Raw genomic sequence first — 92,139 nt, 5'->3', positions numbered from 1 at the left:
TGCCGCCGCCGGCGGCCTTGTCGTCGGCGCCCAGCGGGCGGCCGAGCTCGTCCTTCTAGATCGCCTGGGCATGCCAGGCCAGCGCGCGCGCGGCATCGCCGGTGGAGCCCAGCAGCAGCGGGCGCACCACGCGGCCCTGCGCATCGAGGCCGAAGCGCAGCGCCGCGCGGAAGTCGCCCGCGGCCAATCGCGGGTCGCCGCAAAAGGCATCGTTGACGCGCGCCTGCACCAGCCCGTCGTCGGGCCCCGGCGCGCGCGCCGCTTCGGCCGGTGCTTCAGCGGTTGCCGGCACGCCGGGTTCGAGCACGAAGGCATCGGATGCCGTGTAGTGGATCGCGAGGCCGGTGCCCTCGAGCAGCAAGCGCAGCGCCGCCTCGGGCGTGTAGCGGCCCTGCACCGCCGCGCTGCTGCGCCCCGCGAACGACTCGGCCGTGTAGAAGCCCGAGCGCCCGGTGAGCTCGCCATAGGCATCGAGCGCGCCCTGCAGCGGCTGCACGCGCAGGTCGAAGCGCAGCAGTCCGGCGGACGGCATCGTCGAGGGAGCGGACGGCAACGCAGGCTCTGCGGCGGCGATCGGGCTCAGGAACGCCATGCACCCCGCCAGTGCGAGCGCACCGGCCGACGGGACCGTGGTTGCCATACGCGGGACATGCTCATGCCATTTCGGAGGGAGAACGCGAAGCGACCGCACCGCGGCGCGGCCGTTGTTCGGCGGCGATGCTAGGCAGAAAGTTTGACGGCGGCGTGACGCGCGCCGCGCCTTTCACTTCGGTCGCGTCGGCGCGAGCGCGCGCCGCGCCGCATTGAGTTCGGCATTGGTGATGTGCAGGTCTGCCATGACGCGCGCGAGCATGTCGAGCAGCGCCTCGCGCTGCCTCAGCCGCACGGTCTCCGCGCGCCGCGCGCGCTGCACCTGGCGCGCGGTGGCGTGGATCGCGCGCAGCGTCGGCGAATCGTGGCCGTCGAAGGACTCCGCGGAACGAAGGCTGTCGGGCATCGCGCTGGGATGCGTTCGGCGCGCGCTCAGGCGGCGGCTTCGACCCGGTCGGCGGCACCAGCGGCCGGCACTTCGCCATTGGCGGCATCGCCGCGCGTGGCGGCGGCCGGGCCGTAGTTGCGCAGGTGCAGGAAGAACTCGCCCATCATCTGCATCCACAGGCGCGCGCTGAACGCGAGGTGCGCGGGCGTCACGCCGCCGGCGACCACCACGTCCATCTCGAGCACCACGAAGTCGCCGTGCTGGGCGACGCGCGCGAAGCGCTTGCTGCGGTGCCAGGCCGCGAGCACGGCCTCGGGCAGCGTGCCGCCCTGCACGTGCAGCGGGCAGCTGAAGGTGAAGTCGGTGTACTGGGTGGTGGTGACCGGATTGCCCCACAGCACCTGAAAGCCGATGCCGTGGCTGGCGCTGTGCAGGCGGATCACGCCGTCCTGTTCGATGGTGGAGACGGCGGCGCCAGCGGCCTTGATGGCTTCGGAGACCTGTTCGGGCGTGACCGCGTCGAGCAGGTCGAGGGCCTCGGCGGGCGTGGCGGCGGTGGTGTCGGTCGGGGTGTTCGTCATGAGGTTCCCTGTCTGTGGATGGTGGTTGTCGGTGGGTTCAGTTCGTCTTGCGCAGCGCGGCGTCGAGCGCGGCGGCATCGATGCTCAGCTGCGTGGCCGGCGCGAGCTGCGTCAGGTGGGCCTGGATCAGCTGCTGCTGGCGCTGCTGGCGCAGCGCGGCCTGCAGCTGCGGGCGCATCTCCTCGAGCGTGGCGGTGCGCGCGGGCTGGCTGTCGAGCAGCTTCACGACGTGGAAGCCCGCGGCCGATTGCACCGGATCGCCGACCTGGCCGGTCTTGAGCTTGCCGATGGCATCGCGCACCTCGGGCAGCATGCGCGCGAGCGGCAGGTTGCCGACCTCGCCGCCGCGCTCGGCGCTGCTCCTGTCCTGCGACTTGGCGCGCGCGAGCGCAGCGAAGTCGCCGCCGCCGCGCGCTTCGCGCGCCAGCTTCTGGGCTTCCTCGCGCACCTTGGCGACGGCCGCGGTGGCGGTGTCGGGGGTGGCGAGGAAGATCTGGGCCACGCGGTAGGTGGCCGGCAGGTTGAAGCCGGCCTTGCCCTGCTCGTAGGCGGCGGAGAGTTCGGCCTCCGACGGATAGCCCGCCGGCACCTGGCTCACCGACTCGAGGTAGCCGGTGGTGACGATGCGGGCCGTGAGCTCGCGCACCGCGGCGTCGATCTTGGCCTTGACCTCGGGCTTGTCGGTGAAGCCCTTGTCGCGCGCCTCCTTCAGCAGCGCCTCACCGAGCAGCCGCTGGCGCAGCCAGCCCTCGACGCTGGCGCGGTTGTCCTTGACGGCCGCGCGCTCGGCATCGGGCAAGGCCTGCAGCAGCTTCTCGACCTCGTCCTGGCGCACGGTGAGTTCGCCCAGGCGGGCGACCACCGGCGCGCCCGTGGGCGCGGCGATCTGCTGCGCCGCGGCGCCAAGGCTGGCCGACGCGGCCAGCAGCAGCGCGGCCAGCGTGCGCAGGTGCGCGGGAGCAAGGGGTTTCTTCGGGTTCATGGTCGAGGTTTCCTTCTGGCCGCTCACTTCGCGGCGGGTGCCGATGCGGCGCCGGCCGGCGGCGTGGCCGCGGCCTCGGCCGGCTTGGGTGCGTTCACAGCGCGCGCGTCGAAGCGGCCTTCGTACAGCTTGTCGCCGTACTGCTGCGCGATCTGCTCGAACTTCACGCGGCTCTGGGCCGCGAACGGCTGGCGCGCGGCGAACACGCTGCCCATGTCCATGGTCTCGTAGGCGCGCAGCACCTCCTGGCCCACGGCATAGAGCTGGGTGTTCTTCGCCTCGCACTGGGTGAGCGCGGTGCGCTGCGTGCCGGTCTCGGCCACGAGGCGCTGGCGCTCGGCCTCGGAGGCGCGCGCGGTGCGCAGCAGCTCCTCGTAGGCGCTGCGGAACTGCGCGACCTGGCCGTTGGACTTCTCGGCCGCGGCCTGCGCCTGCTGGCGCAGTTGCTCGACGCCGGCACTCGCATGCTCGCGCGCCTGGCGTTCGCCGGCGAGCTGCGACTGGGCGCGCGCGAGGTCCTTGCGCAGCGCCTCGACTTCGGCCGCCGGTGCGGGCGCGGCCGCGCCCGGTGCCGCGGCCGCGGGCTTGCCGGCCTTGAGCGCGGCGAGCTCGTTCTGCGCCTGCTGCAGCTGCGAGGTGGTGATGCGCAGCTGCGCGCGCAGCCGCTCTTCCATGCTCTGGCCGCCGGCCGCGGCCGGCGCGCCCTGGGCGTGCGCGCCGCCGGCCAGGCCGGCCAGACCGGCGAAGGCGAGCGCCAGGGCGAGCGCTGGGGTCTTGAAATGGGATCGGGCCACGGCGACGTCCTCAGAAGCGCGCATTGAGTTCGAGCTGCAGCGTGTCGATCGACAGCGGCGCGCCATAGACCTCCTTGGTCGAGATCCAGCGGCCGGTGAACCAGAGGTTCTTGTCGAACGCGTACGAACCGCCGAGGAAGTAGCCGCGCGCATTGGTGCCGCCGCCATGGAAGGTCGAATCGTTGTAGCCGTCAGGCAGCGCATCGGGCTCGATGCGCTTGTAGCCCGCGATGAGGTTCCAGTCGCCGCGCGCGGCCGGTGCCGGGCGGCCGTAGGTGGCCTGCAGCATGAAGGCGTTGCCGCCGCTCTTGTAGTCGGCCTGGGTGGTGCCGCCGGTGCTGCCGAAGTTGTTGACGATGGCGCCGCGGATGCCCGCGCGGCGCCAGATGTCGCTGGCGTCGTAGGCGGTGTTGCGGATGAAGTTGGCGTCCAGGCGCAGGTTGTTGCCCGCGACCTTGGTGTCCCAGCGCATGTTCAGGTCGACCAGGCGGAACTTCGAGGCCAGGCCCACGTACTGCGGCTGCGGCGTGCCGGCCGGGTTCAGCGGATCGAGCGAGATATCGCGCAGCAGCATCAGCGTGTTGCCCTTCTGCATGAAGGCCGGACGCGACCAGTCGGTGCTGCAGCCGTCGGCGCCCGCGTACAGCGCGCAGGGCTCGGAGACCTTGCCGCTGATGTTGCGGAAGTTGTAGTACGCGAGCGCGCCGCGCAGGCGGTTGTCGTCGTCGAGCTTCCAGTCGGCGCCGACCTGCGCGCCGAGCAGCCACTTGTTCTCGCTCTTGGCCTTGGTCTGGCTGCGGCTGGGCGCGTTGTCCGAGGAGTACTCGAGCGGGATCAGGCCCAGCGTGCCGAACAGCGACAGGTCCTTGTTGCTGGCCAGCGCCTTGTCGAACTGGAACGCGATGCCGTCGAAGTTGAGGTCGCTCGAGAACAGCGTGTCGGTCGACATGAAGGGGTTGGCGAAGCGGCCGCCGGTGACGGTGAGCCAGTCGACCGGCTTGTGCGAGATCCACATCTGGTCGAGCCACACGCTCTTCTTGCTCAGGCCGCCACCGAGGGTGGTGGTGGTCGACACCGGGTTGTCGTCGCTGCCCGAGGCCAGGCGCACGCCGGCCTTGGTGTTCTCGCTGAGGTCCGCGAGGATGCCCACGCGGGCCCGCGCGCGGAACAGGTTGCGCCGGTCCTCGCGCGTGTTGAGCAGCGAGGGCAGCGCGAGGTTGGTGTTGGGGTTGACGTCGTAGCCGCTGCCCTTGTTGAGCTCGGGCCAGTTGATCTCGATGTTGCTGTTGTTGCCCGCATAGCTGCGAGACTCGTTGCGCACGCGCACGTCGCCCTCGAAGCGGATGCGCTTGCTCCACTCGGGCGTTTCGTTGGGCGCGGCCCAGCCTTCGTCCTTGGCCTGCGCCATGACCTGGGCCTTGACCTCGTCGCGGATCTGGTCGCGCACGGTCTGCGAGATGTAGGGCACGCGCACGTCGCCCGGTTCCAGGCGCACGCCGCCGGCGCTGGCCACGGCACCGGCCGAGACCGCGGCCAGCCGCTGCTGGGCCTGCTGCGAGGCCATGGCTTCGGCCTGGGCCTGCGCCAGCAGCGCCTCGCCCACGTCCTTGGCGAGCGTGCCGCTCTGAATCAGGCCGCGGATCAGCTTGACCATGGCGGTCTCGCCGGCCGGTCCGGCCTGCTGGGCGGCCGCGCCGCTCGCGGCCAGCGCGAGGGCCGTGGCCACGGCCGCGGCCAGCGCGCCCTGGCGCAGGGCCGGCGCGAGGCGGCGGCCGAAGGGGTATTTGGATGGGTTCATCGCTTCGTTCACGGGATGGAATGGGGAAGACGGGGCTTCGGCGCGCATCACGGCCGACGCCCCCTGAAGGACACGCGCATCGGGAAGCGCACGGAAGGCGGTGGCGACTCGTCGAGCCGGCCGAGGTCGCGCACCGCGGCCAGCACCGCCTCGTCGGTCTCGGTCGAGCCGGTGCTGCGCACGAGCTGCGCACGCCGGATCTGGCCCTGGACGTCGAGCCAGATGTCGAGATGGATGTCGTCGAAGGTCAGGCTGCGAGTGCGCGGGTCACGCAGCAGCGCCCGCTGCAGCTGGTCGGAGGCATAGCGCGCGAACGAGCCGCTGCCCAGGCCGCCGCCGGCACCGGTGCCGCTCATGCCGCCGCCGCTGCCGGCCTGGATGCCGAAGGCATCGCTGCCGGCCTGCGCGGCGCTGTCCATGGTCACGGGGTCGCCGAGGTCCTTGGTGGGACTGGGCGGGGTGTCGTCCTTCGGCGGCTCCAGCGGCTCGATCGGCTTGGGCTCGGGCTCGGTCACCGGCTTGATCTTCTCCGGCTCGGGCTCGGGCAGCTTCTCGGGTTCGGGCGGCGGCGGCGGTGGCGGCGGCAGCATCAGCGTGGGAGCGTCGGCCACCACGCGCTTCTGGCTCGCGGTGTCGGCCAGCAGGTACCACACGAGCGCCGCCAGCAGCGCCAGCAGCACCGCGCCGATGGCCCAGCCGCCCCAGCGGCGCCACAGCGCGCGAGCGTCGGCGGGCGCGCCGCCGCCGGCCGCGGCGCGGCCCACGAAGGCGAAAGTCGGATCGCGAGGTTTCACGCGCCGGTCCTCACTTCTGCTTGCCGGTCACGAGGCCGATCTGGTTCAGCTCGATGCGGCGCAGCAGGTCCAGCACGTCGACCACCTTGGCGTACTGCACGCTCGAATCGCCGCGCACGATGACGGGGAAGTCGGGCGACAGGGCTTTCTCGGTGCGCAGGCGCTCCTCGAGCTCCGGCAGCGACACCGGGTAGGCGTCGAGGAACACGTTGCCCGCGTTGTCGATCGTGATGGCCTTGGTCTTGGGCTTCTCCAGCGCCACCGAGGAACTGGCCTTCGGCAGGTCGACCTTGATGCCCGGGATGCTGGCGTTGCTGGTGAGGATGAAGATCACCAGCACGACCAGCAGCACGTCCACGAACGGCGTGATGTTGATGCCGCCGGTGCGCTTGCGCACGGCGAACTTGGCTGCGTTGGGCATGTGCGTCGCCTCAGGCCGGAACCTGTGCCGGCGAGGTCCAGCCGCCACGTGCCGCGTTGTCGTCGGCCGTGCGGCGCGCGCCGCCCTGGGCCGCCACGGCCGCGGGCACCGACCTGCCCTCGCCCTGCTCCTCGGCCAGGCGCGTCACGAACTCGTCGACGAACACCGCCATGTCGGCGCCGATGGCGTCCGAGCGCGAGGCCAGCCAGTTGTAGCCGAACAGCGCGGGGATCGCGACGCCCAGGCCGGCGGCGGTACACAGCAGCGCGGCCGCCATGCCCGGTGCCACCGAGTTGATGTCCACCGCACCGGCCATCGCCGCCACCACGAACACCAGCATGATGCCGATCACGGTGCCGAACAGGCCGACGTAGGGCGCGCCCTCGATGGTGGTCGACAGCCAGTTCATGCGCTTGGACATGCGCTCGGTCTCGCGCACCATCACGCCGTCCATGGCCGCGCGGATGGCGCCGATGGTCGCGCTCGACACGGCGCTCAGGTCGTAGCCGCGCTCGTGGCGGCGGCGCATCTCCTCGATCGCCACCTGGTAGAGGCGCCACAGCGAGGAATCGTCGCGGACTTCCTGCGACACGGTGTTGCTGATCGCGAGGCGGTCCAGCGGCGCGCCGGCGGCTTCGCGGAAGTGCTCGATGAAGCGGGCATTGGCGCGCGAGATGGCGCCGTAGCTGCGGCCCTTGCCGATCATGATGGCCCACGACAGCACCATCATCAGGCCCAGCAGGCCGACGACGATCCAGGCGTCCAGCGGCATCGCGGCCAGGATGAAGCCGAAGTGGCTCTTGCCGGCCTGCTGCTCGTCGGCACCGAAGGCCGTGAGGCGCGATTCGGCGCCTTGCGAGACGGCGTCGGCCAGCAGCAGCGCATCGCCGCGCGCGACCTTCGACAGGCGCACTTCGTCGATCGCGCCGGTGAACGGCGCCCAGGCGGCGGCCGCGGGAGCGTTCTGGCCGGCGGCAGGCGTGGCGGCCACGTCGGCGCCGAGCGCGGCGGCCGTGTTCAGCGCCGGCAGGCGCGCGGCCAGCGACACCGCGGGGCGGCCGCCGACGTACAGCGCAACGCTGTCGCCCTCGGCCTTGACCGCGATGTGCGACCACTGGCCGGCCTGCACCGGCTGCGCCGGGGTGCTGCGCTGGCCGTTGACCTGCACGAAGGGCACGCCCTGGTCGATGCCGACCAGCAGTTCGCCCGCGCCGTCGCGGCGCGCATAGATCACCTGGCGCGCGCCGAGCTGGTCGGGCCGCACCCAGGCGGAGAAGGTGAAGCTGGCACCGGCGGCCAGGGCCAGCGAGGGCGTGGCGGGCAGCATCAGCGGCGCGCCGGCGAACTGCGCGCCCTTGCCGATCACCGTGCCTTCGGCCGGCACGGTCGGGGTCTGGCCGTTGTTGCCGTAGGCGGTCGTGTCGCGCGGCGGCACCGCGCCTTCGGCGAAGTGGTAGACCAGCGTGTAGTCGGGATCGAAGCTGCGCTGGCCGTTGCCCGAGGCCGGGGCCTTGGGGTTGCCGTAGTACATCCAGAGCTTCTGCGGCGTGCCGGCCGAGACCGTGGGCACGTCGACCCAGACCAGCGCGATGCCCAGCAGCGGATCGAACTGCTCGATCTGGTGGTTGAGCACGGTCTTGTCGTCGCCGGCCACGAAGCGCAGGTCGGCGCCGGTCTCGCTCACGCCCTCGAACTTGAAGTTGCCCGTGTGCAGGCGCACCAGCACCGGCATGCGGCCGGCGTCGCTGCCGATGGCGCCGGCCTGCGGGCCGCCGTCCACGGTGATCGGCTTGCGATAGGCCCATTCGGGCTGCCACCATGCATGGGCCAGGCCCGGCAGGAGCGTGCTCAACAGCGTGAGCGCGAGGAAAAGAAAGCGTCGCATGACAGGGGTTCTCCGGAAAGCTCGTGGAAAAAGGTTCTTGAAAAGTGGCGTTGCCGCGTTTCGGATTCGGTGATCAGTAGCTGGCGTTGATGCTGAAATTGACCTGCGTGTCGCCCTTCTTCGTGCGCGGGCCGTCCTTCAGCGGACGGCCGATATCGATGCGGCCCGAGAAGTACTGGCCGACCTTGAAGGTGGTGCCCAGGCCCACCGAGGCGAGCGCGAAGCGGTCGGCCTGTTCGGGCAGCGGGTTCTTCAGGCGCAGGCGCGCGCCGTCGACGAAGGCGTAGGCGCGCCAGCCCTCGACCCAGGGGTTGAGCCAGTTCAGCGGCGGGGTGCGCCATTCGAGCGAGCCGACCACGCCGTAGTCGCCGGTGGCCTCGGCCGAGAGATAGCCGCGCACCGAGTTCATGCCGCCGCCGGCGATCTGTTCGCTCGACACCAGCGGCGAGTCGGTCATCTGGCCGTTGACGCGGAAGGCGAGCTGCGAGCCGCCCTCGAAGGTGTAGGTGCCGTTGAGGTCGGTCTTCAGCACCATGAAGCTCGGCGAGGACTTGTAGCGCTTGTAGTCGAACTGCGCCTGGTCGCTGCCGTAGCTGAAGAAGCTGCGCGTGCCCACCACCAGCGACACGCCCACGCCGTACTGGCTCTTCTCGGCCTGGCGCAGGCCCGAGTACGACAGCGTGATCGGCGCGTACTTGAGCGGCACCTCGTCGCTGCTGTTCTTGAGCGTGAGGGCCTCGCGGTTGTTCTTCAGGTCGACGCCGGCGCTGAACGAATGCCACCAGTTGCCGGTGTTGGGCACGGTGTAGGTGGCCTTCAGCCCGATCGAGTGGCCCTTGCCGAGCACGTCGGTGCCGCCCACGGTGGCCACGTTGCTGTCGGACCAGAAGGCCGAGCCCTCGAGCGACCAGTTGCTGTTGGGCAGCGGCGCCAGGTACGAGGCCGAGACCACCTGCGTCTGCTTCAGGTCCTGCGGCGCGCCGAAGAAGCTGATCGAGGCGCTGTGCCCGAGCTGCCAGAGGTTGTCGTGGCCGATCGAGGCCGAGGCGCGCAGCTTGCGCGTGTCGGCGCTGTAGTCGTTGTTGAGGCCGACGCTGGCGCGCCACGGGCTCTGGTCCTCGACCTTGAGGTCCACGTCCATGGTGCCGGGCAGCGCGCCCTGGCGCACCAGCGGCATCACCTGCCGCTTCGGGCCGCGGTTGAGCGCGGCGAGCTGCGACTGGGCCTTGTTGAAGTCGGGCACGGTGCCCTCCTGCAGCGCGGGCACCTGGTCGCGCACGTCCAGCGGCGAGTTGTACTCGGCGCCGACCACGCGCACGCGGCCGACTCGCGTTTCGCTGACCTGCAGGAACACCACGCCCTGCGTGACCTGCTGTTCGGGCAGGTCCACGTAGACCGACTGGTAGCCGGCGGCCTGGTAGGCGGCGAGCAGCGCGTCGCGCGCGCCCTCGATGTCCTTGAGCGTGCGCTCGGGACCGAGGAAGGGCGTGACCGCCTTCTCGATCGCACGGGCGTCCAGCGCGGTGTTGCCGCGCACGATGTATTCGGTGACGTCGACCTTTCGTTCGGGTGCGGCCGGCGCGGCGGTTGCCGCGGCCGCGGGGGGCGGGTTCTGGTTCGGGGCCTGGGTGTCGGCGGGCGCGGCGGCCGCCGGCGCGGTGTCCGCGGCCTGCGCCGACGCGACGCCGTGCGCACACAGCGCCAGCACTGCCAGCCACACCGCTCTCCAGCACATCGGTGGGGCGTTCTTCTTCAAGTCATGCATTTCCAGCTCGGTTCTCAAGGATGAAGCTCGCTCGGCAGCGGCCCATGGTGGAGAGCCTTCATGTCGCCGCTGCGTACGTTTCCTAGACGCCCGGCAGGCGCGGCGACTGTCGTTTGTCACGAAAACTTCATCAAGAAAAGTCGGACGGGTCCTGCACGGGGTCGTCGACGCACATAAGAAGAAGGGCCTCCACGCGGGAGGCCCTTCCTGGATTGGCGCGGCGCGAGCCGCGCGGTCCTTCGTGCTACTGCCTGAGGTTGCGCCGTTCGCCCGGCGTCAGCGACTGCATCTGCGCGGTGGTCAGCGCGCCCGCGCCGAGCACCTGCACCACGCCCTTGGGGTCGTAGGCGGCGCCGGTGGTGCCACGCTCGCGCGCACCGCCGCCGCCGGCCGGCGCGCCCTCGGGCGCCTCGTTGCCGAAGCCCAGCACGCGCACGGTGAACACCGAGGGCAAGGCCTTCCTCGCCTCGGCGCGCTCGCGCTGCAGCGAGTCCTGCGCCGCCATGCCGGCCTGCGCGGCCGCGGCGCTGGCGTTCGACAGCGCGCCCACGTTGACCGCCGCCACCACCGGGATGCCGGTGGACTTGCCCTGCACCTGGATGTTCTCGGCGTTCACCACGTGCAGCGCCGCGAGGTTGACGTTGCCCGACACGCGGATGCCGGCCTCGCCCGCGTCGATGGTGCCCAGCGGCGCGATCAGGTCGATGTCGCCCGGCGGGATCTCGGCGATCGGGTTCAGCGTGGCGATGCCCGCGCCGGTGGTCGGCGCGTTGGGCGACAGCGTGACGTTGCCCACGCTGTCGTAGACGCGCCGCTGCGGCGTGTAGACCACGGTGGTCTTGGCGCCCCGCCCGGCGTTGATGTCGCCCTCGCCCGACCAGCCCAGGATGTTGCCGCCGAAGGTGGTGAACACCCGGCTCTGGCCCATCAGGATGCTGCCGCGCGCATAGATGTCGATGTCGCCCTCGCCCTGCGTCATCACGCCCGAGCCCGGACCCGGCACGAAGCCGCCGTCCACGCCCACCAGCGTGCGGCCGCCCGGCGTCATGATGCGCACGTCGCCGCCGAACTGGGTGTGGATGCCGGCGTCGAGCACGTCGTAGAAGGCCACGCCGTAGCCCGGGCTGCCCAGCGCTTCCCACTCGGCCTTGCTGATGTAGGTCTTGCCCGGGGTCGGGCGGTCCTTGCCGACGCCGCTGGTGGTCACGTACTCGTCGATGTAGAGCGCGCTGCTGAACAGCGTGAGGTCGCCCTCGTAGCTGCGCGGGCGGCCCTGCGCGTCGGTGTCGGGCAGCAGCGTGGCGATGGCCTCGCGTCCGCGCAGGTAGCTGCCGCGGCGCTTGCCGCCCTCCTCGTTGTACTCGCGGCCCGAGGCCTTGAGCTCGGCGTAGTAGACGCCGCGCAGGAAGGCGCGCTGCTGCTCGGGCGGCAGCGCCGCGAAGAAGGCGCGCGCGTCCATGGTGCCGGCGTCGAAATGCAGGCCCAGGCGGTTGGCCTTGCCGAAGCGCTCCGTGAGCCAGTTGACCAGGTGCAGCCGGCTCTCGACCTTGTACTCGCGCGCCAGCGAGCGGTTGGGCGCGCTGTCGCCGCGCGAGAGCGCCTGCTGGCGCTCGCGGTCGAGCTCCACCTGCTTGCGCGCCAAGAAGGACTCGGCGCCGGCCTCGCTGCCCTCGTAGCCGAACTCGCGCGCCAGCCACTGCGCGAGCGACAGCGCGCCGCCGTAGACGGCCACGGCCTTGCCCGGCTGGTCGGCCAGCGGCTGGCCCGGATCGGCCAGATTGGCCGGGTCGAGGTAGCGCTTCGCGAAGGACTGCCAGTCGGCGCCCGCGCCCATGCCGGCCGACACCGCCACGCTGGCGCCGCTGCTGCGGTCGCCGGGCTTCACGTCGACCACGGCGCCCAGCGTCTTGATCTCGCCGCGGTCGGCGAAGTAGAGATTGCGCCCGGCCGTCACCTCGAGCAGGCCCGGGCCGGTGATGTAGAAGCTGCTGTGGCGGATGTCGCGGCCGGCCTCGATCACCGAGATGTCGTCGGCCAGGCCGTGCGAGATCAGGTTGCCGCGGCCGGTGCCGATGGTGTCCTTCTGGCCCAGGCGCGTGCCCGAGTCGGTGATGTCGCGCCCCGCGCGCACCGCCACCGGGATCGAGCCGTCGTAGCGCGTGCCGTCGCGGCCCAGGTAGCCGAGGCTGGCGGCCTGTCCGAAGCGCAGGCCGACGATGTCGCCTTCCACCGCGTAGTAGCGCGCCGCCTCCTGGCCCGCCGCGGCATAGGCCGAGGTGGCCTGGCTCGCGAAGGTGAACAGCGGCGCGTTCGTGTAGCGGCCGCTGAAGCCGATGAGCCAGTCGGTCTCGGCATTCGCCACGGACGGATGCAGGTTGTGCACCGTCACCGGGCTGAAGCCGTAGGGACCGCCGCCCGTGTAGGCGATCACGCCCATGAAGCCCGGGCGGAACGGGCTGGTGAGCGCCGCCGGGTCGGCGGTCGACGCGGTGATCGCATAGCCGCTGGCCTGGATCGAGTCGCGCGCCAGCAGCTCGAGCACGCCCTTGCCGGTGACGTTGGCGTACTGCGCGCCCTGCGGTGCCGGCGAGAGCGTGAGGCCGAACTCGGTGCGCGTGAAGGCCGCGCCGTTGTTGGCCAGCAGGTTCGCGGTGCCCACGCCGTAGTAGAGGCTGCCGCTGGCCGCGACCGCGCGCAGGATCGACGGATAGAAATGACCCTGGAAGGTCGCGCCGAGGTTGTTGTCGCGGCGCGCCTTCACCACGTCCTCGTTCACGCCGCCCTCGCCCCAGGCGGTGGTCGGCGTGAGATTGCCGCCGGCGCTGAACAGGTCCACGGCGGTGGCGGGCGTCCACAGCGAGAACCAGCTGTAGCCCTCGCCCGCGTAGGCCCGGCCCTGGTAGCTGAAGGGCGTGCTGTTGAGCAGCTTGGTGCGCCCCGCGTCGGCCACGCCGCCGAGCACCAGGTCGCCGCGCGTGTCCAGCCGCGCGGTCGAGTCGCCGAGCACCAGCACCGGTCCGCCGCTGGCGCCGGCGCGGCCCTTGCTGTAGGGGTCGCCGCCGCGCGAGTCGAGCTGGTCGCGCGTGCCCGCGCCCACGTCGAGGCCGCCGATGGCGCCGGCCTGCACGCGCAGCGCGCCGCGCAGGTTGACGAAGGTGCTGTTGAGGTCGTGCTCGTTCCTGCGCAGCGTCGCGTTCGGATTGAGGCTGCCGCCGATGCGCAGGTCGAGGTCGCCGCCGCCCGTGAGCACGAGCTCGCCGCCGGGCGTCATGCGGCCGGTGCTCGCCACGGCCAGGTGCAGACCCTCGCTGCGCGGCACGCGCGAGGTCTGGGCTCTCATCGGGCCGTCGTTGAAGAAGACCTCGCCGCGCGGGCCGATCATGCCGGCGTCCTTGCCGGCCTCCACCACCAGGTTGCCGCCGCCCAGCGTGCCGAAGCCGGTGAAGCCCACGAGGTAGGGATCGTTGTTGAAGCTGTTGCTCGGGTACGGGTAGTACTCGCCGTTGGAGCCCGCCACGTAGGTGCCGAAGTTGATCCACCAGGCCGCGGGCAGCGAGTCGGCGCCGGTCGCGACGCTGCCGCTGCCCTGGCGCCAGAGCCAGGTGCCGGTGGCGGTCGAGCCGACCTGGCCGCGCATCTCGGCGAGCTCGAAGCCCACGCGCAGCGAGCCGCCGCTGCCGACCAGGTCGCCGCGCAGGTCGCCGCCGGCGCGCAGCAGCAGGTTGCCGCCCTGCTCCGGGTACCAGGCCGCGTAGAGGCTGCGCGCGCCGCCGTCGACCAGCGGCTCGTAGGGCTTGCCTTCGACGGAGAACAGGATCGAGCCGTCCTTGAGCAGGCCGCGCTGCTGGTCGTAGAGCCGGTCGGCCGCGCCGCCCACGCCGGGCGCGGTGGCGGTGCCGGCCGTGTAGACGCCGTAGGGCGAGCGCAGCGTGATGTCACCGCCCGAGACCAGGTCGAGGTCGCCGGTGCCGGTGCGCAGCACGCTGAAGATCTGCTCGCGCGCCGGGTGGTAGGCCGCGACGCGGTCCGGCGGCACGGCCGGCTTGTCGACGGTGGCGTACTCGCCGTAGCCGTAGTCGTTCATGTCGGCGGGGTCGTTGCCGACCAGGCCCCACATGCGCATCTCGTCGATCTGCTCGGGCGTCATGGGCGTGCCCGGAACGATCTGGAAGCTCAGCACGTACTCCCCGAAGAAGTCGATCACCATCTTCGCGCCGGCGTCCGGCCCCCAGAAGTAGGTGGCCGGCGAGCCGGTGCCCGGCACGTCGCTGACCTTCGAACCGAGGCCGAAGTGGGTGTCGGCCAGCTGCAGCCGGCCGGTGGCGTGCGGCTGCGCGAGGCGGGTGTCGGCCGCGCCGAGGTCGGCGCCGGCCACGAGGCGCAGGTCCCACGACAGCGAGCCCGCGGGCAGCATCGGCGCCAGCGCCCAGGTGCGGCCCTGGTTGCCGTCGGCATCGTCGGGCCGCAGGTTGATCATCTCGACGCCGCCGGGCAGCTTGACCTGGGTTTCCGAGGGCACCACCGCGCCCTTGGCCAGCGCGAGCGGGCGCGACAGCGCCATGCCCACCGGCAGCGGCACGCCCGCGGGCCAGATGCCCGCCGCCATGCGCACCGCGGCCGGCAGGCGGAAGCCCGCGGCCAGGCGCGTGCCGGCCGGCAGCGTCACGGGCTCGCCCAGTACCGAGCCGGCCGCGTGCAGCAGCTTGCCCGCGGCGTCGCGCACGTCCGCGCCGAGCACCAGGCCCGCGGGCACGGTCAGCGGCTGGTCGAGCACCATCGCGGCTGGCAGCAGCGTGCCCGAGGGCAGCGTCACGGCGCTGGCCGGCAGGTCGAAGTTCAGCGTGCGGCCCTGCTCGAAGCCGGTGCCGGTGTCGAGCGTGACCATGCCGCCGTGCGGGATCACGAGGTCGCCGCCGAAGGGCAGCCGGCCGCTCGGCAGGATCCAGCCCTTGTCGTCGGGCGTGGCGCCGCGCACGAGGCGCGAGCCATCGAAGCCGTCGTTGATGCTGCCGAAGACCTCGAGGTTGCCCGGCGCGCGGATCACCAGCGCGCCCGGCTCGCCCGAGCCGTAGGCCAGGGTCTTGCGCGTGCGCGGGTTCAGGCTCGCGTAGCGGTGGCCCGAGAGGTCGATGTCGCCGTCCACGTGCAGGTCGCCATCGGGGTTGATCGCGGCGTCGGTCACGATCTGCACGCCGGGGCGCAGGTGGAAGCGGTCGCCCTGCGCGCGCAGGCCCGCGAGGCGGCCGTCGATCAGCGCGCCGTTGCGCAGCGCGGCCTCGATGAAGGCCTCGCTCTGACCGTGCAGGCGATCGAGGTAGGCCTGGTCGATCACCTGGTAGGTACGGCCGTCGACGCTCGCGTCCGTGCCCTTCGCCGCGCTCTTGTCGGTGACGAAGGCGTTGACCGCGACCGACTTCGCGCCCTGGATGTCGATGCTGCCCGCGGCCTCGATGGCCACGTCGTCGGCGCCGCGGCGCGGTGCGTTGAGCGCCACCGTGCCGTAGTCCTTCGCGGCACCGGCCACGCGCAGGTCCATGCGCGCGCCGCTGGCGATCGAGAGCGTGCCGCTGCCGGCATCGAGCTCGATGACCGCGCGGTTGGGCGCGTCGATCGCCTGGCCGTGGCTGTCGCGCCGCAGCACGCTGGCGCTGGCATCGAGCACCGCCGTGCCCGCGAGCGACACGCCGTCGCGCGCCGCCAGCCGGATGCTGCCGGCCTGCTCGCCGCTGGCGTCGACGCGGCCCTCGACCGTGAGCCGGCCGCCGTCGACCGAGAGGTTGATCTCGCGCGCCTTGAGCTCGTCGCCGACCACGAGGTCGCCGCGCTTGAGCTGGAAGCTGCGCACGCCGAAGGCACCGCCTTCGGTGAGCCGCGCATTGAGGCCGCGGAAGTCGGCGATGGACTGCGCGCGCAGCTCGATGTCGCCCGCCGCGTAGGGCACCAGCGTGCCGCCCGCGTCGTAGTAGCCGCTGCTGTCGGCTGCGATCGCGCCGCGCAGGTCGATCGTGCCCGCGCCGGCATCGAGCGCGATCGCGTCGAGGCGGCCCGCGCGGTTGTTGCGGGCCGACAGGTCGATGCGCGCGCCCGCCGCCTGCGCGATGTTGCCGCCGCGGCTCTCGAGCACGAGGTCGCCGCCCCAGGCGTACTTGCTGACGTCGAAGAAGTCGACGCGCCGGCCCGCGAGGTCGAGCATCGAACGCTCGCCCAGCAGCAGGTCGCCCTGCGCGACCAGGCTCAGCTTGCCGCTGGGCAGCCGCACCGCGGTGTCGAAGCTCAGTGGCCCGCCCGCGTCGAGGCGCAGCTCGGCGCCCAGCGCCTCGGGTGCCACCGCGTCGATCGCGGGCAGCACCGCGCCTTCGGGCGTGGTCACCGCGATGCGGCCGCCCGCGCGGATGGCGTTGACCGAGCCGGCCTTGCCGGTCATCAGCGGCGTGGCGATCAGCAGCTCGCCGCCGCTGCGGTCGAAGTCCTTGGTGGCCTCGTTCCAAGCGCCCTGCGACTGGTAGACGCCGAGGCTGCCGCGGTGGTTGGCCGTGATGCGCTCGCTGGCGTTCAGCGCCACCGTGCCGAAGCCCAGGGTCAGGCGGTCGTGCGAGATCACCGACTTGGGCTGGGCCTGCGCCGCGTAGCCGAACACGATCTCGCGCGCGTCGACCTCGAGCCGGCCGCTGCCGGTGCCCGCGCCGCCGCTCATCACGCCGCCGGCCGGCGACGCCGTGCCGTTCCACACCAGGGTGTCGGTCTCGATGCGCGCCACGTCGTCGGCGCCGCCATGGCCGTAGATGGCCGGCGTGGTCAGCACCAGTTGCGCCAGCGAGGGCTGGCCGTTGGCGGACGACAGCGTCGACAAGCGCACCGATTCGTAGAAGTTGACCGAGTCGCGCGCGGTCAGCACCAGGTTCTCGAGCGCGGGCGCGCCGGTGCTGGTGTCGCCGCGCAGCAGGCGGTCGAGCACCTGCTGGTTGAGCGTCATGCCCGCGGGCAGCGCGCCGCCCGCGCGGGCGCGCTCCAGCGCCTCGGCGCTGCCGACGTTGATGCCGCCCACGGCCAGCACCAGGTTGCGCGCGCCGTAGCGCACCGAGTCGCCGAGCTCGAAGGCACGGTCGGTCGCGGCCGTGATCGTGCCCTCGGCATAGAGGGTGGTGGTGCCGCCGCAGCGCACGCTGCCCTCGCACACGCCGATGCGGATCGGGCCCTGGCCCCAGCGGGTGTCGGTGCTCAGGCTCGGGGCCAGCATGTCGAGCCAGCCGTTGGAAACGGCGAGCACCGCGACATCGCCGGGCTTGAAGACATAGCCGGCCTTCGAGTCCCAGGAGACCGGTCCGCGGCGCAGCGTGTCGATGCCCGCGCCCTGTTCGAGCACGATGCCGCCGTCGCGCTGGCCCGCGACCAGGAACACCTGCGGCGCCGACAGCACGGCGCCTTCGCGCAGCACGATGCCGCTGGCGGCCTGGTAGGCCGTGCCGAAGCTCGCGAGATACGAGGACTGGGTGTTGCGGCCGGTCTCGAACTGCGAGCCCGGCGCGCCGCCGATGGCCATGGTGCCCGCGCCGATGCCGTTGAGCATGCCGGCGTCGAGCGTGACGCCGGTGAAGCCTTCGGTTGGGCCCTTGCCCGCCGCCACGATCTCGAACGCGCGCCCGGAGCCGCTGACCACCAGCTCGCTGCCGAAGCCGCCCGGCGCGGCCGCGTGCCGCACCGTGCCCTCGGCGATGCGGACGCCGCGGTCCTCCAGCGGCTTGATGCCGGGGGTCAGCGTCAGCCGGCCCGCGTCGCGCTCCAGGCGCGGGCGCGGCACGCCGTCGCGCGCGGCCCAGTCGAGGCCGAACTGGGCGTAGCTGGTCTCGTTGTACTGGGAATAGGTGCGCAGCAGGTCGGCCGGCGTCAGCACGAGCTGCGTGGTCAGCGTGTCGAGGATGCCGGTGTTGGCGACGCCGACCCGGCCCGCGGTGCTGTAGGAGCCGTTGCGCATCGCCTGCGTGGCGCCGAAAGCCGCCTGGCCGCCCGCGAGGCCGTTGAGCTCGACGCGGAAGGCGCCCGGCAGCAGCGCATAGGTCGAGGGCAGCAGCGTGTAGGTGCCCGGCGGCAGGCCCGGCACGCCCGCGCCGATGGTGATCTGGCGCCCGACCATCGGGTCGCCCGCGCCCTTCTCGGCCGCGATCGGCGCCGCGCCCGGCTGCGCGCCCGGCACGATGGCGTAGACCGGGTTGGTCGCGAGGCCCGGCAGCACGAAGGCCGCGCGGCCGGTGCCGCTTTGCACCAGCGGGTTGAGCCGCGCGTCGGTGGAGCCGCCGCGGCCGGTGAGGAAGGCCGCGCCCGCGAGCATGCCGCCGCCCGACAGGTCGATCAGCGCCCCACCCTGCACGTCGATGCGCTCGCCGAGCAGCGTGACGCCGCCGAAGGCGATGCCCGAACCGCCGAGGCCCACGTAGCCGGCGTCGGTGCCGTTGTAGATGTAGGTCAGGCCGTCCTTGGTGCCGCCGTAGGGCATGGCCAGGCCGGCGCCGCTGGTCGAGGTGATGCTGCCCGCGCGCAGCCGCACGGTGGAGGCGACGTCGTCGGCCTGGCCCTCGGGGCGGCCCAGGATCACGCTGCCCAGCGGCGCGCGCAGCACGCCGCCCTGGTCGATGTTGGCCGACATCAGTTGCAGGCTGCCGAAGGCCGAGTACGGCACGGCGGGCTCGCCCTCGCCGATGCGCTCCACGCGCAGGCTGCGCGCCGGGTCGTACAGGTTCTGGTAGTTGCCCCAGGTGTCGACCTGCCCCCTCTTGCCGGCGCGGATCTCGGCGCGCGCGCCGGTGCCCGGATAGATCTGGCTGGCCGCGAGCACCAGGTCGCCCGCGGTCTCGAGCGAGGTGCGGTCGCGCACCAGCGAGGCCAGCAGGCGCAGGTCGCCCTGGCTGCGCAGCGCGATGTGCTCGAAGCCGTCGCGCTCGACCTGCACGTTGCCCTGGAGTTCGGGCTGGGGGCCCGCGGTGCCGAAGGCCACGGTCTCGATCACGTCGAGCACCGAGGACTCGATGCGCAGGTCCGAGCCCGCGGCCAGCCGCGGCACGCGCGTGTTCGTCGGGATCGGCAGGATGTGCTTGTCGCGGCCCAGGCCGGTATTGCCACCCAGGCGCACATAGGGCGCCGCCAGCAGCACCTGCGAGCCGTCGCCCGAGCCCTGCGCGAGGCTGAAGCTGCCCGCGGTCATGCGCAGGCCCTGGCCGAGGCGCAGGTTCACGCCGTCCTCGAAGCTGATCACGCCGTTGACCAGCAGCGAGAGGTTGTCGAAGCCGCCGGCCTCGATGCGGTCGACGCCGATGCGCGCATGGCCGTAGGCGAGCGCGGCATCGGCCTGGCCCGGGCGCAGGTCGGCGCGCAGCGAGTCGGGGCCCTGCTGCGCACCGAGCTTGATCTCGCGCAGCGAACGCACGCGCGCGTCGGGCAGGTTGGCCTCGGGATAGGCCGGCGCCTCCAGGGTCAGGCCCAGCGTGCCGCCGGCCGCGCCCGCGCCGCCCGCGGCGGCGCGCAGCGTGCCGTCGAGGAACAGGCCGTTGAAGCTGCTCAGGTAGATCAGGCCGCCGTCGGAAGCGACCGCGGTGGCGCCGGCCTGCGGCAGGTCCAGCGTCGCGCTGGTGCCCGAGGCCTCGAGGCGCGCGCCGGGGCGCACCACGATGAAGTTGTCGGCGCCCACCGTGCTGGTGGCATTGGCGTTGTAGCGCCCGCCGATCTGGATGCTGCCGCCGTCGCCGACCAGGCCGTAGCGCCGGCCGCGCACGTCGATCGCGATGCGGGCCTCGCCCGACACGTCGAGCACCGCATGGTCGTCGAGCCAGATCGAGCGGTCGTGGCTCTTCGACGAGGCGCCGTCGAGGCCATAGCCGAAGTTCGTCACCTCGATGCGCCCGCCCGCCGTGCGCAGCGTGCCGTCGACGGTGATCTGCCCGTTGCCGGTGAGCGTGATGGCGCGGCCGGCATCGACCTGCACGCGCGCGTCGCGGCCCACGTCCAGCGGCGCGAGCGAGCCGTAGCCCCAGCCGGCCGTGAGCTGCAGGTCGGCGCCCTGGCGCTGCGTCAGCAGGCCCTTGGCCGCGTTCTCGGTGTATTCGGGCGGCAGCCAGCTCTGGAGCACGCCGGCGGTGTCGGCGCCCGTGGGCAGGCCGCGCGCGGCGGTGGTGTCGGCGCGCAGCACCGGCATCTCCACGCGCAGCGCGGCACCCGGCGCGACCGCCAGGCCCTGGTGGCCGATCAGTTCATAGCGCGAGAAGCCCGCGCGCAGTTGCTCGCCATCGATGTGCAGCACGCGGCCGACCGCCACGTCGCGGTCGAAGCGCCCGCCCGCCGCGATGCGCGTGCCGGCCGTGAACTCGAGGTCGCGCGGCGCCGTCGTGCCGGCCCTGATCACGCCCGGGCTCGGCTGGATGCCCATGCCCTGCGGGAACACGTCGGCCGGCACCGTGTAGCCGTTCGGGAAGCCGCCGAACTGGCCCGTGAGGCTGACGATGACCGTGCCCGCGGGCAGCGTCGGTATCGTGCTCCAGGAATAGAACGAGTAGGACTGGCCGCTCGCGGTCTGCAGGGTGTAGAAGTCGTTGCTGCCCACGGGCTTGGGCGGGGTCCAGTTCGCGGCCAGCGTGAGGTGGGTCTCGGGCCGCGCCCGGTCCACCAGCGGCGCCGCGCCCAGCGCCTCGCCGGGCTGGGCGCGCGTGCGCGTGTAGTGGAAGTCGGTCGGCAGCGTGGCACCGGCCTTCACCACGAAGCCCTCGCTCGCGATCAGGTCGACCGGCGCGGCCTCGCCCGCGGCCAGCACGCCGCGGCCGCCCGCGATCTCGCCGCCGACCACCACCGCGCCGCCCGACTGCAGCCGCAGCGTGCCGCCGCCCTTCATGCCCTGGCTGCGCAGCGCGCCGCCGAGCACCAGCTCGCCCGCCGGCCCGCTCGTGCCCGCGCCCGGATAGGCATTGGCCGCCAGCGCGATGTCGCCGCCGCGGCCGCCCTGCACGCTGTGGTCGGCGCGGTAGACGGCGCCGGCCGAGGTGTCGAGCACCGCGCCTGGCGACACCACCACGTCGCCGCTGGACTGCACGCGGATGCCGCCGCCCGCGGCGAAGGGCACGCCCGCCGTGCCCGCGCGGTCGAGCGCGAGGTTGGTCCACAGGCCGCGCGCGTCGAGCAGCACGCCCTCGGCGATCGTCACGTTGGCGGCCAGCTCGGGCTTGAGCGGCGCCGCGAGGCTGTCGATCCAGCCCAGGCTCGCGCTCCACTTCTGGAACACGTTGCCCAGCGCGATGCCGCCACCACGCGCTTCCAGCCCCGCATCGACCTGCACCTGCGTGGCATGCAGCGCGATGTCGCCGCCCGGCGCCACGCGCAGCGCCTCGCGCACCGCGATCGCGTCCTTGGCATGCACGCGCAGCGCGCCGAGCTCGAGCGCATCGAGCCAGCCGGCGTCGAGGTGGATGTCCTGGTCCTCGCCGCCCGCGCCGCCGATGGCGATGCGTTGCGCCACCGCGTCCTCGGTGTAGCGCAGGCCCTCGGTCGCCTTGTCGTAGACCGGCGTCTGCTTGCCGACGATCAGCTGCCCGCGCAGCGCCACCGCGGTCTGCGCCTGGCGGTAGCCGTCGAAGGATTTGTCGCGCGCCTGCGTCTGGCCCTGGCCCTGGAAGGCGCTGGTGTCGATGTCGCCCTCGAGCGTCGCCTTGGCCGTGGCCACCACCAGCCGGCCCGCGTCGCGGCCCACCGTGTAGCCGTTCTCCAGGCGTTCCCTGGCGCCGATCAGCGGGTTGTAGAAGGAGTCGGTCACGCCCCAGCGCTTGTGCTCCGATTCGAAGCCCTTGTAGAGGCCGGTGTAGAGCAGGTCGCCCGGCGCGCGCGAAGCCTCGTAGAGCCGGCCGTCCGAGCCCTTGAGCCAGGTCTGGCGGATCTTGCCGGTCTGCACGTCGAGCGTGCCGCCCGCGAGGTTGATGCTCGAGCCCTTGTCGGTGCGCAGCTCGCCGCCGCCGAACTGCACCGTGCCGCCCTGCGCCGACCATTCGCCGATGCCGTGGCCCGCGATGCCGAGGTAGCCGCCGACCTCGAGCAGGCCGCCCGCGGTGTACCAGCGGTCGGTCTCGTAGCCGTTGGTGCCCGCGGGCACGCGCACCAGGTAGCGGCGGTCGAGCCAGATGTTGTTGTTGAACAGCGCGCGGCCGTCGCGGTTGCGCGGCGCGTCGCGCTGCTCGTTGCCCTGCACGTTGATCTCGACGTTGTTGGCCTCCATCGCCACGCGCACGCCGACCGCGCCCGACACGTCGATGCGCGCGCCCTCGCGCACGCTGCTGCGCCTGGCGGCGTCGACCAGCACCTGGCCGCCGGTGGCCAGCGTGAGCGAGTCGCCGAGGAACTCGACCTCGCCGCCGCTGGCGATGCGCACCAGCGACTGGTCGCGCCGGTGCACGACGCCGTCGCCGGCCTTGTCGGAGTCCTTGATCATCGCGTTGCGCTGCACGTCGAGCGCGGTGGTCGCGCTCTCGTCGAGCAGGATCGCGGTCACGCTGCCGGCCTCGAGCGTCACCTTGCCCGCGGCATCGGCCGTGTCGTTGAGCAGGTGCACCGTGCCGCGCGTGTGGACCGAGGTGGTCGACACCGCCACGCCCTGCTGGCGCACGTCGCGGCCGGCGAGCGTGATGTCGCCCTGCTCCGCCTGCAGCAGCCCGGTGTTGCGCACCAGCCCGGCGCCACTGCCCTCGAGGCGCAGCGGCACGACCGTGTTGCCGCGCGTGGTCGAGGCCTGGTTCTCGTCGGTGCCCAGGCCCTTGCGGATCACGAAGGCATCGCCCGCGGCCAGCATGACCTGGCCGTTGGGCGTGCTGATCTGGCCGTGGTTGCGCGTCTCGCGCCCGGCCAGCAGCACGTAGCCGCCGGCCTCGGTCACCGTCTCGGGGCGGCGCGTCGCGATGCGCGCGCCGGCCTCGACCACCACGTCGCCCGTGGCCGCGCCATGGCTGAAGCTGTTGGCGGTGGTCTGCAGGTCGTTGGCCAGGCTCGGGACGAACTTCGTGCCCTGGGCATCGCTGTAGATCCCCTTCCTGAACTGTGCATCGCTCATGCCGACGGCCGAGGCCACCAGGTTGCGCGTGTCGACCTGGCTGCTGCCGCTGAACACGATGCCGTTGCGGTTGACCACCATCACCGTGCCGTCGGCCTGGATCCGGCCCTGGATCTGCGAGGGCCGCGCCTGCGGGTCGTTGACGCGGTTGAGCACGGCCCAGCTCGGCTGCTGCTCGAACTTCACCGTGGTGTTGCGCCCGACGTTGAAGGTCTCCCAGTTGAGGATCGCCTGCGGCGCGGTCTGCGCGATCGTCACCTGCGTCTGGCCGCCGCTGCGCGTTTCCACCGGCGCGTTGGCATTGGCCCAGCCGGCCGTGAGGCTGGCCGTGTCCACGCGCAGGCCACCCTCGGCCATGCCGTCGGGCACGCCCTGCCCGCTGGCCAGCGCCGTGCGGCGCGCCGCCTCCTGCGCGGCCTGCTGCGCCGCGATGCCGCGCGCGGCGAGGTTCAGGTTGCCGATCGAGCGCTGCAGCTGCTCGCCCGCGCGCTGCTGTTGCGCCTGCGGGCTCACCAGCGCCGAGGCCGGCATGCCGTTGGGCAGCCGGCCGGTGGCCAGCGCGGTGCCCTGCGCCATGTTCTTCTGCGCCATCCAGCCGGCGCTGAAGGCGCGCTGCGCATGCGCGGCGGGCACCGCGGCGCCCGCGGCCAGCATCAGCGCGATGGCATGCACCAGCGGCCGCAGCCGGGTCTGGGGGGTGAAGGAAAAGGGGCTGCTCTCGTTGCGCCGGGACACCGTGCTGCTGCGTTGCATGCGGACTTCCATGGGTTCGTGTTGCGTTGCTCGATCGATGCCGCGAGGCCCGCGGCCTCGTGGTCTACCGAGCTATGACAGCGAAGCCATGGCGCGACTGCACCATGTCACGAAAACTTCACGAACGGCGCGCGCCCGGTCACGGCACTCAGGTGCTGGCCAGGCCCAGCAGCACGATGCCGCCGGGCAGCTGCGTGAGCTCGGCACCGTAGACGTCGCGCACCAGGAAGGCCACGTCGTCGAGCCGGTCGATCGAGAAGCTGGCCTGCACCTCGCTGCGCCCCAGCGCCGCGCTGGTGATCACCAGCCGGCCGTGGCGGTAGCGGTTGACCTCGGCCACCACCTGCGACAGCGGCACCCGGTCGAACACCAGCTGGCGCCGGCGCCAGGCGCTGACCGGGCCGGTGTCGACCGCCGCGACCGTGCCGAGGCCGGCCGCGCTCCAGCGCAGCTGGCGGCCCGCGTCGAGCCGCACGCGCTGCGTGCCGCGCGCCACCTCGACCTGGCCCGACAGGCAGGTCACGCAGACCTCGCCGTCGAGGTTGCGCATGTTGAAACGCGCGCGCTGCGCCGACACCGTGCCGCCCGCGGCCGTGACCGTGAAGCGCGTGCCGCCCGCGGCCTCGTTGGCGAACTCGGCCTCGCCGGCCACCAGCTCGACGCTGTCGCCGCCGCCGCCATCGCCCGCCGCGCGGCGCAGGTTCACGCGCGTGCGCGTGTTCAGTTGCAGCACCACGCCGCCGGCCACGTGGACCTCGCGCTGCTCGCCGGTGGCGGTGCTGTAGTCGGCGTTCCAGTCGGTCACCGGCGACCAGAGGCCGAGCGGTGGCGAGACCGCGAGGTAGGCGACCGAGGCCGCCACCGCGCCGCCGAGCCAGGCGCGGCGGCCCGGCAGCGGCAGCTTGCCGCGCGCGGCGCGCTCCTCCTGCCGGCGCAGCTGCAGGCCGGCCGGCGCCATCGCGCGCCAGACCTCGCGCGCCTGCGCGAAGGCCTGCGCATGCGCGCGGCTGTGCGCGCACCAGGCCTTGAAGGCGCGCGCATCGTCCTCGTTCGCCTGGCCCGAGGCCAGCCGCACCGCCCAGGCCTGGGCTTCGCGTTGCAGGGTCTTCATCGCGTCGGGATCTCCGGGTTCGTCGACGGCCGAGGCTTCATCTTTTTCAGCCTTCATCTTGCTTCGACTGTTTTCCCGCGCCGGGACCGAAGCGCTGGATGAAATCCCGGCCCAATCGCTCGCAGCAATGCTCGAGGCCGGCGCGCAGTTCCTTCTCGACCGTGCGCACCGACACGCCGTAGCGCGTCGCGATGTCCTTGTGCGGCATCTCGTCCACGCGCGCGGCCAGCACGATCGCCTTGCGCCGGCGCGGCAGCTCGGCCAGCGCGCGCTCGAGCGCCGCGAGCTGGTCGCGCGCCTCGGCGCCGCGCGCCGGGTCGGCCATCTCGTCGGCCATGTCGTAGAGCGCCTCGACCTCGCCCACGCTCAGCAGGCGCGCGTTGCTCTTGCGCTGGTCCTCGGCCACGTTGAGCGCGATGCGGAACAGGTAGGCCGAGGGATAGCGCACCTCGCTGCGCACGGTGCTGTTCTCGACCCGCAGGAAGGTTTCCTGCAGCGCGTCGTTGGCCAGGTCCTCCGAGCCCAGGCGCATGTGCAGGTGCTTCCTGAACTGGGCGTAGCGCGCGAGGAACAGCGTCCGCAATGCGGCCTTGAAGCGGTCGGGCATCGTCGCTCCCTCAGCCCGCGCGTGCCCGATGGGGGCGGCAATCGCGCGCCGGGTCGGTGCGCGGCGTCAGCAGGATCGTGAGCGGCTGCGGCAGCGCGGGCGGCGGCGCATCGAGCGCCAGGTCGCGCAGGCTGCGCAGCACGCTCGCGTCGCGCTCCTGCTGGCCGCTGCCCTCGAGCACGCGGACCTCGCGCACCGCGCCATCGTCGCCGATCCACAGCTGCAGGCCGAGGCGGTAGCGGCCGAAGGCGTCGGGCTGCGCGATGCACAGCACGCGCGTGATCGAGGATTGCAGCGCGGCCGCGTAGGCGCGCAGGTCGGCGACGGCCTCGTCCTCGCCGCCGACGGCCTCGCCTCGCGCCACCGCGGGTGCGTTCGCTTCCGCCACGAACTCGGGCACCAGCGTGAACGACTGTTCGCCGACATAGCGCGCCACCAGGCCCGAGCCCGCGAGCAACTGGCGCAGCGCCTCGCGCGGCGCCAGTTGCCCGCGCACCGGCGAGGCCGCGCGGCCCGCGGCCAGGCTGCTGCTGACCAGCACCGAATGGCCGGTGATGCGGCCGAACTCGGCCAGCGCGTCCTGCAGCGGCTGGGCCTGCATGTCGAAGTTGATCGCGCCGGCCGCTTCGCGCGGACCGGGCATTTGCGCCTGGGCGAAGCGCGCGCCCATCATCAGCAGCACGACGAGGCACCAGGACAGCGACAGGGCACTGCCCGAGGCGGAAGCACGTGTCATGAGGCGGAGGAGGAAGGCAAGGGAGTGCGGCGGAGAGAAAGTGGGCGACTGGCGCGGCCGTCCGCCTTGCGGTCTGGATCGATGTTCGCGGCCTGAGGCTATTCGTCTGACATGACCGACCCATGACAGGCGCCGATCCCCGGGTTCGCGACATCGCGGCGACTTGTTCCCGGCCTAGACTGGCGCGTTTTTTCTTTCCCGGAGATCGGAGACGTCGATGCGCGCAGCCTGCTTCTGGATCGCGATGCTGGCCGGCCTGTCCGGCCCCGGCGCCATGGCGCAGGACGCCGAGCCGCCCCCGTCCTGCATCGAGGCGACGGTGAACGGCGAACGCGCGCCCTCCTACGACTGCCTGACGCAGAAGATGCGCCCGCCCGCCTCGGCACCGCGCGATGCCGAGGGCACGCCGCAACTGGCCTCGGAGGCGATCGCCAACCGGCCCTCGAACCAGCTCGGCCTGTTCAACCGCGCGGCCACCAGCACCCGCATGGGCAATACCTTCGGCACCTCGGTGTATCCGCAGCGGCCGCCGCCGGTGGCGCCGGTGTCGCCGCTGATTCCGGGGCGCTGACGGAAGGGGGCCGCGCCGCGGCCCCGCTTCCATTCAGTACCCGAGCGTTCGCCGCTCCGCCGGCGTGAGCTGGTTGCGCTCGGCCGGCCCCATGGCCGAATCGCCGAGCACCTGCACCGCGCTGCCGCTGCGGTAGCCGCCGCGCTGCGGCGCGGCATCGTTGCCGCCGGGCGTGCTCGGCGTGCCGGACGCGGGCTCGTTGCCGAAGCCCAGCACGCGCACCGTGAACACCGAGGGCAGCGCCTGCCGCGCGGCCGTGCGCTCGCGCTGCACCGAGTCCTGCGCGGCCATCGCGGCCTGCGAGGCCGCGGCGCTGGCGCTGGTGAGCGCGCCCACGTTGACCGAAGCCACCACCGGCAGCCCGGCCGACTCCCCCTTGACCTGGATGTTGGCCGCGTTGACCACCTGCAAGGCCGCGAGGTTCACGTTGCCCGACACGCGGATGCCGGCCTCGCCCGCGTCGATGGTGCCCAGGGGCGCGATCAGGTCGACGTCGCCCGGCGGCACCTCGGCGATCGGGGCCAGTGTGGCGATGCCGGCGCCGGTGCTCGGCACGGTGGGCGCCAGCGCGGCATTGCCGAGGGCGTCGTAGCTGCGCTTGGGCGGCGTGTAGACCACCGTGGTCTTGGCGCCGCGCCCGGCGTTGATGTCGCCCTCGGCGGACCAGGCCAGGATGCCGCCGCCGAAGGTGGTCATGATGCGCGACAGGCCCAGCAGCACGCTGTCGCGCGTGTAGATCTCGACCTCGCCCTCGCCCTGCGTGAGCAGGCCGGTGCTCGGCGGCGGCAGCACGCCGTTGGCGCCGAGCGTGAGTCCGCCGCCGGGCGCGAGCACCTGGATGCCGCCACCGAACAGCGTGTGCGCGCCCGCCGCCCCCTGGAACACGAGGCTGCCGCGCCGCTCGACCGGTTGCCCCTGGGCATCGGCTTGCGGCAGCAGCGCACCGATCGCCTCCCGCCCGCGCAGGTAGCTGCCCACGCGCCGGCTTTCGGGGTCGTTGTATTCGCGGCCACCCTGGCGCAATTCCTCGTAGAACACCTCGCGCACCAGAACGCCCTGCTGCTCGGCCGGCAGCGCGAGGAAGGCCGCGAGCGCGCCCTCGGCACCGCCCGCGTAGCCGAAGCGCTCGCGCAGCCAGGCCAGCAACCGGTCCTCGTAGGTCTTCGCGACCTTGCCAGGCTGGTCGGCCAGCGGACTGGCGGCATCGGCGAGGTTGGCGCGATCGAAATAGCGCGCGGCGAAGCCCGCGTAGTCGGGCCCGCCCGCGCCCATGCCGGCCGACAGCACGATCGAGGCGCCGGGACGGGTGTCGCCCTCGGCGATCGGGCCGATGCTGCGCAGCGTGGACGCGCTCACCTGGTTGCCCGGGAGCGGCTGCCCCTGCAGGATGTTGCGCCCGGCCGAGACTTCCAGCAGGCCGGGACCCGCCACGTCGAGCGTGGCGTTCAGCACGTCGCGCCCCGCGTTCAGCACGGAGATGTCGAGCGCGCCGCTGTGCGCGATGTAGCCGGTCGCGATGATGTCGCGGCCGGCGCGCATCTGCACCGGCTTGCCGGCGATATAGAAGTTCTCCGCCGCGACGCTCCCCTCGTAGCGCACGACCTGGCGGCCGGTGCTGGCCAGGATGTCGCCGCGCACGGCATACAGCCGGATCGGCTCACTGCCCGGTGCGTGCAGCAGCGTCGCGCGGTCGGCGCCGTGGCCGAACAGCACGCTGCCCTCGATCAGGAAGTCGTAGAGATCCGCCTCCGGCGGGGTCACATCCAGCGGTCCGTAGAAGTTGCTGGCCACCCACGCGCCGGGGAAACCCGTCAGCCACAGCGGGCGCTCGGGCGTCGCCAGCGCGGACAGCGGTCCGCTCGACATCGCGGAGGTGCCGGACACCCGGTCGCGCGCCAGCAGTTCGAGCCGCCCCTGGCGCGACGGCGCGAGCGCGAGGTTGGTGGCGATCGAGCCGTTGGCCGCGATCGCCGACAGGCGGCCCGGGTCGTAGCGGATCCACTCCCCGTTGTTGGTGATCGACTTGCGCTGCTGGATGTCGCCGCCGGCCGAGAAGAGCTCGAGCCCGCTGCGCTCGGTCCACAGCGTGAACGAGGTCAGCGCCGGATTCTCCTGCCCCTCGAGCGAGGCCTGCGTCGCGCCGCCGAGCAGCACGACCCGCCCGGCATCGCGCGCGGTGAGCGCCATCAGGTCGCCGCGCGCATCGACGGCCATGGTGCCGTCGCCGACCACCAGGCCGAGCCAGCCGTAGCCGAAGCGGTCGCGCGGCGCCTGCGCGTCCACCGCGCGCGGGTCGAAATCGGACTTCAGCCCGTAGCCCGATTCCAGCGTCATGCCCACCGCGCCCGCCCTCACGCGGCTGTCGCCGCGCAGGTTGACGAGCTGGCCGCCGGTGGTCGGTACGTCGCCGACATCGCGCCCGGCGTTGAGGCGGCCGCCGACGTCCAGGCTCAGCCGTCCACCGCCCGAGACCAGCACCGAGCCGTCGGCGCCCACGCGGCCGCTGGACGCCACGACCAGGTCGAGCGCCGAGGTCGTGCCGCCGAAGTCGTTGGGACCGAGGTTCGAGGTCGATCCGGCATCGCCGCCGGCGCGCACGCTCAGGTGCCCGCCGCCCAGGGTCCCGATGCCGCCGAACCCCGCCAGCTCGATGGCGCCGGAGAGCGGCGACACGGTGTACTGGCCGAAATTGATGCCCCAGGCCGCGCGCTGCCCGAGCTCCGCGCCGCCCTGGCGCCAGAGCCAGTAGCCGATGCCGTTGCTCGACTTGAGGTTGGTGGTGTCGCCGGTCGCGAAGCCGCGCACGTCGCCCTGCGCGGACAGCAGCAGGTCGCCGCCGGCCTCGGTGAAGAACATGCGGCGCGCGTTGAGCGTGGCCTCGTAGTCGGGATAGCCGAGCACCGAGCCGTCCCAGGTCCTGGCGCGCGGGGCATCCCAGGCCTCGCTGCCGGCGATCTGGGTGCCGGCGGTGTAGACGCCGAAGCGCGAGGCCTGCCGGTAGTCGCGCCCGGCCAGCACGTCGAGGTAACCGGTGCCGGTGCGCACCACCGAGATCGCGTCCTCTGGCCCCGACTGCGTCGACGAGACGTGCGGATCGTCCAGCAGCACGTCGCCGCGCGCGCCGAGCAGAGATGCCGCGGTCACGGTGCGGGTGTCGGCCGACGCGAGGTCGGCACCACCCACCAGCCGCATCGACCACGAGCGCATGCCCGGCGCGAGCATGTCGGCCACGACCATCATGCGGCCCTGTCCGTCGGGGCGTCGGCTCCAGCCGAAGTCGTCGGGCGTGTCGGGTGGCGGCGCGAAGCCGTCGGAGATGCTGCCGTTGATCACCAGGTTGCCGCCCGCGCGCAGCACGAGCACGCCCGGTTCGCCGGAGCCGCGACGCGACGCGTCGGCGCCCGGGCCGTAGCGCCAGCCCGAGAAATCGAGCTCGCCGCGCACGGTGAGGTCGCCGTCGCTGCGCAGTTCCAGGCCGGGACGCAGGTGGAAGGCATCGCCGAAGGCGCGCAGCCCCGCGAGCCGCGCGCGGGTGCTGCCGCTGGCGTTCGCGGCGTCGATGAAGGCGCGGCTGTCGGCGTGCAGCGTCTCGAGGTAGGCGCTGTCGACCACGCCATCGGCCGGCGCGTGGCGCGCGAAGGCATTGACCGCGATGCTCTCGGCGCCGCGCACCGTGAGTCCCGCGGCCGCGTCCACCGCCACGCCGTCGCCGCCGACACGCGGCGCGTTGATCTCCAGGCGGCCGCGCGCCACCGCGTCGGCCGCGCGCAGGTCGATGACGGCGGCGGGGTCGAGCCGCACCGTGCCGGCCGCCGACGCGAGCTCGATCTGCGCGCGGTTCGAGGCCTCGATGGCCTGCCCGCGGCCGTCGAGCGCCAGGCGCGTGCCTCGCGCATCGAGCACCGCGCCCGGTGCCAGCACCAGGTTGTCGCGCGCGGCCAGCCGGATCGTGCCGACGTCCTCGCCGCTGGCGTCGATGCGGCCGTTGACGGTGAGCCGCCCGCCGTCGGCCGAGACCTCGATGCGGTTGGCGCGCAACTCGTCGCCGATGACGAGGTCGCCGGTCTTCACGACGAAGCCGCGGCCGCCGAGGACACCGCCCTCGTTCAGGCGCCGGTTGAGTCCCGCGAAGTCGTCGAGCGCGCGGGCGCGGATGTCGATGCGGCCGGACTCGCGCGCCACCGGCGAAGTGCCGAGGATCGCGCCCGAGAGCTGCACGCGGCCGTCGGCGCCCGTGGCGGTGACGCGGACCGAGCCCGCCGGCTTGCCCGCCGCCGAGACGTCGATGCGCGAACCGGCGGCCTGCTCGACCGCGCCATTGGCGGATTCGATCAGCAGGTCGCCGCCGCCGCTGAAGCGCCGGAGGTCGAAGAAATCCAGCGCACGCCCCGCGAGGTCGATGGCCGCACCGCCGCCGAGCCGCACGTCGCGCTCGGCCTCCAGCACCAGCCGGCCGCTGGGCAGCGCCACGGCGGTGTCGAGCTCGATCGAGCGCCCGGCCAGGCGCACTTCGGCGCCCAGCGCTTCGGCCCCCGCGACGCCCGCGCCGCCGCTGCCCGCGCCCTGCGGCGCCGTCACCCGCACCGCATCGCCCGCGCGGTAGGCCATGAACGAGCCGGCCTCGCCGGTCAGCAGTGGCGTGTTCAGCAGCAGCTCGCCGCCACGGCGACTGGCCGCATCGGCGCCCTCTCGGTACACCGACAAGGTCGCGCGCCGGTTGGCCGTGATGCGCTCGGCGGCGTCGAGCTCGACGCGCGAGAAACCCAGGATCAGCCGGTCGAGCGCGACCTGGTCCTGCGCCCGCTGCAGCGGGCCGTAGCCGAACTCGATGCGGCGCGCATCGACGACGAGGCTGCCCGCGCCGGTGCCCGGACCGCCGGGCACCACCGCGCCGGGCGCGCGGCTCGCGTACGGCGCCTCGGGCGTGCCCGCCCCGGTGGACAGGCCGTTCCAGATCAGCGTGTCGGTCGCGATCCGCGCCCTGTCTCCCGCCGAGCCCCAGCCGTAGACCGCCGGCGTGTTCAGCTGCAGCACCGCCGGCGCGACGCCCGTGCCGTGCGCCGCGCGCAGGTCGAGGTCGACGCTGCCGAAGAAGTTGAGCGAGTGGCCCGCGGTCAGCGTGAGCTGCTCGATCGGCGTCTGGCCCGGCACCGTGGGCCGCAGCAGCCGCTCGAGCATCTGCTGGCTCAGCCGCACGCCGGGGGCGATCGCGCCCTGCGCTTCGGCGGCCGCGAAGGATTCGCGCGTGCCGACGTTGATCGCGGGCGCGGCCATGGCCAGGTAGCGTGCGTTGATCTCGGCCTCGCCGAGCGTCACCGGACCGCTGCTCAGGAAGCTCACCGTGCCGCGGGTGCGCAGCATCGCGCCGTCCGCGATGGTGATCGCCCCCTGCGTCGCCGACGGATCGCCCTGCGGGGGTGCGAAGTTGTAGATGCCGTTGCCCACCGCGAGGATCGCGTTGGCGCCCTGGCTCGCCGAATCGAGGTAGACGTAGCCGTTGGTGGAATCGAAGCCGACGGTGCTGCTGCGCGAGGTGTCGATCAGCGCATCCCGCTCCACGCGCACGTCGTGTCCGCTCAGGAACACCTGGCCCGCCGCGAGCCGCGCGCCGCCGCGCACGATCACGGCCTCCTGCTCGGCGCTGCGGATCACCACGTGCGGGCCGACCGGCACCTGGCCCTGGCCGACCGGCACGAACACGTCGCGCAGGCCGTACACGCCCCCCACGATCAACGCGCCCGCGTCGAAGGCCGAGAGCTGCGCCGCGTCGAACGAGACGAAGCCCGGCGTGGACGCCGCGCCCGGCGCCACCACCTCCGCCGCGCGCCGGCCGGTGAGGAACAGGTTGCCGTCGAGCGCGGCCGCGCTGCCGGTGCCCGCGCCCGCCTCGCCGCGCAGCCGCGCCACGCCCTCGAAGGACAGCGCCCGGCCGGTCGCGCCGCCGGTGTCGATGTGCACGCTCTGGCCGTCGCGCTCGAGGCGCGCGCGCACCTCGCCGAAGGTGGCGGCGCGCGCGAGCGCGAAGTCGGCGTAGCTGGTCTCGTTGTATTGCGAGAGGCTGCGCACCGCGCTGCCCGGCGTCAGCGTGACGGCGGTCGGCAGCGCGTCGCGCACGGCGGTGTTGGCGATGCCGAGGTAGCCGCTGGCGCGCACCGAGCCGCTGGCGCGCAGTGCCTCGAAGCCCTGGCCCGCGCCGGTGGCGCCGAGCTCGATGCGCCAGGCGCCGGGCAGCAGCGCGTAGGTCGAGGGCATCAGCGTGTAGGTGCCCGCGGGCAGGCCGCCCACGGGCGCGTCGAAGCGGATCTGCTGGCCGATGCGCGGCGCGCCGGCGCCCGCATCCGGGGCCATCGGCGCATAGCCGCCGGCAAAGCCCGGCACCAGCGCATAGACGCCGGCACCCGCGCTGCTGAAGCCGTAGAAGGGATTGGCGTCGACCAGCGGCGCGCGCAACACGTCGACCGAACCGCCACGCCCGGTGAAGAAGCCGGCGCCGGTGAGCCGGCCGCCGCCCGACACGTCGAGCACCGCGCCGGCCTCGGCCGCGATCCGCGACTGGCCGAAGGCCACGCCGGGGCGTACGAACTGCTCGGCATACAGCTCCGGCCGGCCGGCCACGGCGCCGAGCGGCAGGTACTCGACCGTCTGGCCGTTGTAGGCGTAGCGGATGTTGTCCACGGTGCCGCCATAGGGCATGACCATGCCGGCGGCGCTGGTCGAGGTCAGGCTGCCGTCGCGCAGCAGCACCTCGAACAGCAGGTCGCGCAACGGCGGTGTACCGATGCCGAAGGCGGGCTTGGTGCCGAAGACGATGCTGCCCAGCGGCGCGCGCACCACCCCGCCCTGGTCGATGGTCGCGGCCGCCAGCGTGAGCGTGCCGAAGGCCGAGGCCGGCATCGCGGGCAGTTCGCCGGTGCCGCGGATCGTGAGCCGGCGCGCGGGATCGTAGGTGTCCGGCTGGCTGCCGACCGAGCGCAGCGCCACGCGCAGCTCGCCGGTCGCGCCGGTGGTGGGATAGAGCTGGGCCGCGGTCACCGCGAGGTTGCCGCTGGTCTCGAGCGTGCCGTTGGTGAAGCGCACATCGCCGCGGCTGCTCAGCGCCACCTCGTCGAAACCATGGAAGTCCAGCGGCCGGCCTTCGATCACCCAGCCGAAGGGCGTGGGCACGGGGCCCTGGCTCACGCCGGCCGGGCCGAACAGGTTGGAGGCACGCACGTCGATCAGGTCGGCTTGGATGTCGAGGCGGCCGCCGTTGAAGGTGGAGCTGCTCCGGGGCACCAGGCCCGACAGGAACTCCGGCGCCTGGACCTCGATGGGGACCTTGCCGTCGAGCAGCACGTACGGTGCGGCCAGCACGACCCGCGCGGGCGGCGCGACCGTGGAAGCGGCGAAGGCGCCGCGGCGCAGGATCAGGCTCTCGGGCAGCCGCAGCTCGAGGTTGCCTTGGATCTCGAGGATGTCGCGGTTCCAGAGCTCCAGCGTGCCGAAGCCACCCGCGCGCACCTCCTCGGCGCTCAGGCGCGCACGCGCATCGACCAGCGAGCCGTCGGCCACGCCGGGCCGCAGGCCCGCGGCGGCGCCGCTGCCGACGCGGTCCTGCGTCAGCGTCATGATCTGCACGCGGTGCGCGTTGCCCGGCGGGTTCTCGAGCGCCAGGTTCAGCGTACCGCCGGCCGCGCCCTCGCCGCCCGCGGCGGCGCGCAGGCGGCCGTCGTTGAGGATGCCGCGCGACGAGCCGATGCGGATCAGGCCGCCGTCGCCGGCCAGCCGCTGGCTGCGCGCACCGCCGGGCGGCAGGTTGTCCTGCGCCGCGTCGACCTCGGCGTAGGCACCCGAGGCGTCGAGCCGCGCGCCGGGCCGGACGATCACGTGCATGCCGGTGGTCTTGAGGAGGTCGCGGTTGGCGCGGGTGTAGTCCTCCAGGCCGATGCGGATCGAGCCGCCGTCGGGTGCGACGCCGTAGCGCAGGCCTTCGCCGTCGATGGCGGTGTAGGCGCGGCCCGCGGCGTCGAGCACCGCGTCGCCGCCGATCCAGATCGAGGTGCCGAGCGGCGCGAGGCCCGGGGCGTCCGTGCCGCGCGTGACGGCGCTGGTCAGCACGATGTCGCCGCCGGGCGCGACCACCCGGCCTTCGACCGTGAGCTGGCCCTGCGCCACCAGTCGTGCCTGGCGGCCGGGATCGACATCGATCCCCACACCGCCCGGCAGCAGCAGCTCGGCGCCATGCAGGCTCAAGTCGGCACCGGTGCGCGCCGTCAGGCGGTGCCGCAGCGCATCCTCCGCGTACAGCGGCGGCAGCCAGCGCTCGAGCGCGCGGGTGGTGTCGGTACCGCTCGGCAGCTCGCGCGCATCGGCCGCGGCGCGCAGCACCGGCACGCGCGGGGCGAGGTCCTCGTTCACCAGGACGCCGCCAAAGCCGGTGAGGCGATAGCGCGAGAAGCCGCTTTGCAGCAGCGCCGGATCGAGCCGCTGCGCCGGCACGAAGTCGATGTCCTGCGCGAAGCGCGCGCCGCCATCGACGACCCGTCCAGGCGCGTAGACCGTCGGGATCGCGGCGAGCTCGCCCGCCTGCTGGGTGAAGGTGTAGGGAAAGGTCGGAAGCCCGGCGGGGAAGACCGCCGAGGGCAGCACGGTGCCCGGCATGAACTGGCCCTGGACGTAGTCGATGCGGGTGCCGGCGGGCATTCGGCTGCCCGCCCCCAGCGGCCCGAGCGAGGTGCCGAACGTGACGCCCACGGGCACCACCCAGTCGGCGCCCGTCACGATCGGCGTCGTGATCTGAGCCGCGACGTAGTCGGCCAGAGCGACGTCCTGCACCGTCACGCTCAGCGTGGTCGACGCGCGCAGCGGCAGCCGCTCGCCGAGCCCGATGCGCACCTCGCGCGCGAGCACCACCGCCAGCGGCACCGCCGTGCCGGCCGCGAGCCGGCCGCTTTCGAGCACGGCGTGCTCGCCGAACACCACGCTCGAAGGCGACTGCAGCGTCAGCGTGCCGCCGCCCAGCACGCCGCTGGCGCGCAGCTCGCCGTCCAGGCGCAGTTGCACGCCGGCGGGGTTCTCCTCGAAATTGGTCTCCACGAACGCCGCGCCGGCCAGCAGGCTCGCGCTGCCGCCGCGCCCGCCCGCGAGCCGGCCGTTGCGCGTCAGCGTCGCGCCCGAGGACACGTCCACCACGCTGCCGCGCTCGAGCGCGATGCCGCCGTGCGTCATGCGCACCGAGAGGCTGCCGCCGTCGACGAAGGCGGTGCCGGCCTCGCCGTCGATGTCGCCGCCCTCGCGCTGCTGGTTGCTCCACGCGCCGCGCAGGTCGAGCCGCGCGCCCTGCGCGAGCACGAAGCTGGACGACCCGTCCTCGCGCGCCAGCAGCGTGCCGAGGTTCGGCGAGCCGGTGGTGGCCACGGGCGCGATGTTGCCGACCACGATGCCGCCGGCCCGCGCGCTCACATCGGCCTCGATGCGCGTGGTGGGCGCCACGATCTCGAGCCGGCCGCCATCGGCCAGCCGCAGCGCGCGCTCGATGCGCACCTCGCCGTTGGCCACGATTTCCAGGCCGCCGAGGCCGAAGCCGGAGAGCCGCGCGGCATCGAGGAAGGCGGTGCCGGTGCGCGCGGCGGGCAGCGCCGCGGCTGGATCCATCGCCAGCGCATCGGCCACGTCGACGACCTCGCCGATGCGCACCTGGGTATCGAAGGCGCCGTCCGCGCCCACGCCGCCCATGCGCCGCAGCGCCAGCGTGCCGGCGCGCGCGACCGCGAGCTGCGACTGCAGGTAGCCGTCCTGCGCCGCGCCGCGCGCCTGGGTCTGGCGCGGGCCTCGGAACACCGTCGCCTCGATGTCGCCCTCGAGCACCGCCGTGGGCGCGCTCACCACCAGTCGGCCGGCATCGCGCCCGATCGTGTAGCCGTTCTCGAGCTGGCGCTGCGGGCCGATCAGCGGGTTGTAGAAGTGGCCCGTGGTCTTCTCGCCCCAGCGCGCATGCGCATCCTCGAAGCCGCGGTACACGCCCCCGAACACCATGTCGGCCGGCGCCTTGTCGAGCCGGTAGAGCCGCCCGTCGCTGCCCTTGAGCCAGCTCTGGTTCAGGTAGCCCGTGCGCACGTCGATCGAGCCGCCCGACAGGTTGATCGCGGAGCCGCGCTGCGTCACGACCTCGGTCGCGCCCAGCGTGACGGTGCCGCCCTGCGTCAGCCATTCGCCGATGCCGTGCGGCTGGTTGCCCAGGTAGCCGCCGACCTCGAGCAGGCCGCCGGCGGTGTAGTAGCGGTCGCTGTCGTACACGCCCGGCTTGGCCGGCACGTAGCTCAGGCGCCGGCGATCGATCCAGACGTTGGCGTTGGCGAGCTTGCCGCTGTCGCGGTTCAGCGGTGCGTCGCGCTGCTCGTTGCCCTGGATGTTGATCCGCACGTTGTTCGATTCCATCGCCACGCTCACGCCGACGGCGCCCGCCACGTCCAGCCGTGCCTCGTTCGCCACCAGCACGCGCCGCGCCGCGCTCGTCGCGACCTGGCCGCCGGTCGCCAGCACGAGCGAACCGCCCTCGAACTGCACGTCGCCGCCCGAGACGATCTCCACGCGCGACAGGTCGCGCCGATCCTGCTGGCGCGAGAGGTTGTCGAACACGCCGGGCGTGGCCATGGTGCGCAACCGGTCGAGTCGCGCCGAGTCGGCGACCAGCGCCTCTCGCTGGCTGTCCAGCGCGGTGAATCGATCGTCCGCATCGATCAGCACCGCCGTGACCGCCTCGCGGCCCGTGGCCACGCGCCCCTTGGCATCGGCCGCCGAGTTCAGCAGGTGCACCGTGCCGCGCGCATTGACGGTGGTGGTGGCGAGCGCCACGCCGTCCTGGCGCACCGTGCGGCCGGCCAGCGTGATGTCGCCCTCGGTGGCGACGATCAGGCCGCTGTTGCGCACCAGGCCGGCCGTGCTGTCGGGGGCGAACTGCGGCGCGATCTCGTTGCCGCGCGTGGTCGAGAAGGTGTTGGCCTCGGTGCCCACGCCCTTGCGGATCGCGAAGCTGTCGCCGGCCGCGAGCTGTGCCTGGCCGCGCGGCGTGGCGATGCTGCCGGCGTTCTCGACCTCGCGCCCGAGCAGCAGCACGTAGCCGCCGCCCTGCGTCACCGACGCGGGCTGCCGGGTCGCGATGCGCGCGCCGGCCTGCACCTCGACCTTGCCCGCCGCGTCGGTGAACACCGGCAGCGGCTGGCCATTGGACTGCGCGCTGTAGATGCCGTTGTTGCGGAACTGGTCGTCGCCGATGCGCGCCGCGGCCGCCACCAGGTTGCGCGTATCGACCTGGCTGGTGCCGCTGAACACCACGCCGTTGCGGTTGGCGATCAGCACCGTGCCGTCGGCCTTGATCCGGCCCTGGATGCGGCTGGGCCGCGCCTGCGGATCGTTGACGCGGTTGAGCACCGCCCAGTCGGCCTGCTGCTGGAACTCGACCGTGGTGTTGCGCCCGACGTTGAAGGTCTCCCAGTTGAGGATGGCGCGCTCGCCGGTCTGGCGGATCGCGACCGTGGTGCGGCCGTCGGCCTGCGTCTGCCGCGGTGCCTGCGCATTGAGCCAGCCCGCGCTGAGGCTGTTGCCGTCCACGCGCAGGCCGCCCTCGGCCATGCCGTCGGGCACCGGGGCCTCGCCCTGCGCCGCCAGCCGCGCGGCGGCCTGGGCCGCCTGCTGGGCCGCGATGCCGCGCGCGGCCAGCTGCAGGTTGTCGAGCGAGCGCTGCAGCTCGGCATTGGCGCGCTGCTGCTGCGCCTGCGGGTGGGTCAGCAGCGCGGCCGGCTGGCCGTTGGGCAGCCGGCCGGTGGCGGCGGCCGTGGCCTGCGCCATGTTCTTCTGCGCCATCCAGCCGGCGCTGAAGGCGCGCTGGGCCTGCGCGCCGCCGGCGGCCAGCGCCATCGCGAGGCCGGCGACGGCCCAGGCGACGGGATGCAGCGGCCGCGCCTGGGCGCGAGGTGGATGGTGCGGCGGGGTTCGGTCGGTGGCGCGTCGCGGGATCGGAGACATGGTGGCGGGTCCGTGTGTGGGCATCGGGGTCGGTCGTTGAAGTCCTGACCTAGACGTTCGCGCCGCGAAGACCCGCCAAGGGAATCCGACTTTTTTTCGCGTGCGGCGCGGCCCGTGTTCAGCCCAGCATCACGATCCCGCCCGGCCAGCGCGTGGCGCGCGCGCCGAACAGCACCTCGATCTGCTCGATCGCCTCGTCGAGGGCGTCGATGCGGAAATGCCCGCTGAGCCGGTGGCGCGCGAGCGAGTCGCTCGCCAGCACGACGCGGCCGCTGCGGTAGCGGTTGATCTCGTGGATGGCCTCGCTCAAGGGCGTGCCGCGGAACACCAGCTCGCCACGGCGCCAGGCCTGGGTCTGCGCCATGTCCACCTGCGCCACCGGCGACACGCCGGTCGCGCCGCACCAGATCTGCTCGCCCTCCAGCAGCGCGACGGTGCGCATGGGATGCATGACCTCGACGCGGCCCTCGATGCAGCTCACGCGGTAGCGCTCCTCCTGGCGCCACACGGCGACGTTGCCCACGCCGGGCACGATGCGCGTGTCGCCCGCGACCAGCTCGACGAAGGGCGCGCCGGGTCCCCGCCGCAGCGTGGCCTCGCCCGCGATCAGCCGGATGCGCTCGCCGCCGCCGGCCGCGCCGGCGGGCTGCACCGCGAGGCTGGTCTGGGTGTTGAGCATCAGCTCCACGTCGCCCGCCAGCGTCACCGTGGCCTGCTGGCCGGTGCCGGTGCGGTAGTCGGCCACCAGTTCGGACCACGAGGGCCACAGCGCCAGCGGCGGATGCACCACCGCCGCGACGGCCGCCGCGCCCGCGCTCGCGAAGCCCGCGCCGAGCAGCCAGCGCCGGCGCGTATCGACCGCCACCGCCGCGTGCGCGGCGGCGCGGACCGGTGCCGCCGCCGCGGGAAAGAGCCGCTGGTGCGCCTGCGCCACGCCGCCGATCGCCTGCCATTCGCGCTTGGCGCGCTCGAAGGCCTGCGCGTGGCCGGGGCCGCACGCGCGCCATTGCGCGAGCTCGCGCGCGTCCTTGCGCGTGGCCGCGCCCGAGCGCAGCCGACGCACCCACGCGCGCGCTTCCGCGTCGAGACGGGAATCGGGGACTTCGGAATCGTCGTCGGCCATGTTCGAAATCATCGGTGTGCTGCTGACTGGACGTTCGGCGCCGGGGCCGGCCGCCAACTCAGTCCTTGCGCGGCCCTCGCATCTGTTCGACGCAGAACTCGTGCGCCAGGTGGATCTCGCGTTCGACGCGCCGCAGCGAGATCGCGTAGCGCTGGGCCAGTTCCTTCTGCGGAATGCCCTCGACGCGCGAGGCGAACAGCAGCTGCCGGCGCAGCGGCGGCAACTGCTCCATCGCGCGCGCCACGGCCTCGAGGTCGACGCGCGCCTCGACGGCCACGGCCGGATCCACCGCCTTCTCGTCGGCCATCAGCAACTCGTCGACCTCCTCGCCCGAGAGCTCGAGCCGGTCGGCGCGGATGCGGTCGATCGCGATGTTGACCGCGGTGCGCAGCAGGAAGCTCTGCGGGCTGTGCACCGGGCCGGCCGGCGCGCGCGCGGAGAGCTTGACGTAGGTGTCGTGCAGCACGTCCTCGGCCAGCTCGACCGAGCCGAGCCGGTGCGAGAGCTTGCGGCGCAGCACGTCGTAGCGCTCCACCAGGAAGTTCAGCAGCGCCGTCATGGGCGGCAGTCGCCGGTCTGCGCCGGCTGGCGCGGCAGGATCAGCAGCGCGATCGGCTGCGCCAGGCCCGCGGGCGGCGCCGACGCGAGCGCGAGGCCGGTGAGCCGCGCGGCGATGCGCGCATCGCGCCGCTCGTTGCCGGTGGGATGCAGCAGCACGCGTTCGACCACCGGGGCCTCGGCATCGATCCAGAGATTGAGCGCGAGACGGTAGCTGCCGGGCATGGTGGCCGGATCGCCGCACAGGGCCGCGGTCACGCGGGCCTGCAGCTCGGTGTAGTAGCCGCGGCGCGCGGCGGTGGCGGCGCTGGCGCTGGCGCTGGCCGTGCCGGTGGCCGCGGCAGCCGGCGCGGACCCGGCGTCCGGCGCCTCGGGCCGCATCAGCATGAAGGCCGCCTGCGATGTGTAGCGCACCACGATGCCGCTGCCCGCGAGCAGCTCGCGCAGCGCGGCCTCGGGCGTGCGCTCGCCCTGCAGCGGGCCGGCCATGCGGCCCTCGGCGATCGCGTCGTCGTAGAGCAGCGACTGGCCGGTCTGCGCATGGAAGCGGCTCAGCGCGACGGCCAGCGGCAGGCGCGGGATGTCGAAGCGCATCGGCGCCGCGGGGTCGGCCACGGGGTCGGCCGCGGTGGTGCGCGGCGCGTCGGCGCGCGCGGCCGGCATGCCGCTCAGGAGCACCGCCACCGCCATCAGTCCCGCCGCGAGCTGTGAACCCGCTGCGGGCATGCCGGATCGAGGATGGAGGTGCGGGGAAGGTGCATGCGCGGCGAGTTCGAAAGGGGCCGGGCCGCGGACATCGGGACCATCGCAGCCTGGGCGAGCCGGATGGTGACCGCGCGAGATGACGAAATCGTGTCCGAACGATGACGGCCGGCCCCGCGCCGGACCGGCCGGCGCGGGCTCAGCCGCCGGAACGCGCGGCGGCGAGCTGCCGTTCCAGGGCCTCGCGGGCTCGGCGCGCCGCCTCGGCATCGACCTGTGCCTCCAGCACCCGGACCAGTTGCTCGAGCTGTGTCGCGCCGAGCCCGACGTTCATCGCGATGCGCAGGTGGGCCTGGAGTTGGGGCTCGACGCCCGCGAGCGCCGACAGCATGCCGACGGTGGCGAGTTCGCGGCTTTGCCAGTCGAGGTTGTCGCGCTCGAACAGGTCGCCGAACAGATGGGTCTTGAGGAACTCGTCGATGGCCGGGGCGAAGTCGAACAGCGGGCCCCGGACCGGTCCGCCCGAGAGCTTCGTCTGGTTGGCGGTGCCGGCCGCGAGCAGGGCATCGCCCCGCGGAACGGGCCGCGACGGCAGCGGTCCTTCGCGGTCTCGCAGGCCGCGTTGCCGGCGCGCCTCGAGCACCTTCATCAGCTCGCCCAGCGCATTGAGGCTGCGCGGAAAGCCCGCATAGGCGTAGACCTGCACCAGGAGCTCCTTGAGCTCGTTGACGCCCAGGCCGGCGTCGAGGCCCCGCTGCAGCGCGGCGGACAGGCGCGCGATGTCGCCGCTCGCGGCGAAAGCCGCGATCGGAACGATCGCCTGCTGGCGCGCGCTCAGGGATCCAGTGCCGGCGGGCGCGGCGTTCACGGGCGCGGCATGGCAGGCGGCGGCGGCCAGGCCCAGGGCGGAGGCGAGCGCGCTCCTGCGGGACCGGTCAACGCTGGGGGTATTGCGCATCGGACACCTTCTCGAGCCATTCGACGTTCCTGCCATCGACCGTGCCGGTGACGGCCAGGTGCGTCATCGCGGTGCCGGGCGCCGCGCCGTGCCAGTGCTTGACGCCCGGCGGGCACCAGACGACATCGCCGGGCCGGATCTCCCGCACCGGCCGGCCCCACTCCTGGGTCAGGCCGACGCCCGATGTCACGACCAGGCGCTGCCCGGCCGGGTGCGTGTGCCAGGCCGAGCGCGCGCCGGGCTCGAAGGTGACGAGGCCACCGGAGGCGTTGAGGGTCTCGCTGGCCGGCCAGACCGGATCGATGCGCACGCGGCCGGTGAAGTACTCGGCGGGCCCGGCCACCGAGGCCTGGCTGCCGGCGCGCGCGATCTGCTGGGCCTCGGCAACGGCTGGCGCGTTTTCGACGGCGCCGGCACTCAGGCCGTGGAGTGCCGCCAGGCAGAAGGCGGCTTGGAGGGGACGATGGCACATGGAGAGTTCCTGGGAAATGGACCGATGCCCGAACTCTAGGAAGCGCGCCATTGGTTGAGAAGACTGCAAAATCGGGATGCACTTGTGAATCCAGTTCACCAATTCATCCGTGACCACCGAGAACCTCAACGACCTGCAAGCCTTCGTCGTCGTCGCGCGCGAACGCAGCTTCACGCGCGCGGCCGCGCAGATCGGCGTCTCGCGCTCGGCGCTCAGCCATTCGATGCTGGCGCTCGAAGCCCGGCTCGGCGTGCGGCTGCTGACGCGCACCACGCGCAGCGTCTCGGTGACCGATGCCGGCGCGCGGCTGCTGAACACGCTGGCGCCGCGGCTCCAGGAGATCGCGCAGGAGCTCGAATCGCTGAGCGCGATGCGCGACAAGCCGGCCGGCACGGTGCGCATCACGGCGCACGACCATGCCATTGCCACGGTCCTGTGGCCGCGTCTGCTGCCGCTGCTGCGGGAGCATCCCGACATCGAGGTCGAGTTCAGCGTGGACTACGCGCTGACCGACATCGCGGCCCGGCGCTTCGACGCGGGCGTGCGCCTGGGCAGCAGCGTCGACAAGGACATGGTGGCCGTGGCGATCGCGCCGCCGCTGCGCATGGCGGTGGCCGCCTCGCCCGGCTACCTGGCCGGCAAGCCGCTGCCGCTGGTGCCCGGCGACCTCACGGCGCACCGCTGCGTGAACCTGCGGCTGGCCACGCACGGCGGCCTGTATGCATGGGATTTCGAGAAGGACGGCGAGGCGCTCGGCGTCCGGGTGCGTGGGCAGGCGACGTTCAACAACACCTACCTGATGCTGCAGGCGGCGCTGGACGGCCTGGGCTTCGCCTGCGTGCCCCTCGACATCATGGCGCCGCACATCGCGCAGGGAACGCTGGTGCCGGTGCTGCGGGACTGGTGGCCGACCTTCCCCGGCTATCACCTCTACCACGCCAACCGCCGCCAGCTGTCGCCGGCACTGGCGCTGGTGATCGAGGCCCTGCGCTACCGGGCACCGCGCGGCAGCTGAGGCCGCGCGGGCGCTCAGCCCAGCCTGCGCCGGCCGCGCACGCGCTCGTAGCGGTAGACGCGAAAGCCCTCGTCCTGCACGAAGCCCACGGGCTCCCAGCCGCGCGTGAGCGCGCAGTCGGTGATCTGGGCCATCTGCACGCCCAGGTAATCCTGCAGCCCGTCGTCGACCGCGAGCTCGAACTTGCGCAGCTCGCGGTCCAGCGCCTCGATGGCCGCGATCGCGGCTTCGACGCTGGCGAAGGGCCGGCGCCGCGCGAGGCCGGTGGCGGGCGCCGCGGGCGCCGCCGCGCGGCGCGGCTTGGGACCGAAGTCCACGCTGATGCCGCCCTCGACGCTGTCGAGGCTGCCCATCAAGGTGACGTGGCCCATGATGTTCATGCCATGAACCCGACGTTGCGCGGATACGCGATGCCATTCGCCGTGCGTCCGAAGTTCTTCAGGTTCGGCAGGATCCCGTCGAGCTGGCTGTCGGGCACGCCGAACCAGCGCGCGAGCGTGGCGGCGTACTGGTCGACCGAGGTGGTGGGCAGCAGCCGGCCCTGCCCCACGTGCCACTGGTCGGCATCGGCCGCGGTGTTGCCGATGCTCACGGGCGGCGGCGTGCCGTAGATCGCCCTGCCCTTGACCGCACCGCCGACCACGAAGTGGTGGCCGCCCCAGCCGTGGTCGGAGCCGTCGCTGTTGTACGAGAGCGTGCGGCCGAAGTCGGAGGCCGTGAAGGCCGTGACCTGCTCGGCCAGGCCCAGCGCCGCCATCTGGCGATGGAAGGCGGCCATCGCGTCGGACAGCCGCTGCATCAGGCCGGGCTGGTTGGCGATCAGGCTGTCGTGCAGGTCGAAGCCGCCCATCGAGACGAAGAACACCTGGCGCTTCACGCCCAGCGAGGCGCGGCCGCGGATCAGGCGCGCGACCATCTTGAGCTGGCTCGCGAGGCCGTTGTTGGCCGGGAAGGCGCCGGCGGGAAAGTCGCTCTGGATCGCCGCCGTGACCTGGCCCTCGGCCTTGACCGCGCGCCGCACCACCTTGCTGTACTCCTCCTCGAGCGTGTGGCCGCGCGACTGCTGCGCGAGCTGCTGCATCGCGGCCTTGACGGTGTCGGAGCCGAACAGGTTGCCGGTGTTGTCGCCCACGCTGTAGATGCGCACCGCGCCGCCGGTGCCGACCTGGTACTGCAGCGCCCGGTCGCCCGAGAGGAACACGGCATTGCCCGCGACCGACATGCAGGTGAACAGCGCGCCGGTGTTGCCCGACAGCACGAGGTCGCCGATGTTGCCGCCCCAGCCCACGGTCGAGCCCTCGGGCGAGGACGACTGCCAGACCGACTGCTGGTCGTTGTGCGAGAACAGCTTGGGCGGCACCGGCCAGGCCTTGCGGTTGCCGCTGTCGTACTGGGCGCGCGTGATCGGCGCGATCAGCGGGCCGACGTTGAGCTGCACCGCCACCTTGCCTTCGCCGTGGAACAGGTCGGCCAGCGCGGTCATCGACGGATGCAGCGCGTACTGCCGCCCGCCCGGCAAGGCCTGCGTGGGCGCGAGCAAGGTGGGCAGCAGCTGGGCGCGCGGGATCGCGATGCCGCCGCCGGCGTCGCCGTTGCCGCCGCGAATCTGGCTGTACTTGCCGTAGCTGTCGGTGTCGCAGGTGACCACCGTGTTGGCGTAGTCGTTGCCGCCGTAGAGGAAGACGCAGACCAGCGCCTTGTAGTCGTCGCCGGGCGCGGCCTGGGCCGCGGCCTCGCCCATGGTCGCGAGGTTGAGCGCGAACGGCAGCGCGGTGCCGGCCATCGCGAGCTGGCCCGAGCGGCGCAGGAAGGCGCGCCGGGTGTGGCGCGCGGGATCGATCAGATGCATGGGCGCCGCTCCTGGCTGGCCGTGTTCGTCGGGGTCATGGGGTTCATTTCTGCACCAGGTATTCGGGCGCGCCCATCACCAGCATCACGGCGGCGCAGACGCGGTTGAGCCGGGCGCCCTCGCTGCTGCTGGCGTTGAGCGCGGGCGTGGCGAGCGCATTGGTGATCAGGCTCACGGTGGCGTTCGAGAGCTGGTTGCCGGTCAGCAGCAGGTCGAGCCGCTTCACGAGCGCCGCGGGGTCGAGCGCCAGCGCCTTCTCGGCCGTGTAGGCGGCGCGCACGTCGCCGTTGTCGATGCCGTAGGGCAGCGCGTTCTGCAGGAAGTTGAGGTAGCCGCCCACGCTGGACTCGTTGACGATCTGGAACTCGGGCGCGACCAGCTTGCGCTCGGCGATGGCGGTGGCCGGCGGCACGTAGCCGGGCCGGAAGTAGTTGAAGACCGAGGGCGAGCGCAGCGGGCTCTGGCCCAGCCCGTAGCTGGCATTGCTCTGGTCGCCGATGCGCCAGGTGCCCTTGGTGGAGCTCACGCCGAAGCTGCGGCCCCATTGCGCCAGCCGCAGCATCGGTTCGCGCAGACGGCCGAAGTCGGGGCTGGCCAGGCCGGCCGGCCCGCGTGCCTCGTCGTCGATCAGCACGGCGGCGAACACCGCCTTCATGTCGCCGCGCACGCCCGCGCCGTTGTCGGCGAAGGCCGCGGCCACGCGCTTCACATAGGCCGGGCTCGGGTTGCTCGTGACCAGCCGCTGGATCAGCTGCCGCCCGATGAAGGGGCCGACGTTCGGGTGGTTGAACAGCGTGTCGAGCGCGATCTTGAGCGCGGCGGCGCCGGGCGTGTTGGCGGGCACGGTGGCGCCGAGGAACTTCGCCTCGAGCATCGAGTGGCGGCTCGCGTCGAGCACCATCGGCCGGGTGGTCCAGTCCCTGGTCTCGACGGTGTAGCTCGCACCCGGCGGGCGGAAGCCGTTCTGCTCGCCGGGCTTGATGTCGAGGTCGTAGCCGGTGAACACGCGCGCGAGCTGGCTCACGTCGTTCTGCGTGTAGCTGTCGAGCGGCTGGCCGTCGGCGCCGGTCTTCGGCGTGCCGTCGGCCTCGAGCTGCTGCAGGCCGATGCTCATGAGCTGCATGACCTCGCGCGCATAGTTCTCGTCGGGCTGGCGGCCGCGGTTGTTCTCCTTCTGGTTGCCGCGCGTGTTGAGGTAGAAGCCCATCGCGGGATTGAGCGTCACGGCCTCGAGCAGCTGGCGGAAGTTGCCGGTGGCGCCAACGGCCAGCATGTCCCAGTACTGGGCCATCATGTGCGTCGGCCAGCTCGAGCCGATATCGTTGGCCGAGACCACGAAGATCTCGCTGAGCGCGAGCGCCATGCGCTTGCGCACCGCGTCGCCCGACAGCATGAGCTGGCGCCAGACGGTGGCGTCGATGTCGGTGCCGTTGTAGGGCTGGCTCTCGACCCATTCCCAGGCGGTCTGGGTGCGCGGCGCGTTGAACTGCTGCTCGAGCCAGGGCAGGTAGCCGAGGCTGCGCACCGTGGCGATCTCCGCCTCGGAGGCCGAGAACTGCGCCTGCAGCAGGAAGCGCGCGGCTTCCGCGTCGCTCCTGGCTTGCAGGTAGTGGTAGGGACCCGTGTCGGCGGGCGCGGACGTATCGGGCTGCGGATTGCCGCCGCCACCCACGCCGGGGAAGATGCCGCCGCCCGCGCCACCGCCGCCTCCTCCACCGCCACAGCCCGCGATCAGCGCCGGCATCGCGAACAGCGCGAAGCCCTTCAGCGCCCCGGCCGATCCTTCGGCGCCGGGCGTGCCGTCGCCGTCCCGCGCCAGCGGCGCATCCTCCATCCCATGAGCCGCTGCCTGCCGGCCGGCTTCTTCCGTGTCGAACATGACCCTCGCTCCTGCGGCGCCCGCGCGCCGATGGAGGTCAGGAGGCAAGGCTCATGCCCTACCGGTTTCCGTGGATCGAGGGGCCGAAATCGACGGACTTTCGGCTTAGAAATGTGAACTTGTGTGACTTTTTCGTCGCCCAGGAAACACAATTTGACAATTACTGCCCTGAATTGTCTTCAGCAAGCGCTCAGGAGGACACTGCGCGTGTCAGTCGTCGTCCCCGTCGTCGTTGGGCGCGCGGTACGGGTAGCCGGGACCGTAGTAGAGCCGGCCCGGCGGCGGCGCGATCAGCGGTGCCGGCCGGTAGTACACGGGCGGCGGCGGGCGGTAGTACACCGGCGGTGGCGGCGCGTAGTAGATCGGCGCGGGCTCGTAGTAGACCGGCGGCGGCGCGTAGTACGGCGGCGGATAGCCCGCGCCGGGCGTGCCGATCTCGATCGACCAGTGGCCGCGCGCGTTCGCGGCACCGGCCGCGCACAGCGAGGCGAGCGCCACGGCGGCGAGCGCGGCCACGTGCAGGCCGCGCGACGAGAAGGAAGAAGGCTTGAGGTTCACTGAGGACTCCCGGTGCGGGCTGGCTGGAAACGACCGCCAACGGCGGTCCGATGCACGAGCAACGCCCGGCCCCCGCGCGCCGTGCACGTCCGGCCACCGCTTCTGGTAGCCAAACGTGACGGGGCCGGCGCCGTTCAGCCGACCGTGCGGCGCGACAGCAGCACGTCGCCGCCCATGGTGTTGAAGGCGATGGTGGGCGCGCTGAAATCGCTGAGCGGCGCGCCGAGGCCGATCTCGCCGCTGCCGTGCAGCACGCACTCCTCGCGCCGCAGCGCGATCTCGCTGCTGGGCCCGGCGTTGCCGTGAAAGCGCACCCAGGTGCCGTAGGTGCTGAGGTCGGTCAGCACGCAGCTGCCCTGGCGCAGCTCGATGCGCGCATGCAGCCGCGACACGCGCGGATCGTTGACCACGAACTCGGCGTCGTCGACGCGGCCCAGGTGGATCGGCAACTGCTCGGTGCGGAACATCGAGCGCACGTCGAGCCAGCTCAGCTCGATCTGGCCGAAGTTCGAATCGGCATGGCGCCCCGCCATCAGCGCGGCCGGCACGGTCAGCGAGGCGGTGACGTCCTCCTGCCAGTCGATGCGGTGCACCACCGACAGCTCGCTGCGGCCGCGGATGTTGATCGGGCCGAGGTCGCGGTGATGGACCGCGCCTTCGCGCAACTGGACGATCACCGATTCGGTGGCCCAGATCTGGCTCGGCCCCGCGAGATCGCTCAGGCGCGAGGCCAGGTTGACCGCGTCGCCGAAGCAGTCGCCGTCGACCTCGAGCACCTCGCCGCTGGCCACGCCGATCTGCAGCTCCATGCGCAGCGGCGCGGGCCAGGCCAACAGGCGCTTCTGGTGCTGGCGCTGCAGCTCGATCACCGACTGGATCGCGCCCGCGCCCTCGGCGAACAGCGCGAGCATCGCCGAGCGACTTGACCACGCGGCCGCCATGCTTCTCGCACACCGCCCCGATCCATTGCGTCAGGCGCGTCACCGTCTCCGTGGCCCGGGCATTGCCCATGGCCTCGAAGACCCGGGTACTGCCGGTCAGGTCCGCAAACACCACAGTGGAGTTGACAACCATGTTCTGAATCCGGCCTCACCGCCGTTGTTTTGTGTTGTATCTATCTCCGACCGGACACGGAGAACGCCGAAATCCGGTCATCCCTGGACGGGTTTGTACCGTCAAATCCTTCACCAAGTCGCACTATTCTGAAGAGGAAGAGTGAGGCGTCGGACAAATACTGCGAGCACTGTAGGAATAATCCCGCAATTGCATTAATACTTAAGAAAACACTCTTCAGTTTTTGCTCGAACTGCTACGTAAAGTGTGTTGTTTTCAAACAAGAAACAATGTTCCACAACTTGTCTCTTGATCACCGCCCGATTAAGGTAACCGCCAATCCTGTTCTCGGTGTTACGTAACTCGCCATGACGATCCTCCGCCGCCTGCTTCGTCTGCTGCACCTGTCGGGTGCCGGCAACGCACGCACCAAGGACCTTCAGCTCGGCCGCATCCGCAGCGCGATGCTGTCGCTGCTCCCCTCGCAAGGCGGCCACTCCGTGCAGCGCGTGAGCCAGCGCGTGCGCTTCGCCGCCGATGTCGAAACCCTCTGGTACCTGCGCCAGGACGTGATGACCGCGCTCAGCGCGATCGACGGCGAAACCGCCGCGCGCCGCAAGATGAAGGGCATCAACAGCATGTTCGAAGGCGGCCTGCCAGGCTCGATGGGACCGCGCGCGCACCAGCGCATTCCCCACCACTGATGTGACGGATGGCAGGCGGTCGCGAGCTGCCTGCCGTTCGCTTCGAGGCGGCCTCCGGGCTGCCTTTTTTTTGCGCCGCGCGGGCGCGCTTCAGTGGTCGTGGCCGTGGTCGTGCGCGTGATGCGCATGGCCGTGATCGTGGTCATGGGACCGCGCGCCGCCGTGCGGATGGTGGCCCCAGACCATGAACACGTCGCGCCCATCGGCCGCGAGCTCGACCTTCGCGCCCACCGGCAGCAGCACCTTGGTCGGCACATGGCCGAACGGCAGGCCCGCGATCACCTGCACCTTGCGCAATTGCGCGCGCAGCCGGTCGATCACCGTGTCGAGGCCGAAGCCGCGGTCGTAGCCCGGCACCTTGCGCACGCCGGTGAACTGGCCGAAGACGATGGCGCGCTGGCGGCCGAGCACGCCGGCCATGCGCAACTGCTCGAGCATGCGCTCGATGCGGTAGGGATGCTCGTTGATGTCCTCGATGAACAGCACGCCCTGGTCGACCGCCGGAAAGTACGGCGTGCCGAGCAGGCTGGTCAGCACGCAGAGGTTGCCGCCCCACAGCACCGCGTCGTGCACGGGCTTGAACTTGAGCGCCGCGTCGCGCACCGGCATGCGCCAGCCCGTGCCCTCGCCCTGTCCGCTCGCGAGGTCGTCGAAGCAGGCTTCCATGATGTCGTCGGGCCCGGCCTCGGCGCCGAAATCCTCGCCCACCGCGGGGCCGGCCCAGGTCACGGCGCCGGTCTTGGCGAGCAGCGCGTTCTGCAGCGCGGTGAAGTCGCTGAGGCCGACGAACTCGGTGCCGCGCTCGATGGCCTTGGCCAGCTTCTTGAACGGCACGCCGTCGAGGATGCGCGTGAGGCCGTAGCCGCCGCGCGCGATCAGCGCGATGTCGGCTCCGCTCGCGGCCGCGCGCGCGATGGCCGCGAGGCGCGTCGCGTCGTCGCCGGCGAAGCGCTGGTGGAAGGACAGCGCGGCCTCGTCGACCTCGACCTCGTGGCCCAGGGCCTTCAGGCGCGCCACGCCGCGCCGGAACGCGGCCTTGTCGCGCACCGCGCTGGAGGGGGAATAGATGTAGATGTGCTTGTTGCTCACGGCGTCGAGTATCCCATCGCGGCCCGCGCCGCCTCTGCCAGTGCCAGCGCCTGCGCGCGGTCCGGCCCCGAGGACCGGGCCAGCGGGCCGAGCGCGCGCAGCGCGGCCTCGAAGCCGCGGTCGGGGAACGGCGCGCGCCAGGCATCGCGCACGCGCTCGCCGCCCTCGGGCGCGGCCAGCAGCGCCGCGAAGCGGCCCGCGGGCGCGGCCGCATGCAGGGCCGCCGCCAGGTTCGCGCCGGCCTGCGAATGCACGAGCAGCATCGGCGAAGGCGGCAGCCGGTCCAGCCATTCGAGCAGCACGTCGCGATGCCATTCGAGGCTGTGCGCGGCTTCGCGCTTGGGCTTGTCGCTCTTCCCGAAGCCGATCAGGTCGGGCACCCGCACGCGCAGCCCGGGCAGGCCCACGAGGTGGCGGAAGGCATAGCCCCATTCGCCGGGACCGTGCAGGCACAGGCAGGCCACGCCGTCGGCCGGCCCTTCGTCCACGTAGTGCAGGCGCCAGCCGCGCTGCGACGGCAGGTCCTGCACGTGATGCGGCGCGAAGGCGTAGTCGGCCAGCGCCGCGAAGCGCTCGGGCGACGTGCGCAGCGCGTCGTCGCGCAGCGGCTGCGCCTGCTCGCGCGCGGCCGCGCGCCGTTGCTGGAAGAAGTCCTGCAGCAGCGCCGCGCAGTCGGCCGCCAGCACGCCGCCCTGCACCTGCGTCTGGTGGTTGAGCCGGGGCAGCGCGAACAGGTCGAGCACCGAACCCGCCGCGCCGGTCTTGGGATCGGCGGCGCCATAGACCACGCGCGCGAGCCGCGCATGCAGCATCGCGCCCGCGCACATCGCGCAGGGTTCGAGCGTGACGAACAGCTCGCAGCCCTCGAGCCGGTAGTTGCGCAGCGCCTCGGCGCCGGCGCGCAGCGCGTTGATCTCGGCATGGCCGCTGGGATCGTGGCCGCCCACGGGCGTGTTGCGGCCGGTGGCGATCACGCGGCCGTCCTTCACCAGCACCGCGCCCACGGGCACCTCGCCGGCCTCGGCCGCGCGCCGCGCCTCGGCGAGCGCGAGCGCCATGAAGCCGTCGTCGTTCAGTGGCTCACTCGTCATCGGGCATCTTGCGTTGCGACTGCTGCATCGCGGCGTCGAGGGCCTGCCTGTACTGGTCCTGCACCTGGCGGGCCTGGTCGCGCACCGGGGCCGGGGCCGTCGAGCCATCGGCGGAGACGGGCGCGGCCGTGCCGGCGAACTGCTTCTTCGCGACCAGCGCGACGATCGCGAGCGCGATCACGAGGCCGATCAGTCCGAGGCCGCGCATCTCAGCGGCCTTTCGCGCGGGCGGTGGTGTCGACGGAAAGCGGCATGGCGGAGTCTCGGGCAGCAAAAGCCCGATTCTCCCTCGCAACTAGCGCGCGCCCGCGGCCCTCAACTGATCGGCCATCGCCGTATAGCCGCGCGCCACCGCGAGCTGCAGCGGCGTGCGCCCCTGCCGGTCGGCCAGCGAGAGATTCGCGCCCGCGCCGATCAGCGCGGCCAGCGTGCGCTGGTGCCGCTCGCCGCCATCGCCCAGCACCACCGCCTCGATGGCGGCGGTCCAGTGCAGGTTGTTGACATGGTCGAGCGGCGCGCCGGCCGCGATCAGCTGGCGCACCACCTCGTCGTGGCCCAGGTGCGCGGCCGCGATCAGCGCGGTGCCGTCGTAGCGGCTCGTGACCTGCTTCGCGCTCGCGCCCAGCGACAGCAGCAGCGCCAGCGTGGCCGGGTCGTCGGCCACCGCGGCGATGGTCACGGCGTCGTAGCGGTCGTCCTCGAGCACGTCGAGCGAGGCGCCGGCCTGCGCCAGCAGGCGGATCGCCTCGCGCTGGCGCGCATGCGTGGCCACCTGCAGCGCCGTGCGGCCGCGGGCATCGCGCGCATCGAGCCTGGCGCCGCCCGCGACCAGCGTGCGCAGCCGCGGCAGGTCGCCCTGCCAGGCCGCACGGTGCAAGCCTTCGTAGGCCCGGCCCTCGGCCACGGTGGGCGCGACCTGGGCCATGGCCGCGCCCGGGACGCCCGCGACCAGCGCCGCCGCCAGGCAAGCAGCGAGCCGAAGCGCGCGCGCCGTTCTCATCCCAGCAGGCCCTTGACCTTCTCGAGCGCGGCGTTCGCGCACTGTTCGTCGAGGTGGCCGCCGGGCGCGCCGCCCACGCCCACCGCGCCGATCACCTCGTTGCCCGACTTCACGGGCACGCCGCCGCCCAGCAGCAGGAAGCCCGGCAGGTAGACCAGGTTCGCGGCGCCGGGGTTCTTCTGCGCGTTCTCCATCATCGCTTGCGTGGGGCTCTTGGCCGAGGCCGAGGTCCAGGCCTTGCGCTCGCTCGAGGCCAGCGTGTGCGGACCGGCGTTGTCGGCGCGCTGCACGGCGCGCACGGTGCCGGCGCGGTCGACCACGGTGGCGGCCACGTTGTAGCCGTTGGCGGCGCAGGCGGCGACGGCCTCGGCGGCGATCTGGTTGGCCAGCGCGAGCGAGATGTTGCGCTCGGTGCGCACCGCGGCGGGCGCGGCGGTCTGGGCCTGGGCCAGGGTGGATGCGGCCAGGCCGACGACGGCGGCAGCGAGGGTGGCGAGGCGAAGCGACGAATGCATGAAGGGGTCTCCAGTGAGTGGCGCCGGCCCGTTGCCGGCGGCTGCGCCACTGTAGGAAAGGCGCGTCGGCGCGGCCATTCGTACGGCTGCGGGGCGCGCTCCGTAGTTCTACGGAGCCTCGCTATCGACCAGCAGCGCGTAGCGCCGGATCAGTTGCGCCAGCGAATCGCTCTCGAGCTTGGCGAACAGGTTCGCGCGATGCGTCTCCACCGTGCGCGGCGACAGCGCGAGCTCGCGCGCGATCTCCTTGTTGGTGAGGCCGGCGACGATGAAGGCCAGCACCTCGCGCTCGCGCTCCGACAGTTGCGCCACCCGCTCGCGCGCCGCCTGGTCGGCCTGCGAACGCTCGCGCGAGCGCACGTGCTGGCGCACCGCCTGCTGCAGCGCCTCGAGCAGTTGCTCGTCGTCGACCGGCTTCTCGAGGAACTCGGCCGCGCCGGCCTTGAAGGCACGGCGGCACATCTCGACCGTGCCATGGCCGGTCAGCATGATCACGGGCTGGTCCACGCCCTGCGCCACCAGCCGGTCGAGCACGGTCAGTCCGCCGATGCCGGGCATGCGCACGTCGAGCACGATCGCGCCGATGCCCGTGCGGTCGAAGCCCGCGAGGAAGGCCTGCGGATCGGCCCAGGTCTGCACGCGCAGGCCCACGGTGCCGATCAGCAGCGCGAGGCTCTCGCGCACGGCCTGGTCGTCGTCGATCAGGTGCACCAGCGGGGATTGGGGCTGGACGTTCATCGGGCGCTTTCTTCCAGCCGCAGCCGCAGGGTGAAGCGCGCGCCGCGCGGCAATGCATGCGCCGCCTCGAGGCTGCCGCCCATGCCGCTGGCCAGGGTCTCGCTGAGGCTCAGGCCCAGTCCCAGGCCGCCTTCGCGCGTGCTGAAGAAGGGTTCGAACAGGCGCGGCAGTGCCTCGGGCGCGATGCCGCGGCCGCTGTCGACGATGGCCAGCGTGCCCTCCCCGCCCTGGCGCGCGAGCTCGATCTCGATGCGCCGTTCGCCCGCCGGCACGCCCTCGAGCGCCTGCAGCGCGTTCATCAGCAGGTTGTGCACGATCTGCTCGAGCGCCACCGGCTCGCCGAGCACGCGCAGCGGCGGCTGGGCCGCGGCATCGAAGCGCACGGCGACGCCGCGCTGCTCGAACTCGGGCGCCAGCAGGTGCATCGCATCGCGCACCACCTCGTGCAGCGCCAGCGGGCGCAGCTCGCCGCCGGCCTCGGGCCGCTCGATCACGCGCCGCAGCCGCCCCACCACGCCGGCCGCGCGCCGTGCCTGTTCGACCGCCTGGCCCATGGCGCCGCGCGCGGTGGCGATGTCGGGCGGCTCCTCGTCGAGCAGCCGGCGCGCGGCCTGCGCATTGGCGAGCACGGCCGTCAGCGGCTGGTTGAGTTCGTGCGCGAGACCGGCCGACAGCTCGCCGAGCGCATTGAGCCGCGCGACCTGGCCCAGGCGCAGCAGTTCTTCCGCGCGGCGGCGCGCCACGCGCTGGCGCCTTGCGGTCCACAGGCCCGCGACCAGCAGCGCCATCGCCAGCGTCCACAGCGCGATCGCGCGCCAGGGCAGCTCGGACCAGCCCACCTGGCGCTGCGCGACCAGGTCGAAGGGCTGGCTCGGCGAGGCCAGCACCTTGGTGAAGTCGAAGCGCCAGCCGCCTTCGCCGATGCGGCCCGGCTGCAGCACCAGTTGCTGGCCATCGCGCTGCAGGCTCAATCGCACGGGGCTTTGCTGCGGGTTCATGGGCCAGTCGCGCCAGGGCACCGTGCCCGCGAGGTCGATGGCCAGCGCATAGCTCACCGGGTCGGCGCCGATCGCCAGCAGGTAGCGCCCGTGCGGCAGGTCGAGCGCCGCGAACTCTGCGCGATGCAGTTCGCGCGAGCGCGCCTCGGCCCGCGCCAGCGCCTCGGCCTGCGGCCCCGGCGGCCAGGCCTCGCCGCGCGCGCGCCGCTGCACGCCGAGGATCGAAGAGTACACGGCGGGCAGCCGCTGCTCTGGACGGTCGGCGCCACCGCCGCTCGCGGGCTCGAGCAATGCGAGCGTGGCCAGCACCGCGTCGTACTGCACCACCTGCTGGCTCATCAGGCGGTGCGCGATGCGCGCGTCGGTGTCGAAGGCCTGGTGCAGCCGCTCGATCTCCGCGCGCGCGAGCCAGACCGCGCCCATGGCCGACAGCGCCAGCCAGGCCAGCCACCATCCGCCGCGGGTGCGCAACCACTGTTTCATGGCGCGGATTGTGCCCGGCAGGCAGGCGCCGGCCGGGCGAGAATGCGCGCCCGAGGCATCAGTGCAATGCAGGACCATCTTTTCCCCGACCTCCCCGGATCTCCCCCTTCGGCGCCGCCCGCGCCCGCGGACGATGCACCGGCTCCGAAGAAATCGCGCGGCGGCACCGTGCAGCCGGCGCCGGCCGATCCCGCGCTGGTCGACCTCGCGCTGCAGCTGCCGCCGCAGTTGCGCTTCGGCGGCTCGTCGTGGAACTACCCGGGCTGGGCCGGCCTCGTGTGGGACGGCGAGTACGCCGAGGCCGTGCTGTCGAAGAACGGGCTCGCGGCCTATGGCCAGCATCCGCTGTTCCGCACCGTGAGCCTGGACCGCAACTTCTACCGCGCGCTCACCGCGAGCCAGTACGCGCGCTATGCCGCGATGGTGCCCGACGACTTCCGCTTCGTGGTGAAGGCGCCGAGCGTGGTGACCGATGCCACGGTGCGCGACGAGAGCGGCCGCGGCACGCAGATCAATCCGGCCTTCCTCAGCGCCGAGCTCGCGGTGCGCGAGTTCGCCGAGCCCGCGCTGCAGGGCCTGGGCCACCGCATTGGCGCGCTGGTGTTCCAGCTGAGCCCGCTGCCGCGGCCCGTGCTGGCCGACGTGCCGCTGCTGCTCGAGCGCCTCGCCGCGATGATCGCCGCGCTGCCGCCGCTCACGCCGACCGCGCCCGACGCGGTGGTCGCGGTCGAGGTGCGCGACCCGCAGCTCATGACGCCCGAGTTCGCCGCCATGCTGCGCAGCGTGGGCGCCACCTGGTGCCTGGGCCTGCACGCGAAGATGCCGCCGATCGAGGACCAGCTGCCGATGCTGCGCGCGCTGTGGCCGCGCCCGCTGGTGTGCCGCTGGAACCTGCACCGGCGCCACGGCCGCTACGGCTACGAGGACGCCGAGAAGCTCTACGGCCCGTTCGACAAGATCGTCGACCCCGATCCCGAGACGCGCCAGGCGCTGGCGCGCGTGATCGCGGGCACCGTGAAGGCCGGGCAGAACGCCTTCGTCACCGTGAGCAACAACGCCGAGGGTTGCGCGCCGCGCACCGTGGCGACCCTGGCGCAGGAAGTGGCGGACCTGCTGCTGCGCTGAATCAGTCGACCGCGACGGTCATCTCGACCTCGACCGTCGCGTTCTTCGGCAGCGCATAGACGCCGACCGCCGTGCGTACATGAACGCCCGCGTCGCCGAACACCTCGTGCAGCAGGTCCGAGGCCGCGTCGGCCACCTCGCTGTGCAGCGTGAAGTCGGCGCTGCCCTGCACGAACACGCCCACGCGCAGCACCTGGCGCACCGCGTCGAGCGAGCCGAGCTCGCGGCGCAGGATCGCGAGCGCGCGCAGCGCGCAGATCTGCGCGCCCTCGCGCGCCTGCTCGAGCGACACGGTATCGCCCGCGCGGCCCGTGACCATCACCGTGGTGCCCACGCGCGGCACCTGGCCGCTGATGTAGACGGTGTTGCCGTCGCGCACGGCCGACGCATAGTGGCCGCCGACGCGGATCTCGCCCTCGAAGCTGTGGCCGAGCTCGGCGGCGATGCGGTCGGCGGTCTGTTGGCGATGGGCGGAGGCGGTCATGGGCGGAATTTCCAGCTGAAAGAAAAGGCGCCATCTTCGCCGCACCGGCGCGCCGCGAACAGATACAGAGCCCGCGAAATGCAGCCGCAACAGAGGCCGCGCGCAAGCCCTGGTCCGAGGCTTCGAGGGGCTTGCCAAGGCCCTCGCTTTCACTCGTGCGAGACTCGCCGCTGAAGGAGAGTTACAGATGAATACATTTCTATTCGTGGTCGTTCTGGCGACCCTCGCCCTGCTCCTGGTCGTGCTGATCGCGCAGAAGCGCAACGACAGCCGCGGCGGTTTCGTCGAACGCCCGCGTCCGCGCGCGCCGCTCAACGAACGCCAGCAGGCCATGTACCACCGCCTGGTGCAGACGCTGCCCGACCTCGTGGTGCTGCCGCAGGTGAGCATCGGCGCCCTGCTCACCGCGCGCACCCGCGCCGCGCGCAGCGGCTTCGGCCGCAAGATCGCCGACTTCGTCATCTGCGACCGCAACTTCGAGGTGGTGGCCGTGGTCGGCCTCGACGAGAAGGCCGGCCGCAAGGAACGCGCGCTGCGCGAGGCCCACGATGCGCTGCTGGTCGATGCCGGCTACCGCGTGCTGCGCTATGCGCGCGTGCCCGACGTGGGCCGCGTCGAGGCCGACTTCGATCCCTCGCTGGCCACGCCGCGGTTGCAGCTCGGCCCGCGCTTCCTCGAGGCGATGGCGCTCGAGCGGCCGGCCTTCAAGCCCTCGACGCACCAGTGGCATCCGTCGAAGGCCAGGCGCCGGCGCCGCGAGCGCCAACTGCCCGCCGCCGTTCAGGCCTCGAACGCGAGGTAGACCCGCCCGTCCTCGATCTTCACCGGGTAGCTGCGCAGGTCCTCGGTGAGCGGCGCGCACATCGCCTTGCCGCTGCGCACGTCGAAGCGGCCCTGGTGCAGCGGGCACTCGATCTCGTGGCCCTCGAGGAAGCCGTCGCACAGCCGCGCATGGCCGTGGGTGCAGATGTTGTCGGTGGCGTGGATGCCGTCCTCGGTGCCATAGAGCGCGATGTCGCGGCCCTGCACGTCGATGCCGATCACGTCGTCGGCGGGGACGTCGTCCACCGCCGCGGCGTCGATCCAGGTGATCGTGGTCATGTTCTTTTCCTTCGTGGCGTGGGTGGCTGTCAGTCGGGCTTGAGGCCCGTGCGCTCGATCACCGGCTTCCAGCGCCGCAGTTCCTCGCCCATGAACTTCGCCAGCGCCTCGGGCGTGCTGCCCACGGGATCGAAGTACGCGGTCTGCAGGCGCTTTAGCACCTCGGGGTCCTTGAGCACCGCGGCGATCTCGCGGCTCATGCGCTGCACGATCGCATCGGGCGTGCCCTTGGGTGCCATGTAGGCGAACCAAGGCACGGCCTGGATGTCGGGCAGGCCCGATTCGCGCAGGGTCGGCAGCTCGGGCAGCAGCGCCGAGCGCTCGGCCGAGGTCACGGCGATGGCCTTGAGCCGGCCGGCCTTGGCCTGCGGCATCACCGACACCGGCGGCAGGCAGGCGAACTGCACGTCGCCCTGGATGATCGCGGTGACGGCCTGGCCCGAGGACGCATAGGGAATGTGGACCGCGAAGGACCGGGTCTTGAGCTTGACCAGTTCCACGCCCAGGTGCGAGATCGAGCCGTTGCCGGTCGAGGCGAAGTTGAACTGGCCGGGATTGCGCTTCAGCGCCTCGAGCCAGGACTTGACCGAGTCGACGTTCATGCCGTTGGACACCGCGCACACATTGGGCGTGGTGGCCGCGAGCGACACCGGCACCAGGTCCTTGAACGGGTCGTAGGGCAGGTTCTTGTAGAGGATGGTGTTGTAGACCAGCGGCGCGTTGACCGAGAGCAGGAAGGTGTAGCCGTCGGGCGCGGCCTTCGAAGCCTGGTCGGTGCCGCTGTTGCCGCCCGCGCCGGGCTTGTTCTCCACGATCAGCGGCTGGCCGATGCGCGCGGCGAGCTTGTCGTTGACGATGCGCGCGAGGATGTCGGGCGAGGCGCCCGCGGCGAAGGGCACGATCACGCGCACGGGGCGCTGCGGCCAGTCCTGGGCCTGGGCCGTGATGGCGATGGCGGCCGTGGCCGCGAACACGAGCAAGGTTTTCATGGCCGCGCCTCCACGTCCACCATGCCCAGGTGATCCTGCTGCTCGCGCGCGATGAAGCCCGCGATCAATGCGCGGTAGGCGGCCTCCACCACCTCGGGATAGGCGCCCTCCTGCTCGGCCAGCGCCCTTACCTTGTCGATCACTTCCTGCTGGCGCTGGGGCGCCGAGACCTGGAAGGCATCGCGCTTGAAGCGCGCCGCGTCCTTCACGTAGCGGCCGCGCTCGGCCAGCAGCGCGACGATTTTGCGGTCGAGCGCGTCGATGTTCTCGCGCACCTCGGCGAGGTTGGCGCACAGTGGCCGGTAGGCCGGGTCGGTGAAGCGGCGCAGCGGCGCGCCGTGGGTCTCGGGTTCTTTGTCCTGCATGGCTCAGATCGGATAGATGATGGAATTCGGGATCATTTCGCTGTCGAACACGCACAGGCGCGACGCGAACTTCAGGCCTTCGGGCGTGGACACCACGCGGTCGATGTAGCGGCCCACGTTGAACACGGTCGAGGGCCCGTCGAGCTTGGTGCGGAACACCGCGTAGTTGGCCTCGCTGCGGATGGTGCCGTCGTCGTCGACGCCGTGCACCACCGGCAGCCCGACCACGTGGCGCTGGTAGTAGGGGTCGTGGAACAGCGTCTCCTGGATGCCGTAGACGCGGTCCTCGAGCATGCCGCGGCTCTCGAAGGACAGCGTGGCCAGCGGCAGGCCGCGCTCGTGGTTCTCGCGCGGCTGCAGCCGGTAGCTGCACTGCTCGGTGAAGAAGGCCGGCCACAGGCTCCACTGGCCCGAATCGACCGCATGGGCATAGGCCGCATAGAGCCGGGCCAGCTCGAGGTAGGCGGCAGGGTCGAGCTGCTTCATGCGGCCTCCATCACTTCGCGCCAGTAGCGGTACATGCCGCGGATCAGCGTCTCGGTCACCATGTGGTCGGTGTTCTCGACCTCGCGCCCGCCGAGCTCGGCCAGCGTGCGGTGGTAGGGCTTCTGCTCGAAGCCCTGCTGCGAGAACTCGATCACCTCGCCGTCGTCGGCCGACACGAAGCCCGCGGGCCCGAACAGGTTGGCCTGGCGCAGGCGGCGCTGCGTCATCTCCTCGCTGTCGTCGTCGAAGCCGAAATGGGTCCAGACGAAATCGAAGGCATCGTGGCCCACGGGCTGGATGTGGCGCGTCGACACGCTGTTGACCTGCTGCTGCAGGATCAGGCTCGGGAACAGCGTCATCATCACCGCGGTCGGCCCGCCCCACCAGGGCTCGGGCACGATGTCGAGGAAGCGCGGGTCCTTGAGCTGCATGCTCTCCTTGAAGCTGGAGACCTGCGTCACCTGCGCGGCCTTGCCCGCGCTGCCGCGCGTGGAGATCATCGCGGCGTGGCGCCCGCGCGCATCCATCTTGAGCTCCGACTTGTTGTCGGCGCGCCAGAGCCCGAAGGTCACGAACCAGGTGTGGAGCAGGCCCGGGTGGTACGGGTCCTTGATGTTCTCCTGCATCAGCTTCCAGTTGCCCGGGATGCGCTGGCGGCTGTAGCCGAGGATGGTGAGTTGGCGGCCGTCGAACAACCGGTCGAAGTAGCGCAGGATCTCGGGGCCGAGGAAGTCCTCGAAGGACTCGATGCCATGGTCGAAGGAGGCGAACACCACGCCGCCGCGCCGCGCCACCTTGAGCTTGTTGAGGCCGTTCTCCTCGAGCTTGAAGTCGCCCGGCATGCCGCCGTTGACCTTGCCGTCCTGCTTCACGCCGCGGCGGAACGGCACGCCCTGCAGGTCGCCCTTGAGCGAGTAGTTCCACTGGTGGTAGGGGCAGACGAAGTCCTTGCGGTTGCCCTGGCGCTCGCGGCAGAACTGCATGCCGCGGTGCGCGCAGACGTTCTCCACCACGTGGATCTCGCCCTCCATATCGCGCACCAGGATCACCGAGCGCTCGCCGATGGCGGTGCGCTTGAAGTCGCCGGGGTTCGGGATCTCGGCCTCGAGGCCGACGTAGCACCAGTGCTTCTCGTAGAAGAAGCGCTGCAGCTCCTTCCGGTGCAGTTCCTCGTCGGTGTAGGCCTTGAACGGGATGCGGCTGGTCTGCTCGTTCTCCCAGCGCAGCTCGATGGGGAACACGGCTTGCGTTGTCATCGCGGGTCTCCTTGTCTTTCAGGCAATTCTTCAGGTGCCTTGCAGGTAGAAGGCATCGGCATGGATCTGCTCGGGCGCGAGGCCGCGGCCGCGCACCAGTTGCGTCACGGCCTCGACCATCGGCGGCGAGCCGCAGAGGTAGGCGCGCCAGCCCTCGAGGCTGCCGGGCCAGTCGGCGCGGATCGCGTCGGTGATCAGGCCCAGGCGCTGGCCGGCCTCGGCCCGGCCGGCGACCACCACCACCTGCACCGTCAGGCGCGGATGCAGCGCCTGCAGTTCGCGCAGCTCGGCGAGGCCATAGACGTCGGCGCCCGAGCGCACGCCGAGGTAGAGGTGGATCGATTGCTGCGTGAGCCCGGCCTCGATGGCGCCACGCACGATCGAGAGGATCGGCGCCAGCCCGGTGCCGCCGGCCGCGCAGAGCATCGGCCCGCGGTGCTTCGTGCGCAGGTAGGCGGTGCCCAGCGGACCGCTGACGCGCACCGCGTCGCCCACGCGCAGTTGCTCGAACACATGCGCGGTGACGCGCCCGCCGGGCACGCGGCGCACGTGGAACTCGAGTTCGTCGTCGCGGCCGAGGCCCGCCATCGAGTAGGGCCGCGCGAGCCCCGGCGCGAACTGCAATTGCGCGTACTGGCCGGGCGAGAACTCGAGCGGCTTGTTGGGCTTGAGGCGCAGGCGGCGGATGTCGTGGGTCAGCGTGTCGATACCGGTGACCGTGGCCTTGAGCACCCGCGCCGGATGCACCACCACCTCGTCGGGCTCGGGGATCTCGATCGCGCAGCTCTCGGTCAGGGTGGCCTGGCAGGCCAGCACGTAGCGCTCGCCCTGGCCGTCGGGACGGATGGCGTCCTGGCCCGCGTCGAGCACCTGGCCCGACACCAGCTTGCAGCGGCAGGTGCCGCAGCGCCCGGCCATGCAGCTGTACGACACCGGCACATGGTGCTCGCGCAGCACCTCGAGCAGGTTCGCGCCGGGGCGGACCTCGAGCGTGCGGGCCAGGGGGTGGATGTGCAGGTCCATCGGATGTTCTTCTCGTGGGCGGGCGCGGTGCGCCGGTTGTCTCGGGGACGGATGATGCGCGGCCGTCGCCGATTGACCAATAGAATTCCGTGAATCCTCTTCATCATCGAAATGAATAAAGGTCCGGCATGCAGCTCAAGGACATCGACCTCAACCTGTTGCTGGTGTTCGACCGCATGCTGGCCGAGAAGCGCGTGTCGGCCGTGGCCGCCTCGCTGGGCCTGTCGCAGCCCGCGATCAGCAACGCGCTCGCGCGGCTGCGCAAGCTGCTGGGCGACGAGCTGTTCCTGCGCACCGCGCGCGGCATGGAGCCCACGCCCTTCGCGCTGCAGCTGGCCGAGCCGGTGGCCTATGCGATGGGCGCGCTGCACACCGCGCTCAACCAGCAGGTGGTGTTCGACCCCGCCACCAGCACGCGGGCCTTCGCGCTCGCGATGACCGACATCGGCGAGATCTACTTCACGCCGAAGCTGATGGCCGCGCTGTCCGCGGTTGCGCCGGGCGTGACCATCAGCACCGTGCGCAACAACACCGCCACCAACCTGCGCGAGGAGCTCGAGGCCGGCCATGTCGACCTGGCGATCGGGCTGCTGCCGCAGCTCAAGTCGGGCGTGTTCCAGCGCCGGTTGTTCCGCCAGCGCTACGTGTGCCTGTTCGCCGGCAGCCATCCGCTCGCGAAGAAGCGCAGCGTGTCGCTCAAGGACTTCGTCGCGGCCGACCACGTGCTGGTGCAGGCCGCGGGCACCGGCCACGGCAAGGCCGACGACGTGATGGCCGCGCAGGGCATCCAGCGGCGCATCCGGCTGCGCGTGCCGCACTTCGTGGCCATCGGCCACATCCTGCGTTCGGGCGACATGATCGCCACCGTGCCCGAGCGGCTCGCGCAGAGCATCGCCGAGCCCTTCGGGCTGGTGTGGCGACCGCACCCGGTGGCGCTGCCGCAGATCGCGATCAACCTGTTCTGGCACGCCAAGCTGCACCGCGATCCGGGCAACCAGTGGCTGCGCGGCCTGCTGTTCGACCAGTTCGCCGACGGCGACTGAGCACGGTCTTCGGGTTCGGCGTACAAACACGGCCACCGCCCTTTTCCGCATCACGATGGCGCCCTCCCCCCGCATCCGGATCGCCCCCGGCACCGAAGGCATCGAACGCCTCGAGGCCCACCTGCACGGCCAGGCCTTCTCGCCGCACCGCCACGACACCTACGGGATCGGCATCACGCTCGCGGGCGTGCAACGCTTTCGCTACCGCGGCACGCAGCAGCAGTGCCTGCCGGGCCAGTGCCACGTGCTGCATCCCGACGAGCTGCACGATGGCGGCGCGGGCACCGACGACGGCTTCGGCTACCGCATCCTTTACGTCGATCCCGCGCTGGTGCAGAACGCGCTGCATGGCAGGCCGCTGCCCTTCGTGGCGCAGCCGGTGCTCGATGCGGCGCGGCTGCGCGCCCTCGGCGGCGCGCGCGAGATCTGGGACTTCGATGCCGCGATCGACGACGAGGTGCTGCGCACCGAACTGGCGGTCGCGGTGGCGCAGTTGCTGGCCAATGCCGCCTCGGGTCAGCCCCGGGCGCCCGGCTCGCTCGAGCTCGCCGGCCTCGGACGCGTGCGCGACCACATCGCCGCCACGCCGACCGAACGCCCAGACATGGCGGCGCTCGAGCGGCTCTCCGGCCTCGACCGCTGGTCGCTCGCGCGCCAGTTCCGCGCGGCCTTCGGCACCAGTCCGAGCCGCTTCCGCACGCTGCGCCAGCTCGACGCGGTGCGCCGGCTGCTGCGGCGAGGCAGCTCGCTGGCCGATGCGGCCGACGCGGCCGGCTTCGCCGACCAGAGCCACATGTCGCGCCAGTTCAAGCAGGCCTACGGCCTCACGCCCGCGCGCTGGAGCGCGGCGCTGGGCTGATCAGCGCGCGCCCGCATCGGTGCGCGCCTCGATCGCGCGCACCACGGCCGCCATGTCGAGCGCGCCCAGGCCCAGCGCCTGCGTCTCGCCATAGAGCGCATGGCAGGCATCGAGCAGCGGCGAGGCCACGCCGGCCGCGCGCGCCGCCTCGGCCACCAGCCGGTTGTTCTTGAGCACGTCGACGATCGAGGCCTGCACCTCGAAGTCCCGCGCGAGCAGCTTCTGCGCCTTCACGCGCGACACGGCGCTGGCCATCGGCCCGGCCTCGAGCACCGACACCAGCTTGCGCGTGTCGAGCCCGTGGCGGTCCGCGAAATGGAAGGCCTCCGCGAGGCCCGTGACCATGGTGATCAGGAACAGGTTGACCGAGAGCTTCATCAGCAGCGCCTGCGGCACCGGGCCGCAGACCACGGTCTCGTGGCACATGGGCTTGAGCAGCGGGCGCAGCGCTTCCACCGCGTCCGCGTCGCCGGCCAGCATCGCCACCAGCTGCCCGGCCTCGGCCGGCTTGCGCGAACCCGAGACCGGCGCCTCGACATAGCGCCCGCCCGCGGCACGGACCTCGTCGGCCAGCGCTTGCGAATACGCGGCCGAGGTGGTGCCCATGTGGACGATGGTGCGCCCCGCCACGTTGTCCGCGAAGGCCGGCGTGCCGCGGCCCAGCGCTTCGTCGATCGCTTCGCCGTGGGCCAGCATGAGGATCGCGATGCGCGTGCGGCGCAGCACCTGCGCGGGTGAGTCCGCGACCTGCGCGCCGGCCTCGCGCAGGGGCTCGGCGCGCGCGGGCGAGCGGTTCCACACGACCAGCAGCGTGCCGGCTCGCGCGAGGTTGAGCGCCATGGGCTGGCCCATGACGCCGAGGCCGATGAATCCGAGGGGTTCGATGTCAGTCAACCGTGTCTCCGTGAATGCATGAGGGATGACGCAAGACCTTATGGCTCGGCGAACGCCGTGTCTTGAAGCCTTGTGCAGCGACCGGCTTCACGAAGCCTTCAGGGGAGGCGCAGCCTTTCTTCAGGCTCGGTTTCGAGAATGAATGCAACCACCGGCGCACCGCGTGAGGCCTGTGGCTCCCTTCTTTTTCATCTCACTTCCAGGCATTTCATGCATTCCATCCAAGCCTCGCTCCCGAAGACTTCGCCCCTGCGCACCGCCGTCCTCCTGTCCGCCCTGCTGCTGGCCGCCGCCGCGTCGACGCAGGCCGGCGCGGCCGACTACGGCAAGGACGGCACCCGCCTGTACGTGGGCGGCGCCATCGGCCGCTCGAGCTACAGCCTGCCCTCGTCCTCGCGCGTGCCCGTGCCCTGGGGCGGCGAGAAGAACAGCAAGAGCGGCACCGCGTTCAAGCTCTATGGCGGCTACCGCTTCAGCGACACCTTCGGCGTGGAAGGCGGCTATGCGCGGCTGGGCCGAGTGAAGCAATGGAACACCAGCTACAGCGTGTTCGGCGCGAACTCGGTGCTCGAGAACGGCACCGGCCAGGTGTTCTACGCGGCCGCCACCGCCCGGCTGCCGCTGGGCGAGTCGTTCGCGCTCAACGGCCGGCTCGGCGTGGCGCATGGCCGGGTCTCGGCCGGCAACAGCCACCGCCTGTTCGGCGGCGAGAGCATCGGCGGCAACGGCACGGGCCTGATGGCCGGCTTCGGTGCCGAGTACGCGGTGACGCGCAATCTCTCGATCACCGCCGACTACGACTACTTCGGCAAGGTCTCGAAGCACGCCAAGGCCGGCCTGCTGACCGTGGGCGTGCGCGCGAACTTCTGACGCGCGCGTCAGCCCGGCAGCGCCCAGCGGCCCAGCACCTCGTGCACGCCCTCGGCGCGCCGGCTGTCGATCAGCGCGAAGCTCGCGGCGGTCCAGCGCACCGGCTCGACCGTGGCCGGCTCCATCGCGCCGCGCAGGTATGACACCGTCAGGTGCGGCGTGAAGGCGCGCTTGGGCGCGAAGCCCGCGTCGGCCAGCACCTCGCCCAGGCGCTGCCTGAAGGCCGCGAGCGCGGCCACTTCGCCGTTGTCGCCGCCGAGCAGCACGCAGGCGCCCTTTGCGAAGCGCATCACACCGTCGAACGCCACCTCGAAGCGCGGCAGGTGCAGCCGCGAGGCGGCCGCGATCGCGAGCTCGACCCTGTCGCGCGGCAGCTCGTCGTGCTCGCCCAGGTCATGCAGCGTGACGTGCAGCCGGTCGGGCTCCACATGCATGGCGCGGAGGTCCCGTTCCGCATGCCATTGCGCGCTCCAGGCCGCGATGCGCGCGGCATCTTCTTCGCCCGGCTGGAGCGCGAAGAACAGCACGTGCGCCGGCGGCGGCTTGCGCGGCGCGCGTTGGCCGGGCGTGGCGCGCTCACGCGTGCGCAGCGGTGGCGGCGGTGCGTCGATGCCGGGCAGCAGCAACTGCTCGGGCGCGGGGGCGGTGCGGCGGGACTTCATGCGCGTCGGCCCTCGTGCGGGGACGTGGGCGCGCGGCGGCGGGTGTGGCGGATGGCGGCAGTCAAGCGTGGGGGCACGTGCGGTGGCGGTCGAGGACCGCACGGCGGATGGCATTCGTGGGAGGGGCTGAATGGTACAGATGCCCGGCGCGATCCGGGGCTGCCGCGCGAAGAAATTTCAGCGGGCCGCGTCGATCGCCGGGCTCGTCCATTCGCGCACGAAGGCCTCGGGCGCACGGCGCTCGGGCGCGCGCGTCGCCTCCTTCGGCGTGCCGACGTAGAGGAAGCCCAGCAGCCGGTCCGACTCGCCCAGGCCCAGCGCGCCACGCACATTCGGGTCGTAGCTGTTGAGCCCGGTGGCCCAGAAGCCGCCATAGCCCAGCAGGTGCAACGCATTGAGCATGTTCATCGCGGCGGCGCCGACCGCGAGCACCTGTTCGGACTCGGGGATCTTGTGCGGCGCCAGCACGCGCGCGCAGAGCGCGATCAGCAGCGGCGCGGCCATCGCCTTGTTGCGGAAGCGCTCGCCGTCTTCTTCGGGATCGCGTTGCCGCGCGGCTCGAGCGAACACCTCGCCGAGCGCGATGCGGGCATCGCCGCGGATGGTGATGAAGCGCCAGGGTTGCAGTTGGCCGTGGTCGGGCGCGCGCAGCGCGGCCTGGAAGACGAGGTCGAGCTCCCGTTGCGGCGGCGCGGGATCGGTCAGCGGCCAGGGGGAATGGCGTTGCAGCAGCAGGTCGAGGGCTTCGCGCCGGAGCGAAGCGGGGATGTCGGTGTCGGCATGCATGTCGGCGTCCTTCGGTTCGAGACGAGGAAGCCGCCCCGCGGGGAGTGACAGGTGCTGCAAGGGTTCAGTGGCGGGCTGTCCCGCCGCATCGGGCGAGATGGCTGGCATCCGGCTCCTCGTGCGCGACGAAGAAGGCGGTCACCAAGGTTCGACGGGGCGGCGAACGAGCGAGCCATCGTATCGGCGCCGCATTGCCCATGCACCGGGTGCGTATAAGGCACCCGGTGTGCGCAGGCTCAGAAGTTCATGTCCTTCTCGACCTCCTGCAGCTTGCGCCGCGCCAGCGCCAGGTTCGACTTGGCCTTGTCGAGCACGAAGTAGATGAACACGCCCTCCTTCTGCGCCATCGGCCGCAGCAGGTGGTACTGCTTGCCGAGCGTGATCAGGATGTCCTCGATGCTGTCGTTGAGGCCGAGGGCGCGCATCGTCTTGAGCTTGGCGCGCATCACTTCGGTATTGCCGGCGGCCGCCACTTCGAGGTCGACGCCGGTGCCGATGGCGCCGAGCATCATGCCGCTGGCGGAATCGACCACGGCGGCGCACAGGGCGCCGTCGGCGGTCAGGAGGTTGTCGAGGCTGTTCTGGATCGTGGCCATGTGTCTTGTTCCCTGTCGATGATCATGCGAATGAAAGGATGAAGCGGCGGCGTCGCATGCAACCCGCCTCCGCCGGAAATTGCGATCGGCGCGTCAAGGCGCCTCGAGCGTCCGCACGCAGGCGGCGGTCCGGTACATCACCTGCGCGAGCACCGCGCCGGCGTCGGCGATGACGTTGACCACCAGCTCCGTCTCGCCGTTGCGCACCGGGCTCACCAGCGCGAAGCCCTTGTCGGTGGCCACCGTGATGCAGGTGCAGCGGCCGAGCCGCGCCTCCTGCGAGGCGACGGCCCCGATGGCGGCCATCGAACTGGCCATCGCTGCGATGCGCGAGGGGTCGAAGTCGCGCAGGCTGGCATGGGCGATCTCGAAGCCGTCGGGCGTGGCGACCACCACGGAGACGACGCCGCTCGTCTCGTCGAGCACGCCGCGGGCCTCGGCCGCGGCGCGCAGCCTGAGCGCGTGGGGAATCTTCATGGCGCGACCTCCTCGTCGATCGCCTCGATCTGCATCAGCAAGGTCTCGATCAGGGCGACGACTTCGTCCTTGCGGCGCGGATCCATCGCCAGCACCGGCAGCACCAGCCCGCGGGCCGCGAGCGCACCGGCGTAATCGTCGAGCGTGGGCGCGGGATGCGTGGGCAGCCGGGTGACGCCGATCGTGCAGGGCATCTTCTGGAGCGCACCCGCGAAGCCGTCGAGGTAGGCCGCCAGGTCGGCGAGCGGATCGGGCCGGCTGTTGTCGATCAGGATCGCGAGGCCCAGCGCATCGCGCACCAGGATCTTCCACATGAAGTCGAAGCGGGCCTGCCCCGGCGTGCCGTACAGGCGCAGCCGGTCGCCGTTGTCCAGCGTCACCTGGCCGAAGTCCAGTCCCACCGTCGTGGTGGCCTTGGCCACGGAGGCGTCGGCATTGGCGACCTCGGTGGCGATGGGCGCGGTCTCGCTGATGGCGGCGATGGCCGTGGTCTTGCCCACGCCCATCGGGCCCGTGAAGACGAGCTTGAAATCCCGCATGGCGCGCCCGTGCTCAGGACAGGCCGAGACGCCGGCGGATGCGCGAAAGCAGCCCCTGCTTCTGCCGCCGAGCGTCGGCGGTCGCGGCCGCGCGAGGCGCACTCGACGCCTCCCGGGTCCAGGCCAGGGCGCCTTCTTCCGCCAGCAGGCGAAGGAAGGCGCGGCACGCCTCGACATCGACCTGGCCCAACGCGGCGAGGCTCTCGGCCGACTGCGCGCTCTTGGAGAGCGCGGCCGCCAGCCTGACGTGGGCCGGGTGGCGCTGCAGCGTCGCCTGCGAAGGCCAGCGCGTCAGCGAGGCGCGCGCGCCGGCCTGCGCCGCGTCGTCCGGCGACGCGTTCGGCGTGACCTTGTTGAGCAGCTCGACCACCTCTTCGGCATAGATGGGGCGAGCCAGCGCGCAACTGGCGAGCGTGGCGGCATCGGCGCCGCGAGGCACCATGGGCACCACGAAACGTGCCGGCGGCGCCTGCCGCTCGGCGGCGGGCCCGTCGCCATCGACCAGCAGCAGGTCGCAGGATTGCGATTCGCTGACCGTCCAGCGCGAGCGGAGATTGGAACTGAGGCGAACGATGATTCTCAGGAGCTCGACCTCAACCGGAGGGAGCCCCATGACGCCCAGAACGAGTGGCATAACTTCTTCCCTGACTGTATTTTTTTGATACGTGCATATTGTTAATGTTGTTAATCAAAGGATGTACAGATGTACAAGTGCAGCCCGACATTCGGGCAAACACTGAGAAGAAATCCACAACACTTGTTGCCGGCGATGGGTTTCAAGTTGCGATTGACGCGAATTGTTGCGAATCGAGCACCCCTTGCACTCGGCAAATGGAACGCAGGTTCAGTCCTCGTCCAACGCCGCGAAACGCTCCGCCAGGAAGTCCACCAGCGCCCGCACCGCCGGCAGCAGCCCGCGCCGCGAAGCGAACACCGCATGGATGATCTCGCGCCGCGGCGCCCAGCCCGGAATCACGTGGATCAGCTCGCCGCGCGCGATCTGCTCGCGCACCATCATCGAGGGCAGTTGCACCACGCCCACGCCCGCGAGGGCCGCGGCGCGCAGCGCGAGCATGCCGCGCGTGACGAGGCGCGGCTGGTGGCGGATGGCGGCCTGCGCGCCGTCGGGGCCGATCAGGGTCCACACATGCTCGTGCTGCGGCAGGCCCAGGTCCATGCTCGGCAGGCCCGCGAGATCGGCGGGCGCACTCGGGATGCCGCCCGACAGCAGTTGCGGATGCGCGACCAGGCACTGCCCGCGCCCGGCGAGCACGCGCATCACGAGCTCGCTGTCCTCGATCGGCGGCGGCCGCACGCGGATCGCCACGTCGACGCCCTCGCCCACCACGTCCACGCGGCGGTTGGTTTCCTCGAGGTGGATCTGCACGCGCGGGTGCGCGACCATGAAGGCCGCCACCATGTCGCCGACATGCGTGTCGAGCAGCGCCACCGGGCAGGTCATGCGCACCACGCCGCGCGGCTCGGCATGGGTCAGTGCGATGGCCTCGTCGGCCGCCTCGGCCTCGACCAGCATCGCCTTGCAGTGGCCATAGTAGGTCCGGCCCGGCTCGGTGACGGCGAAGCGCCGCGTCGAGCGCTGGATCAGGCGCGTGCCCAGGCGCTCCTCGAGCAGCGCGATGCGCCGGCTGAGCTTGGACTTGGGCATGCCCAGCGCGCGGCCCGCGGGCGCGAAGCCGCCGTGGTCCACCACCTGCACGTAGTAGTAGAGATCGTTCAGGTCCTTCATCGCTCGCACCCCCCATCGTTCACAAGATAGAACGCTGATGGCAAATATCGCCGTCTACCGCAGCCATTGTTCAACCCATATTCTCTATCCATCGGCCAGGACCCTCGTCCTGGCGACGCAAGGAGATGAAGATGAAGAAGGTTCTCGGTGTCTACAGCGCCCCTCGCACGCACTGGGTGGGCGACGGTTTTCCGGTGCGCTCGCTGTTCGACTACGACGGCCTGGGCAAGCACCTGAGCCCGTTCCTGCTGCTCGACCATGCGGCGCCGACCGCCTTCGAACCGGCCGTCCGCCCGCGCGGCGTGGGCCAGCATCCGCACCGCGGTTTCGAGACCGTGACCATCGTCTACCAGGGCGAGGTCGAGCATCGCGACTCCACCGGCGCGGGCGGCCTGATCGGCCCGGGCGACGTGCAATGGATGACCGCCGGTGGCGGCATCCTGCACGAGGAGTTCCACTCGCGCGGCTTCACCGAGCGCGGCGGCACGATGGAGATGGTACAGCTCTGGGTCAACCTGCCCGCGAAGGACAAGATGGCCGAGCCCGGCTACCAGACCCTGCTCGATGCACAGATTCCGTCGGTGGACCTGCCCGAGGGCGCGGGCCGGGTGCGCGTGATCGCCGGCGACTTCGACGGCCAGCGCGGCCCGGCGCGCACCTTCACGCCGATGGACGTGTGGGACCTGCGCATCGCCCAGGGCCGCACCGGGCGCTTCGAGGCGAAGGAAGGCCGCACCCTCGCGCTGGTGGTGCTGCGCGGCACGGTGCTGGTCAACGGCGAGACGATCGCGCGTGAGGGGCAGCTGGTGCACCTGGACACAGCCGGCAGCGGCGTGGAGATCGAGGCCAACAGCGACGCGACGGTGCTGTGGCTGTCGGGCGAACCGATCGACGAGCCCGTGGTGGGCTATGGTCCGTTCGTGATGAACAGCGAGGCCGAGATCCGCCAGGCCATGGCCGACTTCAACGGCGGCCGCTTCGGGCGCATGCCGGCCTGAGCGATCGAGCCCCCGCGTTTCAAAAAGACGCGGGGGGCTTTTTTCAGGGGCCGTCGCCGGCCCGCAGATCCGACTCGCGCGTCACCGTCTTGGCCAGCAGCCGCAAGGTGCTCGCACAGGCGGCGACCGCCTCGGACAGCACGCCGCTGCGCCGGTAGGCCAGCCCCAGGTCCATCGACGGCACCGCGCCCGCCATCGCCGTGCGGCGAATGCGGCCGCCGTCGTGCGACCACGGGCGGAACACCAGGTCCGACAGGATCGTCACGCCGACGTTCTGCGCGACCAGGCTGCGCACGGCCTCGATCGACTTGGTACGGAACACGACCTTGGGCTGGAGCTTCGCCGCGCCCCAGTAGCGGCCCACGGTCTCCACGTGCTCGTCCATGTCGAGCAGCACGAAGGGCAGCTCCGCGATCTCCTTCAATGACACCGACTGCCCGGTCGCCAATGGATGGTCGAGCGAGGTCCACAGGCGCCGCTGCGACTTCAGCAGGTTCTCGCGCCGGATGTCGGGCGCCTGTGAGAGGTTCGAGACCAGCACCACGGCGAGGTCGAACTCGCCGCTGCGCAGCCCCGCCTCGATCTCCTCGCGGTTGCGTTCGACCGGCTCGAACTCGATCAGCGGCAGTTGCCGCCGCATGGCGCCGATGATCTTCGGCAGCATGTATTCGGACACCGTGTCCGTGATGGCGATGCGCACGCGCCCTTCGACGGAGGACGCCGAGCCGTGGGTCTCCTCCACCGCCACTTCGAGCGTGCGCAGGATGTGCTGCGCGTGGCGCAGGAAGCCTTCGCCATGCACCGTGAGCCGCAGCCCGTCGGAGTGCCGCGTGAAGAGCTGGACCTTCAGCGCGGTCTCGAGATTGCGCAGCGAGGTCGTCAACGAAGGCTGGCTCACGTAGCAGCGCTGCGCCGCGCGCGAGACTTGGCCCGTGTGGGCCGTGGCGACGAAGTGCTGCAGCTGCTTGATCGTGATCGACATAGATCGATCCTATATCACTCTATTGATATTCAATATTTGAATTGGCGCAGGCATTCGCCCATAGTCGCCCCGCACGACATTCCGGGCGCGAAAGACGCCCCAGGCCCAGCCACTGGAGACACCATGCCTTCGACATCGAGAACAGCCCCCGGGCAAGACGCCCTGCGCCCTTCCGCCGCGCACCCCGGCCCTGCGGGTCCCGGCCTCCTGAGCCGACTGGGCCTGCGCTTCACCGCCTGGGCCGAGCGCTGGTTCCCCGATGCCTACGTGTTCGCGGCCATCGCGGCGGCGGTGGTCGCGGTCGCGGCGCTGCTCAATGGATCGAGCCCGCTGGTCGTGGCCAAGTCCTTCGGCGACGGCTTCTGGAGCCTGATCGTCTTCACGATGCAGATGGCACTGGTGGCGATCGGCGGCTACGTGGTCGCGACCTCGCCGCCGGCCGCGCGCTTCATCGGCCGCCTGGCCGCGGTGCCCGTCTCGGGGCGCCAGGCCATCGCTTACGTGGCGGCGATCAGCATGATCCTGTCGCTGTTCAACTGGGGCATCTCGCTGATCTTCAGCGCGCTCTACGTGCGCGCCCTGGCGCGCCGGACCGAACTGCGCATGGACTACCGCGCCGCCGGTGCGGCGGCCTATCTCGGGCTGGGCGCGACCTGGGCACTCGGCCTGAGCTCCTCGGCGGCGCAGCTGCAGGCGAACGCCGCCAGCCTGCCCAAGAGCATCCTCGACATCACCGGCGTGATCCCGTTCAGCCAGACCATCTTCCTGTGGCAGTCGATGGTGATGGCGCTGGTGCTGATCACCGTCTCGGTCGCGATCGCGCTGTGGTCCGCCCCCACGGCCGAGAGCGCTGTCACGGCGCAGGACCTGGGCATCGACCTGGCCGAGGCCAAGCCGGCGACGGACGCAACCGCCGCGCGGCGCCCCGGCGAATGGCTCGAGCGCAGCCCGCTGCTCACGCTGCTGCTGTGCGCGCTGGGCTTCGGCTGGCTCGCGCAGGAGTTCATGGCCAAGAGCCCGCTGATCGCGATCGCGGGGCTCAACACCTACAACCTGCTGTTCCTGATGATCGGCATGTTGCTGCACTGGCGCCCGCGCAGCTTTCTCGACGCCGTGTCGCGCTCGGTGCCCTCGACCGCGGGCGTGATCATCCAGTTTCCGCTCTACGGCGCCATTGCGGCCATGCTGACCGCCGCCAAGGGCGACGGCGGCCACACGCTGTCGGACCGCATCGCGCACCTGTTCGTGAGCATCTCCAGCGTCGACAGCTTCGCGGTGGTGATGGGCGCCTATTCCGCCATCCTGGGCTTCTTCATTCCCTCGGGCGGCGGCAAGTGGATCATCGAGGCGCCCTACGTCATGCAGGCGGCCAACGAACTCAAGGTCCACCTCGGGTGGGCGGTGCAGGTCTACAACGCGGCCGAGGCGCTGCCCAACCTGATCAACCCGTTCTGGATGCTGCCGCTGCTGGGCGTGCTCTCGCTGAAGGCGCGCGACATCGTCGGCTTCACCTTCCTGCAGCTGCTGGTCCATGCGCCGCTGGTGCTCTTCATGCTGTGGTTCCTGGGTCGCACGCTGAGCTACGTGGCGCCCGTGATGCCATGAGCGCTTCGATGGCCACGGCCACGACGCACACCAAGCCCGGCTACTGCACGCTCTGCCGCTCGCGCTGCGGCACGCTCAACGAGGTGCGCGGCGACATGCTGGTGTCGGTGCGGCCCGACACGGCACACCCGACCGGCCAGGCGATGTGCATGAAGGGCAAGGCCGCGCCCGAGCTCGTGCACAGCCCGCACCGCGTGCTGCATCCGATGCGCCGCACGCGGCCCAAGGGCGATCCGGATCCGGGCTGGGTGCGCATCGGCTGGGAAGAGGCGCTGGCCGAGACCGCCCGGCGCCTGGGCGCCATCAAGGCCGAGAGCGGCGCCGAATCGGTGGTGTTCGCGGTCACGACGCCGAGCGGCACGCCGCTGTCCGACAGCATCGACTGGATCGAGCGCTTCGTGCGCCTCTTCGGCAGCCCCAACATCTGCTACGCGACCGAGGTCTGCAACTGGCACAAGGACTTCGCCCATGCCTTCACCTTCGGCTGCGGGATGCCGCCGGCCGACTATGCGCAGGCCGAGCTGATCGAGCTGTGGGGCCACAACCCGACCAACACCTGGCTGGCGCAGGCCAACGCCATCGCGAAGGGTCGCGCCAAAGGCGCGCGGATGATCGTGGTCGATCCGCGTCCCACGGCGCTGGCGCGCCAGGCCGAGGTGTGGCTGCCGGTGCGCCCCGGCACCGATGCGGCGCTCGCGCTCGGGCTGATCCGCCTGTTGATCGAGGACGACCGCTTCGACGCAGCCTTCGTGCGCGACTGGACCAATGCGCCGTTGCTGGTGCGCGACGACGACGGGCATCTGCTGCGCGAGCGTGACCTGCGGCCCGATGCCGGGGGCGACCGCTTCATGGTCTGGAGCGATGCGGACCAGGGGGCAGTGCCTTACGACACCGCTCGGGCCGCACGAGCTCAAGGCTCGACCCACTTCCGCCTGCGCGGTGCGGTCGAAGTGACGGGGAAAAACGGCCAGCGCCTCGCGTGCCGCCCGGCCTTCGATCTGCTGGCGCAGGCCTGCGCCGCCTGGACACCGCAGGAGGTGGAACGCATCACCGGCGTGCCCGAAGCCCCGCTGCGCGCCGCGGCCGAGCTGTTCGGTGGCGGGCACCGCACGGCCTATCACGCCTGGACCGGCATCGGCCAGCACACCAACGCGACCCAGTCGGAACGCGCGGTCGCCACCCTGTACGCGCTGTGCGGCAGCTTCGATCGCATCGGCGGCAACCGCGTGCGCACCGGTCCGCGCGTCAACGCGGTCAATGCGCTCTCGCTGCTGCCCGCCGCGCAGCGCGCGAAGGCGCTCGGCCTGAAGGAACGACCGATCGGACCGCCCGCCCATGGCTGGGTGACCGCGCGCGACACCTATCGCGCGATCGTCGAGGGCGAGCCCTACAAGGTGCGCGCGATGATGGCCTTCGGCACCAACCTGCCGGTCTCGCAGGCCGACACCGCGCTCGCGCGGCAGGCGCTGGCGCAGCTCGAATTCCACGTGCATTGCGACCTGTTCGAAACGCCAGCCGCGCGCTACGCCGACATCCTGCTGCCGATCGACACGCCCTGGGAGCGCGAGGGCCTGCGCATCGGCTTCGAGATCGACGACCGCGCGGCCGGCTGGGTGCAGCTGCGCCAGCGCATGGTGGCGCCGCGCGGGGAATCGCGCTCCGACAACGAGGTGCTGTTCGACCTCGCGCAACGCCTCGGCATGGGCGACGCATTCTTCGGCGGCAGCCTGGAGGCCGGGTGGAACCACATCCTCGAGCCGCTGGGTCTCACGGTGGCGCAACTGCGCGAGCGGCCCGAAGGCATGGCCTGCGACATCGACGCGGGCGAGCGGAAGTACGCGCGCGAAACGCCCACCGGCGTGCGAGGCTTCGACACGCCCACGCGCCGCGTCGAGCTCTATTCCGAAACCCTGCTGCGCCACGGCCAGCCGCCCGTGGCGAGCTTCGTCGAGCCCGCGGACACGCCGCGCGACGCCAGGGCGACCGGACAGGGCCGCTTCCCCTATGTGCTGAGCTCGGCCAAGAACGGCCTCTACTGCCACAGCCAGCATCGCAGCCTGCCCTCGCTGCGCAGGCGCGCGCCCGAGCCGGTGGCGGAGCTGAGCCCCGTGCTCGCGCAGGCCAGGAACATCGTCGAAGGCGACTGGGTGCGTATCCGCACGCGCGTGGGCACGGCCCGCTTCGTCGCGCGCATCACGCCCGGTTTGGCCGACGATGTCGTCGTGGCCGAGTTCGGCTGGTGGCAAGGCTGCAGCGAGCTGGACCGCGAGGGCCTGCCGGTCGACGGTGCGCTGAGCAGCAATTTCAATGCGCTGATCTCGGCCGACCATTGCGATCCAGTCAGCGGCTCGGTGCCGCACCGCTCCTTTCTCTGCGACATCGAGCGCGATCCCGCCACGGCGTTGCGACAGCGCGCGTGGACGGGCACGCGGCGCTTTCGCATCGAAGAACTGCGACCCGAAGCCGAGGGTGTGCTGGGCATCCGCTTCGCGCCCGTCGATGGGGGGCCCCTGCCCGACTACCGGCCCGGCCAGCATGTCGAACTCAAGCTCGACCCCGGCGATGGCGCGCCGGTCTCGCGTGCCTACTCGCTCACCGGTGCGGCCGAGCAAGAGGATCGGCGCGGCTACGGCATCGCGGTGCGACACCAGCGCGGTCGAGCGGCCGACGGCACGCCGTACCAGGGGCGCATGTCGGGCCACCTGCACCGCGACCTGAAGCTCGGCGACACGGTCGAGCTGCGGGCACCGTCGGGCGGCTTCGTGATTCCGCGCCGTTCGCCCCAGCCGCTGGTGCTGTTCGCGGGCGGCATCGGCATCACGCCGTTCATCAGCCTGCTCGAGTCGCTGCCCGATGGCGCCGAAGGCCCCGCGATCGAGCTCTACTACGCCAACCAGAACAGCGCGACGCATGCCTTTCGCGAACGCATCGCGCAGCACCGTGCGCGCCTGCCCCGGCTGCGGGTGATCGACCACTACAACGCGCCGCTGCCCGGGGACCGCCTCGGCATCGACTACCAGTCGGACCGCTACATCGATGCCGGTGTGGTGGACGACGCGCTGATCGCGCAGCGGGTGCGCTTCTACCTGTGCGGCCCGCCCGCGATGATGGACAGCGTCATCGCGGGACTGGTGGCGCGCGGCGTTCCGCGCTTCGACATCTTCAGCGAGGTGTTCCGCTCGCCCGCCGCGCCGCCGACCGACGGTCCCCAGCAGTTCGATGTCCGCTTCGCGCGCTCGGACCGCGGGCCGGCCACGTGGACGCCCAGGCAGGGCACCTTGCTGAGCTTCGGCGAATCGCTGGGTCTGCCACTGCCCAGCGGCTGCCGCGTGGGGCAATGCGAAAGCTGCGCCGTGCGCGTGATCGCCGGCAAGGTGGCGCACCTGCATGGCCGTGAACCCGAAGACCCGGCCGTGTGCCTGACATGCCAGGCCGTGCCGCTCGAAGACCTCGTGCTCGATGCATGAGCCCCGCCCTCCGTTTCCCCCCACCGCCCCATGAGAACCATCGATACCGAAACCACCCGTCGCGCCCTGCGCTTCGAGCGCCTGATCCCCGCGCTGCGCGACATGTTCGTCGCCGGCTGCGAAGTGCCGTTGCGGCATGTGCATGCGCTTCCGGGCCAGGCCGCGCAACCGGGCGGGACCGTGCTGATCATGCCGGCGTGGCAGGAGGGTCGCTACCTGGGCATCAAGACGGTGAACATCTTCCCGGGCAATGCCAAACGCGGCCTGCCCGGTCTGTTCTCGACCTACACGCTCTACGACGCGCGCACCGGCGAGCCGCTGGCGCAGATCGATGGTAACGAGATCACCTCGCGCCGTACCGCCGCCGCATCGGCCCTCGCCGCCTCCTACCTCGCGCCCGCAAAGGCGCGCAGCCTGCTCGTCGTCGGTTGCGGCCGTGTCGGTGGCCTGGTTCCCGAGGCGTTTCGCACCGTGCGGCCGATCGAGCGTGTGGCGGTCTGGGATCGCAACGAAGTGGCGGCGAAGGAACTCGCCGCGCGCCTCCACGCGCAAGATATCGATGCCTTCGTCGCCACCGACCTCGGCCAGGCCGCGAGCGAGGCCGACATCGTGAGCTGCGCCACGCTCGCGACGCAGCCGGTGATCGAGGGGGCCTGGCTGCGGCCGCACGGCCACCTCGACCTGATCGGCAGCTTCACGCCGCAGATGCGCGAGGCCGACGACACCGCGTTCGTCGGCGCGAAGCTTTTCATCGACACGCGGGAGGCACTGCAGAAGAGCGGCGAGCTGCTCGGTCCGATGTCGCGCGGCGTGTTCGCGGCGGCGGACGTGGCGGGAGAGCTGGCCGACCTGGCCGCGGGCCGGGTGCGGGGGCGCACCGAGTCCGATGGACGAACCGTCTTCAAGGCCGTGGGCACGGCGCTCGAGGATCTCGCGGCGGCGATCCTCGTCTACGAGAGCATTGAAACCGCGTGAGCAGCGGGGTTTCGACCTCCACACCAAATTGACAAAATAGATCAATACTGTAAAGTTCGACGTCTGTCCTCGCGGACCGGCGGCCGAGCTTCGCGGCGTGTCGACCGGCGGGGACCTTGAACATCCACCCTCACCGTCGAGTTCGCCCCATGCCTTCGCTGTCCCCGATCTCCTTCGGCCTTGCCGGAGCGCCCCGCTGATGGCCCCCACCCCCGACCGGCGCGTCGCGATCATGGAAGCCGCGATCGGCGTCTTCCTGCGCTACGGCTACCGCAAGACCTCGATGGACGACCTCGCGCGCGCCGCCGGCATCTCGCGCCAGGGCCTCTACCTGCACTTCAGCGCGAAGGACGAGCTCTTCAAGCAGGCCGTCACCTGGTTCGCGGAACGCGGCCTCGCGGCCATGCGGGCCGCGCTGGCGCGCGTGGAGCTGCCGATCGAGGAGCGGCTGGTCGGCGCCTTCGCGGCGCTGCATGCGCAGAACGACGGTTCGCAGATGTCGCTCGAGCACATGAACGAGATCGTCGCGACCGCGCGCGAGCTGGTCGGCCCGGTGCTCGAGGAGTTCGACCAGGCCGTTCCCAAGGAGCTGGCGCGCGCCATCCAGTCCAGCGGCGACGCCGTGCCCTGGCGCGGCGCCGGCCTCACGGCCAAGGCGCTCGCGCAACACCTGTATGCCGCCTCGCACGGCCTCAAGCACTACGCCCGCACGCCGGCCGAGTACCAGGCCGGCATCCGCACCGCCGTGCGCCTCGTCTGCGGCCGTCCCGGCCCGGCGGCCGGCGCCTGAGCCCCTTCCACCTGTTCACGAACGGAGTCCTCGCCATGTCCACCTTCTCGCTTTGCGCCTGCGGTTCGCGACCCACGGCCCATCCCCAGTCGCCGCAGCAACGCAACGGCGTCTATCGCAACGTCGTGCCGCGCACGCCGATGGGCTTCCTGAAGACCGTGGCGATCGGCTGGCGGGTCCTGACCGGCAAGAGCGACACCACCGTGCCGAGCACGCCGATCCCGGTGCGGCCGCTGACCACCGAGGCACTGCTGGCGGCGCCGGACCGCAGCCTCTACCGCCTCGGCCATTCGACCCTGCTGCTCAAGCTCGACGGCGAGTTCTGGCTCACCGACCCCGTGTTCTCCGAGCGTGCGTCGCCGGTGCAATGGGCGGGGCCCAAGCGCTTCCATGCGCCGCCGATCGACATCGACGACCTGCCCCCGATCAAGGGCGTGATCCTCTCGCACGACCACTTCGACCACCTGGACCGCGCCGCCATCGCGCGGCTCGCGCCGAAGGTCGAGGTGTTCGTCACCCCGCTCGGCGTGGGCGATCGCCTGATCGGCTGGGGCGTCGACCCGGCGCGGGTGCGGCAGCTCGACTGGTGGGACGAGACCACCGTCGGCGGCATCCGCCTCGCGGCCGTGCCCGCGCAGCACTTCTCGGGCCGCACCCTGCTCGACGAGGACCGCACCCTCTGGGCTTCATGGGTGATCCTGGCCGGCGACCTGCGGCTCTTCTTCAGCGGCGATACCGGCTACCACGCCGACTTCAAGACCATCGGCGATCGCTACGGTCCCTTCGACGTGACCATGCTCGAGACCGGTGCCTACGACAGGCAATGGGCCGACGTCCACATGCAGCCCGAGCAGACGCTGCAGGCCCACCTGGACCTGCGCGGGCGCTGGCTGCTGCCGGTGCACAACGGCACCTTCGACCTGGCGATGCATGCCTGGAACGAGCCATTCGAGCGGATCCAGGCGCTGGCACAGGCGCGCGATGTGAAGCTGGCCACGCCGGTGATGGGGGAACGCGTGGCGTTGGAGGCGCCGCGCACGGGGCGTGCGTGGTGGGTGGCCGGCGGGAACTGAGGGGCATCGCGGCGTCGGCATTGGGATATCGGTAAATTCCGATACGATCGGCGCATGGAACTGCTCGAAGTCTTCAAGGCCCTCTCGAACCGGACGCGCCTCGACATCCTCAAGGGCTTGAAGGATCCCGCGAAGAACTTCCCGCCGCAGGACGAAGGCGACGTCCAGACGGTGGGCGTCTGCGTCAGCAGCATCCAGGAAGGCGTCGGGTTGTCGCAGTCGACGGTGTCGGACTACCTGGCGACCCTGCAGCGAGCGGGCCTCGTCGAAGTCCGGCGCATCGGCCAGTGGACCTACTACAAGCGAAACGAGGCAACCATCAGCGCCCTTGCCGAAATCATCGGCAAGGAGCTTTGACTTTTTTTACCCTGAAACATCGGAAATTCCCGATATCCCTTTTTACAGAAATGAAGGACATGCCATGAAAGCCCTGAGACTCACATCGTTCGGTGGCCCCGAAGCGTTCGAACTGTGCGACCTGCCCCGCCCGATGCCCCAGGCGGGACAGGTCCTGGTCCGGGTCCATGCGACCTCCATCAATCCGCTCGATTACCAGGTCCGGCGCGGCGACTATCCCGACCTGGTGCCGCTGCCGGCCATCACCGGCCACGACGTATCGGGCGTGGTCGAAGAAGTCGGGCCGGGCGTGACGGCCTTCTCTCCCGGAGACGAGGTCTGGTACACGCCGCAAATCTTCGACGGGCCGGGCAGCTATGCCGAGTACCACGTCGCCGCCCAAGGCATCGTCGGAAAGAAGCCCTCCTCGCTGAGCCATCTCGAGGCGGCGAGCCTGACCCTGGTGGGCGGCACGGCGTGGGAAGCGCTGGTCGTGCGCGCGGCGCTCAGGGTGGGCGAAAGCATCCTGGTGCACGGCGGCGCGGGCGGCGTCGGCCATGTGGCGATCCAGCTCGCCAGAGCCATCGGAGCCCGGGTGTTCACCACCGTGCGCCAAGCCAACTTCGAGTTCGCACGCAGCCTGGGTGCCGATGTGCTCATCGACTACGAGAAGGAGGACTACGTCGACGCCGTCCTGCGCGAAACCGGTGGCCGCGGCGTCGATGTCGTGTTCGACACCATCGGCGGCAACACCCTGTCGCGCAGCCCCGACGCGCTGGCCCAACTGGGCCGTGTCGTCAGCATCGTGGACATCGCCCGGCCGCAGAACCTCGTTCAGGCCTGGGGCAAGAACGCGAGCTACCACTTCGTCTTCACGCGACAGAACCGCGGCAAGCTCGATGAGTTGAGTGCCTTGATCGAACGCGGGCAGCTACGGCCGCATGTGGGTGCCGTCTATTCGCTGGCCGACATTCCGCTTGCCCATGCGCGGCTGGAAAGTCCCAACAACGGGGTGCGAGGAAAGATCGCGATCACCGTCGGGCCCTCGGCCTCTTGAAAGCCCCGATCTCACTCCCACTCCATCATCAACAGGCCGTCCAAACCCGCATGGTTAAAGGACTTGGCTGTGATTGACATGGGTCTATACCGTCGTTTTTACCGTCAGAAGCGCAGATCTTTTGCTGGCGCGGGAGATGGAGCGATTTGCGGGGCGTCGACGTTTTCGACATCATCATCAATCGAGGTCAAGGATATCGAATAAGGCGAACAACCGCAAAGTTCATCATCAGCAATCCTAGAGACCGACCCTTCCGGCGTAGGTCGGCAAGCTCATCGGCATTGCGAGTCCTCTGTCTGATTCGGACCGCAGCTGCTCCTCCCTCCCAACGGCCAGGGACAAATAGATCAGGGCCGCACGCGCCAAGCGAACCATCGTGAACGTGCGTGTCCGAAACGTGTCCACTGTGCAGGTTTCGAGAGCGCCTGAGGGACGTCCCGCATCAAATTCACGAAGGATCAGACAACGATGCTCAAGGGCGTTGCGCAGTCGATTGAGTTCGGCCGCCTCCGGCGCAATGGCATCCGGCTCTGCGGGTTCGCTCCCAACAATATCGAAGGCCAGCCAGTACAACCCCCGCAAGGACCAGTTCGGTTGCTCAGCAAACTCTGGACGAATTGACCGCCCATCTTTGGCCAACCAAACATTGCGCAAGTTAACCCGCTCTGGCTTTTCGCCAAGCTGAAAATACGCGTTGACGAAGCCAGCGACCTTGTCCAGCAGACCGTACGCGGCCCGGAATGCCAGCCGCAACTTCTCAAGCCCGACGCCAAACGCTGAATAGTCCAGGGTGTCAACCAGCATCAGCTCGTGATCAGCGAAGTGCTGCGTTCTTCCCTCCCCGGCTTCAAACAGAAGCAATCGGGCCATGGCGAACTCCTGTTTGAGCTGGTTGAACCACGCCATGAACTGGGGAGGGTCTCCGATCGGAGATCGGTAGCTTGGCAAACCGAATCGATCGGTCGCTGCAATCGCTTGTCGCCCTAGAACGTTGAGTGGGTTCAAGAACAGTTGGTGGCCCAACGCCCACTGTCGATAGGTCCGCTCCCGCTTTGATCGCCCGAGCGAGTAGTTGTCCAGATCGAACGAGCGAATCGCAGCCACGTCAATCATGGTCGAGATCCGCTCCGACATCGCAAGGAACTCCTCACGCACCCCAACGTATGGGCCATCCCAGATCGCGTCGGCTCCAGCAGCAGTCCTCAGGTCATCATGAGCGCCAAGCAGTAGAAGACCAGCGTGTCCATCGTCGTGTAATGCTCGCGCGAGATCCATACGCGCTTGACCACGGTTGCCCGATGCCATGGCAAAGCGTGGCACCTGCGCGAGAACGGAGTCATATAAGCCGAGCGCCTCAACGCTACGGCCAAGATGGTTGAGGCCATTACCGAGATTGGTCGTAATCTGCGCGCGCACAATCCAACTAAGCTCTTCGAAGCCAACGTCGTTGCGGGCACGGCGCAGGAAAAGTATCTCGCGTTCGCGGTGCGGCTGACGCCAACGCCAGTTCAGTTCGTCCTCTGCGGGCCTTAGCGCGGCTTGGATGTTGGCACGGTAGTACCAAAGAACCGACACTCTCGCGCCGTGACTGCTGCTCAGATGCTCCGCACAGCACTCATCAAGCTGCGCCAGCGTATCGCGGTCTCCTTGGTCGGAGGCCGCATCGATGCGTGCGGCAAGAGCATCGAGGTCGTTGGTGATACTGGGGAGCATAGTCCAGCAGATCAATCGTCAACAATCGTGTCTGAATCCTGTCCCGACTCAATCCGCCCTGTCGCGGCTATCGCCCCCAAGCGCCTCAGGTTGGCATGCAGTAGTCGATCAATCTCGTCTTCCGTCATGTCTCCCCACAACTCGGCTAGTCGGGTTGTCGCTCCGCCTGCATCCCATGGCTTGGCAGTCTCGCCACCGATTTGCGCGAACGGACCGTCGGTCTCGGTCAGCACACGATCTCTCGGCATGGCCTTCACAAGTGCACGGGCCTTCTCAGAAACCAACATGGCCGGGCCGACGCTGAACCAGCAGCCCAAAGCGATCGCAAGTTGCAGTTCTCGCTTGCCTCCGGAAAACCAGTGAAGTATCGGAGTTCCTGCCCCCGGGAATACCGCCAGCCGATCAAGTACCGCAGATGCGGCGCGACGACTGTGAATGGACATGATCCGACCACCGGCAAGACGACAGGCGTTCAATATGTGGTCGAACACCGTTAGCTGCGCTTGCCAATGCTGCTTAAATTCGGGACCACCGTCGAGGCCGATCTCACCAACGTACATGGTCTCATGCAAGTGCAAGTCAAAGAGCGGCAGTTCGCCAACTCGCTCATGTGCGATTTGCGGATGCAGACCCAGCGCTGTCCGTATGCGAGAGCTCTGCGCAGCGAGTGCAGAGGTGCCTTCCCAGGCGCTAGGTGTAGTCGTGACTGACAGGACATACATCCCACGCTCCGCAATCTCCCTCACTATCAGCTGTGGATCGGGATAGAGGTCGAGATGCGCGTGAAAGTCGATCACCGCACACCCATTGCAAGCATCAGCGACTCGATTTCAGCCAGCCCCCGCTCGACGACTTCCGTGAGAGCGGGCTTGTCGTCTACCAAGCCCGAACTCAACGTGGACCCAAGCCACCGAGCGGTGCCCATCTCTCGGCGCTCCCCGATGCCAATCAATGCCGACCGGACATCGTCAAACCCGGCGTGCTCGTCGTCGTCCAGGGCAAGGTTATCGTAGACGTAGAAAGTTGAGTCCTGTCCGCGCCATGCGTGAAAAGCGGCCCGCCGAACCTGGCACGGCACACACCGACCGCAATGCTTGTAGCCGAACTGTTTGAATCGACCGCAGCTGGTGGTCTGATGCGCGTGCGCGGCAAGCAAGGGCTGCCCGAGGCACTCTTGCAGCATCTCGCCCTTTGTCTTGAAACGGTACGGGTTGACGATCCGAACTCGCAGACCGGCGGCGTCCAACACCTGCTGCAACAACGAAAGGACGATGGGATGCGTTGTTCGTGTGCTCAGGCTACCAAGTCGCCCACCTGTCAACGGCGGATTCAGCGCAATGAAGCCGTTCTCACACACATACAGCGTCACCTCTTCGCCCGCGTGATAGCGGGCAAGTGTCGTCGCCATAAAGACGCCGTAAGCAAGGAAGATGATCGAGCGAGCGCGTTGTGACGGCGGATTCTCCGGGTCCGGGACGTCGGCGTTGTGGTTCACCTGGAAATGACGCAGGCCACCACCTATCTCCGCGGCGAATGCCACCTGCTTTTCGCCATCGCCTCGAACCATCTGACTGACCGCGAGTGGCCGCCTTCCTTGTTCGACCAAGTCAATCGCACCGATATAGCTATCCAGACCTCCAGACAACAAGACGACGCAATCGGCCGTCGGGTGTTCCGGCTGTCTGCCGGGCTGCGGAAGAATGCCGCCTTCGACAAATCGCAAAGTCCAACGGTCCGTGCTCAAGTACGCCAGTAGTTTCTGTAGCGTTTCTGCGTTGTCGTTCCAGAACGGCACATCGACTACCGAGATTGTCAGATCGAACTCTCTGGTCCAGCCGTCCGGGCTGCGCTCTCTATGGCCAGCGAGGTCGGAAGAAACGACGGCCAGTGCAAACGACAACAGATCCCACGCTCGCGCGGCAGGAACCACTTTCTCTCGTGTGATGGCCTGCTTCAGCGCCGCGCCAACTGACCCGCGCATGGGATCACCCGAGTTGCCGTACATCACGACATCCAAATCGCTGGCTCTGCTAACAAAGTCGAAATCCGGGAGTGCACACGTAATCTTCATTCAGCGTACCCCTCGAATACCTGGAAGGTCTCACGAATGGCGTTCTGGACGATTTGTGTGATTCGTCCTGCCGCTAGGCGCTGCCCACTTTCCCTGAGCCTCCTGAAAGACGCGGAGACAGTCTCGCGGACATACTCGCGAACCTCCTTGAGTCGGCCCAAGCCTGTTGCTGCGTTCGGGGCCTTCTCACGAATGGTTCTCCCTATATCTAAGTCGATCCGACGAAACACGTCACCAGCGACAAATCGCTCAACGGCAAGTTCGCGCTGCTCCGGCGATAGGTTGAGCAGGTCTGCATCAGGAAATTGATTCAATACATCGGAAAGCGCATCCTTGATCGAGGTTCGACTCGCCTCAGCATCTTGCGTACCGTCAACCGGACGCACTGCCTCGACAACAGCGTCCATCACTTCATCGGCCGACCTACCCGCGTTCAGCGCAGGGTCCAGCGGACTTCCAACTGCCGTAGCAAGGACTCCTTGTCCACCCGAGAGCGCTGAGTACAGCGCTTGCGCAGCCTGCGCGGTTCCCCCCATGCGACGAGTCGCGGTTGAACTGCCGCCATATCCCTTCTTAACGTACTGCCCGAGGCCGCGGCGCATGCTTGCGCCGTCGCCGCTACGCGCATAGTCTCCAAGGTTTCGATTTGCGCCCAGAAACCTCCGGGCAGGCGCTATCGGAATCGGTTGCCGAGGTTCTGCAGGCGCCGGCGCCGGAGGCGTCTCATCGCCTGATTCCGGCATGGCATCCGGCGGTCCGCCCTCAGTCGGCGGGAGTGCCGGAAGCGGAAGATCGGGTACCCACGGCGGAACCATCGGCACTCCCGGCGGTGAACCGCTACTTGACTGAGACGTTCCCATTGGTCCTCCTTGCCTTTATCGCATTCTTCACGGGCTTGGCGATATCCTCATCTTCGTTCCATTCGTCGAAAACAGTTTTCGACCACAGCTCGTCGGCAATCTTGGGAACAATGCTCGCCTTGATCTGCGCGGCCGGGCGTTCTTTCAGAAACCCAGAGAGTCGTTGCCCTTGAGGCGCATCTGCAGCAGCCACGGTCATGCACGCTTCCAGAATCGCAGGCGTACCCCACTCCTGTTCTTGACGGGCGCGACCGAGCAACCGGTCCATGATCACAGACATCTCTGGCCGTGGCAGAGCCACGAGACGATCCTTGATACTGCCAGCCATCTCGGGATGCTCCAACAACGCCTCCAGAAGATCGGCGGCCTCCGCTGACAACCGATCCTCTGGGGTGATCAGCGGCGCGTGCTCACGGCTCACGTAGAGCGCACCGCGCAGGTCGTTCCCGCCCAAGAGCGGCGGCAAACGCAGCCATTCGGTGATAAACGAATCGTCCCACGGCGGCTTTCTTTGCACGGCTTCCCCTGCAATGGCCTTTGCCTCCCAGTCGACGAGAAATGCAGGCTTTCCATCGTCGCTCTCGGTGACTGACTTGATCAGCTCCAAGTAAGCCTTGGGGTCACCGCATCGCTCGAACAGGAGCACCTTGGCAAGCGCAGATTCATCCACGCCGACGCCTTGGGCACGAGACATAGACATACGAATCGACAGCGCGTTGAGGAAGCGCTTTATCAAGCGCGGATTGCCCGCGATCCCGGTCGCGCTTGTCATCAAAGGCGCAAGCCGATCTGCAGCATCGAGGCGCGCAATCAGCGCGTCAGAGAGTTTGTCGTTCAGACTTCTGAGGAACTTGAGATCGACCCGCTTTCCTTGCCACGATCGCCCCAGTTGTTTGCACACCTCTCCCCGAATCCGCTCCTTCTCACTGGGCTCAAGGTCGCTGTTCTCGACGAACAACATCATCATGTATGCACGAACCTCTTGCGTCCCTAACGGCGGAACACGAATCGGAACCTGAATGAGCTTGTCGAAATAGTTGATGACGAGCTCATCGTCAACGCCTTGAAAGTGGCGCTTGACCGCGTGCTTAATCATCTGATCATCAGCAGCGATAACAAATGCCGTGTGCTCCAAAAACAGTAGAAGACGAATGGCCTCCAACGTGGAGATCGTGGTTTCTGGGAGGCATCGATCCAGATCGTCGATAAGTACCACCAATGTGACGCCCATCTCCTTGAGCAACTCTTCGAAACTCGTGCGAAGAGCTTCAATCTCCTTTGGCGGAGAAGTGGTCTTTTTAGGCTTGATCAAGCCTGTTGCCGCTTTCTCAGCTTCTCCGGCTGCCGATTTGACTGCGTCAACCGATTCCTTATCGACGTCACCGGCTACCAAGCTCTTACCGAATCCCCATAGTTCCCCGAGAAGGCCCGCGGGCGGCAGTCCCAACGCCAGCGAGGCAGCGGAGCCGGCCGTGAGCTTGATTGCGCGAAACCAGTTGACCCGTTCGAGCAAGTCCTTCGCTTTGTCTATTCCTGTCTTTCGCTCTTCAGCCTCCTTGGCCAACGTTGAAGCGACCACTTCGATCAGCGCGGCGCGCGCATCGTCATATCCTTGATAGAGCCACGCATTGAACTCGACAAAAATGAATTTGCTCGGCTTTGACGCCTCGTCATGCCGCGCCGACAGCTCGGTGCGGATCAGCTTGATCATCGAAGACTTGCCGACACCCCACGCGCCGGAAACGCCAATTGAAATGGGCCGCGACTGCGCCTGCTCGACGATCTCGGCGACCGTCTTAGCAATACCGCCGAAGTTCAGAAAATCCTGTGCTGTCTCGTTATCTGTCCACATGGTCGGATGTCCTCTCTACCTAGCGTTGCCGAGCTGAATCACACGCGCGAACACGGATATGAGTTCTTGATGTAGACATGCAGAAATTTCCCCTTTGAATCAGAAGCCATGAAGTTCTGATAGACCGATTCCGGCACGTTGTAGTACTGGTAAAGGCTGCCGCCTTTGAACTCGACTTCCAAGGTCTCTGAAGCCGCGTCATAGCCCGCGGACAAGATCGTGGACGAGGCCACCAATTCGCGTTCCATATCGGCAATCTCCTCGGGTTTGAGTTTTTCTCGCGTCAAGTGAGCCGCAGCCCACAAGGGATTCTGGGCTCGCCACGAAGCAGCGAGTCTGGTGTAGTCCTCACTGATGCGGTCACCTTTCCAGCGCTTCGCAACAGCTGGATCTTCGCTCTGTGGCCGATGCTCTTCATTGGGCAAAGCAATACGACACCGCAGTGGGAGGCGCGCGGCCTCACCAGTGATGATCGCCTCGCCGGTTCGCAGGACAGGGAGACTTTCGACGATGCCAGACAGGTTATCCGGCAGTGCACCCTGGACTTTGCTGCGATCGGCCGCGTTGGAAAGCCGCAATGCTATGAAGGTGCCGCACTGAGACAAAATCGTCTCGTCGACCTCGGAAGGACGTTGACTGACGATCATCGCGCCAATACCAAATTTTCGGCCTTCCTTGACGATCCTCTGTACGATGTCGCGCGCCGGGCCGCCGCCCTCCTTTGAGAGATAGCGGTGAGCCTCCTCCATGACGACGAGCATGGGGCGGTGAATGCCACCCTCGCTCTTCTCGCGGCCCCAAAACAAGCCCTCATAGATGATCTTCAAGATGGCTGCGATCAACTGCGCGAGTACAGCGCTTGGTATGCCGGAGAGGTCAAGGATCGTTATGGGCTTCCCGTGGCCGAGCCAGGTGCTCAGCAGATCGGGCAGATCTTTGTCGGTACTGCCGTCCATCTTGGGTTCCCATGCACCTGGGTGTAGCAAGAAGTCGTAGCGTCGATCGAGCAGGCGCGACCGCATCTGATCCAAAGGCCGCCGGATGCTGAGGACGCCGATGTTGTTGATGAATGGTGCCGTCGACCCCAAGCCGTTTGGCTTGTACTTCGGCGCCTTCAGCGTTTCCGCATCGCCCGCCTCCGTGAGCGCGGGCGTGGTTTTGGCAGAGTCTTCCCAGGTCTTGATCTCCGGGTCGACCAGTTCAAACCACAGTTTCTTCAGACTGAACGGAATCGGGCTGTCCGCCGTCATGGACGTCACGTCTAACCCTGCGAACGACGCTGCATTAGCGAGCGCCATCTTGTATTCCAGAACCTTGTCCAGGATCTGGCTCATGGCTTTGTCGTCGAGTTTCCCCATTAGGAAGGTCAACAGGTCAGCCGGGTCTAGTGCCCAGAACGGGATGTGCAATGGTTCCTCACCATCACTGGGACTGACGCGAAAGACCGTAGCGATGGATTGCAAGGCGCGGCTGTACTCGCCATGGACGTCAAGTAGGAGAACGCTCGCGCTGGGGAAGCCACCCTGTACTTCACCGGCTTCCCCCATAACGATCGATCGCAGCAGACTTGCCACCGTCGTTGATTTCCCTGCCCCCGTGGAACCGAGCACAGCACTATGTCGCGTGACGAGTTTGTCGAGATCGATTCGGACTGAAATTCCTTCAGCGTTGGCCAAGCGGCCAATGACGACCTGTCCGCCATCCGCTGAGCCGTATATCACCGCGAGATCTTCCTCAGTGACCAAGTGCACCTCATCGTTGACACTGGGGTACTGGCTGATCCCGCGTTCGAAGGACGAACCGACAATCTCGCCAACCAATTGAATCGTCATCCAGCGGTCGCCGCGATCATTAGGTTCGCGCACTGCCTCCGGCGTGGCGTTTGCACCGACTTCGGCGACGATGCCGTACAGATCGTGATACCCCTGCGGGATGCGCACGAAACTGCCGACCTGACCTATGCGATAGCTCTTGCCCCCAATGATGGCGATGCCTGAAGCCACACTCGGCGACTGGCGGATGCTCACCGTCGCGCCTGTCACGGCGCCAACGTATCCCAATAGTGTTGGCTTCGAGTTCATGCTGGGCCAGCGACTGAGCCCGCTGCCGGCAACGGCCCGTCGACCTGCGGAGCGGGTTCGACAGCCGCAGCGACGGGGTCTACTACCGGTGAAGCGGAAGGAAAATGCTGCGCAGCGCGCGACGATGCAAAGAACCGCGCGAGCCGATCAAAGCGCCCGAGTTGAAATTGCGCGGCCCCGCTCTTCTCGTCGATGCCCCAGTACGTCGCTCGTATTGCACCCCAGTCGCGTGTCGGCATGTCACCCGGCATCCAGGGAGCGGCGATGCCATTAATCATGGCTTTGTCCGGGGAATACAAACTCATGTTGGCGCGGCGCCCCGCGATGTCGCAGGCATGGACCTCCTGGTCGAGCGATTTGAACTGAAATGCGAACACGCTGGCCGAGGGATTGGCCGCAAGGCACTCGTCGATTCGTGCGGAGATGTGGGCATCGGCAAAGGAAAACCCAGTGGCAATCAGCAGGGTGTCGGGCGTCATCAGGAATGCTCGCAGTCTGTCGAAGAGTGCGGCATACGGCGCCTTCTGCGTCTGGTCGTACTTGAGGTGTTCTGGGAACACCAGATGCGTCGCGTTGGCTCGCCCGGTGCGTACGACCTCGCCCCTTGCATTGGCGGCCCAGCCGAGCGATCCATGCAGTTTCCACAAGCGCGTCCAGCGTGCTGGCAAATCATTGCTGGCAACCGAAGAGGGGTCGAAGAATGGCTCACTGGCACCGCTGAAACCGTCGAAGAATGGGACGCGCGTGCGTTCCAACGCTTGCTCGAACAGCAGGTCGTAGTTGGTGGTGAAAATTTCAACCGGGTGTTCGCGACCTGTACCACTGATCCACGTCACAAACTCGGTGTACGGCGAGGGACCCTCGTGAAGAGGCCTGTTGACGATGGCGCCGATCTGCTCGCAGATCGCCTCGCTCAGCTTCTTGTACCCTTCCCCGTCCAGGTCATGAACCTTCGTCTTTCCAATGACTCCAGCCAGGCTGCGCACCCGCGACAGGATCGTCTCAATGTTGGGTGTATCGAGTTCGGCCCGCACGGAATCCAAGGTTTTGCCGTAGACGGGTTTCAGAGCCTCCATCACCATGTCGGTGAGGCCAGCCACAGCAGGAATCAAGGGCTTGTCACTGCCGGGAGGGAAGATGCCGGCTGGCGCGCCCGCTCCGACCAACAGGCCAATCCGCTTGCGCCCTTGGGCAATGATCTGCCGCAGGCTGGCCATGTATTGGTCAGGATTATGGACACTGACGGTCATCGCGCGTGCTCCCTTTGTTGATGCAATTGACGGCGATGCTCGCCTTCATATACTGATTGTTACATTGTCCGATCGATTCGTCTCCCCCGT

At 70.5% G+C, this 92,139-nt stretch carries 70 protein-coding genes and 1 pseudogene; 16 read left to right on the top strand and 55 right to left on the bottom strand.

Features of this window, described 5'->3' with window-relative positions:
• Positions 1 to 55: 55 nt before the first annotated feature.
• From ACODT0_RS11570 to ACODT0_RS11505, 14 genes are all read right to left on the bottom strand, one after another.
• Entirely contained in the window at positions 56 to 640 is a 585-nt protein-coding gene (locus ACODT0_RS11570; protein ID WP_489041341.1) for an STN domain-containing protein, read from the bottom strand.
• Between the two features lie 123 nt (positions 641 to 763).
• On the bottom strand, positions 764 to 997 hold the full coding sequence (locus ACODT0_RS11565) for a hypothetical protein (RefSeq protein ID WP_057590205.1): 234 nt from the start codon (positions 995 to 997) through the stop codon (positions 764 to 766).
• A gap of 26 nt (positions 998 to 1,023) precedes the next feature.
• Positions 1,024 to 1,560, bottom strand: a complete 537-nt coding sequence (locus tag ACODT0_RS11560) for a YbjN domain-containing protein (RefSeq protein WP_261205770.1) — start codon at positions 1,558 to 1,560, stop codon at positions 1,024 to 1,026.
• A gap of 37 nt (positions 1,561 to 1,597) precedes the next feature.
• The gene (locus ACODT0_RS11555; protein WP_489041340.1) at positions 1,598 to 2,542 is read right to left on the bottom strand and encodes a peptidylprolyl isomerase; all 945 of its coding nucleotides are present in this window, start codon (positions 2,540 to 2,542) and stop codon (positions 1,598 to 1,600) included.
• Between the two features lie 23 nt (positions 2,543 to 2,565).
• Positions 2,566 to 3,336: a hypothetical protein gene (locus ACODT0_RS11550; RefSeq protein ID WP_216087292.1), complete on the bottom strand. Its 771-nt coding sequence runs from the start codon at positions 3,334 to 3,336 to the stop codon at positions 2,566 to 2,568.
• Between the two features lie 10 nt (positions 3,337 to 3,346).
• Positions 3,347 to 5,134: a putative porin gene (locus ACODT0_RS11545; RefSeq protein WP_489041339.1), complete on the bottom strand. Its 1,788-nt coding sequence runs from the start codon at positions 5,132 to 5,134 to the stop codon at positions 3,347 to 3,349.
• A gap of 47 nt (positions 5,135 to 5,181) precedes the next feature.
• On the bottom strand, positions 5,182 to 5,928 hold the full coding sequence (locus tag ACODT0_RS11540) for an energy transducer TonB family protein (RefSeq protein ID WP_296733445.1): 747 nt from the start codon (positions 5,926 to 5,928) through the stop codon (positions 5,182 to 5,184).
• 10 nt (positions 5,929 to 5,938) lie between these two features.
• A complete protein-coding gene (locus tag ACODT0_RS11535) occupies positions 5,939 to 6,349 on the bottom strand; it encodes an ExbD/TolR family protein (RefSeq protein WP_057590202.1) in 411 nt (136 codons plus the stop codon).
• A gap of 10 nt (positions 6,350 to 6,359) precedes the next feature.
• Positions 6,360 to 8,234 carry a DUF2341 domain-containing protein gene (locus ACODT0_RS11530; RefSeq protein ID WP_413763563.1) on the bottom strand — a complete coding sequence of 625 codons (1,875 nt, stop codon included), beginning with the start codon at positions 8,232 to 8,234 and terminating at the stop codon, positions 6,360 to 6,362.
• A gap of 73 nt (positions 8,235 to 8,307) precedes the next feature.
• Entirely contained in the window at positions 8,308 to 9,999 is a 1,692-nt protein-coding gene (locus tag ACODT0_RS11525; RefSeq protein WP_489041338.1) for a ShlB/FhaC/HecB family hemolysin secretion/activation protein, read from the bottom strand.
• A gap of 244 nt (positions 10,000 to 10,243) precedes the next feature.
• A complete protein-coding gene (locus tag ACODT0_RS11520; protein ID WP_489041337.1) occupies positions 10,244 to 23,824 on the bottom strand; it encodes a filamentous hemagglutinin family protein in 13,581 nt (4,526 codons plus the stop codon).
• Positions 23,825 to 23,972: 148 nt separating this feature from the next.
• Positions 23,973 to 24,935, bottom strand: coding sequence for a FecR family protein (locus ACODT0_RS11515; RefSeq protein ID WP_489041336.1), 963 nt, complete (start codon positions 24,933 to 24,935; stop codon positions 23,973 to 23,975).
• Positions 24,936 to 24,981: 46 nt separating this feature from the next.
• Positions 24,982 to 25,542, bottom strand: a complete 561-nt coding sequence (locus tag ACODT0_RS11510) for an RNA polymerase sigma factor (protein WP_203206016.1) — start codon at positions 25,540 to 25,542, stop codon at positions 24,982 to 24,984.
• Positions 25,543 to 25,552: 10 nt separating this feature from the next.
• Positions 25,553 to 26,278: an STN domain-containing protein gene (locus ACODT0_RS11505; RefSeq protein WP_489041335.1), complete on the bottom strand. Its 726-nt coding sequence runs from the start codon at positions 26,276 to 26,278 to the stop codon at positions 25,553 to 25,555.
• A gap of 217 nt (positions 26,279 to 26,495) precedes the next feature.
• On the opposite strand from ACODT0_RS11505, the gene ACODT0_RS11500 reads away from it, so the two are divergent.
• Positions 26,496 to 26,849 carry a hypothetical protein gene (locus ACODT0_RS11500; RefSeq protein ID WP_261205781.1) on the top strand — a complete coding sequence of 118 codons (354 nt, stop codon included), beginning with the start codon at positions 26,496 to 26,498 and terminating at the stop codon, positions 26,847 to 26,849.
• 33 nt (positions 26,850 to 26,882) lie between these two features.
• Here the strand turns inward: ACODT0_RS11500 and ACODT0_RS11495 are convergent, their stop codons facing one another.
• The 6 genes from ACODT0_RS11495 to ACODT0_RS11470 form a co-directional block, all read right to left on the bottom strand.
• Complete coding sequence (locus ACODT0_RS11495; protein WP_489041334.1) at positions 26,883 to 38,852, bottom strand: putative filamentous hemagglutinin family protein; 11,970 nt, start codon at positions 38,850 to 38,852, stop codon at positions 26,883 to 26,885.
• A gap of 118 nt (positions 38,853 to 38,970) precedes the next feature.
• Positions 38,971 to 39,975: a FecR family protein gene (locus ACODT0_RS11490; RefSeq protein ID WP_422097083.1), complete on the bottom strand. Its 1,005-nt coding sequence runs from the start codon at positions 39,973 to 39,975 to the stop codon at positions 38,971 to 38,973.
• Positions 39,976 to 40,033: 58 nt separating this feature from the next.
• Positions 40,034 to 40,534, bottom strand: a complete 501-nt coding sequence (locus tag ACODT0_RS11485) for an RNA polymerase sigma factor (RefSeq protein WP_057594968.1) — start codon at positions 40,532 to 40,534, stop codon at positions 40,034 to 40,036.
• Positions 40,531 to 41,259, bottom strand: coding sequence for an STN domain-containing protein (locus ACODT0_RS11480; protein ID WP_489041333.1), 729 nt, complete (start codon positions 41,257 to 41,259; stop codon positions 40,531 to 40,533). The genes ACODT0_RS11485 and ACODT0_RS11480 overlap by 4 nt, the downstream gene beginning before the upstream one ends.
• Positions 41,260 to 41,434: 175 nt before the next feature.
• A complete protein-coding gene (locus ACODT0_RS11475; RefSeq protein ID WP_489041332.1) occupies positions 41,435 to 42,193 on the bottom strand; it encodes a carboxymuconolactone decarboxylase family protein in 759 nt (252 codons plus the stop codon).
• On the bottom strand, positions 42,171 to 42,665 hold the full coding sequence (locus tag ACODT0_RS11470) for a (R)-mandelonitrile lyase (protein ID WP_057594965.1): 495 nt from the start codon (positions 42,663 to 42,665) through the stop codon (positions 42,171 to 42,173). Before ACODT0_RS11470 ends, ACODT0_RS11475 begins: the two co-directional genes overlap by 23 nt.
• Positions 42,666 to 42,774: 109 nt before the next feature.
• On the opposite strand from ACODT0_RS11470, the gene ACODT0_RS11465 reads away from it, so the two are divergent.
• Positions 42,775 to 43,680, top strand: coding sequence for a LysR family transcriptional regulator (locus tag ACODT0_RS11465; RefSeq protein ID WP_489041331.1), 906 nt, complete (start codon positions 42,775 to 42,777; stop codon positions 43,678 to 43,680).
• 14 nt (positions 43,681 to 43,694) lie between these two features.
• Here ACODT0_RS11465 and ACODT0_RS11460 read toward each other — a convergent pair whose 3' ends face one another.
• From ACODT0_RS11460 to ACODT0_RS11440, 5 genes and pseudogenes are all read right to left on the bottom strand, one after another.
• Positions 43,695 to 44,060: a hypothetical protein gene (locus ACODT0_RS11460; RefSeq protein WP_057594963.1), complete on the bottom strand. Its 366-nt coding sequence runs from the start codon at positions 44,058 to 44,060 to the stop codon at positions 43,695 to 43,697.
• On the bottom strand, positions 44,057 to 45,529 hold the full coding sequence (locus ACODT0_RS11455) for a DUF1501 domain-containing protein (protein WP_057594962.1): 1,473 nt from the start codon (positions 45,527 to 45,529) through the stop codon (positions 44,057 to 44,059). Before ACODT0_RS11455 ends, ACODT0_RS11460 begins: the two co-directional genes overlap by 4 nt.
• A 43-nt stretch (positions 45,530 to 45,572) precedes the next feature.
• Entirely contained in the window at positions 45,573 to 47,408 is a 1,836-nt protein-coding gene (locus ACODT0_RS11450; protein WP_489041330.1) for a DUF1800 domain-containing protein, read from the bottom strand.
• A 210-nt stretch (positions 47,409 to 47,618) separates the two neighbouring features.
• Positions 47,619 to 47,966 (bottom strand): hypothetical protein, encoded by a 348-nt coding sequence (locus tag ACODT0_RS11445; protein WP_261205791.1) that lies wholly within the window; start codon positions 47,964 to 47,966, stop codon positions 47,619 to 47,621.
• Positions 47,967 to 48,100: 134 nt separating this feature from the next.
• A pseudogene (locus ACODT0_RS11440) lies at positions 48,101 to 49,040 on the bottom strand (adenylate/guanylate cyclase domain-containing protein).
• A gap of 347 nt (positions 49,041 to 49,387) precedes the next feature.
• On the opposite strand from ACODT0_RS11440, the gene ACODT0_RS11435 reads away from it, so the two are divergent.
• Positions 49,388 to 49,723 carry a hypothetical protein gene (locus ACODT0_RS11435; RefSeq protein ID WP_057594959.1) on the top strand — a complete coding sequence of 112 codons (336 nt, stop codon included), beginning with the start codon at positions 49,388 to 49,390 and terminating at the stop codon, positions 49,721 to 49,723.
• A gap of 90 nt (positions 49,724 to 49,813) precedes the next feature.
• Here the strand turns inward: ACODT0_RS11435 and ACODT0_RS11430 are convergent, their stop codons facing one another.
• From ACODT0_RS11430 to ACODT0_RS11400, 7 genes are all read right to left on the bottom strand, one after another.
• Positions 49,814 to 50,812, bottom strand: a complete 999-nt coding sequence (locus ACODT0_RS11430) for an LD-carboxypeptidase (RefSeq protein WP_489041329.1) — start codon at positions 50,810 to 50,812, stop codon at positions 49,814 to 49,816.
• Positions 50,809 to 51,903 carry a tRNA adenosine(34) deaminase TadA gene (gene tadA, locus ACODT0_RS11425; RefSeq protein WP_422097088.1) on the bottom strand — a complete coding sequence of 365 codons (1,095 nt, stop codon included), beginning with the start codon at positions 51,901 to 51,903 and terminating at the stop codon, positions 50,809 to 50,811. The genes ACODT0_RS11430 and tadA overlap by 4 nt, the downstream gene beginning before the upstream one ends.
• Complete coding sequence (locus ACODT0_RS11420; RefSeq protein ID WP_057594956.1) at positions 51,893 to 52,111, bottom strand: hypothetical protein; 219 nt, start codon at positions 52,109 to 52,111, stop codon at positions 51,893 to 51,895. Before ACODT0_RS11420 ends, tadA begins: the two co-directional genes overlap by 11 nt.
• 87 nt (positions 52,112 to 52,198) lie before the next feature.
• On the bottom strand, positions 52,199 to 52,903 hold the full coding sequence (locus ACODT0_RS11415) for an ankyrin repeat domain-containing protein (RefSeq protein WP_172705494.1): 705 nt from the start codon (positions 52,901 to 52,903) through the stop codon (positions 52,199 to 52,201).
• Entirely contained in the window at positions 52,900 to 53,418 is a 519-nt protein-coding gene (locus ACODT0_RS11410; RefSeq protein WP_261205797.1) for a GlcG/HbpS family heme-binding protein, read from the bottom strand. The genes ACODT0_RS11415 and ACODT0_RS11410 overlap by 4 nt, the downstream gene beginning before the upstream one ends.
• A 108-nt stretch (positions 53,419 to 53,526) precedes the next feature.
• Positions 53,527 to 54,156, bottom strand: coding sequence for a response regulator transcription factor (locus ACODT0_RS11405; RefSeq protein ID WP_489041328.1), 630 nt, complete (start codon positions 54,154 to 54,156; stop codon positions 53,527 to 53,529).
• Positions 54,153 to 55,637 carry a sensor histidine kinase gene (locus ACODT0_RS11400; protein ID WP_489041327.1) on the bottom strand — a complete coding sequence of 495 codons (1,485 nt, stop codon included), beginning with the start codon at positions 55,635 to 55,637 and terminating at the stop codon, positions 54,153 to 54,155. Before ACODT0_RS11400 ends, ACODT0_RS11405 begins: the two co-directional genes overlap by 4 nt.
• Positions 55,638 to 55,703: 66 nt before the next feature.
• Here ACODT0_RS11400 and ACODT0_RS11395 point away from each other — a divergent pair, with 66 nt between their 5' ends.
• Positions 55,704 to 56,762: a DUF72 domain-containing protein gene (locus ACODT0_RS11395; protein ID WP_261205799.1), complete on the top strand. Its 1,059-nt coding sequence runs from the start codon at positions 55,704 to 55,706 to the stop codon at positions 56,760 to 56,762.
• A 1-nt stretch (position 56,763) separates the two neighbouring features.
• Here ACODT0_RS11395 and ACODT0_RS11390 read toward each other — a convergent pair whose 3' ends face one another.
• Entirely contained in the window at positions 56,764 to 57,246 is a 483-nt protein-coding gene (locus ACODT0_RS11390; RefSeq protein ID WP_489041326.1) for a RidA family protein, read from the bottom strand.
• A 187-nt stretch (positions 57,247 to 57,433) separates the two neighbouring features.
• Here ACODT0_RS11390 and ACODT0_RS11385 point away from each other — a divergent pair, with 187 nt between their 5' ends.
• On the top strand, positions 57,434 to 58,048 hold the full coding sequence (locus tag ACODT0_RS11385; protein WP_489041325.1) for a DUF2726 domain-containing protein: 615 nt from the start codon (positions 57,434 to 57,436) through the stop codon (positions 58,046 to 58,048).
• On the opposite strand, the gene ACODT0_RS11380 is transcribed toward ACODT0_RS11385, so the two are convergent.
• From ACODT0_RS11380 to ACODT0_RS11355, 6 genes are read right to left on the bottom strand one after another with little or no spacing between them, the layout of a single operon-like run.
• Positions 58,027 to 58,347 (bottom strand): non-heme iron oxygenase ferredoxin subunit, encoded by a 321-nt coding sequence (locus ACODT0_RS11380; RefSeq protein ID WP_261205802.1) that lies wholly within the window; start codon positions 58,345 to 58,347, stop codon positions 58,027 to 58,029. The genes ACODT0_RS11385 and ACODT0_RS11380 overlap by 22 nt on opposite strands.
• Before the next feature lie 29 nt (positions 58,348 to 58,376).
• Complete coding sequence (locus tag ACODT0_RS11375) at positions 58,377 to 59,336, bottom strand: Bug family tripartite tricarboxylate transporter substrate binding protein (protein ID WP_489041324.1); 960 nt, start codon at positions 59,334 to 59,336, stop codon at positions 58,377 to 58,379.
• Positions 59,333 to 59,701, bottom strand: coding sequence for a chorismate mutase (locus tag ACODT0_RS11370; RefSeq protein WP_057594948.1), 369 nt, complete (start codon positions 59,699 to 59,701; stop codon positions 59,333 to 59,335). The genes ACODT0_RS11375 and ACODT0_RS11370 overlap by 4 nt, the downstream gene beginning before the upstream one ends.
• Positions 59,702 to 59,704: 3 nt before the next feature.
• Entirely contained in the window at positions 59,705 to 60,187 is a 483-nt protein-coding gene (locus tag ACODT0_RS11365; protein ID WP_057594947.1) for an aromatic-ring-hydroxylating dioxygenase subunit beta, read from the bottom strand.
• Positions 60,184 to 61,443: an aromatic ring-hydroxylating dioxygenase subunit alpha gene (locus tag ACODT0_RS11360; RefSeq protein ID WP_489041323.1), complete on the bottom strand. Its 1,260-nt coding sequence runs from the start codon at positions 61,441 to 61,443 to the stop codon at positions 60,184 to 60,186. The genes ACODT0_RS11365 and ACODT0_RS11360 overlap by 4 nt, the downstream gene beginning before the upstream one ends.
• A gap of 30 nt (positions 61,444 to 61,473) precedes the next feature.
• On the bottom strand, positions 61,474 to 62,466 hold the full coding sequence (locus ACODT0_RS11355; protein WP_489041322.1) for a 2Fe-2S iron-sulfur cluster-binding protein: 993 nt from the start codon (positions 62,464 to 62,466) through the stop codon (positions 61,474 to 61,476).
• Between the two features lie 128 nt (positions 62,467 to 62,594).
• Here ACODT0_RS11355 and ACODT0_RS11350 point away from each other — a divergent pair, with 128 nt between their 5' ends.
• Positions 62,595 to 63,509 (top strand): LysR family transcriptional regulator, encoded by a 915-nt coding sequence (locus tag ACODT0_RS11350; RefSeq protein WP_093341826.1) that lies wholly within the window; start codon positions 62,595 to 62,597, stop codon positions 63,507 to 63,509.
• A 55-nt stretch (positions 63,510 to 63,564) separates the two neighbouring features.
• Positions 63,565 to 64,368, top strand: coding sequence for an AraC family transcriptional regulator (locus ACODT0_RS11345; protein WP_489041321.1), 804 nt, complete (start codon positions 63,565 to 63,567; stop codon positions 64,366 to 64,368).
• On the opposite strand, the gene ACODT0_RS11340 is transcribed toward ACODT0_RS11345, so the two are convergent.
• A complete protein-coding gene (locus ACODT0_RS11340; protein ID WP_489041320.1) occupies positions 64,369 to 65,262 on the bottom strand; it encodes an NAD(P)-dependent oxidoreductase in 894 nt (297 codons plus the stop codon).
• Between the two features lie 210 nt (positions 65,263 to 65,472).
• Here ACODT0_RS11340 and ACODT0_RS11335 point away from each other — a divergent pair, with 210 nt between their 5' ends.
• Positions 65,473 to 66,132: an outer membrane beta-barrel protein gene (locus ACODT0_RS11335; protein WP_413763585.1), complete on the top strand. Its 660-nt coding sequence runs from the start codon at positions 65,473 to 65,475 to the stop codon at positions 66,130 to 66,132.
• Positions 66,133 to 66,140: 8 nt separating this feature from the next.
• Here ACODT0_RS11335 and ACODT0_RS11330 read toward each other — a convergent pair whose 3' ends face one another.
• From ACODT0_RS11330 to ACODT0_RS11300, 7 genes are all read right to left on the bottom strand, one after another.
• Complete coding sequence (locus tag ACODT0_RS11330; protein ID WP_413763586.1) at positions 66,141 to 66,794, bottom strand: 2'-5' RNA ligase family protein; 654 nt, start codon at positions 66,792 to 66,794, stop codon at positions 66,141 to 66,143.
• A 177-nt stretch (positions 66,795 to 66,971) separates the two neighbouring features.
• Positions 66,972 to 67,580 carry a nitroreductase family protein gene (locus tag ACODT0_RS11325; protein ID WP_057594940.1) on the bottom strand — a complete coding sequence of 203 codons (609 nt, stop codon included), beginning with the start codon at positions 67,578 to 67,580 and terminating at the stop codon, positions 66,972 to 66,974.
• Positions 67,581 to 67,816: 236 nt separating this feature from the next.
• Complete coding sequence (locus ACODT0_RS11320; protein ID WP_057594939.1) at positions 67,817 to 68,176, bottom strand: hypothetical protein; 360 nt, start codon at positions 68,174 to 68,176, stop codon at positions 67,817 to 67,819.
• A gap of 93 nt (positions 68,177 to 68,269) precedes the next feature.
• Positions 68,270 to 68,653 (bottom strand): roadblock/LC7 domain-containing protein, encoded by a 384-nt coding sequence (locus ACODT0_RS11315; protein WP_057594938.1) that lies wholly within the window; start codon positions 68,651 to 68,653, stop codon positions 68,270 to 68,272.
• Positions 68,650 to 69,192: a GTP-binding protein gene (locus ACODT0_RS11310; protein ID WP_296735155.1), complete on the bottom strand. Its 543-nt coding sequence runs from the start codon at positions 69,190 to 69,192 to the stop codon at positions 68,650 to 68,652. Before ACODT0_RS11310 ends, ACODT0_RS11315 begins: the two co-directional genes overlap by 4 nt.
• Positions 69,193 to 69,205: 13 nt before the next feature.
• Positions 69,206 to 69,826 carry a hypothetical protein gene (locus ACODT0_RS11305; protein ID WP_479669823.1) on the bottom strand — a complete coding sequence of 207 codons (621 nt, stop codon included), beginning with the start codon at positions 69,824 to 69,826 and terminating at the stop codon, positions 69,206 to 69,208.
• Between the two features lie 210 nt (positions 69,827 to 70,036).
• The gene (locus ACODT0_RS11300) at positions 70,037 to 70,939 is read right to left on the bottom strand and encodes a LysR family transcriptional regulator (RefSeq protein WP_489041319.1); all 903 of its coding nucleotides are present in this window, start codon (positions 70,937 to 70,939) and stop codon (positions 70,037 to 70,039) included.
• 131 nt (positions 70,940 to 71,070) lie between these two features.
• On the opposite strand from ACODT0_RS11300, the gene ACODT0_RS11295 reads away from it, so the two are divergent.
• On the top strand, positions 71,071 to 71,937 hold the full coding sequence (locus ACODT0_RS11295; RefSeq protein ID WP_489041318.1) for a pirin family protein: 867 nt from the start codon (positions 71,071 to 71,073) through the stop codon (positions 71,935 to 71,937).
• Positions 71,938 to 71,980: 43 nt separating this feature from the next.
• Here ACODT0_RS11295 and ACODT0_RS11290 read toward each other — a convergent pair whose 3' ends face one another.
• On the bottom strand, positions 71,981 to 72,919 hold the full coding sequence (locus tag ACODT0_RS11290; RefSeq protein WP_489041317.1) for a LysR family transcriptional regulator: 939 nt from the start codon (positions 72,917 to 72,919) through the stop codon (positions 71,981 to 71,983).
• A gap of 123 nt (positions 72,920 to 73,042) precedes the next feature.
• Here ACODT0_RS11290 and ACODT0_RS11285 point away from each other — a divergent pair, with 123 nt between their 5' ends.
• The 7 genes from ACODT0_RS11285 to ACODT0_RS11255 all read left to right on the top strand — a co-directional run bounded on the left by ACODT0_RS11285 (position 73,043) and on the right by ACODT0_RS11255 (position 82,222).
• Positions 73,043 to 74,524, top strand: coding sequence for a short-chain fatty acid transporter (locus ACODT0_RS11285; RefSeq protein ID WP_489041316.1), 1,482 nt, complete (start codon positions 73,043 to 73,045; stop codon positions 74,522 to 74,524).
• Positions 74,521 to 77,991, top strand: coding sequence for a molybdopterin-dependent oxidoreductase (locus ACODT0_RS11280; RefSeq protein WP_489041315.1), 3,471 nt, complete (start codon positions 74,521 to 74,523; stop codon positions 77,989 to 77,991). The genes ACODT0_RS11285 and ACODT0_RS11280 overlap by 4 nt, the downstream gene beginning before the upstream one ends.
• Positions 77,992 to 78,021: 30 nt before the next feature.
• On the top strand, positions 78,022 to 78,966 hold the full coding sequence (gene lhpI / locus ACODT0_RS11275; protein WP_489041314.1) for a bifunctional Delta(1)-pyrroline-2-carboxylate/Delta(1)-piperideine-2-carboxylate reductase: 945 nt from the start codon (positions 78,022 to 78,024) through the stop codon (positions 78,964 to 78,966).
• Positions 78,967 to 79,165: 199 nt separating this feature from the next.
• A complete protein-coding gene (locus tag ACODT0_RS11270) occupies positions 79,166 to 79,756 on the top strand; it encodes a TetR/AcrR family transcriptional regulator (RefSeq protein ID WP_489041313.1) in 591 nt (196 codons plus the stop codon).
• Positions 79,757 to 79,791: 35 nt separating this feature from the next.
• Positions 79,792 to 80,829: an MBL fold metallo-hydrolase gene (locus ACODT0_RS11265; protein ID WP_489041312.1), complete on the top strand. Its 1,038-nt coding sequence runs from the start codon at positions 79,792 to 79,794 to the stop codon at positions 80,827 to 80,829.
• Between the two features lie 54 nt (positions 80,830 to 80,883).
• Positions 80,884 to 81,186, top strand: a complete 303-nt coding sequence (locus ACODT0_RS11260) for an ArsR/SmtB family transcription factor (protein ID WP_057591693.1) — start codon at positions 80,884 to 80,886, stop codon at positions 81,184 to 81,186.
• A 64-nt stretch (positions 81,187 to 81,250) separates the two neighbouring features.
• Complete coding sequence (locus tag ACODT0_RS11255) at positions 81,251 to 82,222, top strand: zinc-dependent alcohol dehydrogenase family protein (protein ID WP_489041311.1); 972 nt, start codon at positions 81,251 to 81,253, stop codon at positions 82,220 to 82,222.
• A gap of 237 nt (positions 82,223 to 82,459) precedes the next feature.
• Here the strand turns inward: ACODT0_RS11255 and ACODT0_RS11250 are convergent, their stop codons facing one another.
• From ACODT0_RS11250 to ACODT0_RS11220, 7 genes are all read right to left on the bottom strand, one after another.
• A complete protein-coding gene (locus ACODT0_RS11250) occupies positions 82,460 to 83,935 on the bottom strand; it encodes an LA2681 family HEPN domain-containing protein (protein WP_489041310.1) in 1,476 nt (491 codons plus the stop codon).
• 11 nt (positions 83,936 to 83,946) lie between these two features.
• Positions 83,947 to 84,732: a Qat anti-phage system TatD family nuclease QatD gene (qatD, locus tag ACODT0_RS11245; protein ID WP_489041309.1), complete on the bottom strand. Its 786-nt coding sequence runs from the start codon at positions 84,730 to 84,732 to the stop codon at positions 83,947 to 83,949.
• A complete protein-coding gene (gene qatC / locus ACODT0_RS11240; RefSeq protein ID WP_489041308.1) occupies positions 84,729 to 85,940 on the bottom strand; it encodes a Qat anti-phage system QueC-like protein QatC in 1,212 nt (403 codons plus the stop codon). The genes qatD and qatC overlap by 4 nt, the downstream gene beginning before the upstream one ends.
• Before the next feature lie 62 nt (positions 85,941 to 86,002).
• Positions 86,003 to 86,608 carry a Qat anti-phage system associated protein QatB gene (qatB, locus tag ACODT0_RS11235; RefSeq protein WP_489041307.1) on the bottom strand — a complete coding sequence of 202 codons (606 nt, stop codon included), beginning with the start codon at positions 86,606 to 86,608 and terminating at the stop codon, positions 86,003 to 86,005.
• A 235-nt stretch (positions 86,609 to 86,843) separates the two neighbouring features.
• Positions 86,844 to 88,718, bottom strand: a complete 1,875-nt coding sequence (locus ACODT0_RS11230; protein ID WP_489041306.1) for a KAP family NTPase — start codon at positions 88,716 to 88,718, stop codon at positions 86,844 to 86,846.
• Positions 88,719 to 88,756: 38 nt separating this feature from the next.
• The gene (locus ACODT0_RS11225) at positions 88,757 to 90,799 is read right to left on the bottom strand and encodes a helicase HerA-like domain-containing protein (protein ID WP_489041305.1); all 2,043 of its coding nucleotides are present in this window, start codon (positions 90,797 to 90,799) and stop codon (positions 88,757 to 88,759) included.
• Entirely contained in the window at positions 90,796 to 92,049 is a 1,254-nt protein-coding gene (locus ACODT0_RS11220; RefSeq protein ID WP_489041304.1) for an SIR2 family NAD-dependent protein deacylase, read from the bottom strand. The genes ACODT0_RS11225 and ACODT0_RS11220 overlap by 4 nt, the downstream gene beginning before the upstream one ends.
• Positions 92,050 to 92,139: the final 90 nt, after the last annotated feature.

This window comes from Variovorax sp. FG153 (assembly GCF_057809595.1).
Note: the sequence above shows the minus strand (reverse complement) of the source record. Positions and strands in the feature narration are given on the sequence as shown.

Coding starts and splice junctions, on each gene's coding strand:
- ACODT0_RS11460 (WP_057594963.1), bottom strand. CDS start 44,060: ATGAACATCATGGGCCACGTCACCTTGATGGGCAGCCTCGACAGCGTC.
- ACODT0_RS11535 (WP_057590202.1), bottom strand. CDS start 6,349: ATGCCCAACGCAGCCAAGTTCGCCGTGCGCAAGCGCACCGGCGGCATC.
- ACODT0_RS11570 (WP_489041341.1), bottom strand. CDS start 640: ATGGCAACCACGGTCCCGTCGGCCGGTGCGCTCGCACTGGCGGGGTGC.
- ACODT0_RS11420 (WP_057594956.1), bottom strand. CDS start 52,111: ATGCGCGGCCTCGGACTGATCGGCCTCGTGATCGCGCTCGCGATCGTC.
- ACODT0_RS11295 (WP_489041318.1), top strand. CDS start 71,071: ATGAAGAAGGTTCTCGGTGTCTACAGCGCCCCTCGCACGCACTGGGTG.
- ACODT0_RS11355 (WP_489041322.1), bottom strand. CDS start 62,466: ATGGACCTGCACATCCACCCCCTGGCCCGCACGCTCGAGGTCCGCCCC.
- ACODT0_RS11480 (WP_489041333.1), bottom strand. CDS start 41,259: ATGCCCGCAGCGGGTTCACAGCTCGCGGCGGGACTGATGGCGGTGGCG.
- ACODT0_RS11255 (WP_489041311.1), top strand. CDS start 81,251: ATGAAAGCCCTGAGACTCACATCGTTCGGTGGCCCCGAAGCGTTCGAA.
- qatC (WP_489041308.1), bottom strand. CDS start 85,940: ATGTACGGCAACTCGGGTGATCCCATGCGCGGGTCAGTTGGCGCGGCG.
- ACODT0_RS11300 (WP_489041319.1), bottom strand. CDS start 70,939: ATGAAGGACCTGAACGATCTCTACTACTACGTGCAGGTGGTGGACCAC.
- ACODT0_RS11380 (WP_261205802.1), bottom strand. CDS start 58,347: ATGACCACGATCACCTGGATCGACGCCGCGGCGGTGGACGACGTCCCC.
- ACODT0_RS11415 (WP_172705494.1), bottom strand. CDS start 52,903: ATGAGAACGGCGCGCGCGCTTCGGCTCGCTGCTTGCCTGGCGGCGGCG.
- ACODT0_RS11530 (WP_413763563.1), bottom strand. CDS start 8,234: ATGCGACGCTTTCTTTTCCTCGCGCTCACGCTGTTGAGCACGCTCCTG.
- ACODT0_RS11520 (WP_489041337.1), bottom strand. CDS start 23,824: ATGCAACGCAGCAGCACGGTGTCCCGGCGCAACGAGAGCAGCCCCTTT.
- ACODT0_RS11470 (WP_057594965.1), bottom strand. CDS start 42,665: ATGTGCCATCGTCCCCTCCAAGCCGCCTTCTGCCTGGCGGCACTCCAC.
- ACODT0_RS11405 (WP_489041328.1), bottom strand. CDS start 54,156: ATGAACGTCCAGCCCCAATCCCCGCTGGTGCACCTGATCGACGACGAC.
- ACODT0_RS11250 (WP_489041310.1), bottom strand. CDS start 83,935: ATGCTCCCCAGTATCACCAACGACCTCGATGCTCTTGCCGCACGCATC.
- ACODT0_RS11225 (WP_489041305.1), bottom strand. CDS start 90,799: ATGAACTCGAAGCCAACACTATTGGGATACGTTGGCGCCGTGACAGGC.
- ACODT0_RS11410 (WP_261205797.1), bottom strand. CDS start 53,418: ATGCATTCGTCGCTTCGCCTCGCCACCCTCGCTGCCGCCGTCGTCGGC.
- ACODT0_RS11290 (WP_489041317.1), bottom strand. CDS start 72,919: ATGTCGATCACGATCAAGCAGCTGCAGCACTTCGTCGCCACGGCCCAC.
- ACODT0_RS11515 (WP_489041336.1), bottom strand. CDS start 24,935: ATGAAGACCCTGCAACGCGAAGCCCAGGCCTGGGCGGTGCGGCTGGCC.
- ACODT0_RS11400 (WP_489041327.1), bottom strand. CDS start 55,637: ATGAAACAGTGGTTGCGCACCCGCGGCGGATGGTGGCTGGCCTGGCTG.
- ACODT0_RS11545 (WP_489041339.1), bottom strand. CDS start 5,134: ATGAACCCATCCAAATACCCCTTCGGCCGCCGCCTCGCGCCGGCCCTG.
- ACODT0_RS11495 (WP_489041334.1), bottom strand. CDS start 38,852: ATGTCTCCGATCCCGCGACGCGCCACCGACCGAACCCCGCCGCACCAT.
- ACODT0_RS11390 (WP_489041326.1), bottom strand. CDS start 57,246: ATGACCGCCTCCGCCCATCGCCAACAGACCGCCGACCGCATCGCCGCC.
- ACODT0_RS11500 (WP_261205781.1), top strand. CDS start 26,496: ATGCGCGCAGCCTGCTTCTGGATCGCGATGCTGGCCGGCCTGTCCGGC.
- ACODT0_RS11345 (WP_489041321.1), top strand. CDS start 63,565: ATGGCGCCCTCCCCCCGCATCCGGATCGCCCCCGGCACCGAAGGCATC.
- qatB (WP_489041307.1), bottom strand. CDS start 86,608: ATGCGCCGCGGCCTCGGGCAGTACGTTAAGAAGGGATATGGCGGCAGT.
- ACODT0_RS11360 (WP_489041323.1), bottom strand. CDS start 61,443: ATGACAACGCAAGCCGTGTTCCCCATCGAGCTGCGCTGGGAGAACGAG.
- ACODT0_RS11565 (WP_057590205.1), bottom strand. CDS start 997: ATGCCCGACAGCCTTCGTTCCGCGGAGTCCTTCGACGGCCACGATTCG.
- ACODT0_RS11435 (WP_057594959.1), top strand. CDS start 49,388: ATGACGATCCTCCGCCGCCTGCTTCGTCTGCTGCACCTGTCGGGTGCC.
- ACODT0_RS11375 (WP_489041324.1), bottom strand. CDS start 59,336: ATGAAAACCTTGCTCGTGTTCGCGGCCACGGCCGCCATCGCCATCACG.
- ACODT0_RS11260 (WP_057591693.1), top strand. CDS start 80,884: ATGGAACTGCTCGAAGTCTTCAAGGCCCTCTCGAACCGGACGCGCCTC.
- ACODT0_RS11350 (WP_093341826.1), top strand. CDS start 62,595: ATGCAGCTCAAGGACATCGACCTCAACCTGTTGCTGGTGTTCGACCGC.
- ACODT0_RS11230 (WP_489041306.1), bottom strand. CDS start 88,718: ATGTGGACAGATAACGAGACAGCACAGGATTTTCTGAACTTCGGCGGT.
- ACODT0_RS11385 (WP_489041325.1), top strand. CDS start 57,434: ATGAATACATTTCTATTCGTGGTCGTTCTGGCGACCCTCGCCCTGCTC.
- ACODT0_RS11450 (WP_489041330.1), bottom strand. CDS start 47,408: ATGTTCGACACGGAAGAAGCCGGCCGGCAGGCAGCGGCTCATGGGATG.
- ACODT0_RS11330 (WP_413763586.1), bottom strand. CDS start 66,794: ATGAAGTCCCGCCGCACCGCCCCCGCGCCCGAGCAGTTGCTGCTGCCC.
- ACODT0_RS11270 (WP_489041313.1), top strand. CDS start 79,166: ATGGCCCCCACCCCCGACCGGCGCGTCGCGATCATGGAAGCCGCGATC.
- ACODT0_RS11220 (WP_489041304.1), bottom strand. CDS start 92,049: ATGACCGTCAGTGTCCATAATCCTGACCAATACATGGCCAGCCTGCGG.
- ACODT0_RS11475 (WP_489041332.1), bottom strand. CDS start 42,193: ATGCGCAATACCCCCAGCGTTGACCGGTCCCGCAGGAGCGCGCTCGCC.
- tadA (WP_422097088.1), bottom strand. CDS start 51,903: ATGACGAGTGAGCCACTGAACGACGACGGCTTCATGGCGCTCGCGCTC.
- ACODT0_RS11395 (WP_261205799.1), top strand. CDS start 55,704: ATGCAGGACCATCTTTTCCCCGACCTCCCCGGATCTCCCCCTTCGGCG.
- ACODT0_RS11555 (WP_489041340.1), bottom strand. CDS start 2,542: ATGAACCCGAAGAAACCCCTTGCTCCCGCGCACCTGCGCACGCTGGCC.
- ACODT0_RS11505 (WP_489041335.1), bottom strand. CDS start 26,278: ATGACACGTGCTTCCGCCTCGGGCAGTGCCCTGTCGCTGTCCTGGTGC.
- ACODT0_RS11325 (WP_057594940.1), bottom strand. CDS start 67,580: ATGCATGCCGACACCGACATCCCCGCTTCGCTCCGGCGCGAAGCCCTC.
- ACODT0_RS11265 (WP_489041312.1), top strand. CDS start 79,792: ATGTCCACCTTCTCGCTTTGCGCCTGCGGTTCGCGACCCACGGCCCAT.
- ACODT0_RS11320 (WP_057594939.1), bottom strand. CDS start 68,176: ATGGCCACGATCCAGAACAGCCTCGACAACCTCCTGACCGCCGACGGC.
- ACODT0_RS11335 (WP_413763585.1), top strand. CDS start 65,473: ATGCATTCCATCCAAGCCTCGCTCCCGAAGACTTCGCCCCTGCGCACC.
- lhpI (WP_489041314.1), top strand. CDS start 78,022: ATGAGAACCATCGATACCGAAACCACCCGTCGCGCCCTGCGCTTCGAG.
- ACODT0_RS11305 (WP_479669823.1), bottom strand. CDS start 69,826: ATGCCACTCGTTCTGGGCGTCATGGGGCTCCCTCCGGTTGAGGTCGAG.
- ACODT0_RS11285 (WP_489041316.1), top strand. CDS start 73,043: ATGCCTTCGACATCGAGAACAGCCCCCGGGCAAGACGCCCTGCGCCCT.
- ACODT0_RS11510 (WP_203206016.1), bottom strand. CDS start 25,542: ATGCCCGACCGCTTCAAGGCCGCATTGCGGACGCTGTTCCTCGCGCGC.
- ACODT0_RS11490 (WP_422097083.1), bottom strand. CDS start 39,975: ATGGCCGACGACGATTCCGAAGTCCCCGATTCCCGTCTCGACGCGGAA.
- ACODT0_RS11525 (WP_489041338.1), bottom strand. CDS start 9,999: ATGCATGACTTGAAGAAGAACGCCCCACCGATGTGCTGGAGAGCGGTG.
- ACODT0_RS11365 (WP_057594947.1), bottom strand. CDS start 60,187: ATGAAGCAGCTCGACCCTGCCGCCTACCTCGAGCTGGCCCGGCTCTAT.
- ACODT0_RS11280 (WP_489041315.1), top strand. CDS start 74,521: ATGAGCGCTTCGATGGCCACGGCCACGACGCACACCAAGCCCGGCTAC.
- ACODT0_RS11560 (WP_261205770.1), bottom strand. CDS start 1,560: ATGACGAACACCCCGACCGACACCACCGCCGCCACGCCCGCCGAGGCC.
- ACODT0_RS11485 (WP_057594968.1), bottom strand. CDS start 40,534: ATGACGGCGCTGCTGAACTTCCTGGTGGAGCGCTACGACGTGCTGCGC.
- ACODT0_RS11455 (WP_057594962.1), bottom strand. CDS start 45,529: ATGCATCTGATCGATCCCGCGCGCCACACCCGGCGCGCCTTCCTGCGC.
- ACODT0_RS11315 (WP_057594938.1), bottom strand. CDS start 68,653: ATGAAGATTCCCCACGCGCTCAGGCTGCGCGCCGCGGCCGAGGCCCGC.
- ACODT0_RS11370 (WP_057594948.1), bottom strand. CDS start 59,701: ATGCAGGACAAAGAACCCGAGACCCACGGCGCGCCGCTGCGCCGCTTC.
- ACODT0_RS11310 (WP_296735155.1), bottom strand. CDS start 69,192: ATGCGGGATTTCAAGCTCGTCTTCACGGGCCCGATGGGCGTGGGCAAG.